We start from the raw sequence: 115,343 nt of genomic DNA, 5'->3' as shown, positions 1-115,343 counted from the left end.
CCGGGTGTCCCGATCTCGGCTTCCCCGCCGGCGATCGCGTTCGCCAAGAACGTCAACCCGCCGAAGGTCTCCCCGCTGACGCAGGAGAACTTCGCCGAGGTCTCCTTCAAGTAAGCGCACACCGAAGGGGCACCGCGGGGTGCTGCGACTCGTCGTAAGAAGACTGCGGTCAAGGTTTTTGGACATAGCGAAGACCTCCGAGCCAGGGGGAAGTCGTCTTCTACCGCTCGGGGGTCGTCGTGTCCAATCCACTCGGTGAGCCCGCGGTGGGCCGTCGGCCCGGACGGGCTGCACGTGGCCACAAAGACGACTGCCGCCAGCACCTCGCGGTCCCCGTACCGTCATCGGCCGCCACCCTGCGGCCGTGACGGACCGACGGCACCACCCGCTCGAACAACTCCCACAACTCGTCCGGCACCAGACGCTCCACGATCCCCACGACCGCAGGCGAGCGGCTCGAATCAATACGGGGATGAGTTTCTAACAGGAAGCAATCTCATGGTCGCTTGCGGCGTTTACGTCAGTCGAGTTTTATGCGCTTGCCAAGTTTTCTGAATGAGTAACGTGCCTACGCCAAATCGCAAGATAGGCAACAGCGGGCCGGCGATCGGCGGCAGACCCAAGCTGTGACATCCAGGCACCTGGTGTCAGCCCTCGGCAGAGAGGACCAGCTGCATCGTCGTCTCGCGGCGTCCATCGGAGGACGCTGGCAGCGCCACGTGGTGACTATCGCACGAGTGGTTCTGGCCTCTGAGGCTCAGCTCAGAGATATCTTGGGGCAGATGGCTGACGAGTTCGGGGCGTACACCGAGCGATATCTGGGACGTAGTAGCTCGTGCCGATGGTGCCAGGTTGCAGCAATTTGATGCTGAGCGTGTGGCCTAACTGAACAACTGAGAAACCGCTTCTGGGATTTGCTGAACAGGCTCCAGCGGCATTTCCCGGTGCCAGGGATTGCCCCTGGGGTGAATTCAGAAAAGGAGAACGTGCTCGCTTTTTGGCAGCGGCAGATCAGATTCAATACTTGGCCACCAGCTAGGGCGTTCGTTGCGATTCGCTGGGCTGCGAGTAATTCCCTTGTTATGTCCTTCTCGTACCATTCAAAGGCTGAAGCAGTTGTCGTGGCATCTACATATCGCGATCGACCGTAACTCACACCACTCTCTGACGAACCAGGTCAAAGATGGAATTAAGCGGCGTATCTCTGAGGGGATACTTAAGCCGGGGGCCCGACTGCCCTCAACCCGGCAATTGGCTGACGACCTGAGTGTGTCACGTACAGTAACTCTGCATGCATACGAGCAACTGGAGGCCGAGGGATTTGTTAGCGGTCTGCGGGGCTCAGGGACGAAAGTGGCTGATCTGCCTCCGGCGGCGAGTTATTGCTCTCCAGAAGGCCTGCGGGTAGAGCCGGCAGCCTACGACCTGCGGATCGATCAAGCAAATATTGCCAACTTTCCGCGACGCGAATGGCTGCAGTGCTACCGTCGAGCGCTGTCGCAGATTGACCACCGGATCGCCTGTCCACCCATTGAGGGCCTTCCACTCCTACGGGAAGGAATCGCCAACTACCTGGGTCGACTCCGCGGAATCCACGCGGCTAACTCGCTGGTGATGATCACATCTGGCTTCTCCCAGGGATTGGCTATGCTCTGTAAAACGCTACGGCGTTTGGATATCACCCAAATTGCCGTGGAGGACCCAGGGTGCCATTCTTACAGCCGCGTCATGCTCGACAATAATTTGCAGCCGATTCCTCTTGCCGTAGATAGTCAGGGAATCGACACTGAAGCCCTTGTTGGGACTGGCGTTCGAGCTGTTCTTGTGAGTACCACGCATCAATTCCCCACCGGTGTCACGCTGAGCGCCTCACGGAGAGAATCGCTCATTGCGTGGGCGCGAGACGTGGACGGAATCATTATCGAACTCGACTGTGGCGGAGAGTTTTGGGTCGGGCAGACCAGCCGGCCGTGGGCCCTACAAGCCAGCTGCCCTGAAAGGGTCGTCTACGCAGGCACCGCCAACCTGGTACTCATGCCTGGCGTCCGCATCGGTTGGCTCGTGATTCCTTCCCACTTGTCTACTAAAGTGGCAAAGGTCCAGGTCCCTCGAGATGGCTGTGCGGAGGGTCTCACACAGTTCACCTTCGCGGAAATGATTGACTCAGGCCTGCTCGACCGGCATTTGCGCTTCCTGCAGAAGAGGTACCGAACGCGTCGGGAGGCTATGGAGACGGCTGTGCAGTTGCACCTCCCGCAAGCCCAACTTCGCGACAATGGTGGCGGGCTGTACGCATATCTCGACCTACCGCCTGACGTTGACGAAGATTGGTTGATTCAACAGGCCCATCGGCACTCCGTGTTGCTAACCGGTGGAAAATTGTTTCAATTGAGCGACCGCCGGCGGCAGCCAGCCTTGGCCATTGGATACACGAGCCTGTCACCGGCCGGAATAACTCACTCCATGGAAGTTGTCGGCGCAGCCATCAAGGAGCAGATGATTAAGCGCACGTCAATTTCTAGATAAGCAGGGGGTGCGATTGTGCTGCGGGTTGCCCAGGACGTCGCGCGGGTGGCCGGACTCGACCACCACGCCACCGTCCATGAAGACCAGGGAGTCGCCCACCTCTCGCGCGAAGCCCATCTCGTGCGTGACGACGATCATCGTCATGCCGTCCTCGGGAGGCCCCGCATGACGTCTAGGACGTCACCCACGAGCTCCGGGTCGAGGGCCGAGGTCGGCTCGTCGAAGAGCATCAGCTTCGGTTCCATCGCCAGGGCGCGGGCGATCGCCACACGCTGCTGCTGGCCTCCGGAGAGCTGCGACGGGTGATTCTTCACCTTGTCGGCCAGGCCCACCCGGTCCAGCAGTTGCTCCGCACGCGCACGTGCCACGGCCTTCGCCTCACCGCGCGGCACCTCCATGATGTTCTCGATGGCCGTCATGTGCGGGAAGAGGTTGAAGCGCTGGAAGACCATGCCGATGTCCCGGCGCTTGAGGGTGACTCGCTGTTCTTCAGCTCGTAGAGCCTGTCGCCCCTTTGCCGGTAGCCGACGAGTTCGCCGTCGACCGAGAGCCGGCCGGCGTTGATCTTCTCGAGGTGGTTGATGCACCACAGGAACGTCGACTTGCCGGAGCCCGACGGGCCGATGAGGCAGAACACCTCTCGATGGGCGACTTCCAGATCAATACCTCTGAGGACCTCTACGGGGCCGAATGACTTGTGGATGCCCTCGGCCTTCACCATGGCGTTCATGCGCTGACTCCCTTCGGGCGGCGCACCGAGAACACGCTGGCCTTGATCTTCTGGAACGGGGTGGACGGCAGGCTGCGGCTGGAGCCGCGGGCGTAGTACCGCTCCAGGTAGTACTCGCCCACGCTCAGGATCGAGGTGAGCATCAGGTACCAAGCGGCAGCCAGCAACAGCATTTCCACCGGTGCTCCGGAGGTCTGGCCGATGTCCTGGGCCTGGCGCAGCAGCTCGTAGTACTGCACAGCGGCGACCAGGGAGGTCGTCTTCAGCATGGTGATGACTTCGTTGCCCGTGGGGGGTGCCCCTATCTCCTTCGTCAAGCTCGGAGAGGATGGGCGCCATGGCGGACGTGGGGCAGGGACTGGACTGGATGGGCCGCACGGCGGTGCACTACTGCGCCGTGCAGGGAGATGTTGCTGGCCTGCGGGAGGCGCTGGCGGGTGGGGCGGATCCGAGCCTGGCGGACAAGGCGGGGATGACGCCGTTGCACTTCGCCGCGCAGTCCCAGAGCGCGCTGGCCGCCGAGTTGCTCTTGGCAGCGGGCGCGACGGTGGATGTGGGCGACCGTAACGGCAACACGGCTCTCTTCGACGCGGTGTTCAATTACCGGGGCGATCCGGCCGTGCTCCGGGTGCTGCTGGCGGCCGGAGCCGATTCTGAGCGAGCGAACGCGAAGGGTGTGAGTCCGCGCGGTCTGGCCGATCTGATCGGCAACTACGACGTGGCGGTTCACGTTCCTGGTGCCGGCGAGGACCGGTAGGCGCCGGTCCGGCTTCCTGCCTGCTCATGACGCTGCCGCTGGGCGTGATTCGTAGAAGGTTCCGTCGCGGAGCATCGTGAAGAGGACGTCGGCCCGCCGTCTGGCGAGGCAGAGAAGGGCCTGGGTGTGGTGCTTCCCTTGGGCGCTCTTCTTGTCGTAGTAGGCCCGGGAGGCCGGGTCGCCCAGGGCGGCGAACGCGGAGAGGAAGAATGCCCGTTTGAGCTGCTTGTTTCCCCGTCTGGAGGGTTGTTCGCCGCGGATCGATGAGACCGAGCTCCGGGTGGCGGGGGCGAGGCCGGCGTAGGCGGCGAGGTGGCCGGCGGTCGGGAAGGTGCTGCCGTCGCCGACCTCGATCAGGATCCTGGCTCCGGTCCTGACGCCGACTCCCGGCATCGACGTCAGGACTTTCGAAAGACATCTCACGGCGCTAAGAGTCAAGCTGCGGCCTCGATGAACGGTGCGAAGGCGCGTTGCTCGTCGAAGGGCACTCGGTGCTGCAGGCAGTGATAGAGCATCCCCAGCATGCGGTTGAACAAGTTGCGCTGGGCGGCTGCGTGCCAGTCGCCGCGCTCGCGACGACGTCGGTAATGGGCGTTGGCGCCGGGCGAGACGGTGATGGCGGCGAAGGCCCACAGATAGCCGGCGTGGGTGAGACGGTCGTTCTTGATGAACCGGCGCCCGACGTAGCGTTTCTTCCCTGATGCTCGGGTGACGGGGGCTGACCCGGCGTATGCCTTCAGCGCTCGGGCATCTGCGAACCGGCTGCGGTCGTCTCCGATCTCGGCAAGCACCCGTGCACCGAGCAGGGCGCCGAGGCCGGGAAAGCTCGTGATCACCTCAGCGTCCGGGTGCTGCTGAAAAGACGTCTCCACTGCCTCAGCGAGGTCGTCAGCGCCTTCGGCGGCGGCGTCGAGCTGGCGGAGCAGGGCGAGCATCTGCTTGCCCATGGCCTCTTCGACGAGCGGAGGCTGATGGGCGTACTCGGCTCGGAAGATGTCCTGGAGGCGCTTGGTCTCGGCTTCGGTGTATCGCTCACGGCCGCCGCGCTTGAGAGCTGCCCTGATCTGGGGTTTCGTGAGCTTCGCAGCCACGGTCGGGGTGGGCGCGATGGCCAGGACAGCACGGGCTTCAGCGTGGGCGAGGCCGCCCTTGCGGCCGGTCACAAAGGCATCCAGGGCGGCGGGGTAGTACTCGCGCAGCAGCGAACGGAGCTGGTTGGCGATCTGCTGGCGATTCCAGACGGCGTCCTGCTGAGCGCGGGCGAACACGGCGACCGCCCGGGCGAGTTCGCTGTCGGTCGGCAGCGGGCGGTGCATGGGCATGTCGGTGCGCAGGATGTTGGCCAGCACGAGGGCGTCGCCGGGGTCGGACTTCTTGCGGGAGACGCCGTGCCGGTCGCGGTAGCGGGATGCGGCGAGCGGGTTGATCGCGAAAACCTGCCGTGCGCCGGCCCGCAGGATCGCGACGAGCAGACCGCGGGAGGTCTCGATGGCCACGGGTATCGGCTCGGCCTCGGTGTCGCCGTGCTCGGCGAGCAGGTCCAGCAGCTTGCGGTAGCCGGCTGCACCATCAGTGATGCGGGCCTTGGCGAGCAGCTTCCCGGCATCGTCGACCAGGGCGACGTCATGATGCTTCTCCGCCCAGTCGATCCCGCAGAACACCCTCACGTTTGCTCCCTTCGATCGGTTGTTTGCGCTGGTGACGAGCGCATGCGGGCCACGCGACGCTCTAATGCCAGGACTCGTCGGTCCGCCATCTCACAAGCCGTTCGTGGCACCAGCGCACCGCACGGCCCTCGGTCTCGCCCAGAGCTCGTTGGCTCGCGAAGACGAAGGGGAGGTCACCATGCCGTGGGCTCGCACCACGGGAATCAACGCGCCTCGCATGCAGGCGAGTTTCGTGGCGGCCGGAGGACGCCGGGCGCTGCCAGTCTTTCCATAGGCATCGCCGTGCCGAAGAGGGTTCGGAGTCAGCCCGGTGCCCACTGGGCCGTCACGAAACCCGCCGCGGAGACGGTGCCAGTCTTCGACCTCACCGGTCAGAAGGATCCGAGGCATCCGCTCCGCACTGCATTAGAGGGTGAGCCTCCAGGAGCTCCTCGATTCGCCCGGCAAGCAGTCTTCGCTGGTCAAGGACTGCGGCCAGGGACCCGGCCAGGCTCGGGACGATCAGTGCTGCCGCCTCGGTCCCCGGAACGGTGACGGTCTGCTCGTCCAGCGCGGCGAAGATCTCCTCGACGAGCCGTTCGGCCATCCTCGGGGCTTTCGGCCGCAGCAGCGTGACCAGGCGGCGCCGTCCGGCTTTGCGAATCTGGGCCGGGGACCCGAACCGCTCCAGCAGGGTCAGGACGGCCGGGTGCTGCAACCGCGGCCCCAGCACTCGTTCCAGCGACGGATGGATCTGTGTCAGCAGGCCGTGCAGCCGGTTCGCGACCCTGGTCGCTTCGCCGGCCAGGTCGTCGTCGAAGCCGACGATCATCTCCAGCTCGGCAATCGTCTCGTCCTCGCCGTCGATCGCCCGCAGCGTGTGCGGCATCGCGCGGGCCGCGTCCGCGATGATGAACGCGTCCCTCGCATCCGTCTTGGCCTCGCCGGGATAGAGATCGGCGATCCGCCGCATCGTCAGCCCCGGTAAGTAGGCGACTGGGCAGTCCATATCGCGGGCCACCGCCAGCGGCAGGGCCCCGATAGAGGCCGGTTGGTCGACCACGACCAGCACCGTTCCGTGCTTGGCCTGGAGCTTTGCGAACAGCTCACGCAGCTTGGGTTCGGTGTTGGGCAGCCGCTTGTCGAACGCTTTCTTCCCGGCCGGGGTGACGGCGGTGGCGTGGTGTTCGCCCTTGCCGACGTCCAGGCCGAGGAAGACGTCGATGTCGCCGGTGTCGATCACGTGCAGGCCCCTCCATCACGCTTTCGTCCGGCCTTGCCTGGGCACCGAGCTGCCACATCCACGTTACGGAGAGCTCTTCCGGCCTGGGTGAAGCCGGTGCTCAAGCCCCTCATCAGCGGTCCGTCGATGCCTCCGGACCCGGTGACACCACCCCCCGGATCATGAACAACAGGAGGGGGAAGTCATGCCGGACCCGAAGGCCGGAGGCCCCAGTGCGGAGCCACGAAAACGGTAACGGGGGGCACGATGACGCGCATGGCCTGCGGGATGACCACACGGCGCAGGGTCTTGCCGGCTCCGAGCCAACCGCCACACCCCGTGCAGCAGCCGGCGGGCGTAGGCGGGTCTCCCCGTCGCTGGTGGTTCCAAGTACCGCGCCGATCAGGGCCCGTGTCCCGGTCTCCACCAGAGTCATCAGCTCCAGCATCGGGTAGCCGCCACGGCTCTGCGGACCGAAGCGGTCCACGTTGCGGAACGCTGTCGGGGAGCTTGATCGAGCTGCCGCCGTCGAAGGAGACGGTCCGGAAGGACCCGAACCTCACGCCGGGCGTGGACGGCTGGGCCAGCGGTCCGGCTCGGACTTCGAACATGTCATGGACGGGCGCCGAACCGACTCGTTGGCGCAGGTCGCGGAGGGCCTTCGCGGTCGGCCACGCGGTCTCCAGGCCGGCACCCGCCAGTGCCGCGGTCAGCTTTTGCCACACCAACCGGTAGCCGACCTCCGGGAACAGGGCACATCGCGAGCAGGAAGTAGACCCCGACCCGTGTGGGCAGGTCCCGTAACCGGCGCTGCACACACCTTGTCTCCTCTAGGCACTGTTTCTCGGATCACGTGCGGAGCCAGATCGTGAGGGCTGCGAGGGTGACGGTGCCGAGGTAGATGTAGGCGCGTTTCTCGAAGCGGGTGGCGACGGCGCGGAAGCCCTTCAACCGGTTGATGGCCCGTTCGACGGTGTTGCGCTTCTTGTAGCGCTCGCTGTCGAATCCGGTGGGCCGACCGCCTCGAGAACCTCGATTCTGCCGGTGTCTGCGCTGGTCGAGACGTTCGGGGATCGTGTGCCGGATTCCGCGTCGTCGCAGGTAACAACGGTTCCTCCGCGACGTGTAGGCCTTGTCCGCCAGGACACGGTCGGGCCGGGTGCGAGGCCGTCCGACTCCGACTCGAGGCACGGAGACCTGCTCCAGCACGTGCTCGAGCTGGGGGCCGTCACCGTAGTGTCCGGGTGTCAGGACGAAGGCGAGGGGCCGGCACCGTCCCTCGGCGACGAGGTGGATCTTGGTGGTGAATCCTCCGGGGGAGCGGCCCAGGCATTCGCCGATCTGACCACTTCCTCCAGCCGGACGGCCAGTTTCCGCAGCACCGGATCGACCTGATTCGTCCCCTGGCCGGCCCCCTTTTGACGAACCGCGGCGGGCGGCGCTTTCCTCGCGCCGGCGGCGTGCTGGTGGGCCCGCACCGCAGTCGAGTCCACGGATACGTCCCAGTCGATCTGGCCCGCGGCGTCCTCGGCGGCTTGGATGCGGGACAGGAGCATCTTCCACGTTCCGTCTGCTGACCAGCGACGATGGCGTTTGTAGACCGTCTCCCACGGCCCGAACCGTTCCGGGAGGTCCCGCCACTGCACGCCCGTCCGGACCCGGTAGAGCACCCCGTTGATCACCCGGCGGTGATCACTCCACCGTCCCCCACGCGTACCACCACGAGGTAAGTACGACTCCAGCCGGTCCCACTCCGCGTTCGTCAGATCCCCACGACCCATATGGCCAGCCTGACCCCAACACCCCACCCGCGTCAGGAGATCCGAGAAACAGTGCCTAGTACTGCAACGGTGTTTGCCGTGACGGTTGGGCAGTTCTGTCGTTGATGTGGTCATGGGTGGGGACCTTGCTGAGGCCAGGACGTGGGCGGGCGAACTCGATGCTGTGCATGAGCGGTTCGTGCACCGCTTCAATCGGTCGGAGCCGCGGGAATCAGCGCTGGCTTATATGCGGGGACTGATCACTCCGCTGGAGCGCAAGAACGGCTGGACACTGGCCGAGGAGGCGGGTCATGCGGCTCCGGACCGTATGCACCGGCTGCTGAACCGGATCGAGTGGGACGCCGACGAGGTCCTGGACGACGTGCGTGACTACGTAGTCGAGCACCTCGGAGACCCGGAGGCGGTTCTGATCGTGGACGACACCGGCTTCTTGAAGAAGGGGGTGCGGTCGGCGGGGGTCCAGCGGCAGTACTCGGGCACCGCTGGACGGACGGAGAACTGCCAGATCGGTGTCTTCCTCGCCTATGCGGCGCCCCAGGGGCGGACGTTGATCGACCGCAGGCTGTATCTGCCCACCTCCTGGACCGATGACCGGGACCGGTGCCGGAAGGCCGGCATCGACGACACTGTTGGTTTCGAGACCAAGGTGGCCATGGCCAAGGCCATGGTCCGGCGGGCGATCGCGGACAAGATCCCGTTCCGGTGGGTGACCGCGGACGCCGCCTACGGCTTCAGCAAGGGCTGGCGGCACGAACTCGAGCAGGCCGACGTCTTTCACGTCATGGCCACCACCCGGCACGACACCGTCGTCACCCGCTGGGCGATCGACCACCCCGTCCACGACCTGTTTCACGGGCTGCCCCGGCAGAAGTGGAAGCGACGCTCCTGCGGCAACGGCGCCCACGGCCCGCGCATCTACGACTGGGCCCGCGTCGAGGTTCGTCCCTGGCACCGCGAGGATCGCCGGCACTGGGTGATCGCCCGCCGCAGTGTCAGCCGCCCCAAGGAGATCTCCTACTACATCGCCTACTGCCCAGTCGGCACCACACTCGACGAACTGATCCATATCGCAGGCAGCCGATGGGCAGTAGAGGAATGCTTCCAGACCGCCAAACAGGAGTGCGGCCTGGACGACTACCAGGTCCGCCGCTACCCCGGCTGGCACCGCCACATGACCCTGGCCATGGCCGCCCACGCATGCCTGACCGTGCTGCGGGCCCGCGAACTCGATACCGGGAAAGCAGAAACGGATCCTCCCAGCTCATCCCCCTCAGCCTGCCCGAACTCAGACGACTGATGGGCCGGCTCACCCGGCCCCGTCCGAGCATCGAGCACATCTTGCACTGGTCACACTGGCGCCGCCGCAGACAACACCAAGCCCGCACCAGCCACTACAAACGCCGAGGCCACACCCCACCAGAAACCGACCCACCGTCACGGCAAACACCGTTGCAGTACTAGGACGGCGTCGACAAGGTCGATGGGCACGACCTGGGTCAACTCGCCCAGGTGCCTGGGCCCGAACCGCCCGCAGCCACCGTGAGTTCTCGAGAGAACGGCGTCAGACCGGGTGGCAGGGTACAGTGAGATGCGGGCAACGGGGCACCTTGGCGATCAGCAGTCTTGGCGGACTGTCTGCTCAACCTCGCTCCCGTTGTCCACGTTGCCATCGACGCCCAACCCTGCCACCAGCAAGAATCCGCTAACTAGCCGGCCTTGGGGAAAGCTCAGTCTCCCGGATGGGTACTGATGCTCGATGCTCGCAGACCCAGACAGCGACCTGCGCGCGTGATGTGAACCCCAACTTGGTCAGGATGCGCTCTACATGATTCTCAGCCGTGCGCTGGGCGATCACGAGCTTGGCGGCGATGTTCTTGTTACTCATGCCCGCCGCGATCAGGTCCGCCACCTCTCGCTCCCTCCGAGTCAACGTGCTGCTTCGGCGCTCCTCGCTCTCCCGGGGGGATGCGGTGGGAACCTGTTCGTCCTCCAGCATGTAGGCGATTGCTGCGTCGAAGGTGAGCTCAGCACCGCGTCTGAACGCCTGGTCGAAGGCCTGCCTCCCGAGAGCCGCGCGCACCTCCGCCTCGCAACGTTGGTGATGCGAGAGCATGAAGGGGGCCGCGACGAGTGCACTTCCTATCGCCTCCCAGAGGGAGTGAAGTACTCCCAAGAGTTGCGCAGCGCGCTGTGCCGCATTGGCGGCAGCCGCACTCCATGCCGCTAGCTCGACGCAGAGGGCGATGCCCCACCGGTCGTTGAAGGGTTGCATGAGCCGGACGGCCTTACGCGCCAGCGCGTCCGCCGCCGTGCGGTCGCCGCGCTGCCAATGGATGAGGCTCTCGGCGAAGAGGGTGTCGGCTCTTACCCAGGTCTGTTCGTGGTCTGCGCACATGCTCTGACACTCTTGGCACAGGGCGAGGGCACGGTCCAGATCGCCACGCAGACAGATCACGATAGCGAGCTTGAACATGCATTCGATGAGAGCGCCTTCGTCTCCCAGAGCGCGTTGGCGGGTGACAGCATCTTCAAACAGGGATGCAGCCTTCGGCAGATCTCCGCTGAAGAGTGCGGCCAAAGCAAGGTGGTGCGAGGCCCAGGCGAGGGCAGGAGCGTCCTGAAGTCTCTCAGCAGTGTCACGGTAATCGGCCAGGACTGGCTGCGCTTCTTCGACGGCGCCTTGCATGACCGTGAGGAAACCGTATGTGCCCAGCGCCGAGGTACGTAGGTTGCTCTCCTCGCCCTCAGCGGCCAGGAGGCGGGCGAGCCAGTGGCGTCCCTCACTCAGGGAGCCCAGAGTGATCCAATAGTCGCGTGGCGCCACAGCCATGGCCATACCGGCTGCGGCCTCGCCTGGTTGAGTAACACAGTAGTCAAGTGCCACACGTAGGTTGGTGTGCTCGAGGCGCAACCGAGTGAACCATTCAGCCTGCTCTGGCGTGAACCAATGCGCTTGAGCCTGTTGGGTCAGGGACAGGTAATGATCCCGGTGACGCCGCCGCAACATCTCCAGGGAGCCGCCTTCAGAGAGCCGGTCCTGACCATAATTCCGTACCGTCTCCAGCATCTGGTACCGGGCACGGCCACCTTGATCCTGCCGGATCAGGATGGACTTCTCGACCAAACCTCGCACCTGCTCGACCACGGTCTGCTCAGGAAGGTCCTCTCCCGAGCAGACCGCTTCGGCAGCATTCAAGTCGAAGCCGCCAGAGAACACGGATGCTCGTTTCCACAGTGTGCGTTCGTGGTCCGAGCAGAGCGCGTAGCTCCAGTCCATCAAGGCTCGCAGGTTGCGCTGGCGGGGTACGGCGGCACAGCTGCCAGATGTCAGCAGCGTGAAGCGATTCTCCAATCTGGCCAGCAGTTCTTGGAGTGTGATTGTGGGCAGCCAGGCGACCGCAAGTTCAATGGCAAGCGGCAGTCCGTCCAGCTCGTGTACCAGTCGCCCTATGGTCTCTGCGTTGTCCTGCGTGACGGTGAAACCGGGCAGTACGGCCGAAGCACGCTGCTTGAACAGGACAACCGAGGGGAACTGGAGCAGCTCCCCCAGCAGGGGCTGCTGACCGGGTGCCGGGACCCGAAGAGGTGGCACCGGCAGAGTCTGCTCACCGTTTACTCCGAGTACATGCCGGCTGGTGGTCAGGATGCGCAAGTTGCGGGCTGCTCGTAGCAGGAGGTTGATGGTTCGGGCACAGGCGTCTACGAGGTGCTCACAGTTGTCCAGTACCAGCAGGATGCATCGGTTTCGCAGGTGGTCAATGACCACGTCGATCGGAAGGCGGCCTGACTGGTTCTGAAGCTCCAAGACGTCGGCCAGGCTCTGTGCCAACAAGTCTGGATCCCGCAGGTTGGCCAGCTCTACAACGTAGACACCGTCGGGGAATGCTCGAGCGACTTTCGTGGCCACCCGCAGCGCCAGGCGTGTCTTGCCTACGCCGCCGGCCCCTGTCAGGGTCACCAGTCGTGCTGCTGACAGCAGACGTCTGACTTCAGCTACTTCGTCGCGACGGCCGACGAACGTGGTGAGATCCGCAGGGATGTTAGTCATGTCGCCCCGATACGCCCCGTGCTCTGTCCGCAGAGCCCATGCTTGGTCTTGAGCCGTCTTCTCTACGGGCCCAATGAGACGAGCTCTCAAGTTGCGTCACTCCCAGGGAAGCTACGCTCCTCTGCATGGCGGAACAATGACCAATTGTGTGCGCCTTTATGTGGCCACTTAGGGCTCGCAGAGAATCAACATGCGGATTTGATCTTGCGTTGGGCGGCTTCCGGGGTGAGGAAGGCCGCCACGTCCGCTGGTGTGCGGAACCTCGCAGTGGACGGCGGGATCGTGTGGCCGTGCTCGGCCAGAAGAGGCTGCACCTCCTGCACGGCTCTGGACATGGTGCTGCGGGTGACGCCGAAGAGTGCGGCGAGGAGGTCGTGGGTGCCGATCTTGCGCTGTTGGAGGACGGTGGCGAGGATCCGGTCGGGTGCGGTGAGTGTGTCCTTGGCTCCGGCGCCCCGGGCCCGGAGCCGGTTGCCGCCGCGCTGCTGGTGGCGGAGACTCTCGCGCCTGCCCTCGAGGGCGGGGATCAGCGTGCGGGTCAGCTGGTCCAGCTGTGCGGCCGTCATGCCTGTCAGTTCCGGGTCGCGGAGCGAGGCGGGGCCGGGACGGGCTGCGGTCCGGGCGGGGGAGGTGTCTGTCGGTGCGGCGGGGTTGGCTGCCCGGGGCATCGGCTGCGCGTGGGCAGTGTTGAAGGTGTAGTTCCAGTCGCCGTGGAAGCGGTGGCGGTGCATCGGCAGGGCGTCGATCTCGGCGTCGGTCCGGTGTCGTAGGCGCAGGTGTCCAGATGGGCCTCGACCCGTAGCCCGGTGCGGGTGGTGGTCGCGGCGATGCTGTTCACGATGACGTCGTGGCTGGTCAACGGCCTGCCACGCCAGTTCTGGCCGATATGGGCGAAGAGTCGATGCTCTATCTTGTTCCACTTCGACGTGCCCGGAGGCATGTGGCAGACCGTGATCTCCAGTCCCGTCTCGGCGGCGAGCGCAGCGAGTTCGGTCTTCCAGGCGCGGGTGCGGTGGCCGTTGGAGCCGCCTGCGTCGGCGGTGATCAGAAGCCGGTTGGCGGCCGGGTGGTCGTGCCGGCCGCGGGCCTGCCACCAGCGGCGGATGGAGGCGACCGCGAACGCCGCGGTGTCGTGATCCGTGCCGACATTCACCCAGCCGGTGTTCGCGGCGATGTCGTAGATCCCGTACGGGATCGCCTTGCCCGGTCCCTGCCGGTTGAGGAAGTCGTGCGTTCTGACCTTCACCGGCTCACCGGTCGGCCGCCACTCGCGCCCGGAACGTCCCGCCGGCTCACGCTCTTGCGCAGCACGTAAACGATGCCCCGCAACGCGGCACGGTCATCCGCCGGCAACCGCCCGGGATGCCGATGCCGCCGCGGCGGACGAGCAGGCAACAGCGGAGCCACACGTTCCCACAGGTCATCAGGCACAAGATCAGCAGACACCCAACAGATCCTGCCGACACAGCACCCAACTGCCAAGCCCCACAACGAACTTCATTCTGAAACGATCAGTTAGAGCAACACTCGGCGCCTCCGGGTGGGTGAACCATACGAAGGGCTCACCACGTCCCGCAGAACAACGTAGGGATCAGTTAGCCCCGAGTGTCCTGACGATGGGGTCGAGTCGGTCGAACGCTTCCTGAAGGATGCCGCGAGAGGTGGCGTAGCTCAAGCGCAGGTGATTGGCGGCGCGTGGGCCGAACCAGCGGGCAGTGCCGGGGACGAGTGCGACGCCTGCGGTGTCGCGCAGGTGTGTACACAGCTGCTCGGCATCTGAATTGAGTGCACTGACGTTGGGAAAGGCGACGTAGGTTCCTTGCGGTGGTTCAGTCGTGACGCCTGGCCAGCGTGCGAGTCGCTCGAGGACGTAGTCGCGTTGCTCGTGCAGGTGCCGGAGGAACTCCCGCAGCCAGTCGCCAGCGTCTGTCAGGGCGGCGGTCGCGGCGACCTGCGACAGCACAGACACGCCGGTCACTGTGTTGCAGGCGTCGGAAGCGGCGACGATTTGTTTGTGCCATCGTGCTTCGGTGGCGATGACGCAGCCAACGCGGAGCCCGGCGAGCGCGAAGTTCTTGGAAAAGCCGTACACAGTGACGGAATTGCAGGCGATCTCCGGGTGGAGTGAGGCAAGGCTGGTGTGCTGGTGGGGTGGATAGACGATGTCGGACCACACCTCGTCACTGAGAATCCGCAGACCGTGACGGACGGCCCACGTGGCCACCTGTTCCAGCCAGCCCCGGGGATAGACCACGCCGTAGGGGTTGTGCGGGTTGCACAGCCATAGCATTCGCGTGCGCGGACTCAGGTGCATCCGCATTTGATCGATGAACTCGTCGGCCGAGGTGCTCGGCGTGATAGCGATCCGGACTGGGACGCCACCGGCGAGGGTGATGGTGTGCGCGAATAGGAAGTCAACCGGATCGGGGATGAGGACCTCGTCGCCAGCGGCGAGGCTGGCGCGGGCGACTGCCGCAAGGCCAGCCGCAGCGCCATCGGTGGCAAACACCGCGTCAGGGCCGCATTCGATGTGCCGGCTTTCGCGGAACCATTCGGCGACGCTCTCCCGGAATCGCGGTAGCCCTTCGGGCGGCGCGTAGTTGAAGGCACCCTCCCGGACGTAGCGAGCCATCTTCTCCTGGATGGCTGGGCTGACGGAGAAGTCGGGGTCTGCCGCGGTCAGCGGGATGACTTGGTCATTTTGCTGTGCCCACCGCTGGTTGAACGCCCGTTCGCGGAGCAGGTCCAGTTGTATTGCATGGTCTGCAAACCAGATGTGTGCCATGTGTACCTCAAGGGTTTGTGGGAGGTTGTGATCAACTAGCTGCCGTCAATGGGTCGTTGATCCAGATTACGGAGGCGTGGAGGTGGAGGCCGGCAAGGTAGCTCTCGTGTGTCTTTTCGCATCGCGATGCCCCGCCAGGCTTTCAGCTTGTTGATCGGCGCTCGACGGTTTCGCCCCTTGTAGAGATCGGCGTAGGGGCCCACGGGCCGATTGTCCCGGCTGCCTTTCTTCTTCCGGTTGGCAGCCTGGTCCTTCCTCTCCGGGATGACTGCCGGTGATGCTGCGTTTTCGCAGGTGAGAGAGGTGAGCGCGGGAGAGTAGGCCTTGTGGGCGGCGACAGCATCAGGCCGGGTTCCGGGACGGCCGGCAGGCTGACGGACCCGTACCTTCTGCAGCACGGGGATGAACTGCGGGCTGTCGGCGGCCTGTCCTGTGGTCAGGACGAACGAGAGCGGACGGCACGTGCGGTCTGCGGCGAGATGTACCTTGCTCGTCGACCCGCCACGGGACCTGCCGACAGTGCTTCCTTCAAGCGGAGTTTGCGCCGTCGCCTCATGTGCGGCCGCTCTTCCCGGTCGATGGCGTTGCTTCCATCCTGTCCGTTCTGTTCCGGCGGACCGCCCCTCTTGCCGGGCTCGTTCCTGGTCGGCGGCGGCTTCCTCAAGGGCTTCCATGACCTCCGTGCCGATGCAGATTCCGACGGTGTCGTGGTGGGCGCGGGTAGTGGTGGAGTCCACGCTGACCAGGGACAAGTCCTTCCACCCCTGGCGGGCGGCCTCAGCCATCACGCCTTCAGCAGGGCGGTGAAGACGCCGGCGTCCCTCCAGACCCGGAAGCGGCCGTATACCGTCGGCCATGGGCCGAACCCACGCGGCCATCTCCCGTGACTGGTGGTGCGGAACCGCCACATCCCCCCTCGAGCTGCTCCCGCAGCCGCTCGGGGTTCGGGCCGTACTCGCCTATTGACAGGAACGGCTCGATCAACGTCCGTTGCTCGGTGAGTTTCCTGCGCGTCGTGATCGTCTTCCTACCGGATTAGCTTTCCGGCGGATCCGGATCGGCAAGATTGATCACGGCGTCACACAGGCCTTAGTCGGCCAGCGGCAGCAATGGTGCGGTGACGTCCAGCGGTTCCAGGAACCGTCGGGTTAGCTCGCGGCCTTGTACGGTGAAGGAGCAACGTGGGCCGCGGCGTTCTTCTGTATGTGCGGCCAAGCCGGTTGCCAGCGTATCTGCGCTATCCAGAAGTGAGGCGACGTTGGCGACGTCGGCGAGCGCCGAATTGACCCCTTGGCTAGTGAAGGGTGACAGGGGATGCGCGGCATCACCGATCAGGACAAGGTTGTCGCAATGGAACCGCGGGACGACGTCTGTGTCGACCGGGCTCCATAGGTGCACGCGCGAGAAGTCTGCGGCCGACAGCAGATCGGGGATCGGCTCTGCCCAGTCACCAACTATCTCGCTGGCGAACCGGCGCAAGGCCCCGGGTGCATCGGAGGGAGGTTCGAACCGTTGGGCGTCGAATTGCACATACCAGACTACGTGACTGCTATCTACGGGGACTAACCCGAATGCTCGGCCGCCCCTGAGGTCACTAAACTTGTTGAAGTTGCCAGATGCCCATTCGACGGTCTCCGGACTGTAGGTCACGCCAACGACCTCCAGCACCTGAGCCGGCGTTATCGGCCACCCCGGGTACAGCGCACTACGGGCCAGCGAACGCACACCGTCAGCCGCGACGTACAGGTCCGCCGTGACCGTTTCACCAGTGGACAGATAGGCGTTGGCGACCGCCCCAGCCGCATCAAAGGTGAGTCCTGCAAGCCCGGTGTCGAGCACGACCGGTGACTCCAGAGCCTTCCGCAGCGCACCGACGAGATCGGCACGCCGCATCGCGAGCGCCCCGGCCGGCATGTCCTCGACACGAAGCACCGTGCCAGTCGAGTCGTGCTGGTGGAAACGCTTAAGCCTGACGCCTGACGACCCGATGATGCCCAGCTCGACCCCGTACGGGGCTAGTTGCCGGACGCTCTGCTCAGTGAGGATGAAACCCATTCCTGCGTCAAAGGCCATGCTTCGAAGTTCGTACACCCGGCACCGATGTCCTTGGTTGCCCAGCGTGACCGCCGCAGCCAAGCCAGCGATTCCCGCGCCAAATATCGCTATATCCATACAGTCGCCTCTCACGGTCCGGAACCAGTGTGAAATTGCTTCGAGGGAACACGATTTGGAACCTCGGTTCTCGCTGTTGAGGCCTCGGGAGCAGACGATGGAGGCCAGCACACACTGCGCTTACGCCACCGCCGAAGAGGACCTTGTATCCCGACTGCTCGCGGCAGTCATGGCGGGATCGTTCGGGTCCCATGGGAATCAGCGAGGGATTACCAGCAACGACAAGGGCGAACATGGGGAGCGCTGTCCCATCGACGGGTTACAGGAGAGTCGTGCCAGAAGCCTCTGTGCTCCGGGGCTTGTAGGTCACCAGGTCCCACTGTTCATCTGCAACAAGTGCCAGTCCATGGTCAGCGAAGTAGGACAGGAGACGTTGGATCCTGGCTCTGAGTGCCCGCAGTGTTACCGGAAGGTCGGGGTCCCCAAGGGCAGCGTCGGGGCGCCGATCAGGATTATCGCCGGACGTTCCAGCATGAACGCGCAGGCCTAGCTTCCCCAGCGGGCAGCGTCACCGAGAGTGAGACCCGGCTTTCCCCATCCTCGTAAGTATCGAAGCCGCATTTCATTGACTGACACAAGGACGGGAGGGCGGCGGCCCGACGGGTCCGGATAAATGCGCCACGTCGTCTGTGTTGGCATTTCGGTGTTCCTTTGACCTGTCCGCTTTCAACTCTCGTCACCCCAGAAAGAGCGGTGGTATGTGTGGTGGTGAAAGCACTCAGGAACCCGCATTTACGGCGGCGGTTCGCACCGAGCCACCGAAGAGATCGAAATCCAGGTTTTCGAAGCACGCGATCACTGTGTCGAAGGTCCTGGCATTCTTCCAGCGAAGTTTTCCGACCAGTAAGCTTCAGAAAAACCGATGATTCAGCGCCTCGATGCGCGTATGCCCGGGAACGTACGGGGCTGGCCTGTTCCTGGCCTTCCTGCTCGGGGAGACGCTGGTGCCGCCCTATGCCCAGCGCACATTCTCGACTCCCGACGCCCTCAACGCCCGCCGCGTGATGGTGCTCTCGGGCATCTTTTCCCTCCTCTTCTTCTTCGTCACGGCCTCGATCGGCATCACCGCCCGGGTGCTGTGCCCGGACATCACACCCGATCGGGCATTGCCGACCGTGGTGTTACGGCTGGTACCGGCCAGCCTGATCGGTCTGGTGATCGCCGCGCTGCTCGCCGTCGTGATGTCCACCGCGAGTTCGTATCTGAACTCCACAGCAGTGGGTCTTCGTCAAGGACATCCACCAGCCGTTCGTCAACCCCGGTACGAGCGCCACCCAGCGGGTCTGGCTCGAGCGGGCGCTCAGCGTCGTGGTCGGCGTTGCGGCCATCGCTATCGCCGTCATTGTTCCTCGATTGTGGACGCCCTTCTGTACGCGTATGCCGTATGGGCGCCGACAGTGATCATCCCGCCTCTGGCCGCCGTACTACTCAGATCTCGCAACAAGACCGCGGCCCTGGCAGCGATGGCAGCGGGCGGCACGATGATGGTGGTGTGGACACGGGCCCTGGACGAGCCGTTGGGCGTCACGGGACTGGTAGCCGACGTGACGGCCAACCTGTTGGTGTTCACCGTCACCTCGCTGCTCACCAGGGGACGGAGCAGGACAGGCAAGCCACGATCCGCACCTTCCGTCATGCCCGGCTAGGACTGAGGAGACGTCATGGCAACCCTCTTCACCGCACTCGTCTACGGTGCATCAGCGGCAGTGATCGCCGCAACGCTCTGGATCGGATATCACGGGCTGCGCTTCTAAATCCACGAGGTGGTCAAGCCCCGGGACGCCAAGCCCCCTTCTTGATCCCTATCCCGGCTCGCCTCCGCCTGCACCACTCCCGCGACACTGCCGGCATGCAACACCGATGGCGTCCAGGGTCCTGGGTCCTGGAAGACTTCCGCATGTCGCGCAGGGTTCCCTGGCGCGCGGCCCAGCATCAGCCCCACCCCAGCGAGGGTGCGTGCCTGGTGGGGTGCAGGTCATTTGGGCGTATTTGTGGTTTCGATCGGGGATCATGCGATTCTGCTGTCGGCTTATGGAGGTCTGCCGTGGCGGAGGGGAGTGGCGTCGAGCGCCTCGGGGGGATGGGGTGGGTATGGCTCGTCTACGACCAGGTGCTCGAGTGCGAGCGGGCATTCAAAGAACTGGCGCTCCGTGGAGGTCGCAGAGGACCATGTGGGCGCCCGAATTGCTCGTGTACGAGTGGAGGCGCGTAATGCTGCCCGGCTGCGCAGCCATCCACACATCGCCACTGTGTTTTGTGGTCTTGATGAAGGTCAGACTGGTGTCGCAGTGGCAGAGGACTTCGGTGCTGAACGCAGCGTCGGCGCCTTCCCACGCCGTGTGCTCCCCGGCGCTGGACCAGGGTCTCGTGTCAGTAGCGCTCAACCACCGGGGCACCGCCGTACTTCGAGCCGGAAAGGCCCAGCGTCGCCGCGTACGCCCTCTCGTGGTTGCCGTTCTCGCCGTGCGCCTCGAGCGCGTCCGTCACCGCTTCACGCAGCGCCTCGTCGTCCTTGTTCATGCCGATGCCGTAGGGCTCTTTCGTGAACGGGTTGCCGACGACCTTCAGCTCGTCCGGGCGCTGGGCGGCGTAGCTCATGAGGATAGCGTCGTCCGTGGTGACGGCGTCGACCTTCTTGTCGAGCAGTTTCTGGACGCACTCCGTGTCCTTGGTCGTCTCGACCGTCGTGGTGTTGTACTCGGGCTTCTGGATCTCCCGGAGAGAGGTTGATCCCCTGACCGCGCAGACCTTCTTGCCTTCCAGGGAGTACGGGCCCCCGATCGTGCTGTCGTTATTGCGAACCAGGAGGTCGGCGCCGGCCATCAAGTAAGGGCCGGCGAAGGCCACCTTCTTCTTGCGCTCGTTGTTGATCGTGTACGTGCCAACGTACAGGTCGACCTCGCCGCTGGAGATGGCGGCCTCACGGTTCTTCGTGTCGACCGTCCTGAACTCGATCTTGTCGGGCGAGAACCCGAGATCCGCCGCGACCATCTTGGCGATCTCGATGTCGAAGCCGGACCGTCTCCCGTCCTTCTCCTCGAAGCCGAGAAATGGCTGGTCGTTATGGGCGCCGATGACGAGCTTGCCGGCCTTACGGGCCTTGCGCAGGGTTGGGGAGTCGATCTTGACGTCCTTGGCGACCGTGTACGTGGGCAGCGGCGGGAGGTTTCCGTTCGAGCTCCTGGCGGACTCGTCACTCGAGGCGTTGCCGGACTCTCCCCTGCAGCCGGTGGCGGTGAGGGCGACCGACAGCACAGTGATCGTTGCGAAGGCGGCGGACTTGGAAAGCTTCATAATGCAACGTCCTCCATTTTTTTCCGACAGGTTGAGCAGCTTGCGTCCCGAGACCCATCCCGCCGAGCAGGGCCGGCTGCCGCGGTCCTGCCGATCTTTGCCTGACAGTTAGGCCTCAAGCTCCTTGCCGCGGGCCGTAGTGCAAATCGTCGCCGACGCTGGCTACCACGGACTGGGCGCCGAGCTGTATGGCTCAGCGCAGCATGTGTTCGTTTAGGGTTCGATCAGTTGCCAGGCACCGGCTCTGCCGTTACCCCGGGCCTCTGCATGGGCCGCGTTGCGGACATCCGGAGGATGCCCTTCTGCCTCTTGGACAGTCCCATTTCCTGATAGTTCCCGAGGACGGGTTCTGTGCGCCTCTCTGATCATCTATTGGCCGGGAGACACACAAGAACTACCCCATTCGACGGGCGAGGTGGTGCGGGGCTGCTCGGGCTGGCGGCCTGTGCGGCGGAAGGGGCCGCGTTTCGCAGCCGGTTAGTACCCGGTGAGTGTGAGCGTGCAAGCGGCCAGCCAAGCCCTGGTAAATCCTGATGCTGTCATGGAGCAATAGTCAAGAGTTGTGGATCAGCTGAGGTGGCTCATGTTGCGAGGGTCTCGTCTTGTTCGAAAGCGTGACTGTTCTCGAAGCGGGCGCCGACTTGCTGCCGTGGACGCCCCGGGAACGGAGGTCGTCTTCGAGTGCCTGGCGGTGACCGAGCAGCAGACCGCCGACAACGGGTTGCCCACTCGCCGCCGAAGGCCAGTGAGAGAGGCTCGTTCAGCGGAACCTTCACCGCTCAGGCCGAGGCTCTGCCGCCCGGCGTCCTCGCCGCCGTGCTGAAGGCCGCGATCACCTCCCACCGGGACGTGCGTGTCCTGGCGGGCCTTCTAGGCACTGTTTCTCGGATCATGTGCGGAGCCAGATCGTGAGGGCTGCGAGGGTGACGGTTCCGAGGTAGATGTAGGCGCGTTTCTCGTAGCGTGTGGCGACGGCGCGGAAACCCTTCAGCCGGTTGATGGCGCGCTCGACTGTGTTGCGTTTCTTGTATTGCTCGCTGTCGAAGCCGGTGGGCCGACCGCCTCGGGAACCGCGGTTCTTGCGGTGTCTTTGCTGGTCGAGACGTTCGGGAATGGTGTGCCGGATTCCGCGTCGTCGCAGGTAGTGGCGGTTCTTCCGGGAGGTGTAGGCCTTGTCCGCCAGGACATGGTCGGGCCGGGTGCGGGGCCGTCCGACTCCGATACGGGGCACGGAGACCTGCTCCAGCACGTGCTCGAGCTGGGGGCCGTCACCGTAGTGTCCGGGTGTCAGGACGAGGGCGAGAGGCCGGCATCGCCCGTCAGCGGCGAGGTGGATCTTGGTGGTGAATCCTCCGCGGGAGCGGCCCAGGCATTCGCCGATCTGACCACTTCCTCCAGCCGGACGGCCAGTTTCCGCAGCACCGGATCGACCTGGTTCGTCCCCTGGCCGGCCCCCTTTTGAGGGACCGCCGCCGTCGGCGCTTTCCTCGCGCCGGCGGCGTGCTGGTGGGCCCGCACCGCGGTCGAGTCCACGGATACGTCCCAGTCGATCTGGCCCGCGGCGTCCTCGGCGGCTTGGATCCGAGACAGCAGCATCGCCCACGTTCCGTCTGCTGACCAGCGACGATGGCGTTTGTAGACCGTCTCCCACGGCCCGAACCGTTCCGGGAGGTCCCGCCACTGCACGCCCGTCCGGACCCGGTAGAGCACCCCGTTGATCACCCGGCGGTGATCACTCCACCGCCCCCCACGCGCACCACCACGAGGTAAGTACGACTCCAGCCGGTCCCACTCCGCGTTCGTCAGATCCCCACGGCCCATACAGACAGCCTGACCTCAACACCCCACTCAAGTCAGGAGATCCGAGAAACATCGCCTAGAGCGTGAGGAATGCGAACGCCGCCATCTCAGGGCCTCGGATACGACCCTGACGCCGGCTGACCCGGTGCACAGGATTCAGCCGCCCTGTGTGTCGCTCGTTGGGGCCGGGTGTCTGCGAACGTTCCCGCCCGCCTGGTGGGCCTTCTGGAATGGCGAAGCAGGGGCTGGGACGTTGGCCGGGTACAGCAGGGGTTACATCGTCGAGCCGAGGGGCACGTACGCGTGACGGACTTCAAGGACTTCGAGTGGGTGTTGTGGCGCCTCGAGGTCCAAGACCCATCGCAGCTCGCGGGCGAGGATCCGGATTTGGACGAGCGCACCGAGGAGGCGATGTCGGAGCTGGCCGCCTCGCTGGGCTGCGTGCACGAGCACTGCGTCGACCACGACTTCTACGACGACGAAACCGCGTACTACGCCTGGTGGTCCGCCTGCCCGCCGCCGAGCATGGCCAACTCGATAAGGACGGCCTGCCGCTGGCCACTGGCCCGCTGCGCCAGTACCTGACCACCCAGCTTCCCGATCTTTAGATCGTCCCCGACCGGCAACGGACCGTCGAGCACGCTGCCAGTAGCGCCATGCGGGCCGCCTACGACGATCTGATCGCCCCGTTCGAGCGCGCCCTGATGTCGCGGCGCCGGGACGGGGCCGACGAACTCGATCCGCGGGCGAAGGTCTGGAGGTGGGAGCAGAACCTCCTGGTCGGCACGTTCGACCTGTGGCTGTGCAGCGACCAGGAGCGCCCGCACACCTGGATCGTCGTCACCGTCGGCCTCGCGGCTCTTCGGCGAAGAGCCCGCAGCCCGCCTGGGCCGCTTTGGCTTCACCCCGCACCACCCGCTGCTCTTCCTGCCCCGCCCGCCGGCCCCGGTGACCGGCGGTCCCGGTTCGTGCGGTACCGGATGGCTGGTCTGGCCGACATGCCGCGTCCCGGTGGGCCCAAGACGGTGACGGACGAGCAGGTCGCCGCGGTGGCCACAGAGACGCTGGAGTCCACGCCGAAGAACGCAACACACTGGTCGACACGGTCGATGGCGAAGGAGATGGGTCTGTCGCAGTCGTCGGTGTAACGGATCTGGCGGGCGTTCGGCCTGCAGCCGCACCGATCCCGTCCTCGACACCGCCGCAGCGACGACGTCCAAGGCTTTCAGGTCCTGCCACGCCGCTGGGTCGTCGAAAGATCCTTCCGCCTGGCTCCTGCGCAGCCGGCGCCTGGTCAGTGACCACGAACGACGCACCGACACCACCGAGACCGTCATCCTGTCGTCGATGACCACCCTCATGAGCCGCCCAGCACCAGCAGCGTCTTGCTCCGGCGCGCAGCGTGAACCTGCCCGGCTTCTCCTCGACCAGCCAGCCCCGTTCCACCAGCCGCTTCAAACGGGCTCGCGCACCTTCGACGCGGGGAGCGGACGCGCTGTCCCACCCAGCACCACCGCCGCCCGCCGGGCACCCAACCCGCCTCCTCCCGCCTGCAAGGCGGCGGCCATGACAGCCTGGTAGTCGGCCGACAACACCTCGATGCCGTCCGCGTCCCGGCGGTGAGGCACCGCCAGGCGCGGCCCCACCGGCTTCTTCTGCGACAACCCGCCGCTGGCGGGCGCATCCGCATCCGTGCAACAACCGCTCACCCGATGCCGTCACCTGCCCAGGACTGGCACACCGCCCCCCAACGACCAACACGAATGCACTTCACCGGTATTGGACCTAGTGTCCTGAGTCGGAGATTCGTCGTTGGTCTGGTGTGACTGATGCGAGTCGTCCTGGACCGAAGATCCCGCCGGTGGTGCTGAGTGATGTCGAGCGGGAGATGTTGCAGTCGTGGGTGCGTCGCCGTTCGAGTGCGCAGGCGTTGGCGTTGCGGTCGCGGATCGTGCTGGAGTGCGCGGAGGTCATGCGATCGCGGAGGTTGCACGGCGGCTGCGGATCACTGCCGACACGGTCCGCACCTGGCGCCGGCGCTTCCTCGAACGTCGGCTGGACGGCCTGTGCGACGAACCGCGTCCCGGCGTCCCGCGGAAGATCACCGACGCGGACGTGGAGCGGGTGATTCTCAAGACGCTCGAGGAAACGCCGAAGAACGCGACGCACTGGTCGACGCGGTCGATGGCCGCGGCTACCGGTATGTCGCAGTCGGCGATCTCCCGGATCCGGCGGGCGTTCGGCCTGCAGCCGCACCGGGCCGAGACGTTCAAACTGTCCAGGGACCCGCTGTTCGTGGACAAGGTCCGCGACGTGGTCGGTCTGTATCTCGATCCGCCGGAGCGGGCACTGGTCCTCTGCGTGGACGAGAAGTCTCAGATCCAGGCCCTGGACCGGTCCCAGCCGGTCCTGCCGATGATGCCCGGGGTCCCCGAACGCCGCGGCCACGACTACGTGCGCTCGGGCACCACCACGCTCTTCGCCGCACTGGACACGGCAACCGGCAAGGTCATCGGCTCACTCCATCGCCGCCACCGCGCGGTGGAGTTCAAGAAGTTCCTGATCAAGCTCGACCGTGAGGTGCCGGCCGATCTCGACATCCACCTCATCCTGGACAACTACATCACCCACGAAGTGCCCGTCATCAAGAAGTGGCTGGCCGCCCATCCCCGGTTCCACCTGCACTTCACACCGACCGGCTCCTCGTGGCTGAACCTGGTGGAGCGATGGTTCGCCGAGCTCACACAGAAGAAGCTCCGCCGCGGTGTCCACCGCTCCGTCCAGGCCCTCGAACGCGACATCAGGGCCTGGCTCGCCGACTGGAACGACCAACCACGGCCCTTCGTCTGGACAAAAACCGCCGACGAGATCCTCGACAAAGTCGCCGCCTACTGCCGACGAATCTCCGACTCAGGACACTAGATCCTCAACCGACCTGCAGATTCTCACATGTGCCCGTAGGCTCCGAGGTGCCATGCGGCGAAGCCCGAACGGGCCGCGAGCGCGGTCAACTCTTCGGCCCGCGTGGCGCGCAGGCATACCACCGGATAGCAATCCGAATCAATGTCCAAGACGGCAAGCGATGCCCCAAACTTGCGGTACTGCCTACCACAGAGCTCCAGGAATTCGCTGGTCGGCAGAAGCATGTTGGCGGCGTCGAACAGCACCCAAGGGTCCGTGGATGGACCGGACACGAGCCTTCCGAGCCGGGCCCGGATCTTTTCCGGATCCTCTTTCCAATCGAACTCCAGCAGTAAGCGGTGCTCCTTGAGAGCGTCGACGAGCGCAATCCAGGCCAGATTCGGAGTGGGTGCGCGGATGTCCCGGTGCGCCAGCCGGTCCGGATAAGTTCGCACATAGCCCTTGGGATCGTCGTGAGCGAGCAGCACCTGATTGGCGACGGCCGGATGGTCAGGCGCCAAAAGCGTCGCGGTGGCTGCAAGAGACCTGCGAACGTCGGTGTCGGACATCGTGCCACTCCTTGGGCGGCCGTGCGGCTGCGGCCTGCTGTTTGCCGCCCGTTACGCACCCCGCCGAGCGGAGGTGCAACGATCGCGTGTAATCGATGACGTGCGGCCGCTGCTCGCATCCCGCACCATCGCACCCGCCGTCCCGCTGTGACTCCGCAGAGAGAGAATTCAAGATCATTCCCCGCCGCTGGGTCGTCGGGCGGACCTTTGGCTGGCTCATGAACCACCGCTGCCTCGCCCGTGGGACGAAACCCATCCACACCGCTCGAAGGCCATGGTCCATCTTGCGATGATCGACGTCTTAAGCCGACGGCTCACCCGCGAACCAACCCCGAACTGGCGCGACACGTGAACCCTGAACTAGACACCGCCGCCAGGAAAGAACGCTCCTTCATACCTGCACTATCCCGTAGGGACGCGCGCGGGGGAGCGGTGAAAGTACTCAAGCACTACTCAACGACGTCGGGCCTGCCAGTGAGGCAAAGCAGGGGCGGCGACGTGTCGCAGTTCGTGAGAAGGTGCGTTGGCTTGGCAAAGTCTCACCCCGAGGGGCGGCGCGGACACAATCCCGTGATCCGCGTGTGTGGCGGTTCCGCCGCCGTACCTCGGTCGCCGCGCTGTGCTGCTACAAACCCGGTGAGAAGGGTCGTCTCATCCACCGGCCTCGTGCCCATCTCCGGCTCAAGGGTGCACGCAAGAGCTTCTCCTGAAAGGACTACCTCGGCCTCCTGGCTCGCGCGCACATCCAGCTCGGCGGCCCGATCGTGGTGGTCTGGGACAATCTCAACACCCACCTGGCCGCCGGGCTGAAGCGGTACAAGGCGGAGCACGACTGAATCTCAGCAGCGCTACCCGGCCGGCAACTGCCCGCCCCACCGCATCGTGACTATCCGCCTCCGGCTCGGTGCCCGGCCAGGCAGATCTCACTTACACGGGCATTCGCATCAGGTCCACCGTCCTCCGTCAGCCCCACCACGCGATGTAGTCACCGTTGAAGCTCCTATAGATCGTCAAGCCCGTGGGCGGGCTTCGTAGGATGCGTTCGTGGCGCGATTTGATGATGTCAAGGCGACGTTCTGGGGCGAGGGGCTGTTTGGGGTTCAGCCGTCGTTGACCGACGTGGTCGTTCAGGATGCCGAGCTTTTGCTCGGTGTTCGTCTGCCGGCTTCGTTGCTGGAGCTTCTGCGGCTCCAGAACGGCGGTGCAGTGGCGGAGCTGTGGAACGCGTTCCCGACCGATGTGCCGACGTCGTGGAGCGAGAGTCACGTTCCGCTTGACGACATGATGGGCATCGGCCGTCAAGGCGGCCAGTTGTCCTTGCTCGACACGGCGTATCTGGTCGAGGAGTGGGGTCTTCCGTCCCCTCTGGTCCTGTTGTCCGGTGATGGTCACTGCTGGATCGCTGTCGACTATCGGGGGTGCGGTAAGCATGGGGAGCCGTCCGTGACGTGGTTCGACGTAGACGATGGCACGGAGCTCCCGCTGGCCGCGGACTTCCAGGCGTTCGTCGAGGGCCTGGTTGCGGCCACGTCGCTCGATTCCGGCGACTCGGACGGTAACCGGTCGGCGTCATGATCCGGCTCTGGCCGAGCCTGTCGTGTTCAGGGTGTTGGTGCTCACGAGGTGCCTGTAGATCTCGCGGGCGACGAACCTCTTGAGACACCGCATGATGTCCTTGGTGGACATGCCCTCGGCAGTGCGTCTGGCCACGTAGCTCCGTGTCCGTTCGTCGTGCCGCATGCGAACCAGGACGATGGTATAGAGGGCGCTGTTGGCATGTCGGTCTCCGCCGCGGTTGATGCGGTGGCGGTTGGTGCGGCCGGACGAGGCCGGGACCGGGGCCGCGGCGCACAGGTGGGCGAAGGACGCTTCGGATCTGAGCCGGGCGGGGTTGTCTCCCGCGGTGATCAGCAGTTGGCCGGCCGTCTCGGTCCCACTCCGGGCAAGGCGACGAGACTGGGTGCCGCCCGGGTTACCAGCGGAGCGAGGTCCGCGTCGGCCTCTTTGATCTCCTGCTGAAGGGCCTGGTAGCGCCTGGCCAGGCGGCGAAGTGCCGTCTTGGCCGCGCAGAACGGATCCGCGAGATCACCGGTTGGCCGGGTCCGGGCGAGGGTGTCGATCAGCAGGCCGGTGGGCAGTCCACGCAGCTTGTCTCGCAGGGCGGAGGGAGCGGTGACCACCAGAGCGCGGATCTGGTTGATGGTCTGCGTCCTGGCCTTGACCGCGCTCTTGCGGACCACGCGCAGGGCACGGATCGCTTCCACGATGCCGTCCCGGCTCTCGGGTTCCGCTCGCCCGGCCGGACAGGACCGCGGTGGCCGCGGCGTAGGCGTCGATCGGATCGGACTTGCCGTGAGCCCGCCTGGCCCTGCGGTCTGGGCGGTCGACCTCCACGACCGTGATGCCGTTCGTGGTCAGGAACCGGGCGAGTTCGGCGCCGTAGGCCCCGGTGCCCTCCACCCCGACCGCGATGACCTCGCCTTGGGAGTTGAGCCAGGCCAGCAGTTGCTCGTTTCCGGCCGCGTTCGTTGCGAAGGACTGGGGTGTCGATTCCGCCGATCACCGCTATCTCGGGCACTGTCATGCTCGGCTCTGCCGTCCTTCCGTCTGAGGCGTGCAAACAGCGCGTGGCTGCCCGGGCAGACGGACAAGACAGTGAAGAGGCTGGTGGCCAAGCTCCTATGAGGTCACGGACACCCGCGAGCACACGCGGTGGCATCCCTCGGGGGCCGACGATTCAACGCACAGGCAGCCGAAGCGCCAGTCAGACCCAGAGTCAGGCCCCCGAGCGATGCCGCCTACATCCTCACTGTCAGACCCGTAGTGCCGTAGCATCGGTGCCTTGCTGTTGGTGCGTCGGCAGATGTGTTGAATGCCGCCCGTTTCGGGGACCGAGCTGGTGGCCTCGATCATCACCGGTGAAGGACGAACCCGCCGCGCAGTGGGGTATGGAGTGGGCCACCGTCACCGAGCTGGCTGGCCACACTGGCCGAGTGGGTGCGGCAGCAACGGCGGCGGTAGAGGGCCGTCCGGCCGCGGTCGCGGTCGCCGTCGGCGATGATGGAGATGTGTGCGGGTAGCAGCAACGGGCCGTGAGAGGTGGTCCGGTCAGCGACGGTGAGACGGTGCAGCCGCGGGACCTGGCCACCAGTCAGCAGGTCGGGCGGGAGGTGGTGTTGCCCAAAGAGGTCCGCACGGTGGCCGTTCCCCGGACACGCGCTGGTGACGGGTTCTCGGCTTTGAGGTGGGGGTGGTGGCCCGGGCTGACCGCAGGGGAGTGCCTTTCGGGCGTCAGCCACGCAGAGGCTGGCCCCCGAGAGGCATGCCAATGCCAACTGCTTCCCGTTCATCGGCAGGTCAGCACAGCGAGCTCTCCGCCAAAGCCAACCACGAGCTGGCCGCTTGGAGCCACAGCCAGGATTTGGGCTCGGGAGGGGAAGACTAGAGTCCGTCCTATCTGCTCGCTGACGGTCAGGTCCCACAACCTCACTGTGCCATCGTCGCCGCCGGTAACAACGTGTGGACGACCGCCCAGCACCGTCGTCGAGACCGCACCTACCACTCCTTCGTGGCCTGTCAGGAGTTTGCTGACTTGCTGGCCAGTGGACAGGTCCCATACCCCCACCGCGTCGCTCCAACCACTGGTAATGATGTAGGGGTGGCCGTTAGCTTCCGTGATCCCTAGCGCCAGCAATCCGCATGTATGAGGGGTGCGGAAAGCAGCAATCTGCCGCCTTGTGGCCAGATCCCATACCCGCACCTCTCCTTTCCGGTTGCCGGTGACAGCGTGGATACGGCCATCGACCACTACCGTCGCCACTGTGGTCACGCCGTCGGACGGGAGGGTAAGAGGGCCACCAACCTGTGTCCTGTTAGTCAGATCCCATACCCGCACCTCCCCGTCCCGGCTGGCGGTGAGAGCGTGGATGCGGCCGTCCAACATGGCCGTCGTTACCGCGAAGACCGAGCTGCTGTGACCCGTGAGAGGGCCCCCGATTGGCCGGCGGGACGCTAAATCCCATATCCGTACTGTTCTGTCTCTACTGCTGGCTGTAATAGCGTAAGGGCGGCCATCCATGACGGCCGTCGCTATGGCCGAGACGCTGCCAGCATGGCCGCTTATAGGTTCTCCCACTTGCTCGCCAGTGGCCAGGTCCCACACCCGCACTGTCCCGTCTTGGCTGCCGGTGACCGCGACGGGGCGGTGATTCAGGAGCACCGTTGCCGCTGCCCACACTCCGCCAGTGTGGTTAGCGAGGGGTTTTCCGACTTGCTCACCAGTGCTCAGGTCCCATAACCGGACCCGCCCGTTTCCATAGGCCGCGGTGAGGGCGTGCAGGCGGCCTTCGATGGCCACTGTCGCCACCGCGAACACCGAACCGTTGTGCCCGGTGAGAGGGATACCGACCTGCTGACTGGTGGTAAGGTCCCAGACCTGTACCGACCCGTTATCGCTGCCGATGAGAACGTGCGGATGACCATCAATCACCGCGGTGGTCACCGCCGAGGCCCAGCCAGCGGCATTTTCGATGAGCAGCTTGCTGGTCTGCTGGCTAGTGGTCAAATCCCATACCCGCACCGAACCATCCTCGCTGCTGGTGATGGCATGGGGACGTCCGTCGAGCAGTGTCGTCGCTACGGACAACACCGGGTCGGTGTGGCCCATGAGGGGAGCCCCGATCGGCCGGCCTGTGGCGAGGTCCCAAACCGTTACTGTTCCCCCCTCGCTACTGGTTATGGCGTGGGCTCTGCCGTCGAGCACGACGGTGGCCACCACCGGCACCCTGCCGGTATGGCCGACGAGAGGTTCACCGACTTGCTGGCCGGTGTTCACGTCCCACAACCGCACTGTCCCGTCATAGCCGCCGGTTACGGCGTGGGGACGTCCGTTGATCTCCACTGTTGCCACCGCGCACACCCCGCCGGTGTGACCGGTAGATGATGCACCGACCTGGCGGTGGGTGATCAGGTCCCACAACCGCACCAAGCCGTCCTCGCTCGTGGTGATGGCGTGGGGGCGTCCGTTGATCTCCACCGTTGCCACCGCCCACACGTCGTTCGTGTGGCCGGTGAATGGCTCTCCGACTTGCTGACCAGAGGTGACATCCCACAACCGCATCGTGCCGTCATAGGCGGCGGTAACGGCGTGGGGACGTCCGTTGACCTCCACCGTTGCCACCGCGCACACCCCGCCGGTGTGACCAGTCAGAGTGTGCCGAAACCTGTGATCGATGAGGGAACCGGTAGCCCAGTCCACACCCCACCGCTCGGCCGGCTCCCCCTCTATCCGTACTGCGGCGAGCCTTGCGGAGAGCTCACGGTCGCCGTATCGAGCCGCGTCCAGAGCCAGCAGTTGTCTCCGCACCACCGCGGAGGCCTCATGGTGCACATGCGCTGATGCTCGGTACACCGCCGCTGCCAACAGCCCCTCCGCACTGTTTGTCCCGTTCAGCCAAGCCCTTACCTGCCCGGGGTCGCCGTGTACCAGAAATGTGGGATCCCATGGCTCCCTTTCTGTGGCTGGCTCAATAGCACGCGCTAAGCGGTTTACGCCCTCGGACACTGAACCACTGCCTATATCCCGGTCTGTTTCATTGCCCTTTGGAGCGGGTCGGTTCCGCCCGGCGGTCGTCATACTGCCCTGTCTTCGTTGTCGTTGATCCAGTCGGCATATAGCGGCGACTGCCGGCATGCACCACACACTCGTCCTAACCCAGCGACCGTCAACGTTGTGTCCGCCGTACAGAAGCTCAGGGAGCGTTCCGCTTCCTCGAAGCTGATATAGAGCAGCGTTCACATGGGTGAGCACGAATTACGGGGGGGTACCCCACCTCAAGATGAGATTGCCTGTCCGTGGTCTGTCGAGGCATCGGTAGAACTACTCAATTTACTACCTATGGAGCTGGCCAGAGGGCCCGTGTAGCCTCCGTCGAAACCAGCGTGACCTTGTGCTGTTGGGTGCGGATCGGGGTTCATCAGGGCTTGGTATATGCACCACCTGGCTGGCTCTGCCTGCCGAGCGACCAGACCGAGCGCACGACCGGATAGAGAACGGCCAGCGAGAAAGCCTCACTCAGGTCACAGGGCGATCACACATTTCCCGGTCACCTATCCGTGTGCCCGAACGCCCGATTACATTCCCCGCACACCGCACGGACAAGCGGTGTCCTGTGAGGGGATGCCAACTTCCCCCACTGACAAGATCGTTCGCGCGGCTCCGAGGGGTTCGTAGTGCTGAACAAGACCGTCATCAAAATGGCTATACCGCTGGCCGTGGGTGCTCTGGCCCTGACCGGGTGCAGCAGTGACTCCGGCAGCGGCGACGGCGCCGTGAAGATTGCTTTCCAGGGTCCGCTCTCCGGCGACAACGTCGCACTGGGCGAGAACATGCAGAACGGCGTGAAGCTGGCCATCGACCAGGCCAACGCCAAGGGTGACCTCGACTTCAAGCTCGAGTACGTCGCCGGTGACGACCAGGGTCTGCCGGACAAGGCCACGGCCGCCGCCCAGAAGCTTATCGACGACGAGGGCGTCGTCGCCGTGGTGGGCCCCGCCTTCTCCGGCGCGACCAACACCTCTTCGCCGCTGTACGCGGAGTCCGGTCTGGTGACGGTCTCGCCGTCCGCGACCAACCCGCTGCTGACGGACAAGGAGAACGGCTTCACCAGCTTCCTGCGCGGTGTCCCCAACGACAACATGCAGGGCGCCGGCATGGCGACCTACTTCGCCAAGAAGCTGCAGGCGAAGAAGGTCTACCTGATCGACGACAAGACCGACTACGGCGCGGGCCTGGCGACTGTCGCCGAGAAGGGTCTGAAGGACGCCGGTGTCGAGGTCGTCAAGAAGTCCGTCCCGCAGAAGACGCCGGACTACTCCGCGACCGCCAAGGACGTCGTCAACTCCAAGGCCGACGCGCTGATCTACGCCGGTTACTACCAGGACCTCGCTCCGTTCGCGAAGAAGCTCAAGGACGCCGGCTACAAGGGCGCGGGCATCTCGGGCGACGGCTCGAACGACATGAAGTTCGTCGAGCTCGCGGGTGACGCCTCCGAGAACTGGTTCCTCACCTGCCCCTGCACCGACGCCACCGTCGAGGCGGGCACGAAGAAGTTCGCCGAGGACTACCAGAAGGAGTTCGGCCGCGCCCCCGGTACGTACTCCGCCGAGGCGTACGACATCACCAACATGATCATCGCCGAAGTCAAGAAGTCGGGTGCGGACACCGAGCGTGAGGCCCTGCGTGACGCGCTGGCGAAGGCCTCCTACAAGGGCCTGACGAAGACCTTCTCCTTCGGTGAGAACGGTGAGTTCAAGGGCACCGACGTCTACCTGTACCAGGTCAAGGGCGGCAAGATCGGGTACCAGGGCAACATCAACGAGCTGGCCGGCTGACGCCGAGGCTTGAGTGGCTGACGCCAAGTGATCGGGGGCCGGGAGGCGGTAGTTCTCCCGGACCTGATTGCGAAGTGCGGAGTAGCAGCCCCCGCTTTCAGAAAGTTCGCCCGCGGGCCGCCCTCGTCGCCACGAGCGCCGCCGCCCGCTCAGCTCCCACAAGGAAGTCTGCTCCATGTCCCTTCAGGAATTCTGGGACTACCTCGTCCTAGGGGTGATGCTCGGCTCGCTGTACGCCGTCATCGCCATCGGCTACACCCTTGTCTACGGCGTGCTGCAGCTGATCAACTTCGCGCACAGCGAGGTCTTCATGCTCGGCGCCTACGGCAGCCTCATCGTCCTTCAGCTGGTCAGTCCGGGGGACAACCCGTCCGCTCTGGCGTCCATCGGCTTTGTCGCTCTCGCCATGGCGGGGTCGGCGCTGTTCGGCGGCGTCACTGCGTACGGCCTGGAGAAGGTCGCGTACCGACCACTACGCAGGCGTGGCGCGCCGCGGCTGATCTTCCTGATCACCGCGATCGGTGCCTCGTTCTTCCTGTACAACCTGGCCGGCAAGCTGTTCGGGCGTGACCCGCTGCCGCTGCCGGAGATGTACGACAACCACACCGTGTTCTCGCTGTTCGGCGCCGGTGTGAACATCACTCAGATGCTCCAGTTCGCGACGGCCGTGGTCATGATGATCGCGCTGGACCTGCTGGTGACCCGCACGAAGCTCGGCAAGGGCATCCGCGCGGTCGCCCAGGACGCCGAGGTCGCCGGCCTGATGGGCGTCGACATCGACAAGGTCATCTCCCGCACCTTCATCATCGGCGGTGTGCTGGGCGGTGTGGCGGGCTTCCTGTTCGCCAACCTGAACCAGGTGTCGTACACGATGGGCTTCATACCCGGTATCACCGCGTTCGCCGCGGCCGTCGTCGGCGGCATCGGCAACATCCGCGGTGCGATGTTCGGCGGCATTCTGATCGGCATCGTGGAGACGATGACGGTGCCGCTGCTCGGTGACGAGTGGCGCAGCGTCTCGGCCATGGTCGTGCTGATCCTTGTGCTGATGTTCCGCCCGATGGGCATCCTCGGTGAGCGAGTGGGGAGGGCGGCATGAGTACGGTCGACACCTCGAAGAACCTGACGCCGTCTGCGGCGTCGAAGCTGCGCCGTACGGCGTGGTACCAGTCGGAGCGTTTCTCCCGGCTGTGGGCGATGATCGCCCTGGGTGTGCTGCTGGCCCTGGTGACGGGCGAGCAGGGCAACACGCGTGACATCTTCTACTCGATCGAGAACACGCTCACGGGTCCCAACCTGTGGGTGTGCCTGGGTCTTACGGTCGGTGTGTGGGCGCTGCGGGAGTTCGCGTCGGCGCCGATCAAGGGCGCGGTCACGAAGGCCAAGGAGTCGGCCGGTTCGGCTGTCTCCGGTGGCCCGGTGGGCACGCTGCGGGAGCGGCTGCGGACCGACAAGCGGGTGAAGCTGGGTGGCATCGCCGTCCTGCTGATCCTGGTACTGGTCATTCCGTCGGGTCTCGAGCGGACCTGGCAGACGGTGCTGGTGGACCAGATCGCGATCTTCGCGCTCCTGGCGATCGGCCTCAACGTGGTGATCGGCTGGGCGGGTCTGCTGGACCTGGGCTTCTTCGCCTTCTTCGCCGTGGGTGCCTACTCGACGGCGTACTGGACGGGCCGGCTTCCGATCGAGCCTCCGGTCGTGCTGAACAACTTCTGGGTCATCCCCGTCGCAGTGATCACGTGTCTGATCTGTGGTCTGCTGCTGGGTGCTCCGACGCTTCGGCTCCGGGGTGACTACCTGGCGATCGTGACGCTCGGTTTCCACGAGATCATCTACCTGGTGGCGAAGAACGCGGACGGGCTCACGGGCGGTCCGCAGGGTGCCCGGCTGATCCCGGACTTCTCGATCGACTTCGCGGGCTTCGAGTACAAGTGGTCGATCAAGCCGCTGCCTTACTGGTACCTGCTGGTCTTCTTCATCGTTCTGGTGATCATTCTGTTCTCGCGTCTCGAGCACTCGAGGGTGGGACGTGCGTGGACGGCGATCCGTGAGGACGAGATCGCGGCCGCGGCGAACGGCGTCAACACGGTTCAGTTCAAGCTGATGGCGTTCGCGATCGGTGCTTCGACCTCGGGTGTCGCGGGTGTGATCTTCACGAGTAAGTACGGGTACATCAACCCGGAGGTCTTCCCGCTTCTCCAGTCGATCCTGATCCTGGCGTACGTCATCTTCGGCGGTATGGGCTCGATCCCGGGTGTGCTGATCGGCACGGCGATCCTGGTGTGGCTGCCGGAGGCGCTGAAGGACTGGGTGGACCCGTCCGACCGGTACATGTACCTGGGCGCGCTGCTGGTGATCATGATGATCTACCGGCCTCAGGGAGTCTGGCCGTCCCGGCGAAGGCAGCGTGAGCTGAAGATGGCTGAGGAAGGCATCGGCGACGCGGACGCGATGTCCGAGCCGGCGGGAGGCAAGTTCTGATGAGCACGGACGTGAAGAGCGACGCGACGGCCGGTGCACAGCCTTCGGCCGCCGGCACCGATCTGGTGCTGCAGGCGTCGGATGTGACGCTGCGGTTCGGCGGGTTGACCTGTCTGGACCATGTGGACGTCAACATGTGCCGGGGCGAGGTCCTGGCGGTGATCGGGCCGAACGGTGCGGGTAAGACCTCGCTGTTCAACTCGCTCACCGGGGCGTACACCCCGCAGGAAGGCAAGATCGTCTTCCGTTCGAAGGACGGCGACGAGAAGTCCCTGCTGGGCAGCAAGCCGCACATCGTCAACCGCGTGGGTGTGGCGCGTACGTTCCAGAACATCCGGTTGTTCGGTGCGCTGACGGCGCTGGAGAACGTCAAGATCGCGGCGGAGACCCGGCTGAAGGCCGGCCCTGTCTCGATCATGCTGGGTCTGCCGAACGCGCGTAAGGCGGAGCGGCTCAGTGACGAGCGTGCGCACCGGCTGCTGAAGTTCGTGGGCCTGGAGGACAAGCTCAACGAGATCGCGGGCAGCTTGTCGTACGGCGACCAGCGCAGTCTGGAGATCGCGCGGGCGCTGGCCACGGATCCGCAGGTGCTGCTGCTGGACGAGCCGGCCGCCGGTACGAACCCGACGGAGAAGCTGGAGCTGGAGCAGCTGATCCGCCGTATCAACACGGAGCTGGGCATCAGCGTGCTGCTCATCGAGCACGACATGCGTCTGGTGATGTCGGTCGCGGACCGGGTGATGGTTCTCAACTTCGGCAAGAAGATCGCCGAGGGGACGCCGAGCGAGGTGCAGCAGCACCCGGCGGTGATCGAGGCCTACCTGGGCGCGTCGGCGGAGGACGCGGAGGTGGTTCAGGCCGCCATCGCGGAGCAGCATGCGGCGACGGAAGAGGAGTCCGTGGCGTCTTCGGACGTCCCTGCGGTCGCGTCGGACCAGGCTTCGGACGGTGACGCGTCGGGCGACGAGTCGGACGAGGAGAGCGGCAAGTGAGCACCACGACTGAGCTGCAGAAGGACACCTGGACGCCCGGGTCGTCCGAGGAGACGCTGCTCGAACTGAAGAGCATGCGTGTGTTCTACGGCGCCATCGAGGCCATCAAGGGCATCGACCTGACCGTGCGCAAGGGCGAGATCGTGGCCCTGCTCGGCGGTAACGGCGCGGGCAAGACGACGACGCTGCGCACCGTCTCGGGCATGCTCCAGCCGCGCCACGGCGAGGTGCTGCTGCGCGGCGAGCGCATCGACGGCATCAAGTCGCACGAGCTCGTGCGGTTCGGCATCGGTCATGTGCCGGAAGGCCGGCGGGTCTTCTCGACGATGACCGTGCGGGAGAACCTGGAGATGGGCGCGTACCGCTTCAGCTCGGTCGACATGGCCGAGATGGACCGGGTGTTCACGCTCTTCCCGCGTCTGGCCGAGCGGCGCTCGCAGCAGGCGGGCACGTTGTCGGGCGGCGAGCAGCAGATGCTGGCGATCGGCCGTGCCCTGATGGGCAAGCCGGAGCTGCTGCTGCTGGACGAGCCGTCGATGGGTCTGGCGCCGCTGATCGTGCAGCAGATCTTCGAGATCATCGAGGAGATCAACAAGCAGGACACGACCGTGCTGCTGGTGGAGCAGAACGCCACGCAGGCGCTGGGTCTGGCGAACCGCGGCTACGTCCTGGAGACGGGCGAGGTCGCGATGTCGGGGCCGGCGGCGGATCTGCTGGCGGACAACCGGATCCGGGCGGCGTACCTCGGTGAGGGCGCGGCCTGACGGTCCGTGGAGCGGCGGGGCGGGATTCCTTCGGGTTTCCCGCCCTGTCGCGTGGCGCGGAGAATGGCACACTGCGGGTCACTCAGCCACGGGACTGTATATCGCTCGGTGTAACTCCCGAATGGATGCATGAGGAGTGAGAACGTGGCCGAGCATGAGGCTGGCGAGTCGGCGACAGCCGTGTCGGCGAAGACCGTGGACGACCAACTGATCGACGAGCTGGCGAACCGGGCCCAGGCCGAGGGCCTGCAGTTGACCGGCGAGGGCGGGCTGCTCCAGCAGCTGACCAAGTGGCTGCTGGAGTCCGCCCTAGAGGGCGAGATCACCGACCATCTCGGCCATGACAAGCACGATCCCGCGCTCAAGGCCCGCGGCCACTTCCCGAGCGAGCAGGCCGCCCTGACGTGTGTCTACATGGCCATCATGTCGCTCGATCCCACCGGCAAGGGCCAGGCCCGCTGAACCACCTGGGACCCGGTGCCGGTGCGGCGGCGGATCTGCGAACGCATGCTGCTCGGTGCCCAAAGACGGAAGAATGTCGGTCGCTGTGGCTCCGCAGTACTGCGGGGCCCTGGGCAAACGCGCCAACTGCCAGGTCGCAGTCAGCGTCCACGCCGCCAGTGACACTGCTTCCTGCCCGCTGCAGTGGCGGCTGTTCCTGCCCAAGGAGTGGGCCGCGGAGGCCGAACGCCGGGCCCTTGCCCGCGTTCCGCTCGAGGCCGGGCACCGGGAGAAGTGGCGGCTGGCGCTGGACATGCTCGATGAGCCGGCCGGCTGGGGCATGAGGCCGCCGGTCGTGGTGGCCGATGCCGCCTACGGCACCAATGCCCACCTGCGGGCCGGCCTGGCCGGGGGATCGACGACATGCTGGCCCTCCGTGCGGACGTGAGTGCCCACCCGTTCGACGTCCAGGTGGCTCCGGACCGCAACGGCTGCGTCGGCTGCTGGCCCCAGCCCCGCTACCGCCACCGGACACCGTCGGTGGCGGCCCTGGCCGCCGGTCTCGGACCGGAAGCGTTCACTTCCTTCACCTGGCGGCAGGGCTTGCGCGGCGCGTTACGTTCCCGCTTCGCCGCTGTACGTTCGCCCGGCCGGCAAGGCCGTCGAGCGGCCGATCCGGGCCGCCGCCTCGGCCGAAAAGGGCTGGTGGGACGGCATCCTGCCCGACTGCTGATCGAATGGCCCGAGGACGCCAAGGCGCCCACCGAATACTCGCTGTCCAGCCTGCCGGCCGACACCCCGATCGCCGACCTGGTACGCCTGGCCAAGGTCCGCTGGCCCCTCGAGCACGACAACCGCGAACGCAAACACGGCCTGGGCCTGGACCACTTCGAAGGCTGCTCCTGGCCCGGCTGGCACCACCACATCACCCTCGTAACCGCCGCCCACGCATTTCTCACCGAACAACGGCTGGCCCCAAAGCACCCACACCGGACTCACTCTCTACCAGACCCTCGACGCCCTCCAGAATGTCCTGAGGTGCTGGACCAGCATCTGCACCACCTGCCACCAGCCCCTGCCCAGCAGGCCACACACGACATCGAGATCAAGACAGACCTAGGCGATGTTTCTCGGATCTCCTGACTTGAGTGGGGTGTTGAGGTCAGGCTGTCTGTATGGGCCGTGGGGATCTGACGAACGCGGAGTGGGACCGGCTGGAGTCGCACTTACCTCGTGGTGGTACGCGTGGGGGACGGTGGAGTGATCACCGCCGGGTGATCAACGGGGTGCTCTACCGGGTCCGGACGGGCGTGCAGTGGCGGGACCTCCCGGAACGGTTCGGGCCGTGGGAGACGGTCTACAAACGCCATCGTCGCTGGTCAGCAGACGGAACGTGGAAGATGCTCCTGTCCCGCATCCAAGCCGCCGAGGACGCCGCGGGCCAGATCGACTGGGACGTATCCGTGGACTCGATCGCGGTGCGGGCCCACCAGCACGCCGCCGGTGCGAGGAAAGCGCCGCCCGCCGCGGTTCGTCAAAAGGGGGCCGGCCAGGGGACGAACCAGGTCGATCCGGTGCTGCGGAAACTGGCCGTCCGGCTGGAGGAAGTGGTCAGATCGGCGAATGCCTGGGCCGCTCCCGCGGAGGATTCACCACCAAGATCCACCTCGCCGCTGACGGGCGATGCCGGCCTCTCGCCCTCGTCCTGACACCCGGACACTACGGTGACGGCCCCCAGCTCGAGCACGTGCTGGAGCAGGTCTCCGTGCCCCGTATCGGAGTCGGACGGCCTCGCACCCGGCCCGACCGTGTCCTGGCGGACAAGGCCTACACGTCGCGGAGGAACCGTTGTTACCTGCGACGACGCGGAATCCGGCACACCATTCCCGAACGTCTCGACCAGCAAAGACACCGCAAGAACCGCGGTTCCCGAGGCGGTCGGCCCACCGGATTCGACAGCGAGCAATACAAGAAACGCAACACAGTCGAGCGCGCCATCAACCGGCTGAAGGGTTTCCGCGCCGTCGCCACACGCTACGAGAAACGCGCCTACATCTACCTCGGAACCGTCACCCTCGCAGCCCTCACGATCTGGCTCCGCACATGATCCGAGAAACAGTGCCTAACGGAGTCCCATTAGGCCGCGGGAGTTGGAACACCAATATTCAAGGCCTTCGCGGTGATCAAGCGTGATCTCTCCACACGCCAGGTGTCCCGCCCGGCGGATGCTGGCCATCAAGCTACCCGGCTCCCGTCAACTCGGGGCGCCTCGGGGGCTCCATGAATCCGGGGTCAGCTCACACCCCGGCTGACGCGCTCGGCCGTGGCCCTCGAGGCCGGAGACCCGCACACCCGAGTCGGTCTTGTACTTCCGGTTGATCGAGATCAGCACAGCGGTGAACGGCTCAAGCTGGCGGGCCAGTCGTAGCTTGCCTGCGTCGATGCCGCGGCGCCCGGAGACGGCGGCGGCGAGGTTCATGGCGACCTCCTTGGCCTCGAGGACATCACCGACGACGAGCACGTCCTCGTCGAGGAACTCGTCGTGGCCCCAGAGCAGCACCGCAGAAACGTTGTGGAAAGCGCCCACCACGGTGGCCTCGGGGGCGAGCTCCTGTGCGGACTCCGCGGCCGAGCCCTCACCGTTGTTGATGACCCGGCCGTGGGCGCCACGCTTGTCGAAGGCGAGCGGGTTGACGCAGGAGATCACCGTCTTGCCCGCGAGGTTGAGCGAGGCGACCAGCTCGTCGTGGCCGTCGTACGGCACCGCGAGAAGGACGACGTCGGCCTGCGCCACGGCGTCGGCGTTCTCGGCGCCTGTCACCGTGCCCGCACCGGCGACCTCGGCGAGCCGCTCGGTGACCTCTGCCGCCACCGGCCCGGCCCTCTCCGCCGACCGCGAGCCGAGGACGATGGTGTGGCCGTGCTTGGCGAACCGGTAACCCAGGCCCTTGCCCTGCGGTCCGGTGCCGCCGATGACGGCGACCCTGTAGCTGTTCATCTAGTCTCCAAGTGGGGTGAAAGGGGCGGGCCCGCTCATCAGGCGGCAGTCAGCGGAGCCGCTCGACAGCAGCCCGCAGCGCCGCAGGAACCGGCACAGTGGTCCGAGCGATCGGATCGACGTATACGTGGGTCCACTGGGCAGACGCCCGCAAATCCGCCGGTTCACCGACCACAAATATGCCGAGCTCGTATGTGACGCTGCTGTGACCCAGACGTTGTACGCGTATCCCGACCTCAAGCTGCTGTGGGTAGCGCAGCTCTCCGTGGAACACACAGCGTGACTCCGCCACGACCCCGAGCGCCGCCAGTTCGTAGGTGGGACGCCCGACGCATTCCGCCACCCAGTCGTTGATCGCGGTGTCGAGATACGCGTAGTAGGTGGCGTTGTTGACATGCCCGAAGATGTCGTTGTCTGCGAACCGCGTCTGGATTCGACGCATGACCGGAAAGTCCGCAGGGACCCTCTTCGGCAGACTGGCACGCCGGTCAGCCATGAGGTTGCGCGATGTAGACCGTCTCGAGGTACTCATCGAGCCCCTCTGCACCGCCTTCCCGTCCGAGACCAGATTGCTTGACTCCTCCGAAAGGTGCCGCGGCGTTCGACACCAGGCCGGTATTGAGACCGATCATGCCGACCTCCAACGAGCGCTGCAGCCGCGCCGCACGGTCCAGGTCGCGCGTGTATGCGTAGGCAACCAGACCGTACGGAGTTGTGTTGGCGAGCTCAACGGCTTCTGCCTCCTGGGCGAAGGTCACGATCGGTGCGACAGGCCCGAAGATCTCCTCGCTGAGCATGGCGGCGTCGCCGGGTACGTCCGTCAGCACCGTGGGCAGGTAGAAGTGGCCGGGACCGTTCAGGGCACTGCCTCCTGTCACGACCCGTGCACCACGGCGCACCGCGTCCTCCACCAGGTGTGTGACATGGGTGACCGCATGCGCATCGATCAACGGCCCAAGTGTGGTTGTGTCGTCGAGTCCGGGTCCCAGTGCCAGCCCACTCATGTGAGCGGCCAGCAATGCGGTGAACCGCTCGGCGACGTCTTGGTGTACGAGGAATCGGTTCGCCGCCGTGCAGGCCTGCCCGGTGTTGCGCAGCTTCGCAGTGATCGCGCCGGCCACGGCATGCTCGATGTCAGCGTCGTCGAAGACGATGAACGGCGCGTTGCCACCAAGCTCCATTGAGGTCCGCAGCACATTCGGGGCAGCGGCAGCCAAGAGCCGGCTCCCCACCGCGGTCGACCCGGTGAAGGAGAGCTTGCGCAGGCGATTGTCACGCAGCAGCGGCTCGACGACTTCAGCCGATCGGGTCGTGGTCACGACATTCACCACGCCCTGCGGCAGGCCGCATGAGTTGAGCAGCTCGGCGAGCCTCAAGGTTGTCAGCGGCGTTAGCTGGGCGGGCTTCACCACAACGGTGCATCCTGCGGCGAGAGCGGGTGCGATCTTTCGAGTGGCCATAGCGAGCGGGAAGTTCCACGGCGTGATCAACAGACAGGGACCGACCGGCTGGCGCCGCGTCGTCAGCGTGATGCCGCCCGTTGGAGAGTCAGTCACGGTGCCACGGATCCGGCTGGCCTCCTCGGCGAACCAGCGCAAGAAGTCCGCACCATAGGTCACCTCTCCGCGTGCCTCGCTGATCGGCTTGCCCATCTCGCGGCTAATCAGCCATGCCAACTCGTCTCGGGCGCCCAGCATCGCGCCGTAGGCCGCCTGGAGTAGATCGGAACGGTCTCGCGCAGGTGTGGCAGCCCAGGCCCCGGCCGCGGCGGCGGCTGCATCGAGTGCAGCCATCGCCTCCGCCGGTCCATGGTCGGCAACGCTGCCGATGATCTCGCCGGTGGCAGGGTCCTCGACCGCGAAGGAGGTGGGGCTGTCCGGTCGCGTGCCTTCGGACGTCGGGTGGATCACTGTGCTCACGTCACTCCTCAGGAAACTTTATGATCTGGCGAAGGACCGCACCGTCAGCGAGCCGGTCCATGCCCTCGTTGATGTCGCTGAGCGGGATCGTCGAGCTGATCAGCCGGTCTACCGGCAAGCGGCCCGAGCGCCACATCTCTGCGAATACCGGGATGTCGCGGGTAGGAACCGCCGAGCCCAGGTAGCTCCCCACGATCCTGCGTCCCTCAGCGACCAAGGCAGTTGGCGAGAACGAGACCCGGGCGTCTGATGCTGGTAGCCCGACCGTCACGGTGCTGCCACCGGCTTCGGTGATCGCAAGCGCAGTTTCCAGGGCCCTGATGCTGCCGGCAGCCTCGATCACGACATCGGCCCTTAGGCCTGCGCAATGCTCCGGCGACAGAGCGCGTGCGGCTCCCATCGCGAGCGCGGTCGCGCGCTTGGACTCGAGGGCGTCGACGGCGACGACCTCGACGTCATCGAGCGCCAGGGCGGTCAGCAGCGCCGCCATGCCCACGGCCCCCAGTCCGACGATTGCGACGCGTTGGCCCGCCTGGGGACGGGCCTCGTTGAGCACTGCGCCACCTCCCGTGAGGACAGCGCAGCCGAGGACCGCTGCCACAGCCGGTGGAACATCATCGTCAAGGCGTACCAGGGAACGGGCGTCGACGACCGCGTGCGTCGCAAAGCCCGAGACGCCGAGGTGGTGGTGAACCTCCGCCCCGTCCCGGCTGAGACGCCGCTGGCCTCCGAGGAGGGTTCCGGCGGCGTTTGCGGCGCTCCCCGGCAAGCAGGGGCGGAGCCCGTCGGTCAGGCAGCCGGCACACTCGCCGCATCTGGGCAAGAACGTCGTGACGACGCGGTCGCCGACAGCAACGTTGCGCACGTTACCGCCAACCTCCAGCACGCGGCCGGCCGCCTCATGCCCCAGGAGCATCGGCAACGGCCGCGGGCGGTTGCCGTCGACCACCGAGAGGTCAGAGTGACACAGCCCGGCTGCCTCGACTCGGATCAGCACCTCGTGAAGTCCGGGACCGGCCAACTCGAGTTCAGTAACAACAATGGGGGTGCTTTCCGTAAAGGGCCGCTGAGGCGACATTGCCTCAAGAACAGCTCCGGTGATGAGCATGCTTCTCCTCTCAGCTCACAGGCGTCGACGGACGAAAAGCCGTCGGCTCTCGCGTTTCGGACGCGGAAGCGTGGTCTACATCGAGGCTTCGATCTCGAGGGGGTTGCCCCATCCCGAGCCAAACGCTCGCTTCCTTGGTGTGAGGCCCGACGTTCAGTCGATGCGCTTCGGCGAGATCGTCGAGGTTGTCAACATCGTGGGTCAGCCCTGCGGGCAGGTCGTCGACCCGCGTGAAGCCCGCAGCGGAATGCCGGGCGGCTGACCCCGGCCCGTAGAACGGCAGCAGTAGCTGAGGGTACGAGCACGCCAGGAGAGTGGTTCCCACCCCGGCCGTGTCTGGGGCGAAGGCCCGGGTGTGTAGTGCGAGCTGCGGCAGGACCATCGCCAGCTGGTCGGATGAGAGAGACGGCAGGTCGGCCGGCACCACGAGCACCGGCTCGTCAGGGCGCATGGATTGTGCCCAACGAGCACCACGGCGCACGGCCAGGTTGAGCCCGTTGAGACCGTCGGGCGGCTCGGGCTCGCGCAGGAGCTCGAACCTGTCCGCGCACAGTTCCGCGAGAGCGTCTTCCCGTGTTACGACAATGACGCGTGCCACATTCGGCGTCGCGACGAGCGCCTCGAGCACGTCGAGGCAGAAGGCGCGTGCCAGGTTTCGTCGCACCCACCTCGGCACCGCCAGTCGCGACTTGCCCAGGCTCCATGGCTTCACCGGGACGACGACGGTCCACCCGCTCCTCACGCGACTTCGCCCCCTGCGCCTGCTTCGCCCGCGGAGTCCGGTTGCCCGTAGGTGGTCGTCCGTTGGCGAGCGGGGCGACCGGCGGTAGCGGCCATGGTCACGAGCTCGGCGACTTCCTTGCGCGAGCCGTGGGTCGAGCCGGCCATCCTGGAGATGGTCTCTTCCATGAGAGTGCCTCCCAGATCGTTGACGCCGCCCCGCAGGACCCGTGTGCACAGTTCGGGGCCGAGCTTGACCCAAGAGCACTGAATGTTGTCGACGAGCCCGTGCAGCATGATCCGCGCTACCGCATGCACCGCTCTGTTGTCACGGACGGTGGGCCCTGGCCGGGCCACGCCGGCGAGGTAGATCGGGCTTGACTGATGCACGAATGGCAGCGGAACGAACTCGGTGAAGCCACCCGTCTCGCGTTGGATGTCTGCGATCGTCCGCAGGTGTGCAACCCAGTGACCCGGGTGATCTACGTGCCCGTACATCATCGTGGCGGTGGTGGGGATGCCCAGTTCGTGCGCGGTGGTGATCACATCGATCCACTGCGCCGCCGGTAGCTTGCCCTTCGTGAGCACCCAGCGGACATCGTCGTCGAGAATCTCAGCCGCTGTGCCCGGGTGGCTGTCGACTCCGGCTTCGCGTGCTGCAAGGAGGAACTCCTTCACCGAAAGGCCCGTCCGGACGACGCCGTTCATCACCTCCATCGGCGAGTACGCGTGAACGTGCAGCCCCGGAGCGGCGGCCTTCACGGCTCGCGCGAGGTCGAAATAGGCACTCCCCGGCAGTTCGGGGTCGATCCCTCCTTGCATGCATACCTCGGTGGCACCGACGCGTTGGGCCTCAATGGCCCGCTCTGCGACCTGATCGAGACTCAGCCTGTAGGCGTCTGCGTCGGTCTTGCGCTGCGCGAACGCGCAGAAGCGACAGCCCGCATAGCAGACGTTGGTGAAGTTGATGTTCCGGTTCACCACGAAGGTCACGTCCTCGCCCACGGCGTCTCGCCGCAGGTCGTCGGCCAGCTGGCACACCGCCTCCAATCCCGGACCTTCTTGGGCAGAGATCAGTGCGACGGCCTGGTCGTTCGACAGTGTGCCGGGGCGCGACTCCGCGGCGCGTAGAGCCGCAAGTACCTCGGCACCAACCCGGGGCAGACTCTTGTCGCTCAGCTGCCGGGCCCGGAGCGTGTCCCAGTCTCCGTAGATCACGTCGAAGTCCGTACGTCGATCCGACGAGCGTCCTTTGGTGTCAATGCTCTCGTGCAGGTGGGTTCGGCCTGTGCTCTGCCACCCGCCGTCCGGCTCTTGCCAGGGCCGGCCGACCGGACGAGCATCGCGGTCGGCGAGACCGTCGACTCCCCGCAGAGCGTCGACGTGCACCCGCAGCCGCGGGTCCACCCACGGGATGTCGAGATACTCCGGGTGGACTGTGAGCCGCTCCTTGAGAGTGAGCTCGGACGCGGCGCAGACCTGCTCCAGCAGGCCGATCTCCGGCCATGGCCGATCCGGGTTCACATGGTCCGGCGTGAGCGGGCTGATCCCACCGAAGTCGTCCACACCCGCATCGAGAAGTGCTTGGCATTCCTCGAGATCAACGAGGTTGGGTGGTGCCTGGACGCGCATGGCTGGCCCCATGACGACCCGGGTGGTGGCGATTGCGGCGAGGTACTCCTCCAACGCAATGTCGGCCGCGTTCCTCATGGGAGTGTCGGGCTTGGCGCGGAAGTTCTGGATGATCACTTCTTGAATGGAGCCGTACTCGCGCGCGATGCGTCGAAGGCGCAGGATGGAGTCAGCACGCTCCTCGATCGTCTCGCCAATGCCTACCAGCAACCCCGTGGTGAATGGGATGTTGAGCCGCCCAGCGTCCTCGAGCACCCTCAGCCGCACCGCCGGATCCTTGTCCGGGCTGCGGTAGTGAGGCTCGCCGGGCGTGTGAAACAGCCGCGAGCTGGTTGTCTCGAGCATCATCCCCATCGACGGCGCCACTGGCTTGAGCCAGCTCATCTCGCTCCAACTCATCACCCCGGGGTTGAGGTGGGGCAGCAGCCCTGTCTCCTCCAGGACCGTGATCGCCATCGCCCGCAGGTACTCCAGTGTGCTGCCGTAACCGGCCTCCTCCAGCCACTGGCGCGCCTCGGGCCAACGATCTTCTGGCCGATCGCCCAGGGTGAAAAGCACCTCCTTGCACCCACGCAGAGCGCCCTCACGCGCGATGCCGAGCACTTCGTCCGGCGACAGGTACGGCGCCTCGACCCGCCCGGGAACAGACACGAACGTGCAGTAGTGGCATCTGTCGCGGCAGAGCCTGGTCAGAGGTATGAAGACCTTGCGCGAATAGGTGACCACTCCCGCTCGACCGGCGCTGTCAGCTCCGGCGTCACGGACCTTGCGGGCAACGGTCATCAATCGGCCGAGGTTGTCTCCGGTGGTTGTCAGGAGCGCGGCGACTTCATCGGCGTTCAACGTCTTACCCACCTCGGCGCGCACCAACGCTCGCCTCACTTGTCCCGGCGAGATCGCCGGGCCCGGAACTCGTGGAACGGGCAGGTACGTCATCATCGATCTCCTGGTCTCACTGCGGGGGGAAGCGCACCGCACCATCGATCCTGATCGTGGTGCCGTTGATCATCGGGTTGCCGACCACGTACGCGACCAAGTCGGCGAACTCGTCGGCACGCCCGAACCTCGAGGGGTGCGGTACGGTCTCGGCGATCACCCGCCTGCGCTCATCGGGAAAGGCGGAGGTCTGCGCCGTCTCGAAGAACCCCGGTGCGACGCCGACCACACGTATGGCGTTTCGGGCAAGGTCACGCGCCATGGGCAAGGTCATTGCGGCGAGTGCGCCCTTAGAGGCGGCGTAGGCCACTTGACCGATCTGCCCCTCGAACGCCGCTACCGACGACATCAGCACGACGACGCCCCGATCTCCGTCGACCGCCGCGTGCGCCGCCATCAGCGGCGCGGCCAGCCGAGCGACGTTGAACGGGCCCAGCACGTTGACGCGAAGGGTCTCGCTGAAATCCGCCAGCGAGTGCGGGCCCCGCCCTGAAAGGGTTCGCTGCGGTCGCGCTATGCCCGCGCACGACACCACGATCCTCAACGGGGCGGCGGCTTCGATTGAGGCGAGAGCTCCCGTGACGAAGTCTGAATCGGTCGCGTCCCCTCGGTGCACGGCGACGCCGTTGCCGGCAGTGGGATCGGCCTCCTCATCGAGCAGTGCCACCGTGGCTCCGAGGTCCACCAACCTCTCAGCAGCGGCAATACCCAACCCTGACGCGGCGCCTCCGACGACGACCGCCCCGCACCCTTCAATCTTCACGGACGAGCCCTTTCAATCTCCACGGACGAGCCCTTGTGGGCCTGCGTGCGGCAGGATCAGCGCCCCGTCCACACCGGGTTCCGCTTCTCGGCGAACGCCCGGGCACCCTCGGCCGCGTCCTGGCTCGCCAGGACCGAAGCGAACACCTTGTCGTTGTCACGCCAGACCTCATCGGCCCAGTCGTCCAGATGGCGGGCGCGATGCACCAGACCCTTCGACTGGCGGACTGCGACCGGTGCGTTCGCAGCGATCGTGGCCGCAAGCTCAAGAGCAGCCTCCACTACCGCTCCGCGCGCGACGACCTGGTTGACCAGCCCGAGCTCGCGCGCCTCTGCAGCGCTCAGGCGACGCCCCGTGAGGACCAATTCAAGAGCCAGCTTCCGCGGTACCTGTTGCGCGAGCCGGATCAGTCCGCCGGCACCGGCAACAAGACCACGCGTGACCTCGGGCAGGCCGAGCACCGCGTCCTTGTCGGCCACAGCCAGGTCGGCGGCAAGCAACAACTCCATGCCGCCGCCCAGCGCGAAACCGTTCACCGCGGCGATGACAGGCTTGGAGACCCAGTGCCGCACGAACCCGGCGACCCCCCACTCTGGGTGCGACTCGTCGAGCAGAGCGCCACCCGCAGCCACTGCTTTCAGGTCGGCGCCGGCGCAGAAGGCCCTGCCGGCGCCGGTGACTACGATGACTCGGACGTCCTTGTCGAGCTCGGCAGTCTCCAATGCCGCGCCGAGCGCCGCCGAGAGATCGGCGTTGATGGCGTTCATGGCCTCCGGCCGGTTCAGCGTCACGAGTGCGATGCCATCCTGTACTTCGGCCAGTACCGTCTCTGTGGCGGCGGGCGCCGTCATACGGCGCTCTCCTGCACACCCATGATCCGCTCCCGTGCGGGCGTCTCATCGGCGGACTGCATCAGGCTGGCAAGCTCCTTGAGCGTGACCCGGTCATCATCACCATGGACAGCGATCGAAAACTCGATGTCGGTAACGACGTCCCCGTAGCGGTCCAGCAGCTTCTGGCCGATCTCGTCGTAGGTGCCGACGGTGACGAACTGGTGCAGGACGTCGTCGTCGATCAGCTTGGGCAGGGCTTCCCAGTCCTGCGCCTTTGACAACGCCTTAGCCTCTGTGGCCAGGTCGGTGAGACCAAGGTGCTCGAAGGCAGCGACGTAGCCAGGCGTCGACGCGTAGAACGCGATTCTGGCTCTCGCGTCCCGGACCTTGACGGCCAGCTCCTCATCGGTACGCGCGGAGGCGACCAGAGGCTTCATCGCAACCCGGAACGAGGACAGGTCACGCCCGGACCTCTCGGCTCCCTTGCGGACCGCGGGCAGCATGACCTCCTTGATGTAGGACGGCGTGCAGACCGGATGCGGACGCACCCCATCTGCAACCTCACCAGCCACCGCGCACAGCATCGGGTTCACCGCAGCAAGGTGGATCGGGATATCGGGGTTGTCGATGGGACCGGCGTTGAACAAGGGAACCATCAGGTTGATGTTGTAGTGCTCACCGACGACGTCGAGGGGAGTTCCGTTCTGCCAGCAGTCCCAGACGGCGCGGATGGCCTGAACGTACTCCCGCATCCAGGGCGCGGGTGGTGCCCAACTCATGCCGTATCGGCGCGTGATGTGCCCGCGGACCTGCGTCCCGAGGCCGAGCGTGAACCGCCCTCGGGACAGCTTCTGAAGCGTCCATGCCTGCAAGGCCATGACCGTTGGGCTTCGCGGGAAGGCGATCGCGACCGCCGTACCCACTCGCAGTCGTTCGGTCGATTGAGCCGCGAGCGTCAGCACGCTGAACGGGTCGTCCTTGGTCTCCTCCACGACCAGGCCGCTGTAGCCGACCTCCTCCAGCAAGCGGGCGTTGTCGGGAATGGACCAGATGTCGAGCGGAATGTCGGGGGTCCGGAGGCCGGGATCGACCTTGCCGAGCGGAAGCAGTGTTTCGAGTCGCACGGTGTTGTCTCCTGTCGTTTCGTTAGAAGTTAGAGCGAGACAACAGCAAGGGAGAGGACGCTTTGTGACGGATTACCTCATCGAATCGTCCACGCCGAGACAGTGAACGCTTCAGCTCTGTCGCTCCCTGGCGAGGATGGCGGCGGAGATTGACGACATACGCTTCGACTGCGCCGGGCCCTGTAGCCCGTGGCGTTCGCAGATCCGGATGGTCCGGTGGGCGCCAGCCGCGGTGAAGCCGTGGGTGCGGCCTGGCAGAGCGGGCGAGAGTCACTTCAGCCGCCCTTGTGGTTCGGTGACGACTTGCACGTTCACGCCGTGGCGGCGGTGCTTGGCAGAGCAGTCAGTCCGGCCGTCACTGACCCGGTCGCACTCGGCGAGGGTGCTATCAAACAGGACGAAATCCGGTTGGCCCCCGGGGGGCCTGCAGCAGCCCCCGACGCATGTGCGGCCAGCAGTTCGGTCACGTCGGTGACGTAGGCGTGGGCGGTGCCGACCCAGACGGTGAAGCCGGCCGCTATGCTCGCCAGGGTGCCGTGGGCGCGTAGGTACACCAGGGTCAATAGTGCCCGTTGGTGCGGCGAGAGTTACAGCGTCGGTCACCTTCACGGGTGACCATGAGCATGGTGATCCACTCGACCAGTGCATGCGGCAGATCGCGTTCGTCAGCCAGGGAACCAACGAGGCTGCTACGGACCAGTGAGTGAGACGTCGAACACCTCCGTCCCCCAAGAGCGCGTCGATGAAAACGAATCTGATCCTGGACGGTACCGATCGACCGGATCGCCGCCGACCGGCTCGCGTGGGCGTCCACTATGAGCCTCCCCGACCCTGCCCAGAGCGGTCCACGACGCCAGGGCCGCCCACGAGCACGGTATCCTGACCGGCTCACACTGAGGTTGAAGCGCCCAGTATTCAGCCGCCGGCCGCGTGGCGCTCGCGATACTGGCTGGGACTCTCGCCGGTCCATCCGTTGAAAGCACGTGTGAAGGCACGAAGTTCGGAGTAGCCGACCAGGTTCGCAATGTCCTGCACCGGCATGTCGGTGTCTCGCAGGTGCCTCGTCGCGAACTCCAGGCGGATCTCCTCCTTCAAGGCGCGGTAGGAAGTTGCCTCGCCTTTCAAACGTCGGCGAAGGGTCTGCTCGGTGAGATAAAGCTGGCCAGCCAACTGAGCGAAGCTGGGGAACTGTATCGGCCCCTGCGCACTGGGACGAATCAACGCTCGGGCCTTTCGAGTAACGCTGGACTCGGCGCCCGGAGTCTTCATCACTCCGAGCGGAGTGGTCGCAAGAAAGCCCTTCAGGTCGCCACGCGTCCTAATGACCGGGCGAGACAGCGAGGAACGGGCGATAACCAGGGAGGTGGACTCGGCACCCACGGTCGGTGCGCACGGGAAGACGTGGCGGAACTCTGCGAGATGTCCGCCCCGAGGGACGTAGCCGAGCTCAAGGCTCTCCAATTGTGGGGGCTCTCCGATCAACCACGCCCAGAGCCGATAGTTGATCATTATCCAGAAGTCGAGGAAGTAGTGCGCCGGGTCGAGTTCTGGCTTGCTTTGAACGACCGTCCACCGACCACCAGACTCTTCTTCGTCGTACTTCATGACGAGGGCGTCCGTCATCAACGAATAGAAGAACGCCTCCTTGCGGATCACGCTCTCGAGCGTGGGCTCGTGCACGACCAGATTGGTCATCATCGCGAAAGATCCCGGCCGCGACCGGCCATCCACGCACCCCATGAACTCGTCGTCCAAGGCCTCGATCGTGGTGGCGACGATCGAGGCCAAGAACGTGATGTCACCACGCCAGAGAGGATCCTCCACCTGAGAGCGCGACAGGCCAACAGAGGCGAGGATGGCGTCCGCATCCAGCCCCTGCCGGTGAGCCACGGCGGCGGCCTCGTAGAAATAGTGAGAGCAAGACGTGGGCATGGTTCCTCGGATCTGAACTGCTTTCGCGGCAGGCTAGTGCCAAAGTCCGGGAGGCCTACGGCCTCCACCGAAGATGAAAAGAATATAGCCCAGTTCTCACTGTTTCGCCCCTGTCAGCTCAGTCGCTCGAGTACCATGGCCATGCCTTGGCCGCCGCCGACGCACATGGTCTCCAGACCGAACTGCTTGTCGTGGTACTGCAGCGAGTTGATCAGGGTGCTGGTGATCCGGGCCCCGGTCATGCCGAACGGGTGGCCGACCGCGATCGCGCCGCCGTTGACGTTGAGTTTGTCCTCGTCGACGCCCAGGTCGCGGGCCGAGGGGATCACCTGAGCGGCGAAGGCCTCGTTGATCTCGACTAGGTCGATATCGTCGATGGTCATGCCTGCGCGAGCCAGCGCCTGCCTGGACGCCTCCACGGGGCCGAGCCCCATAATCTCTGGAGACAGACCGGTCACGCCGGTGCTCACGATGCGGGCCAGCGGCGTGACGCCGAGCTGCTTCGCCTTGATGTCGGTCATGATCACAACTGCGGCAGCACCGTCGTTGAGCAGGCAGCAGTTGCCGGCCGTCACAGTGCCCTCGGGACGGAACACCGGCCGCAGATGGGATACCGCATCGAGGGTGACCCCGGCCCGCGGGCCGTCGTCCCGGGTGACCTGGCTGCCGTCAGGCAGTGTGACCGGGGTGATGTCGCGCTCCCAGAAACCGTCCGCTATCGCCTTCTCGGCGCGGTTCTGGCTGCGGACCGCGAACTCGTCCTGCTCACCGCGAGTGATCCCCCTGAGCTGGGCAACGTTCTCGGCGGTCTGGCCCATTGCGATGTAGGCGTCCGGCAGGCGGCCCCCACTACGAGGGTCGGTCCAGGTCCGGCCGCCAGCGGCGAACTTCTCGGTGTGGGCCTGTGCCTCTGCGAAGGCCTGGTTCTGGGTGCCGGGCAGTCCGTCGGCGTTACCGTTCCCGTAACGGCTCACTGCCTCCACACCGACAGAGAGGAAGACATCGCCCTCGCCCGCCTTGATCGCATGCAGTGCCATCCGGGTGCTTTGCAGGCTGGAGGCACAATAGCGGTTCACTGTGGTTCCGGGCAGGTAGTCCATCCCTGCGAGCACCGCCACGATGCGGGCCAGGTTGAAGCCGGACTCACCGCCCGGCTGGCCGCAGCCGAGCACCAGGTCGTCGATCTGGCGCGGGTCGAGCGCTGGGACCTTGGCGAGTACGGCCCGGACCATCTGGACGGCCAGGTCATCGGGACGCATGTCCTTGAGTGACCCCTTGACCGCCCGGCCGATCGGCGAGCGGGCGGTTGCGACGATCACGGGTTCCGGCATCCTTGAGTCTCTCAACATACTTAGCCTCGATTTTTTCGTGGCGGTCCGTCGGCTTCCTCGGCGGGCCGTTTCGGTTGTTCGGGTCGGTGGTGGGCACGCTGATGGCCCGGCTGTCGCGTCGGATGCGCGCAGGGTTCCACGGCTCCGGTCGGGGTGATGCTGGTGGCAGGGACGGGACCGTGCTGGTCAGCCGGGGTTCGAAAGAGTTTCGAGCCGTGCCGAACGTCGGTGATCAGGTCGGTCCAGGGCCAGTGGTGTGCGAATCTCAGGTGCCGGCGGCGGGCGGTGGTGATGATCTGGGCGGCGGCGGAGAAGAGGCGGAGCCGGAGACGGCGGGGTTCCCACCTGCGGGTCTTGCCGGTCAGGACGAGCATGGGCGTCCAGGCCAGCAGATCCAGGGCGAGCTGGACGATCTCCAGCCAGATCTGGTTCTGTGCGGTGTCGTACAGGGGCAGGTAGCGCAGGCCGGTGGCCCGCGCGGCCCGCATGCGGTCCTCGGCTCGGGCTCGCCGGCGGTGCCGCAGCTCCAGTGCTGCGATCGGCATGGCGGTGGTGTTGGTGGCGAAGCAGGTCAGCCGCAGTCCGTCAGCGTCGGTGATGCCCAACTGGGCGCCGGGGCGGGGCCGTTGCTTGCGGACGATCAGCCGCATTCCCTTCGGCCAGCCCTTGAGACAGTCGCCGGTGGTCTCGGCGACCCATGCCCCGTCCCGGATCTCGCCGCCGGGCTCGATTGCTGCCGTCCAAGCCGTGGCTGGGACGTTGAGTACGGCCTGGTGAATCTGCTCGGTGATAGTCATTCCGACCAAGTACGACAGCCACCGTCCGCGCTGGGCTGAGCCAGGCTGTGAACTCATGTGTTCCGCCCCCGGAGTCGGTACGAATCAGCGTCTGGCGTCCGCGGCGGTACGCTTCGGCAGTTGCGCCAGGGCGAGTTGGGCAGTGGTGATGGATCAGCGGCGGTGTTGCTGCCCGCGTTGCCGGGCCGCAGCAGGCCGGCCACGGGTTCCCCGCTCCCATCGCTTCCGCGATCGACGAACCCATCAGCGGGTGGTGTCCGAAAGTTTCTTCCAGGTCGCGGTGGCGTCCTGCTTCTCGGAGTGGGCCAGCACGAGCACCCCGTCCAAGTCCACGATCACCTGCCCTGAGGCGTCCGGGGCCGCGTTCTTGGCCAACGTTCCAGACGTGCTCGCGGGCTTCTGCCTGCGCGGCCCGTATCGCGGAGAGGGCCTTCGGCCAGCCGCGGCAAGCGTGTCGATGAGGCGGGAGACGGTTGGGTCGGAGGCCACCGGCCCGAACACGGCCGGCTCGGCCCGTAGCATCCCGACATCTGCGAGGCAGTCCCCGCCCAGCGCGACCGCGAGGGCCACGTCCAGCAGAACCTTCCCCGGATCGTGCACCGCCCGCGGACGGCGCCACGGCGCAAGCGCTGTCGATATCGCCTGGTCCAGCCCGGCCTTGCGGGCGGTCTCGACCAACAGCACGGCCCCGGCCTGGGACACCACCCCGCGGCCACCGCCCTCGATGCGGACGCGTGGATAGGACCCGATACGCTTCTTCACCTGAGAAGTGCCTCCGACGATGGCAGGAACAAGGATCTCGACAATCCTCATTCCTGCTGTTCAAAGGCACTTTTCGCTTACCTGGCCACCGGTCGGACAGCCCACTTCATGAAAGCGCGAGGTTAGTGGTTGGTCGCGGCGGTCCGTCCCTCCCTCAGGAGGGCTCGGGCGTTGATCAGCGGCCATGTAGCCTGCGGTGCCGGCGAAGGTCAGCGGGCCGACCGGGCCGCCAAGATCAGGTCAGCCGCGCTCTCGATTGGGGCGGTGGACGGCTCCCCAGCGAGCACTCCTGCACGTCCCTGGTCTGGGCCGTGCTGGACCGCGCCTCACGCGGCTGGCGCGAGATCACAGCACGGCATCCACCTCGTCGTGCCCTATCACACCACTCCCACGACGCGACCTGGCCCTCCCAGTCAGCACCACGATGCAGAACAGGCTCAGGACCGAGACACCGCCGAGGTAGAGCACGATCGGCAATGTAGAGCCGTAGGCCGCGAAGAGCCCCGTTGCGATCGTGGGCGCGAAGCCGCCGCCGAGGATCGACCCGATCTGGTAGCCGAGGGAGGTACCGCTGTACCGCACAGCCGGTGGGAAGAGTTGCGCGAAAAGCGCCGCCATCGGCCCGTAGACGATGCCCATCCCGACGGCCACGAACAGCATTCCGACCGCGATCAGGCCAAGGTGTGCGGTGTCGACCAGCGGGAAAAGCGCGACCGATGAAATCAGCAGAACCACCGAACCGACTCGCAGAACCCGTCGCTTGCCTATGGAGTCCGAGCGAATGGCAGCCAAGGGAATGGTCACCAGCCAGGCCGCTGAGGCGACGATCGACACTGCCAGGACCGAGTTTCGCACGAGCCCCAGCCCCGTTGTCGTGTAGCCGAGGAGGTAGGCCATGAAGATGTATGCCACTGCGTTGATGGCGATGAAGGACCCCGCAACCAGCAGGACCGAGCGCCAGTGGTTGCGGAGAACGTCGAACAGTGGGATGGCGGAACGCTCGTCCTTCTCGACCAAGGACTCGAAGGCCGGACTCTCGTCGATCTTGCTACGCAGCACCAGGCCCACCACGATGAGAACCGCACTGGCGAGGAACGGGATCCGCCAGCCCCACTCGGCGAAGGCGGAGTCGCCGAGGCTGGTCGAGACGCTGAGGAATGCCAGGTTCGCGATGATCAGCCCCGCGGGAACACCCATCTGCGGGAAGCTCCCGAAGAAGGTGCGGCGAGATTCCGGCGCGTGCTCAACGGCCATCAGTACGGCGCCGCTCCACTCACCGCCCACACCGAACCCCTGAAGGAATCGAAGCGAGACCAGGAGGATGGGCGCCCAGATCCCAATGGCGTCGTAGGTCGGGAGCAATCCAATGCCAACAGTCGCGGTGCCCATCAGCACCAAAGAAGTGACGAGCATGGTCTTGCGCCCAGCCCGGTCGCCGAAGTGGCCCATCACGATCCCGCCGAGCGGGCGGGCGAGGAAGCCGACGGAGAAGGTGGCGAACGCGGCCAGTGTCCCCGCAGTGTCCGAGAACTCCGGGAAGAACAACGGACCGAAGACGATGGCTGCGGCCATGCCGTAAATGAAGTAGTCGTACCACTCGATGGCGGTGCCGATCAGGCTGGCGAGCGCCGGCCGGGTGGCAGATGCGGCGCGAGGTGACGCTGGGGGTGTCTGCTGGGCGGTCACGATGTCTCCTCTGAGGAATAGTGGGTCACTGTGTGCGGCGATCGAGGACCCGCTTGGTCTTGCCTTCCGAGCGCTCAATCGTGTGTGGATTGACTACATCCACGTGGACGGAGACGCCGATGCTCTTCTTCACCGCCTGCTTGAGTGCGTGTGCGGCGTGACTCCGGCCGGCACCGTCCATACCGCCACGGCTCTCCACACGAACGGTCAGGCTGTCCATCCGACCCTCGCGGGTCAGGACGATCTGATAATGCGGCGCGAGCCGATCGCTACGAAGGATCAGCTCCTCGATCTGGCTGGGGAACAGGTTGACGCCGCGAAGGATGATCATGTCGTCGCTGCGGTCGGCGACACGCGCGATACGGTGGAACGCTGGGCGAGCTGTTCCGGGAAGGAGCGCGGTGAGGTCCCTGGTCCGGTACCGGATGATCGGGAACGCCTCCTTTGTCAGCGACGTGAACACCAGCTCGCCGCCGTCGCCGTCTGCCACAGGCTCGCCACTGCTCGGGTCGATCACCTCCGGAAGGAAGTGGTCTTCCCATACGTGCGGACCGTCTTTGGTCTCGGCGCACTCCTGCGCCACACCGGGCCCGATGACCTCGGAGAGGCCGTACAGGTCCAGCGCCTCGATGCCGGCTCGCTGTTCGATCTCCTGTCGCATCTCCTCGGTCCAGGGCTCGGCGCCGAGGACTCCGATCTGCAACGACGACTCGCGTGCGTCCAAGCCCTGGCGGTCGAACTCGTCCAGAATCGTGAGGAGGTATGACGGCGTCGCCATGATGATCCGCGGCTGCAGATCGCAGATGAGCTGGACTTGGCGTGAGGTCATGCCCCCCGACGCCGGGATCACGGTGCAGCCGAGGCGCTCGGCGCCGTAGTGGGCTCCTAGCCCACCGGTGAAGAGGCCGTAGCCGTAGGAGTTGTGCACCCGATCGCCCGGGCGCCCTCCCGCGGCCCGAATGCTCCGGGCCGCAAGGTCTCCCCAGGTCTCAAGGTCCCGGCGCGTGTATCCCACCACCGTCGGCGTTCCTGTGGTTCCGCTGGAGGCGTGAAGTCGAGCCACATCCTCGAGGGGAACCGCGAACATCCCGTACGGATAGGTCTCACGCAAATCGTCCTTCGTGGTGAACGGGAAGAGGCGAAGGTCATCGAGAGAGTTAAGATCGTTCGGGGTCACTCCGGCGACGTCGCACTTGCTGCGATAGAAGGGGACGCGCTCATAGACCCTCTGCATCGTCCACTGCAGTCGTCGCAACTGCGTGTCACGCAATTCGTCCAGGCTCATTGACTCGCCTGCATCGAGCTGGACGGCAGTTTTCACACCCACTCGGCCGGCTTCTGGACCGACGACGCTAGCCACAGGCTGCCCCTGCTTCGGTGGCGGGCACGCTTTCCGCTCTGCTGCCAGCCACTGGCGTTCTCGGGAATTCCACGGCGGTCATACGCTCACGAACTCCTTCCAGTCGGATTGGGCGGTGCGCGGCCTCTGTTAGCCGCGTCACATCCACCCGACGACGGACATCATGGTCCGCACCGCTCGCTCCCGGCAGGGCCGAAATCGACTGATTCGCTTCACAGAATCAATCACCAGACGGCAGCGATTCCCTGAACACCCAGAGGCGGTGCACGGTGAACCGTCCTGAGTCCCCCCGCATGGGGCTGACCCAAGGAGGCCACGTGAACCGCGTGTGCAGGGCGCCGCCTGTCCCGCCCACCGCGCCTCACCGAGCGGTGAACGCGGGTGACACACTGGCCCGATGCGCATTGTGGTTCTGGCAGGCGGCATCGGCGGTGCCCGATTCCTCCGCGGTCTCAAGCAGGCCGCACCGGATGCCGACATCACGGTCATCGGCAACACCGGGGACGCGATCCACCTCTTCGGTCTGAAGGTCTGCCCAGGCCTCGACACGGTGATGTACACACACGGCGGCGGCATCAACAAGGAGCAGGGCTGGGGGCGTGCGGACGAGACCTTCCACCTCAAGGAGGAGCTCGCGGCGTACGGTGTAGGGCCCGGGTGGTACGGCCTGGGCGACCGTGATTTCGCGACGCACATCGTGCGGACCCAGATAAGCGCCGGATACCCAATCAGCGCCGTGACGCAGACCCTGTGCGACCGGTGGAAGCCCGGGGTGCGGCTGCTTCCGATGTCCGACGACCGGGTCGAGGCCGCCGGAATCCGCTGCCGCGCGGTGCCGCTGATGACGATCGACGTCGTAGCGGCCGCCCGCATGGCGCGTGAGGCGCTGGCCCTCGCGGAAGAGGTCCGGGCATGACGGGCACGGCCGGCGCGCCCGGCATCGGTACCGGTGACGCCGGCAGCCCCGGCGGGGCGCCCGGTTTCCGGGTGTGGGCCGTCCCGGGTATCCCCGAGGTGGGCGAAGGGGACGATCTGGCTAAGCTGATCGCTGCGGCAGAGCCCGGACTGGCGGACGGTGACGTGGTCCTCGTCACCTCCAAGATCGTCTCTAAGGCAGAGGGCCGGATCGTCTCCGCGGACTCGCGCGAGGCCGCCATTGACGCTGAGGCGGTACGCGTCGTGGCCCGGCGCGGGACCCTCCGCATCGTCGAGAACCGGCAGGGCCTGGTGATGGCAGCCGCCGGCGTCGACGCCTCCAACACCCCCGCCGGAACCGTGCTGCTCCTGCCCGAGGACCCCGACGCATCGGCGCGTGCCATCCGTGACGGGCTGCGCGACGCGCTCGGGGTTGACGTCGGGGTACTGATCACCGACACCTTCGGGCGCCCCTGGCGCAACGGTCTGACAGACGTCGCCATCGGCGCCGCGGGCGTGCGCGTGCTCGACGACCTGCGCGGCGGGACCGACGCGCACGGCAATCCGCTGAGCGCCACCGTCGTGGCCACCGCCGACGAGCTCGCCGCCGCCGGCGACCTCGTGAAGGGCAAGGCCGAGGGCCTGCCGGTCGCCGTGGTCCGGGGTCTGCCGCGGGTAGTAGCGGACGGGGCGGAGGACGCCCGGGCGATGGTGCGCTCCCCCCACGACGACATGTTCCGGCTCGGCACGTCGGAGGCCGTGCGGGAGGCGGTGACCCAGCGGCGTACGGTACGGGCCTTCACGGACGAGCCCGTGGATCCCGGCGCGGTGCGGCGCGCGGTCGCCGCGGCCGTGACAGCCCCCGCGCCACACCACACGACGCCGTGGCGCTTCGTGCTGGTGGAGTCCCAGGAGTCGCGGACGCGGCTGCTCGACGCCATCCGGGACGTGTGGATCGCAGACCTGCGGCGCGACGGCGAGTCGGAGGAGTCCATCGTTGAGCGGCTGCGGCACGGTGACGTGCTCTGCCATGCGCCGTACCTGGTGGTGCCCTGCATGGTGACCGACGGCGCGCACGCGCACGGAGACGTGCGGCGGGACGGCACCGAGCGCGACATGTTCGTCGTCGCGGCGGGCGCCGGTGTGCAGAACTTCCTGGTAGCACTGGCTGGCGAGCGGCTCGGCTCCGCCTGGGTGTCGTCGATCATGTTCTGCCGGGACGTCGTCCGCGAGGTCCTCGGGCTGCCGCAGGGGTGGGACCCGATGGGCGCGGTGGCCGTCGGGCACGCGGCCGAGCCGCCCGAGTGCCGGCCCGCCCGCCGGGCCTCGGACTTCATCGAGGTGCGCTGAGCGGTGGCGCCAGGGCAGTTCCGGGCAACCCCTCGGGTGGGCCGGGCCCACTCTCGCGCTGCAAGCCACACGGTCCCGTCCTGCCGTCGCGTCCCCGGCCTCGCCGGCTGGTCCGCCGGAGAGGCGCGGGTAGGGCGGCGCATCCCGCCCGGCAGGAGGAGCTCGCTGGCGAGACGGCCGAGACGGGCTGGCAGCCCTTGCAATCCTCCCGTCGTCGGCGTGGTCCTCGACCCCCGAGACCCTGGAACGGTCGCTGGAGGTCGCCGCGTCAAGGGCCTCCTTGAGCAGGAACCGCCGCCCTTGCGAGAATGACCGGGTGAGTAGAACGCATGTGCACAGCCACGTCGGCCGTCGTGACCGCCCCCCCTTTGACCGTGACTCCGTGGTGGAGGTCGCTGTCGTGGTTTTCAACGAGCGCGGTTATGACGGTACGGGCATGGAAGAACTGGCCAGACGTTTGGGCCTGAGCAAATCGAGCATCTACCATCACGTCTCGGGCAAGGAGGAAATACTCGACTTGGCGGTCACGCGCGCCCTTGACGCCCTCTTCGCCATCCTCGACGAGGACCCCGGCCCGAACGGCACGGCGACCGCCCTCCTACGGCGCGTCGTGCAGCGCAGCATCGAGGTGCTCGCCGCCGAGCTGCCGTACGTCACCCTGCTGCTGCACGTGCGCGGCAACACGGCGGTCGAGCAGCGGGCCCTGGAGCGGCGCCGCGAGTTCGACCACCGGATCGCCAAGCTGATGTGCAGGGCAGCGGCCGAGGGTGGCCTGCGCGACGACATCGACCCCTGCCTGGCCAGCCGCCTGCTGTTCGGCACCGTCAACTCACTCATCGAGTGGTACCGCCCAGACCGAGGGCTGTCGGTCACGGCGTTGACCGATGCCCTGACGGCGATTGTCTTCGACGGGCTGCGCCGCCGCCCCGCTCCCTGACAAGAGGCGCTTGTACGCGACCCGGGCTCAGCGGATCACCCGGTCCTTGCCATACGATGCCGCGTGGTGACGCCCTCGGCTGAGCAGGGCCGACGCTGTCGGGAATCTTGATTGCGCCGTGAGGCGCTGTTGGTTCGATGGAGGTGAGAGACCTTCGCCAATGCACTGTCTCCGCAGGGCTGTTGAAGTTGAGCTATCAGCTGCGGCTCACTGTCCCAGATGAGGGATGCCACCACGTGTCAGACGGGGCACGTTGTCTGGAGAGGTCAGAATGGCCTGACGGCATCTGAGACTGAGGGAAGGTCCTGTTCCGCCCAGATGATCTTTCCGGACCGCGTATAGCGCGTGCCCCACCTCTGGGCGAACTGCGCAACTAGGAACAGACCGCGGCCGCCCTCATCGACAGTGCGGGCGTGTCGTAGGCGCGGCGTGGTGCTGCTGGTGTCGGAGACCTCGCAGATCAAGGCCTCGTCTCGGATCAGGCGCAGGAGGATATTGCCGCCCCTGCCGTAGCGGACGGCATTGGTGACCAGCTCGCTGACGACCAATTCCGTGGTGAACAGCAGCTCGTCGAGCCCCCATGTCACGAGCTGGGCATACACCTGCTCCCGGGCATCCGCAACGACGGCCGGGTCGGGGGGCAGGGGCCAGGACGCGACCCGGTCGGCGTCCAGCGCGCGGGTGCGTGCCACCAGCAGGGCGACGTCGTCGGTCGGGTGGTCGGGCACCAGGGCCCTGAAGACGTTGTCGCAGGTGTCCTCCAGAGTGGCGGCGGGCTGGGCGAGAGCGTCGGCCAACCGGGCCAGTCCGGTGTCGACGTCCTGCTCGTAGGGCTGTATGAGTTCGTCGGCGTAGAGGGCCAGCAGGCTTCCCTCGGGCACTCTCGTCGATACTCTCGCCTCGTCCTGTCCTAGTACTGCAACGGTGTTTGCCGTGACGGTTGGGCAGTTCTGTCGTTGATGTGGTCATGGGTGGGGACCTTGCTGAGGCCAGGACGTGGGCGGGCGAACTCGATGCTGTGCATGAGCGGTTCGTGCACCGCTTCAATCGGTCGGAGCCGCGGGAATCAGCGCTGGCTTATATGCGGGGACTGATCACTCCGCTGGAGCGCAAGAACGGCTGGACACTGGCCGAGGAGGCGGGTCATGCGGCTCCGGACCGTATGCACCGGCTGCTGAACCGGATCGAGTGGGACGCCGACGAGGTCCTGGACGACGTGCGTGACTACGTAGTCGAGCACCTCGGAGACCCGGAGGCGGTTCTGATCGTGGACGACACCGGCTTCTTGAAGAAGGGGGTGCGGTCGGCGGGGGTCCAGCGGCAGTACTCGGGCACCGCTGGACGGACGGAGAACTGCCAGATCGGTGTCTTCCTCGCCTATGCGGCGCCCCAGGGGCGGACGTTGATCGACCGCAGGCTGTATCTGCCCACCTCCTGGACCGATGACCGGGACCGGTGCCGGAAGGCCGGCATCGACGACACTGTTGGTTTCGAGACCAAGGTGGCCATGGCCAAGGCCATGGTCCGGCGGGCGATCGCGGACAAGATCCCGTTCCGGTGGGTGACCGCGGACGCCGCCTACGGCTTCAGCAAGGGCTGGCGGCACGAACTCGAGCAGGCCGACGTCTTTCACGTCATGGCCACCACCCGGCACGACACCGTCGTCACCCGCTGGGCGATCGACCACCCCGTCCACGACCTGTTTCACGGGCTGCCCCGGCAGAAGTGGAAGCGACGCTCCTGCGGCAACGGCGCCCACGGCCCGCGCATCTACGACTGGGCCCGCGTCGAGGTTCGTCCCTGGCACCGCGAGGATCGCCGGCACTGGGTGATCGCCCGCCGCAGTGTCAGCCGCCCCAAGGAGATCTCCTACTACATCGCCTACTGCCCAGTCGGCACCACACTCGACGAACTGATCCATATCGCAGGCAGCCGATGGGCAGTAGAGGAATGCTTCCAGACCGCCAAACAGGAGTGCGGCCTGGACGACTACCAGGTCCGCCGCTACCCCGGCTGGCACCGCCACATGACCCTGGCCATGGCCGCCCACGCATGCCTGACCGTGCTGCGGGCCCGCGAACTCGATACCGGGAAAGCAGAAACGGATCCTCCCAGCTCATCCCCCTCAGCCTGCCCGAACTCAGACGACTGATGGGCCGGCTCACCCGGCCCCGTCCGAGCATCGAGCACATCTTGCACTGGTCACACTGGCGCCGCCGCAGACAACACCAAGCCCGCACCAGCCACTACAAACGCCGAGGCCACACCCCACCAGAAACCGACCCACCGTCACGGCAAACACCGTTGCAGTACTAGTCTCCTGAGTCAGGAATTCTGTTCAGATACGAGGCGAGGCGTTCGAGGATTTCGTCGGCGGTCTTCGTCCAGATGTAGGGCTTGGGGTCGGTGTTCCAGGCCGTGATCCAGTTGCGGATGTCCTTCTCCAGGGCCTGGACGGATCTGTGGACGCCTCGTCGTATCTGCTTGTTGGTGAGTTCGGCGAACCATCGCTCGACGAGGTTCAGCCAGGACGAGCCGGTCGGTGTGAAGTGCAGATGGAAGCGGGGATGGGCCAGCAGCCATTTCTTGATGGCGGGGGTCTTGTGGGTGGCGTAGTTGTCGCAGATCAGGTGGATGTCCAGGCCGGCGGGTACTTCCTTGTCGAGCTTGATCAGGAACTTCTTGAACTCCTCAGCGCGGTGTCGGCGGTGCAGAGAGCCGATCACTTTGCCGGTGGCGACCTCCAGTGCGGCGAACAGCGTTGTGGTGCCGGCGCGAACGTGGTCGTGCGTGGTTCGCTGCGGAACTCCGGGCATCATCGGCAGCACGGGCTGGGATCGGTCCAGGGCCTGGATCTGCGACTTCTCGTCCACGCAGAACACCAACGCCCGCTCGGGCGGGTCCAGATACAACCCAACGACGTCGTGCACCTTGTCGACGAAGTACGGATCCGTCGACAACTTGAAGGTCTCCGACCGGTGCGGCTGCAGGCCGAACGCCCGCCAGATCCGTGACACCGACGACTGCGAAAGGCCCATCTCCTTCGCCATCGACCGAGTCGACCAGTGTGTTGCGTTCTTCGGTGTGGACTCCAACGTCTTGGTGACCACCGCGGCGACCTGCTCGTCCGTCACCGTCCTGGGTCCACCCGGACGCGGCATGTCACCCAGGCCGGCAACCCGGTACTGCACGAACCGGGACCGCCAACGGCCCACCGCATGAGGTGTGGAACCGAGCCGCGCCGCCACATCCTTGTTCGAGGCACCCTCGGCACAGGCCAGGATGATCCGGCACCGCAAGGCCCACGCCTGCGGCGTGGAACGACGCCGCACCCACCCCTCGAGTGCAGCCCGTTCCTCGTCCGACAGTCTTAACTCGGCCTTCGGCCGCCCGGTCCGTGCCATGAGACAAGCCTATACATCTGAACAGAATTCCTGACTCAGAAGACTAGTGCGCGCCCAATGGCTTGCGAAGCAGGTCGGGCTAGTGGTTCTAGGCGAGCCCATACCTCCCTCTGACGAGAGGGGAGCACTCTGAGAGGGCATTCTGAACCGGTATGACCGATTCCCGTAGTTGGCTTGTGCCAGGCGCTGTCCTGGCGGTCACGTGGTCCTTCGGCGGCTTCTACAGTGTCCCGAGGTAAAGGGGGCGGGCGGGGACGATAGATCAGAAGGGCTGACTCAAGAACGTGGTGCGGATCGAGCGATTGGCGGACCTGAAGCCCGTTCACCAGCGTCAGGCGGCCGTCCTGGCCCTGTGGCGGTGGCGCGCGCCGATACTTGCGTTCGAATTGGATGCAGAGTGGGGCGTCGACCAGTCCGTGCTGGAGTCGCTGTTCCGACTGGCAGCATCACCCCCTGGTGAACAGTCGGATCGCGCATACCGGCGAGCAATCGCCGAGCTGTGCACGGCCCCGCTCTTCACGTCTGAAGTCGACCCGGACACGGTCCAGCTCTTCCAGTTGGAGACCCTCAGCAACCTGCTGACCTTCGGCGAACTGCTGGACAAGCCTGGCGTGGACGAAGTCGAGCGAGTGGTCGAAGCCTCGGCCGGTCTGGCGAACTACCTCGACGGTCTCGTCGAGGGCTCCTTCTACTCCCACCCCTCGGAGGAAGCCCACCACCAGTACCTCGCCGACCTGGCGGACCGGGCGAGCGAGGGCTATTTCGCGTCGCGCCACTTCGCTGTCGAGACCGCCTGCCACGGTGCTCTCGGGGTTCTCCCCGATTCCGCAGGGCTGCCCGACTCGTCCACGGGTCGCGAGTTGCTCGCGCTCTGCGAGGACTTCGGCGAAGAGCTCGTCATAACGATGCAGTGGCTCCGCATGACGGGTCACTAGCGATCGCGTCGTGAGCCGGATGGCGAGTGCGGCAGCCGTGACTGACGGGTGGCATGAAACGGAGAGCTGCTACGGGCGGCGCTGGATGAACAGGCCCGGTTCGGTCTCGGCGAGGACGCCCAGGCTGACCAGGCGCTTGAGCTTGTGCCGGGTACTCTCGATGTTCTTCGGCTTTAGCGGGAGGTCCAGGGCCTGGCACAGGTCGCGGGCACGCATCGGTCCAGCAGCGTCGGCGAAGACGTCGAGGATCTGCTGGTAGGCCGGGTGGGCCGGCAGGACAGGTGGCTCCTCGGCTGGCTCCGGAGTCGCTGGCGGGAGGGCGAGGAGCGTCTTACGGGTCACCGCCAGGCTCTCGATCTCCTCGTCGAGTTCACGCAGGCGCGCGGTGAGCTCGTCCATCTGCGCACGGATCTGCGCTGCATCGCCGACGAGCTCGCGTTCGCGTGCGTCGATCCGCTCCAGAAGCGGCGTGACCTGGTCATCCATGCGGTCACCCGCGCCAGGTGGGCGTGGTCTGGCCGGTGAGCCGGCGTGTTATCACGTCGATCATGGCCCAGCGCACCCTGGACTCCGAGGACTTCGGCCTGCTCTCGTAGTCCCGCACGAGCCGCCGGAACAGCATGAGGATGCCGAGCGTCTGCTCCACGATCCACCTCTTGGCCTGCGGGACGAAGCCAGCGCCCTTGTCCGCAGGGTTGCGTTCGACGATCTCGACGTCGATGCCGGCCCTTGCGCCGTGCTCGACGACCGTCTTCTTGAAACCCTGGTCGACCAGAGCCTTCTTGATGGTGCCGATGGGGGCGACCTGGCCGAGCAGCGCGATGCCGAACGCGTTGTCGTGGGCGCTTGCGGCCAGCACGGTGACGGCGATGACCAGGCCGAGGACGTCGACCGCCAGCCCGCGCTTGCGTCCGGGCACCTTCTTGGCCACGTCCTTCCCGGTCGTGGCCGCAGGGACGTTCACCGCGGCGTGGACGCTCTGCGTGTCGATCACGACCAGGCTCGGATCCTCCGGCCGCCCGGCCTTCTCCCGGACCTGCCAGCGCAGCAGGTCGTTGACCTTCACGTCCGTGCCGTCGTCGCGCCAGGCCGCGAAGTAGTAGTAGACGGCCGACTTCGGCGGCAGGTCATGGGGTAGGTAGTCCCACTGGCAGCCCGTCCTGCCCTGGTACAGGATCGCGTTGACGATCTCCCGCATCTCGTATCGGCCCTGATGTCTCGTCGGGGACGGATGGTCGGCCTTCCATGCCGAGATCACCGGCTCGATCAGCGCCCACCGCTCATCGGATAAGTCGCTCTTGTAAGGCTTGCGGTCGCTCACCCAGACAGCCCAACAGGACCAAGCAGGCCGACCGGCCCGAACCGCCCAAACCCACACGATCAGGCGACCACGAGACCGTTATACCAGCTCAAAATTCCCTCTGAGACAGACCGATGCCCTGGCGGGAAGCGCCAGGGCATCGCTGTTGAAAGCATTGGCACACGCTTCGGGGTGCGCCGACTGCCCGGCCGCACAGGGCGCCACGGGCACTGGCCTTACCCCCGTCAGAGCCGGCAGGCGGCGTTGCGGGAAGAGCGCGGGGCGCGTGTCAGTGGAAGGTGATGAAGCCGTTGCCGTCGCGGTCGTTTCCGCTCTTGGTGTAGGAGTGGACGTCCGCGGGGCTGCCGGAGGGCTTGTAGAGGTAGATCGTGTCGCGGTCGTTGTTCCAGATGAAGTTGCAGTTGTCGCGGTAGACGACGTTGTTGGCGTCGGAGTCGGTGCCGTTGCCGCCCCGGAGCTTCACATAGTCGCCGGGCTGAAGGTAGTGGTTGGCGGTGAACGCGAACCGGTTGCCGGCGGCGTCCTTGACGACGTGGCCCCGCAGGTTGACGGTCGTCGTTCGCGAGTAGTTCTTGATGGTCAGGTACTCGTCGCGGGTGTTGCCGGTGGTGCAGCTGTTGGAGTCCCTGCCCGGCGCGTCGTACTGGACGCCCCAGATTTTGAGCGCGGAAGAGTATTCGGCTGCCTGAGCCGGGCTCGTGGTCAACGCGGCGAGCGTTCCAGCCGTGACGGCTGCGGCAACGGCGGTATAGGTACGCAAGGTGAGGTCCCCCCTCAATGGTGCTGATGAGGGGCAGAAGCCTACAGACAACACGAGCCGCTGGTTACGGTTTCAAGCTCCTATTTCGGGACACCTGCTGTGTATCGCGGAGGTAAGGCCGCTGACGTCCCCTTACCAGCCCGGGTATTGCCCGGCGACTCGGCGCAATAGGTGCGCCTTGAGGACGGAGCTGCCTCAGGCCGTGCCGACTGGGATCACATGGTGCAGTTCGGCTGGGTCCGCTCCCCGCAGTCGATCGAGGTCCGCTTCGGCACCTCGCGGGCCGGGCCGTCGATGTCGCGCTCTACACCACGGAGTCCGTCGGCACGGTCATCCCCGCCCACTCCGAGGTCGACTGGGAGCAGCTGCGCGCGGTGGAGAAAGGCCGGCGCTTCCCGCTCGCCGCACTGGCGAAGCAGGCCGCCCCGGGCTGACCCGGACCACCGGTGACGCCGCCTGTCCCGTGTGTCCGGTGGGAGGGGCGGCGTCGCCGTAACGGTACCTTTGCGGACCGATCGGGTGCTCGACTTTTCCGGGCCCCGTTGCTCAGGTTGAGCGGCGGGCCTGTGTCTTGCCTGGCCCCGGATAGTCCGGGTCGTCCACGGCGGTCGGCAGGTCTCGGTAGCCCTCGGACCAGGGATTGGTCCATCCACAGGATCCGCACGCGTAGCGTCCGTCGAGGCCGGCGAGGTGCGTGCCGCATTGCACGCATGCGGTTTCGGTGATCTGTGGACCCTCCGACGCTGCGTCGGGTGCCGGCACGTGCGGTTGTGGGGTGCTCATGCGGTGGAGGGTAGTGGCCGGGCCGCCGGTGTGGGCGTACTGCCGCTGACGGGCCCGCAGTTCGCGCACACCCAGGACCCGTTCGGGCCTTGCTGGGCTGCGCCTCCGCACCTGGGGCATTGCATCGCCGGCCTCCGCTCGCCGTGCTGGGTGGTCTGGTGTTGAGGATCCCGCGGTGTGGCGGTACGTCAAGGGCGCGGTGGGGGTGGGGGAACGTTCCGGCCGGACGGGGTGAGGATCGGGGGCAGAGTCGCGAAGGCATTGATCGCGGGGGCGTTGGCCTGCTGGTAGGCCGGGACCTGGCCGGCCCACTTCTCCGCGTCGTGGGCGGGGCATCCTGCGCGGATGAGCTGTGGCACGAGGAAGGCGGTGTCGATCCAGGCCGGTCCCTGCTGGTGCCAGGCCCAGTCGATAACCCGGATCTGCCCGGTCTCGGTGAACAGGAGGTTGTCGGCGCGCAGGTCGCAGTGGAGCAGCGTGCCGCGAGTCAGCAGTTCGCGATGTGCGGTCGCGTCTTCAAGGACCGGGTTGTGCGCCTGGGGCCGGATGGTGACGCGGTCCGCCGACGGCTCCCAGTCGTCGCTCTGGAGGCGGGCCAGGGGTTGACCGACGCCGTCGGCCGGGCCAGGGTGATGCCCCGATCCGCCGCACGGGCGGCGGCCGTCGCCCACTCCATTCCGGAATCGCAGAAGCGCTGCAAGAACGACCCTGTCGACGTCGCAACTGGCGAAATGATCCTCACCCACACGGACGTGTCACTGCCTGGGGTACTGCCACTCATCCTGCGCCGCACGCACCTCCGCCAGATCCGTGACACCGACACTCCCTCGCCATCGACCGAGTCGACCAGTGCGTTGCGTTCTTCGGTGTGGACTCCAACGTCTTCATGATCACCGCGGCGACCTGCTCGTCCGTCACCGTCCTGGGTCCACGCGGACGCGGCATGGCCCCCAGGCCGGCAACCCGGGTACTGCACGAACCGGGCTCGCCAACGGCCCACCGCATGAGGTGTGGAACCGAGCCGCGCCGCCACATCCTTGTCCGACGCGCCCTCGGCGCAGGCCGGATGATCCGGCACCGCAACGCCCACGCCTGCGGCGTGGATCGACGCCGCACCCACCCCTCGAGTGCAGCCCGTTCCTCGTCCGACAGTCTTAACTCGCCTTCGGCCGCCCGGTCCGCGCTATGAGACAAGCCTATACATCTGAACAGAATTCCTGACTCAGAAGACTAGGGGGTATGAATCGAAGCCTGCGCCTCGCAGAAGAGGGGCTGCAGATAGCGGAACACGATCGTCTTCAGCTCCTTCGTGTACGCGGCGCGCTCCGTTCCCTCGTGGGCGAGGATCAGGTCGAGTCCGGCTTTGAAAACGGCGAACGCCATGGTCGACACCCGGTGGACCTCCGCGGCGGAGGTGCCCGGTAGGTGGCCTGCGAGGATCTCCTTGATCCTCTCGAGCAGACTCACGTGGACGGTGTCGAACTCCTGGGTGATGCGTCCGGGGATGTCGGGGCCATGCATCAGGACGGCGAAGGCCGGGTTCTCCTCGTTGAAGCTGATCAGTGGGTCGAGCACGGCTTCGACGAGCTGCTCGAGCGGGAGGTCCAGATTTGCCGCGATCAACGCCGCGCCGTGGGAGTCGCGCCACTGGTGCAGGAGTCGGTCGCCCAGCTCGATCGCGATGGCCTCCTTGTTGGGGAAGAACTGGTAGAGCGTGCCGGGTGAGACGCCGGCCTCACGGGCGATCGCGTTGGTGCTGGCCGCTGTATAGCCCGTGGTGCAGAAGACGTTGGCCGCGGCGTCGAGCAGTTGGGCGATGCGCCGCTCGCCGCGGGGCTGGCGGCGGCGCGGTCTGGTTTCCGGCGACTCCGTCGCTGGTGTGTTCGCGGGCTCCGGCTTGGTCGGCTCCGGCACGTGAGATCCCCAGCTTCCTGGCACGGTTGACAAACACGAGCAGGCGCTCGCATTCTTGCGTCAATGCGAGTGATCGCTCGTGTTTGCCAGTCTATGGCAATGGTCGACCAATGCTGCCTGCCGGGAAGCCTGCGCACGGGTCACGGTGAAGGGGACACCGCTCCATGTCCGAAGTCAACAGCTCACCCTGCCAAGCGAGCGCCTCGCCGGGCGGCGGTACGCCCGGCGGAGACAGCCCGGCGTTCGGTGGAAAGGGTCACTGCGGCGGAGGTCCGTCCGGCGAGAGCGGGTCGCGCGTCGGGGGATGGACCCGCTTCGTCACGGCGCGGCCCCGCCTCGCCCTGGTGGCCGCCCTGGTCCTGACCGCGCTCGCCGTCTTCGCCGGCAGTGGAGTGGCCGACCGTATGGGCAGCGGCGGCTGGGAGGATCCCGCCGCCGAGTCGACGTATGCGACCGAGGCTGTGGAGCGGGCGTTCCCCGCCTCGCAGCCGAATCTGCTGCTCCTCGTCGGCGCCGGTCGGGCCGGTGTGGACGACCCAGCGGTCGCCGCGGAGGCGGCCCGTCTTGAGAGGCGCCTCGCAGCGGAGGAGGGCATCACGGGCGTCGGCTCGTACTGGCAGACCAAGGCGCCCGCACTGCGCGCAGAAGACGGGCGTCAGGCGCTGATCGCGGCCCGGATCGAGGGCGACGAGAAGACAGCGGCCGAGGTGCTGGACCGGATCGCGCCCGCCTTCCGGGGTGAGCACGGGCCAGTGGAGGTCTCGGTCGGAGGGCCGGTCGCCGTGCAGCACGAGATGATGACGATCATTCAGGAGGACCTGCTCCGTGCGGAGCTGATCGCCCTGCCGGTGACTCTGGTGCTGCTGGTCATGGTCTTCGGCAGCGCAGTCGCAGCGCTCCTGCCGCTCGGCGTCGGGATCGTCGCCATCCTGGGGACCAATGCGGTACTGCGCGGTATAACTGAACTCGCCGATGTCTCCGTCTTCGCCCAGAATCTGACCACCGCACTCGGGCTCGGACTCGCCATCGACTATGCGCTGTTCATCGTGCGCCGCTTCAGGGAGGAACTGGCAGGCGGTGCCGCGGTGCGTGACGCGGTGGGCGCGACGCTGCGCACCGCGGGACGCACGGTCCTGTTCTCGGCCCTGACGGTAGCTGTATCGCTCGCGGCCATGCTGGTCTTCCCGCAGTACTTCCTCCGTTCCTTCGCCTACGCGGGGATCGCGGTCGTGCTGCTCGCTGCGGCTGCCGCGCTGATCCTGCTGCCCGCCGCGCTGATGATCCTGGGCCACCGGGTCAACGTCCTGGACCTGCGGCGTCTCTTCCGCCGGGGGCGCGGCGACGCCACCGTCGTCGCAGCCGGTGCCCCGGAGCAGGCCCAGGACGGCGGCGCCGGATGGGGCCGGTTCGCCGGGCTGGTGATGCGCCGGGCACCGCTCTTCGCCTTCGCCACCGTCATCGGCCTGGTGCTGCTCGGACTCCCTTTCCTGAGCGTCAAGTTCGGTACGCCCGACGACCGTCAGCTGCCGAGCACCGCCGAGTCCCACATCGTCCAGCAGGAGATACGCGACGGTTTCCCGGGCAGTCCCACCGGTGGCCTCGAGGTCTTCGCCGAGCCGGCCGTGGATGCGGCGTCGGGGCCGACAGCCGCGCAGTACGCGCAGTACCGCGACCGGATCGCCGCCCTCCCGGGTGTCCTGAGGGTCGACGGACCCCTCACCGCGGGCTCCTCGGCGTATTTCACGGTGCTGCCGGCGGGCGAGGCTGTCGGCGAGAAGGCGCAGCGGCTCGTCCATGAACTGCGCGACGTCTCCGCCCCGTTCGACACCTCGGTGACGGGCAAGGCGGCGATTCTGGAAGATTCCAAGGCTGCCATCGCCGACCGGCTGCCCCTCGCGCTGGGGATCATCGCCGTGGTGACCCTGCTCCTGGTCTTCCTGCTGACGGGAAGCGTGCTCATACCCGTCCAGGCCGTTGTTCTGAACGCGTTGAGTCTGACGGCGATGTTCGGTGCCGTCGTCTGGGTCTTCCAGGACGGCAACTTGTCGGAGCTGCTCTCCTTCACCTCCACCGGAGACATCGAGACGACCCTGCCGGTGCTGATGTTCTGCATCGCCTTTGGACTCTCTATGGACTACGGGGTGTTCCTGCTGTCCCGGATCAAGGAGGAGCATGACCGCACCGGCGACCACGAGCACGCCGTACGGTTCGGGCTCCAGCGCACCGGTGGGCTGATCACTGCCGCCGCCGTGATCCTCGCTGTGGTGATGGTGGCCATAGGTGCATCCCGTGTGACCAACACCAAGATGCTTGGTCTCGGGATCGCGCTCGCCGTCTTGATGGACGCCATGGTGGTGCGCAGCCTGCTGGTCCCCTCGGTGATGAAGCTGACCGGGGCCGCGACCTGGTGGGCGCCGGGGCCGCTGCGCCGCTTCCACGAACGGTTCGGCCTGAGTGAGGGCGAGATGTCGCCGACACCAAGGCAGCCGGAGGAGACGGCCGACGGCGCTGCGGCGGCAGCCGAAAAGCGGGACCGGGTGAAGGCTGACGGGACGGTGTCCCCGCAGTGCGCGGTCGGCCCCGCCCCCGCGTGCATCCCTGACTGACCTGGCCGGACGGCCAGCTCAGTGACGACACCTTCCACATCGGCCTGCGGGTCGAGGCCAGGGACGCCGCGGACGACACGCGGCGAATGTGTTGAACGGGATCGGCGCTGCCGTGCACGCGGCGCGGCAGGACAGCTTCATGCCAGGCGTCACTGTCCTGATGGTCTTGGCCCACGATGGCGAAATGGTGGCCTGGCTCCCTCTGCCAGAAGCCCCGTGCGGCCCTTTGCATGCACGCTCCAGATAGTTCGTGCGTCTCCTTCTCCTGCGGCTCGACGTCCTCCCGCTGCTGGAGCAGGCGCGGCAGGTCTGCGGTCGTGCAGGATGCTCATCAGCGGTGGCGGTGGTGGAGGGCCGTCCGTCGCCCTCACTGGCGGCTGGGGTGGGGCGGTGAAGGTGTAGGACCTGGCCACCGGCCGGCAGATCGGCGAGCCCCTCATCGGCCACAGAGAGGAGGAGGTGATTGCGGTGGTGGACGGCCGCCCGGTCGCCGTCACCGGCAGCGGAGATAGGACGGTGCGAGTGTGGGACCTGTCCACCAGTGAACAGGTAGGGCGGGAGGTGTTCTTCCCCCCGCCGGTCACAACGCTCGTCGCCACTCCGGATGCCCGGCTGGTGGTGGGATTCGGTCGTGAGGTCGCGGTGCTGGCCCGCTGCTGACCGGGCGCTCACGCGGTACGCCACCGGCATGTCCGCAAGGAACTGCTGAAGCTGACCCACCGGCCGGACGAACCGGACGATCACGCCCTCGGCCGATCCTGAGGAGGACTGACCACCAAAGTCCACCTTGCCTGCGACGGCCGTTGCCGGCCCCTCACGATCCTGCTGACACCCGGCCAACGCCACGACAGCATCTGCCACGCCCCTCTTGGAACGGACGCGTCCTACGCGACTGCCCAGGCCTTCGCGGGCAGTCGCCGGCCGCCGGTGACGGGCTATTCGGGAACGCCCCTACTGGAGGCTGTCGTACACAGAGTCCGGCCACGGCTCGAGGAACCCGGCCCATGGGTCGCCGTCACCGTTGCTGACGTCCTCCACAACCACACTGGCGAAAAGGTTCGGGTCCGGTTGTGGGGGATCGGGGTAGCGGGAGGTGTTCTGGCCCCAGGCGGCGAGTCGGTCGATGGCGTACCAGCGGTAGGGAGTGTTGCGGGCGGCGAGTTCGTGGACTGCGTCGGTCAGGGCGGGGATGTGATGCGTCAGCACCGGGTCGGCCAGCAGAGGCAGGATCGCAAAGAGGGCGGCGTCGCGGACCTGCTGTTCACGGTCGCCGAGAAACGGGTGGACCGCGTCGTAGAGGGCTGGGCGGGTCGCAAGGAAGGCGTCGATGTCTTCCTGCGCGCCGGGCGGCCACTCCGGCGGATAGTCCGCGTCCTGGGCAGTGCCTCCGAGCCAGCCGAGCAGAAGCACCCGCAGCAAGGACAGCTGCTCACCGTGCTGATCGACCTCCCACGGCCTCTGGCTCGTGACCATCGCCAGCGTTCGCGGAGCGCCCAGGATCGCGGCGACGAACAATGCAGCCGGCGCCGTGGTGCTGTAGAACGTTTCCTGGTGCGTCACCGCGTCGAACAGATCCCGCACCGCGGCGCCCTGGACCCGCGGGTCGTCATCGAGCAGCTGCCGAAGGATCACCGGGTCATCGGCGCCACATTCGGGCAGCAGTGCTCCACGGCAGGCCATCGAGCCCGCTGGGTGGGGCACCCCACGGGAGACCGACCCGCACCTGTGCGACGACTGCAAGCAACGTGCCATCACCGCCGAACGCCAGCCGAGCACACCGAGTACGCGCACCAGGAGCACAACCAGGCCGTGCCCCGAGCAGAAGAACGGCCGCTGGCTCTCATGCCTGCGCACCTGCCCCGGTTCCGGCAGTGTGGCCAAGCCCGAAGCCGGACCTGGGTGAGCCCGCCTGCCGGGGGCGCCTGGGGTTGGACACGGAGTGGATCTTCCCGCCTGTCGACTGGAGATCACAGAACCCCTACGCTGCGTGGTCGGGGAGTCACCCTGGTCGGTACCAGCCGCACGATCCGCTTCGAATCCGGCATGAACGCGATCATCGGTTCTATGAGCGGCGGCAAGACCGCAACCGTCAGCTGCCTCCGGGCCCTCCTGGGTGCCGACATAAGTGTCGTCTCCGAACTGAGTGGTGCTGTAGTACATCGACAGCGCAATCTGGACTGATGTGCTCACTCTCGCTTCGTTGCCCTGGCGTCGTCTCATGTCGGTGTCGGTGGTGCCCAAGGTAGGCCTGTGCTGCCGCTGGCATGGCGCGAGGAGCATCGGCAGGCCCTGTTGACAAGGTCCGGGTCGCTGGAGTGAGAGTCAGCAGTTACCGCTACATCCGAAGCCGGTCGATGGCTGGCAGCCGCGTACTCCGATACTCCGCCGATCACCCAGTGCGCGACGAACCTGACACGGAAATAGCGGAGGCGCTGGCAAACCGCCCTGGACTCATACTGGTCCGGTGCCTGTTCATCCGGAGACCAACGTCCGCCTTCTGCCCTGTGCCTTCAGTGCTTTGTCCGCTGTCTCCGCTCGTTGCCACAGAAGCGGTGACTCCCCCGCTTTTCTGAGGCTCTCGGCTCTACTGGTCACCACCGAGGGCATGCCCGTCACCCGTCGGGCCAACCCGAAGATCGGCCGCCCGAGCGGGGCTGGTGCTATGCGTGAACAAGAAGAGCCAGATGCACGCGATCGACCGCACCGCGCCGATCCTCCCGGCACTGTCCACTCCAGAGCTGAATGAGCGACGACTGCGTACGGCACGGCGCCACCAGCCCGCGCTCGAGTTGTCCAGCGGCGCGGTCATTGTCGCTACGACCGCGTGATCCACCTCCCTCAGGCTGGGAAGGCACCGCAGGTTCGCAACGCACTGATCACGCAGACCGCCCGCATCACCGCAGCGAAGTGGACGTCACCTGGGACCAGGGGCGAGAGCTGACGCTTTACGAGGACATCGAGGCCCTCACCGGCTTCCGGATCTACTTCTGCGAGCCTCCCCCGCCCTGGTAACGCGGCACTTTGGGTATTGACTACTCAAGGTTCTCGTGCGCCGTTGGGGTGTGCTGGAGGCAGCAAGAAAGTAGGCATTCCGGCTCCCGACAGGCAGTGATCCTTATGCCCACCTTCACGATTCTCCGAAGCAGAAAACGGATCGTCCATGCTGAGGTCGGCCCGAGGGTATTCGGTCTGCTGTTGGAGCACGGGCCGCTGGCGCCATCCACCGCCCGCCATGAGGCCCGCCCTGTGCTGGCCGCCTGGGGCCTGGGCGAGGAGCAGCTCTACGAAACGCTGCTGGTCATCTCCGAACTGGTCACCAACGCCGTCACCCACGCCTTGCCGCCTGTAGTTTTGCACCTGCAGGCCGCCGCGGACGGCTCGGGACGGGTGCAGGTCCACGTCAGCGACGGCGGCCCCCAGCCGACCTCCACACCCGACAGCTGGGCAGCCGCTCGCCCTGCTGGCGAGCACGGCCGTGGCGCCGCGATCGTCTCCGCCCTGGCCGGCGAGGCCGGCGCCTACGTGGACGCCGACGGTCTGATCGACCACTGGGCCGATCTCGGCGCGACCTGACCTTCTACGTAGGCACTGTTTCTCGGATCATGTGCGGAGCCAGATGATGAGGGCTGCGAGGGTGACGGTGCCGAGGTAGATGTAGGCGCGTTTCTCGTGTGGCGACGGCGCGGAAACCCTTCAGCCGGTTGATGGCGCGCTCGACGGTGTTGCGTTTCTTGTATTGCTCGCTGTCGAAGCCGGTGGGCCGGCCGCCTCGGGAACCGCGGTGCCCTGGCACGGCGGTCGTCCTTCACGGCGAGTTCCTCGGACAGCACGAGGTCGAGGAAGTCGAGATAGCCCATCTTCGCCTCGTCGGCTCGCCGGATGTACTCGTTGATGGTTTCGGCCAGGTGGGGCAGGCTGAGCTTGCCGTCCGTGGTGCAGATGCGGGTGCTGACCAGCTCGCTCAAGACGTCTCCCTCGCGCTCGGGTGGATGGTGAAGGGGCGAGTGCCGGTCAGCTCGTCATAGACCACAGCGGGCGGCGGCCGACCTCGGTGCGGGCGACAGCGGCCTGGCTCAGCAGGGCCTGCGAAGATCCGGCCGACTCCTCGACTGGCCGCTCGCGGCGAGGCGGAGAAGGGATATCACCGGTGGTGGTCCGGCGTCCCTTTCCGGTGGGCAAGCCGTCCCAGTGGCTCTCATCGATCACACGGACCCCGCGGCCGACCGCCCGCGCATGCATGGCCAGCAGGGTCTCGCCGCCTGCGTCGGGGACGGTGAGTGCAGCATGACCTGGGACTTCGTGGCCCGGATCTCGACCAGTTGGCGGGGACGGACCTTGCGGGCTGGCACCGAGTAGAGGTTGCCGCCGAAGGTGACCAGACAGTCCTTGCCGATCGGCCGCAGATGCCGCTCGGCCACCAGATACGGGGTGGCCGGCAGCGGCTTGAGGGCCGCGCGGTCACGGGCGGCCCGCTCTCCGATGACCTCCCGGTAGGTCCGGTGGACCTGGGAGCGTCGTTGCAGCACCCAGGTCAGGAAGGCGGCGTCCATCTCCTCGATGGAGGAAAACGACCGCCCGGCCAGGACATGATCGCGGTCGATGTCGACCTGCCGCTCGACCCGGCCTTTGCCCTGGGGGCGGTAGGCGGCCAGCACGTCGATGTCGAAGTCGTAGTGGCCGGCGAACGCGACAGCCTCCGGGTGTAGCCGGACCGCCTGACCAGGGGCGACGTGGCGGCGGCCGACGGTCTTGGTACGGTCGTAGACGATCGTCATGGGCACCCCGCCGAAGTGGGCAAACGCCCGGCGGTGGCAGTCGAAGAAAGTCTGCAGGTCCTGGCTGGTGGTGAAGCAGCAGAACGGATCGCGCGAATACGACAGCGTCATGTGGAAGGAGTAGACCTTCGCGATGCCCATGTGGGCGAGTATCTTGCCCTCATCACCCCAGTCCACCTGGGCCTGGGCGCCGGGGATCACCTCGAAACGGCGGTGCATGCCCGCAAGTTCCCGCGGTGTGATGCCGAATTCTCGGCGATCCTGGGAGGGGCTTCCTTGACGTAGTGCTTGACGCGCTGGTAGTTGCCGGTGAACGCGTAATCCCTGGTCAGACGCTCGTGAATAACGGTGGCCTTCATCAGGATCTCGGCCCACAGCATTGAGTCGATCAGCGGCGCGAACGTCGACTATCCGCTTTTGATGCTGCCCGTTAGACGTCCACCGCGGAGGAGTCGCCGGCCCCTTGGCCGCGAGGTACTTGCGGACCGTCTTCTGATCCAGCCCCGTCTCCCGAGCGATCTCCGACAGACTCATCGCCCCGGACTCGAACAGGCCGCGAAAACTGCTTGTTGGCCTGTGAGGAGGCCGGCGACGGCCTGGATGTGGCATTTCAGACGTCGGGCATATCCGATTCGAGACGCAGTACGTTCTTTATATCCTTTCGGCAAGTAATGCCCAACTTGGAGAAGACGTGTTGCAAGTGATTGTTAACTGTACGAATCGATATCACCAGGCGCCCTGCGATTTCTGCACTGCTCATATTTTGGGCTGCCAACAGCGCGACTTGCCGCTCGCGGTCTGTCAAGCAGAGTGCAGCACCGATGGTACTCGACACTGGCGTACGAACTCCTGGGCAGAGAGTCATGAGCCGCGCACTTGTCCTCATGGCTCTTGCGCCGGCACGACTGTTCCCGCTGCGTGTGTGGATCCGTGTAGCATCGGCATAGGCTTCTGCGGCGAGAAGAAAAGCACCACAGGTCTCGAATTGTCTGGCTACTCTCTCCAGCGCTGGCGCATCTGTGCGCGAGAGAGCTTCGACATGCTGCATGCGTGCTGATAGCAACAGTCCTTGGGGGGGAGGCATGTCGTGCACGTAGCAGGCGGCTCTCTTACAATCGCCGAGGCGCGCAAGAGAGTGCGCTGCTTCTAGTCGCAGTGTTTCCCTGCGACCGTCGGTTCTTTCCACTGCGTCGACGAGGAGCTGATGAGCCTTCCTGAATTTACCTTCAGATGCCGCGGCCCATGCCTCGGCCACTGCTTGTGCGCCAACAGCGTACGCTAGAGAGTCGTCTCCCGAGCCAATGCCAGCCCGGGCTCGGGTCATCGCTGTTGTGTCGCCTGTCAGAGCGCCGGCCTGCAGAAGACAGCACTGCAAATACGTTCGACCGAGAGGCCAGCTTTGTTCGACTTGGCTGGCGAGGACGCGTGTTAGACGGTCAGCGGCCTCTCGTGCGTCTCCTCGCAAGAGCTCGGCTTCTGCTCGGACTCCCTCCAGCATGGCGCGAGCGCTGGGCGATTGGCGGTAGACGTCGGCGCTCTGGCCGCTCGATAGCAGCCCTATCGCATCAGCGATTCTGCCGGATTGCATTATTGCAATTGCTTTTACGATATCTCTCATGATTGGATGATGGCTTAGTAGTACACGACCGTAACCGTGAAAGGCCGGAGGTTCGAGATTTTCTACTACGTGGGATGCCTCCTCCGGTCGTCCGTCGTGCGCAAGTAGCAATCCTAGCGTGATGCATGCTTCCCATCGTACGTACGGGTCGGGTGACACTTTATAGAAATTGAGCGCATCTTCCGCTTCAAGTTTTCGATTCAAATGCAGTGAAAGTTTTGCTCTCCTGACCTGCAGGAGCCCGTTGTAGTCGACGCGCGGGAGATCATTCCTTGTGGCTTTTCCGTCCTTCTGAGCTGCAAGAGCCTGCATAAGAACGCTCTCTGCCTCGCGAAACTGCTCCAGGCCTTCAAGCGCAGTCGCGCGGGCCAGTCCCACCATTGCTATTTCTCTAGAGTCGCGAACAGTAGACCAAGTGGAGACTAGAACTGCCTCAGCTTCTTGATAATTATCCCTCATCCAAAGTACTGTGCCCAGGAGGGTGGCAGTTTCCGCGACGGGCAAGACTTGCCATGCCGCCTGAGCAAGATACCGCGCTTTATCTAGATCGAGTGTCGTAAATGCAATTAGTGCAGCATTCAGTAGTGCAGCCGGGTCGGGTTTCTCCTCCAGTTCGACACTCCAAATGGCGAGCCTCAAGGCAACGTCTGTACGATAATTGGAGTCCTCACGATACAGCCTCACCAGTTCCCGCATGTGCCGGCGACGCTGCAACGTCGGCAAAGAGTTGCGAATGATTTCGCCGTAAAGCGGATGAACAAACCGGGCTACTTCTTCCCCTCCTTCCTTATGTATGGACAGGATTGCTCGACGCTCGAGTTCTTCCAACACCGCAAGGTCAAATATCTTGAGCAGATGCCGGACGAGAACGGGCTCACCTATGGCTACGGTTTGAAGCAAGTCCATCTGCAATGATGAAGTTCCCCTGATCCGCTCTGCAACAAGATCGACTAGGCGGTTTGCGACGACGAACTTTCCCGAGAATGACCATACTCCGCGTTTGAGGACGAGCTGACCCTTTTCCTGGCTTGAAATAATCAACTCCCTCATGGTCAAAGGCAGGCCACCGCTCAATCTGTACAATTCGGAGGCCGTGATGGAGTCGACGGGGCTTCCAGCGATAGCAGCCGCTATCTTGGCAGAATCGTCCTCGCTGAGGGCGCTCAGGTCGATACGCTCGAGCAGGCCATCCTTCCAAAATGCCATAATGTCGGGATGGGATGTTGCGCCCTCCCGACATGTAGCCACTACTGCAACATCATGATGCATGATCATCTGTCGCAAGAGGAGAATGGAAGCACTGTCAAGGAACTGTATATCGTCAATGCAGAGCATCAGACGCTTCCGGCCTGCTGTCTGCCTTAGGGTGACGACTGCTTCCGCCAGAACAGAGTGAGCGTTTGTGAGGGTGTTGCCCTGGAGCGAAAGCCATGGTGCGAAGACTCCCAAAGGGAGCTCCTGTGACGCGGGCGTTGCAGAAACAAGCAACGAGTGAAACCCGCGACTCCGAGCAAGGTCATGCGAGTAGAGCGCTAGTCGCGTCTTCCCAACGCCAGGTGGACCCATAATGATCACACCGCCTGACGCGCCAGTCTTCAGACACTCGTCCACTCGCTGCTGTTCTGCAGCGCGCCCAATGAGCGGCAGCCGTGCGTCCATGCTATGGAGCGTACCGCCGAAAGGCTGCCCCCGGGGGGCGGCTGCCCCCCGGGGGCGTTCATGCTCTCGTTGGAGAGGTAGTGGCGGGGGAAGGCGATCCATTCGTCGTGGAGTTCGGCGAGGACCGCGGTATCCAGGCGGAGGACCGCGGGCGGGTTCGGGAAGACCTGGACGACGTCGGTGCGGCGCTTGATCTCCCGGTTCAGCCGCTCGAGCGGGTTCGTGGCTGGATCTTCTTACAGTGCTGGTGGGGGAAGTCCGCGAACGCGGTCAGGTTCTCCTTCGCCTCCAGCAGCATCTCTTTGACCTTGGGGACTGCCGGCCGAGCATGTCGGCGACGGTGTCGAGCTGGGTGCGGACCGCTTCAGCGGTGGGCTGGGCGAAGACCGTGCGGATGGTCGCGGCGACCATCTCCGCCGGGCCTTTCGGGGTGACGGCGAAGACGTTGCGGACGAAGTGGACCCGGCAGCGCAGCCAGGCGGCGCCGAGCATGACCTTGCGGATCGCTCTGACCAGACCGTTGTGGCTGTCGGAAATGACCAGGCGGACGCCGGTCAGGCCGCGTTCTCGCAGGTGACGAAGGAACTGAGCCCAGAACACCTCGGTCTCGCTGTCGTCGGCCATGACGCGACGACTTCCCGACCCGCTGTCCTGGGGCGACGCCGGTGGCGATGACGACCGTCTGGGAAACGATGCTGTGGTCGACACGGGCCTTGACGCAGGTGGCGTCGCATAACAGGTAGGGAAACCGGATGTGGTCCAGCGGACGCGTCCGGAACGCGTCCAGCTCCGCACAGATCCGGGAGACCTCGCTTTTGGATATCCCGGTGTCCGAGCCCAGGGCCTTGACCAGGTCATCGACCGACCGGGTGGAGACGCCGTGGACGTAGGCCTCCATGACGACCGCGTAGAGAGCCTGGTCGATGCGCCGCCGACGCCAGCAGCCGAACCCGGACGCCGGGAACTGAACAAGCGGCGCACCCGCCAGGCCCTGGAACGGGCGGCGGCGCGGTTGTTCGAGGAGAGGGGCTATGAGGCAACGACCGTGCGTGACATCGCCGACGTCGCAGGTGTGGGCGAACGCACCTTCTTCCGCTCCTTCCGCTCGAAGGAGAGCCTGATCCTGCAGCAGGCTCAGGACCTCGTGCTGCTCGTCGGGGACGAGCTGCGCTCCCGCCCGGCGACGGAGCCGCCCCTGGTGGCCCTGCGCAACGCCATTCTGGAACTCGCTGCCCGCCGCGGGAGCGCCCCGGCGATCCTGTTCACCGGCCTTCAGTCGCCCGGTCCGGCTGGCCGCGGTGAGCGCTTCCTCCTGTTCGATCTGGAGGAGGTGCTCGCAACCGCCTTCCTGGACCGGCTCGCCGCCGCCGGTTCTGATCCGGCGATCGCGAGAGCGTGCTCCGGGCGTCCGTGCTGGCACGCGCGGGTATGGGAGTTCTGCGCGCGGTCCGGCTTGCCTTCAGCCGCCTGCCCGAGGCGGAACGCGACTCGGCCGAGGTTGTCAACCTGGTACGCAAGGGGTTCGCGGTACTTGAGAGATAGCGGGAGTGCTGGGTGCCAGGTGGTGGGAACCCTCTGTCCGGAAGTGCGGGTACGCGGGTTCGCGGCACCAGTCACGGGTTCAACGGTGGGATCCGCTGCTACCGGCCGGGGGTGCGCCTTGGCGAGGGGCGAACTTCCACGTGTCCGGCTTCATGGCGCCGCTGCAGCACGGGCCCGCCCAGCGCGATCGCGAGGAACAGGCCGGCACCGATGACCAGATGTGCGTTCGAGGTCCACCGGTGCAGCAGGTACTCCGCAGCGAGAGCGGCCGCGACCAGCAGCAGCTTCCCAAGGACCAGCTGCCGCAGCGGCAACCGGAACGGCTGACCGCTGCTGCGCCGCTTCACCGTCCTCGACCTCGAGGCAGCAGATGAGGTTCGCGGTGAAGCGGCCCTGTTCACCTTCCACCTGCGGCAAGCAATCCAGGATGTACGTCTCCACCCCCCGCACAGATTGCGGCGAAGTACACAGACCTCGCTCAGGCAGCAATTCGAGGACGTCATCAATCGATGCAGGGCCTCGCTGGACGCGCCGACAATCGGCACTGAGCCTGCTGGACATCGTCGTCCGCTGCCACCAGAGGAGCCAACGGCATGATTGCCGCATGGCGGTCCCGATTGCGTCAGCGTTGGACGGCGTGGCGAAGGAACTACTTCCGCAACTACCTCGGCAACTTTCCGCCGCGCCCGAAGCGCTTCTGCACCTCGAACTGACTGCAACACCCAGGCCGGGCGGCAGTGGCAGCCGCCCGGCCACCGAGAACACCACCCGTCCGGCGCGCCGACCAGGCCGACGGCGCGTACGCCGCCACCGGCCGCGCCCGCGCCCGGGCCAACCAGGCCGCCGTGGACGCGCTCACCGACATCGGCCGCTGCGAGCAGCATCTGTCCGCCACCCGGGGCCGCGCCCAGAGACGGGCCGCCGCCGACGTGCTGGAAGCGGCACGGGCCGCGTACGCCGACCGCGCTTGATAGCAGGTCGCACATGCTGCTTCAAGTTAGATGAAAACTAGATGATCCGTCCGCTAGCGTCGGCTGCAGCGGTGCCACCAGAGGCCCGTGACACATGAGTTCAGGGGGCCATCCATGGTCATCGACTTCTCCACCTTCGGCTCGGGGCCTGTTCCGACGCCCACTGACCCTCGAGTCCTGTTCGACGCGCTGCCCGAGCGTGCCGCACGGTACGAGTTCCTGCGTGACCCCCAGGGGCAGGTGCTGCAGACGTGGTACGACCGGCGGTCGGAGAAGGACCTGGTCGTCAAGCTCAACACTGGTGGCGGCAAGACGGTGGTGGGTCTGCTGATCTGCCAGTCGAGCCTCAACGAGGGTGCGGGCCCAGTGTTGTACCTCGCGCCTGACCCGTACCTGGCCTCACAGGCGATGGAACAGGCCATCGAACTCGGCGTGGAGGTGACCGATGATCCCCGGTCCGCACGCTTCGCCAGCGGCGAGGCCATCTGCGTCCTCAGCCTCCACCGGTTCGTCAACGGCAAGAGCGTCTTCGGTCTCCAGGGCGACGGCCGACCCGTCTTGGACGTCGGCACGATCGTCATCGATGACGCGCATGCGGCGCTGGCCACCGTGAAGGAGAAGTTCACACTGACGCTCTCCCGCGACCAGCACAAGGGATCCTTCGATGAACTCCTCGGCATGTTCGCCGACGACCTGCGCCAGCAGTCGGAGATCACCTACCAGGGCCTGACCACCGAGGACTCCTCGGCCGTGGCCCCCGTGCCGTTCTGGGCCTGGACCCGCCGCATCACGGATGTCACGGCGATTTTGAACAAGCTACGCGACGATGACGAACTTCAGTGGTCATGGCCACTGATCAAGGATGTCCTGCCGATCTGCCGCGCCGTCTTCACCGCCGACAAACTGGAAGTCCAGCCGCCGTACCCGCCGATCAACAAGATCGCCAGCTTTGCCCGCGCCCGACGGCGCGTGCATCTGACTGCGACCCTGGCCGACGACAGCGTCCTGGTCACCGACTTCGCGGCCGACCCCCAAACGGTCGGGGTACCCATCACCCCGACGAGCGCCGGATACCTCGGCGACCGGCTGATCCTCGCACCGCAGGAAATCAGTGCTTCGATCAAGGAAGCCGCAGTCCGCGGCATGGCTGCCAAACTCGCTGAGCAAGTCAACGTCGTCGTCCTGGTCCCCTCTCACTACAAGGCCTCTGCCTGGGCGCAGTACGCAGACATCACCGCCTCGAAGTCCGAGGAGATCGGCGCCGCCGTTGCCAGGCTCCGAGACGGGCACGTCGGCCTTGTGGTCCTTGTCAACAAGTACGACGGGATCGACCTGCCCCGCAAAGCCTGCGAAGTGCTGGTCATGGACGGACTGCCCCAGGTCTACGGCGGGCAGACCCGCCGTGAGGCGATCGTGCTCGGCGACTCCGACGAGATGGCCAACCGCCAGCTGCAGCGCATTGAACAGGGCATGGGCCGAGGCGTCCGCTCCGCCAACGACCACTGTGTCGTCCTGCTGATGGGACCGCACCTGTCCCGGCTCATCGCCGCGCCCCGATACCGCTCCCGGTTCAGCCCTGCCACCCGCGCGCAGATCGACTTCTCCCGTCAGGTGGCCGTCCAGCTGGCCAGCCAGCCACTGGAGAAGATCGAAGGCGTCATCGCGCAGGTTCTGGGCCGGGACCCGAATTGGGTGGCCGCTGCGCGTGGTGCTCTGGGCGAAGTCACCTATCCCCAGAGCACAGTCTCCGCAGGCGCAGCCCCTGCCCGCCGGGCCTTTGACCAAGCCTCGCTCGGCCAGTACGCCCAAGCCGTCACCCAGATGAGCGAGGCCGTTGCCGCGGCGACGGACGAAACTGAGCGGGGGTTCCTTCAGGAGCAGCTTGCCGCGTACCAGCATTTCGTTGACGAGCCCAAGGCCCAGCAGATCCTCGTCAAGGCGCTCGCCTACAACCCTGCGATTCTGCGGCCCATCGCCGGCGTCAAACCCACCAAGATCAAGCCCACCGACACGCAGGCGGTTCTGGCCGCGGGCTATCTGGCCAGCACCTACGCCGACCGCAACGAGTTCCTAGTGGGCATCGATGTCCTCCTTGACGAGCTCGTCTACCGGCCGGTCCAGAAGCAGGTGCCCATCTTCGAGCGGGCCCTGGAACGCCTGGGACTTCACCTCGGATTCGAAGCGCAGCGCCCCGAGCTTGTCACCGGCAACGGACCAGATGTCCTATGGGCGACCGGAGGACTGAAGTACCTGGTGCTTGAAGCCAAGTCGGGAGCGAGTTCGGACAAGATCTGGCGGAGCTCCGTCGAACAGCTGGCGCACTCCATGAACTGGTTCCATGAGCTCTACGACCAGTCCTGCAGCGCGACTCCCGTGTTGCTGCACCCCATCAACAAGCTGGAGTACAACGCCGTGGCGCCTCCCGGCACACGCATCATCACCAGCGGCACTATGGCCCAGCTCAGTGATGCCGTCCGCAAGGCGATGGTGGCGCTCGCGGATGCGGGCAGCTGGAGTGACCCCGAGGCCGTGGCGACGCAGTACCGTGCACACCACCTTCAGGCCGAAGGCATCGCTCAGCGCTTCAGCGTGACCCCTCGCTGAACCGGTTTGCTCGCTAGGTTGGCTCGGACTGCGCCTCCGAGCCAACGCTGACCAGCAACACCCGGCCTGCCACCGACTATGCCCATCGCATCTCGATCTTGGACATGTCCAGGAGCGGTTCTTCTGATCAGTGCTTGGTGGGTTGACCTGGGTTGATCAGTTTGGGGAACGGCTTCGGTCGAGCGGTGTGGGAGCTTTAGCGGCGGCGGCCGGTGTGCGTGTCGGCTTGGAGTGGGCTCCTGATCTGCGGGTTTGTCAGGTAGCGGGTCGGCTGATCAGGTCGGGTCATCTGTGGTGACGAGGCGGCATGTTCAGTGATTATGGGTATGGGATGAACCTGATTTGGGGCTGTTCCGTCCGTCGTGCGGGACTAAACTGCCCGGCTTCCAGCGGGTCGTGAAGCGTCGAGTCTGGGTGTCAGATGGGGCGATGCGGGGTGGCCTCCCACAGGGACGCTGTTTGGGGGAGGATCTGGGCGGACAGGCGGGAGGGCCCGGATCCCAGGCTGATGGTGGTGCGGGTGAGCAGGCATGTGTCTGTCAGGAGTGGGTCGTCGATCTGAATGAGTTCGCCGGTGTCGAGCCAGGGGTCGTAGGGAACGGTGAAATGGACGCGCCGAGGGCTTCCGGGTTCGAGGTCGATGCCGGTGACGTGTTCCAGGAAGAGCGGGCGGCCGTGGATGGCGAGCTGGCCGAAGACGTCACTCGCGGCGAGTTCCACCAGGCGGTCTGCGGCGTCGAAGGCGTCGGTGAATGCCCGGGCAGGGCCGGTCAGGTGCTCGATCTCCTCGGTCAGCACGGTGCAGCGGTAGTTGTGCCGCGCCAGGACTTGGCTGGGTTCGTGGCCGTCGAGGGCGGTGTGGGAGAGACGCTGTTTGAGGCGGGTCCGTGTCTGGCGCAGCGCGTTCCGGCTGGTCTCGTCCAGGGCCTGCCGGGTGTCAGCGAGCCGCTGCCATTCCTGACTCGCCTGCAGCGCGTTGGCCAGGGTGCGGGCGCTCTCCTCGAGGGCCCGTGTCTGGTTGGGTGTCGCCTGCAGCTGGCGGGCGGCGCTCGACGGCAGCCCTCCCATCTGGAGGCCGGCGGCGCGTTCGCCAGGCTGCCAGGCAAGACGGAAGGTGTACTCGATGGTGGTCAATGCGGTTCCGGGTGCGAGCTGCGGCGCGGGCAGCTGCGGGTAGCCGGGCATCCAGGCTCGCAGCCAGGCGATGGTCGTGCGGTGCGCGGCTTCGACCCGTGCCGCTGACTGCACCCAGGCTCTCCACGCGTCCTTGTCGTACGGCGCGTCGAAGTAGGGGACTTGCTCGAACAAGTGGACTGTCCGGGTCAGGCGCATGGGAGTTCCGGCGATGTCGGCGTCTGAGGCCTGCATCTGCTGCAACCTGCCCGGTACTCCGCTGCTGCGGGTGGGCGCGTTCCGGGGCAGCTGACGGGCGAACTCCTGTACGGCTGGCAGGGCTGCCCAGACGTTGGCCTGCTGTGTTACGGCTTGCCATACAGCCGTGTCGTTCATGGGCATTCATCCGTTTCTGAGGGCCTGATTGCTGTGTGCGCTGCTATGGCGTCAGCCAGGAGCTCGTCGTGAGGGCTTCGATAGCCTCTCGGACACGCTGGGCGGCCGTGGCGCTGGGCGGACGGTCCAGCAGGTGTTCGAGAGTGGTGCAGCCCCAGGTTTCCCCTGTCGAGAAGGAGGGCTCATCAGAGGCCTCGACGACGACGTCGTCACTGTGCCGGTAGTCGACGGGCGTGTACACGCTTAGCGTGTCCTGCTGCGGACGACCGATGACCGCGTGCAGGCCGAGCGGGCCTACCTGGGCTTTCAGCGCCGCGGTGTGACCGGGCGGCGCGGCAAGGTCGATCAACTGGTTGACCACCAGCGCTGTTTGCTCAGTGTGCCGGACCAGCGCTTCTGCTGCCGTCTCCCCGGGGCCTGGGCGGCGTGGGGAAAGAGCTGCGGGCTGGTGAAGGCGGGTAAGCAGTTCCTGGCGCCACAACCTTGTTGCGACCGCCAGGGGACCGGCCTCCTTGTCCACCACGGCGGCATAAAATGTTTGGGCGAGTTCGAAGGCGCGAGCCTCATCGACCCAGGCCGACTCTGCTCCAGGAGCTCGCAGCGCCAGCGCTCGTCCGTCCTTCAGCCGACTCATTACCACGGCCTGGTCCTGGGCTGCGGAGAGATGGCACAGCAATGAGGCGACCTGGTGCGGTGCTTCCAGGCCCAGCGGCCTGCGATCGTGGCCGGCCAGGGCCACCGCCGTGAACGGCAGATCACGGGCCACCAGTGCTGCTATCGCCTCGTCGACTCCCCGGATCTCTGCGTAGAACAGCATGCGCTGGTCATCACCGGCGGAAAGCCTGTGGGGAAGAGGCTCGGCGCCGCTGGCGTGTGCGGCTCCGGCGAGGTAGTCCGCGAACGAGTCGTGCATGGGGACTACGGTCTGATCCCAGCCCAGTGAGGTGATCAGGCCGCAGCGGCGGGCTGCTTCGTCAATGGTCGATACGTCGGCCAGCAAGCCGACAGATCGAAGGGCGGATGTGGCCTGACTGAGCAGGTGGTGCCATTCGTAGACGTCCGCGTACCGGCGGCCATCATTCAGCAGAAGCGCATAGACGATGCCCAGCGCGGTACGCACAGCCGACATCCCGGTCGCGCCGCTTCGAGCAGCCAACTGCTCGATGAAGGCTCGGTAGAGGCCTGCTCTCCCCTTCGGAACATCCTGGTCGTCCAGGAGCGCCGTAGCCATGGAGAACATGAGCGGATTGCCCGCGGCATCGCCCAGTGTCTTGTCGAGGGTCGCTACGACAGCGCGGGCCATGTGCGGCGTACACGATCCCCCGTCGATGGCGGTCGCCCGTTCAACCAGCTCGACCCGCCGCTCGTACTCCAGCGGCACCATCCGAAACATCTCTGGAGACACGCTGCTGGGCAGCATGGCCCGAAGCGCTGCCATATCGCGTCCCACCAGCACAATGCGCGCTCCGTGCCCAGCGGATACAGGTGCGAGCAGTTCTTCCTGCAGGGCGCGGCGAGCCGGTTCGGCGACCTCTGCGGCGCCGTCGATGACCAGGGTGACGTTGCTGTCTGACAGCGCCTGAGCACCGGTGGCAGTGGGGCATACCTCCCGGAGCACGGCAGCGAGGCCGTCGGCCGTGAGAGCCCCCAGACGTCCAGGAAGATAGCTCTCGGCGTGCGCCGTGATCACGACCTTGCCGTCAGCTGCGGCCTGCTGGCGCAGGATGCGCACTGCGGTGGTTTTCCCCGACCCCGTGCGGCCAGAGAGCACGACCGGACCACTTCCGCTGAGCAGCTCGCCAACGCGCAACTTCTGTCCGCCGTCCGATGCGTGCTGCCGGATGACCGACGGGTCTCGCATCTGGATGCCGGCAACGGCAGGTGCGATCACCTCTTGCTCGATGCAGGATCTTGCTGCCTCTAGATAGCGCTCCCGTACGGCTGACCACCGCTGGGCAGCCGACTGTTCGGCGGGGACGCCCAGGAGAGCGGCGATGCGCTGGCGGTCCATCTCGCGAAGCTGCGGCTCGGAGTTGCTCGCGAAGTCGAACAAGGCGCGGAACAACCGGTCGACGGCCTTGGTGGCCTGCTCTCTCAGGTCCGCCTCTGTTCGAGCGGAGGGAAGCATCGCAGTCACCTGGTGCTCGGCACGTGTCAGCAGAGCGCTGGTGTTGTATGGATCCTGGCGGATCCTCGCCCTCCCGAGCGCTATGTACACGGACTCGTCGACGCCCACGCCGAGCAGCTCGGCAAGAGGACCGGTGGACCCTTCCGAGGCTGTTTCGAGAGCCTGCTGTACGCGTCGGCCACTCGGGCCGAGTCGGCCGTCGGTGAGGAACTCGAACGATGCATGTGCGGCTTCGGGGAGCACTGCCCAGCGCTTCAGAACTGCAAGTAGCGCGGACTCGCCCCATGTGTAGTCGGGGGCGCGCACCTTGACTTGGATGGCGTGACGCAGTGTTCCGTCGCGGGCGAGGAGCTCGATATCGACAGCGTCGTCGGTGCCTTCGACCCGGATACTGCCTAGGGTGGGGTCTTCCAGAAGCCCGATCGCCTCCAGGACACCTTGTGCCTGCTGATAGGCGATACCCCGGACTGTATCTACGCCGCTCACGATCCCTATGCTTCCACGGCCCTCTGACAGTCCGCTCAGGCTCGTTCAGGCTGTGATGCCGATCTTGCTGAGGAGGTGTTGTTGGTCGGGGTGGAGGAGGGGCCAGGTGCGGTGTTGTTTGTTGATCCAGCGGCGGGTGGTCCGGCTGTGAGGTTGGGTGCGGGCACGCTGGTAGGCGAGTTGCCAGACCATGCCCCAGGGCGGGTTCCACCAGGGATCGATGGCGGTCAGGGCGCGGGCTGCAGGGTTGGGGCCCTTCTTCCTTGTGCGGTAGCGCTGTTTGTTCAGCCATCGGCCGAGTGGGAAGCCGTCCTGGGTGGTGTCGCGGGGGACGGCGAGGTGGCCGTGTGTGAAGGTCTGGGCGTGTTCGACGGCGGTGAGCCAGGGATGCGCGCGGCGGGTGCGGGTGCGGGTGCGGGCGTGGGCGACCTCAGGTGTGATGCCGATCAGCCTCAGGAGATGCTGCTGGCCGGGGTGGAGCTGGTGGTATCGCAGGCAGGCCCGGTGGTCCAGCTGCCGAGGAGCCAGTGGTCGCGTACGTCGCCTGATGCCGGCGGGAACGACCATGCGTCTTCGTCACCGTAGGGTGCGGTGTCCAGGCAGGCGTCCAGGGCCCACCACTTCCCGGGCCGGCCGCCGGGGATCTCCACCAGCAGGCCCACCAGTTCCCCTGCCTCGTCGTGCAGACGCCGGTGCGGAAGGGCATGAGCGGTGAGCCAGTCCTCCAGCAGGCAAGGACCGGACCGTAGGCGTCGATCCCGCCTCTGCTCGGGCGCCTGATCAGCTCTTGGGCAAGCCTGACGACGGATCCGGTGCGCTCGTGCGCCTGGTGAAGGTTGTGGCTCACGCTTCTCCCTCTCGTGGTCGGTTGGGCGGCAGGGCGCGCACAGCGTTGATCGTCTCCACCGGGCGGGCGGAGGCGCACGCTTCGCGGCCGTGGTGGACCAGTCCGATCGCGGCTTCTCTGCTAAGCAGCTGGGCCTCCGCGACCGCTCCATCGGGCTGACCTGTTTCGCCATCGCCGGCCGCGAGCACGAGTTTGCCTACCTGCGCCTCCGCGACTTTGTCGAGACCGAGCACGGCATGGAGGTCGACGTCCGGGTGTGAAGATCAAGCCCCGGAAGGTCAAGGTCCCGTTCGGCTCCCGGCCCAGCAGCTGCCCGGTGCGCGCATGGCGGGCCTGGAAGGCGGAGGCTGGTCTCACCGACCCGGACGACTTCGCCTACAAGCCGCTGCACAACCGCTGGCACACCGTCATGGAGGGCGGGCTCGACCCGGAGACCATCGGCGACGTCATCACCCGGCTGGGCAAGTGAGCCGACGTGTCCTTCCGCCCAACCGGGCACTCCCCGCGCCGCGGGCTTGCCACCAGCTCCAAGCGCGCCGGCAACGACCGCAAGGTCATCGCCAAGCAGGGCGGCTGGGTCGAGAACAGCGCCGCGATGGAGGGCTACTTCGAGGACGGCGACGGCTGGGAGGAGAACGCGCTGGTCAAGGTGCTGTAGGGCGATTAGGCGCAGTGCTGCGATCGGCCGGGGATTGCTCCGAGCCGGTACCGGGGTCGGCACGTAGCGAAGGTCGCCTCCGGGATCCACACTTGTCAGCCTGCGACTCGATGGAACGTGGTTCCCTCTATTCCGCCGTAGCGATCGATCTCGTACGTAGCGGCGCCGGCTCGAGACACGCGCCTCTTGAGCGCTGGACAGAGCCGTAGGGGCAGGCCCGAACGGGCCGAAGTCTCGCAGGGCGTTGAAGTGCTTCAGCAGGCACTCGCGCGGCCCGCCGATGAGGTGGTCAATGAGCACACGCCTCCGGAGCCACTGACCGTCGGTCGTCTCCTTCTCCTCCTCGCCGGGATGGACGACTCGACGCAGATCGGGGTGGTCGTGCCCACAGGGCCGAGTACCGAGTGCGGGATCGGTGACGGCTCGCCGCTGATCCTGACCGGCGGCTCCGGGGACTGGACCGTCGTCTAGGAGACGGGCCGACCAGTCTTCACCCTGGATGCGGACTACCCGGCCGGGCGCTGTATGCGCCTGGACGAGGGCCGCCACGTCCCCGACCACGGCAGCATGTAGCCATTCCCCAGGAGCTTCTATGCGGGTTGCGACCTCGGTTCGGTCGAACCGAGGTCGCCGCTTCACGTACGTGCCCAACGTGCCGCCCGTAGCCTGCACCCTGGCGGATATGCAATTGTCCACGATGTCCCTTCCTCACGCCCCGGCGATCAGCATTCGGGCTGGACGGTAGAAGCGCAGCTGTACAGCGCACGCGGATATCTGCGAAGCAGGCCGGCGGGGTGGGCGAACCTGGTAACTGAGCCGGTCGATCGGTTCAGGCGGCGGTCGGATGCCCGGCGGCCTTGCCGGTGGCGTCCCGGCGCATGGCGGTCATGCCCAGGTCCGCCATGCGGGGCACGAAGGCGACGTCGAGTTCGTAGACCGGGTGGATCAGGCCCCGCTCGCAGGTCTCCGCCCGCCACACCGTGCGGCCGGCGGCGGGGTAGGCGGGGTTGACCCCGATTTCACCCTTGGGGAGGAACCCGTTGAACGGCGTCGCGATCTGGTGGGCATTCCAGTAGTTCCACGCCCGAAGGGCCTTGGCCTGCTCAAAGGTGAGGTACAGCTGCGGATAGCGCTGAAGGATCCGCATTTCTCGGAAGAGCGTCTGCCCCAGCAGAGGTGGCGTGGCCTGGGCGAGGCTGTCGAAGTCCTGTTCGTGGAAGGTGAAGGTGGTTGCGTCCTGGCCGGGGTCGAGCGCCAGGGCGGTGAAGAGGTGGGAGAGGCGGTCTCGGGTGTACTGCGCTGCTCCGGGGGCGAGAGGGGGCTCGATGTCGGCGATCAGCTCGTACAGGCGCTGGTGGTCGGGGTGGAAGCGGGACAGGTCGAACAGCTTGCCCATGCCGCTGACCGCGGAGAAGGCCAGACGCTTGTAGAGGAGGTTGTTCATCTCTCCAGCCCTCGCGTACGTCTTCGTCTCGGTGCTGGTGGAGTGGAGCATCAGGTACTCCGACAGCACCTCGAAGTACACGTAGCCCAGGAACGGCAAGGCTGGGACGGTGGCGGCGAGGCGGTCCACGAACGCGTCCGGCGCCGTCCTGTGCCCGGCGGCGCCTGCCACAAGCGTGTCCAGGAAGGGGGCGGCCGTACGGATCTGGTGCACCGCTTTTGTGCTGATCTGGGTGTCTTCTTCCTCGGTGAGGAAGTTGCGGTGATCGAGGTAGGTGTGCAGGTGGACGCGGCCGAGTCGCAGGTAGTCGATGCCCCTGGCGGGCGCCGAGCTGGTGGGAGCGATCTCGATCATCAGCGTTTGGGTGTGCGGTTTGGTCCGCAGCAGGTAGGTGCCGAGGTTGTGCGGGCGCAGGCCGTCGGGGGTCTCGGTCAGTGGCGCGCAGTACAGCGCGGCGAGCAGGCAGCCGGAGGAGGCGTAGAGCTGTCCGCTGGAGCGGATGGCGTCCAGCGCCGTCGTGGTGTGCATCAGGTGGATCGGCCGGCCGCTGGTGAGTACTCCCGTCATGGCGTTGTGTGCGAGCAGGTGGCCGCCGGGGGTGTCGTGTTGCAGGTATCGGCGCCAGTCGTCTTCGCTCTCGGCGCACCCGGCTGCCATGGGCCGGGTGTGGGGGCTGGTGTAGTCGGTGTGGGCGTCGTCGAGTTCCGTGTCCACGAGGAGGTCTCCTACTGGCCGTGGGCCAGGCTCTGACGGGCGGTGGTGAGGGCGTCGTGGTGGGTGGCGCCGTCGAGGGCGGCTTGCTCGCTGCGTACGACGAGTGCGAAGGCGGCTGGGGGCAGCCAAGCGGGCACCGGGGTGCTCAGTCGGGTCAAGTCGGGCCACCACTGCTGGAGCGGAAGGCGATAGCGATCCAGGCAGTCGACGGCCTTGAGGACATCGACGAGGTACGGGGCGGCCTGGTAGGCGCGTTTCTGCTGGGCGGTGAAGTCGCCGTAGGGCACGTCGTGCACGGCGATCGCTTCCGCCGCCCGGTGCAGCGCGACCGGCGCCACCGGGCGGCTCATCGCACCAGTGACCGTGTCGGTGTGGTGGAGGAACCAGGATGCGGCGCGCCGCCCGTGCCCGGCATCCGCCCGGTCGTCGCGTCGTCGGCAGTCGTGGACCGCCCCGGCGGCACACACTGCCGCGACGTCGTCGTCTTCCAGCCCGTACTCCTGGGCCAGGAGCGCTGCGAGCAGGCTGACGCGGGCGTTGTGGAGGATGCCGTGGTTGGAGTCGGCCTGGCGCTCGGTGGTGAACCAGGATCTGGCCGGTACGAGCATCAGGCCTGGGCGTGGGAAGCTGGGCGCGGCGTCGAAGTTCACCGGCCGGTTGTCCGCGATCCACTGAAGCGTCATCTGGTCCATCGGCTGATGGGCGGGCAGTCGGCGCTGGGCAGCGAGTTCCTGGAGGCAGGCGCGGCCGGGCACAGTCCGATCGGTCATGGCGTCCTTCACACAGAGAGGTACGGAGCAGGCGTGAAGCTGGGCGTGGCGATTCTGACGATGGGCACGCGGCCCAAGGAGCTGGCGGAGCTGCTGGCCTCGGTCCATGCGCAGACGGCTCCGGCGGTGCGGACGGTGGTGGTGGCCAACGGGTGTGCGATGCCCGATCTGCCGCCGTGGGTCGAGACGGTGCAGCTCGAGGAGAACCTGGGGGTGACCGGCGGCCGCAACGCCGCCCTGGAGCACCTGGGGGACATGGACCTGGTGCTGGACCTGGACGACGACGGGCTGCTGGTCGCCGACGACGTATTCGCCACGATCCTCGCGCTGTACGCGGCAGACCCACGGCTGGGGATCGTCGGGTTCCGTATCGCGGACGAGACCGGGGTGACCCAGCGCCGCCACGTGCCCCGGTTGCGGGCCGGTGATCCCATGCGCGGCGGACTGGTGACCGGATTCCTCGGCGGCGCCCACGTGCTGTCCACCAAAATGCTGGCCCAGGTCGGCCCGTGGCCGGACGCCTTCTTCTTCGCGCACGAAGAGACCGACATGGCCTGGCGAGCGATCGACGCCGGGTGGACGGTGCTGTACGCGCCGCAGTTGCTTCTCCAGCACCCGCGCACCTCTCCGGCCCGACATGCGTTCTTCTACCAGGTCAACGCCCGCAACCGGGTCTACCTGGCGCGCCGTCACCTCCCAGCGGTGCTGGTGCCCGTCTACCTGGGGGTGTGGGTGGCTTTGACGCTGGCCCGTACCCGCAGCCTGGGCGGGCTGCGGGCCTGGTTCGGCGGGTTCGTCGAGGGCTGGCGCACTCCGTGCGGGCGCCGGAAGCCGATGCGCTGGCGCACCGTGATCCGCCTCGCCCGCCTCGGCCGTCCCCCCGTGATCTGACCTCCTCACGCAACGTTCCGGGCCTCGGCGTGCAGCCATGACGGGATCGCCCCGGGGGTGTCCTCCAGCCACGTGAGGTAGCGGCGCACGCCGTCCTCGATGTCCACGCGCGGCGCCCAGCCCAGCACCTGGCGCATACGGGTGGTATCGGCGCAGGCGCCGAACGGGTCGCCCTGCGGGCGGGGGGTCTCGACGATTCGCGCCCCGGGATAGTGGCCGCGCACCAGGTCGGCGACCTGCCGGATGGAAGTGGCGCGGCCGGTACCGACATTGAGCGTGGTGCGGTCCGCGCCCTCGGTCACGGCCGCCAGCAGGGTCGCCTCCGCGATGTCGTCGACGTGCACGAAATCGCGGACCTGTGATCCGCCGCCGTTGAGATGCAGCGGCAGGCCGAGCGCGGCCCGCATCGCGAACCAGGCCACCACCCAGCTATGGCTGTTCTCCTTGACCACCTGCGGCTCTCCGTAGACAGAGAAGTACCGCACGATCGCGTACGAGTCGCCGACCCCGCCCAGGGTCAGGGCGGTCTGATGCTCGCCCCACAGCTTGGTGTTGGCGTAGACCGACGCAGGCACCAGAGGATCGGACTCACCGAACCGGGCTCTCACATCTCTTGAACCGGTTCCGGTGCCGTAGACGCTGGCCGAGGAGACGAAGACCAGCCGCTTCAGCATGCCGCCGTGCCGGGCCGCGGCATCCAGCACGGTCTGAGTGCCGTCGATGTTGGCCTTCAGCGCCGCCGCCGGGTTGCGGGTGCACTCCGCGACGTCCGCCAGGGCCGCGGCGTGGATGACGTAGTCGCTGTGGGACAGCAAGTCGTCCATCAGCGCGGCATCGGTGATGTCGCCGGCGATGACGTCCGGGTCCCGAGGGGAGATCTCGAAGACGGAGGAGTAGAGGGAACTTCCGTATGCGTCGAGGCGGCCCACGGCCAGCGGCTTCGCGCCCAACGCCCGGAGTTTGTGCACGATACGACTGCCGACCAGCCCGAAGCCGCCGGTCACCGTGACCGTTGCACCGGACAGATCAGCAAGGCGATCCTTTGTGTTCACGTAGGTCTGCCCTTCTCGACAGCGCCACGCGAATGCGCGGCGTCACGCCGTCGAGAACACCACCGGCCATCCCGCTCGCTCCAGGGGATGACTGTGTGTCCGGTGTGTGCCCGCCCCCAACGAAACCGCCCCACCGCCCAGCCGGGTACGGCATGGTGAAGAAGGAGACATCGGCGGCGACACCCGGGGGCGACATGGATCTCGACCGGCATCCGCTGGCGCACCTGCGCCGCCATCACCACTGGTCCGGAGACGACCTCGCCCGCCTGCTCCGCGACCAAGCCCGACGGCGCGGCCTGCGCAGCGGCATCGACCGCAACCGGATCTGGCTCTGGGAAACAGGCACCACGCCGAACCAGGAGAGCCAGGCGCTCCTGGCGGGCGTCCTCAACGTTCCCGCCGCCATGGTCGAACAGCTCGGCTGGCCCCACTGGCTGCCCGCCTTCGAACAACCCGCCCCCTTCAGCCCGTTGGGAAGCCGGGCCGCCCTGAGAGAGGTGCAGGTTACCCGCATGGACCGACGATCCTTCCTGGTACTCAGCAGCAGCACCCTCGTGGAGATCGCCGCCGACTGGGCCCGCATCGAGCCCCGCCATCTGTCCCAGGCCCTAGGCGGGCAGCGCGTCGACCAGGAACTGCTGACCTGGCTGGAGCAGCGCTCCGGCGAGCTGCGCACTCTTGCCGCCGGACCGCACCCGCACGTCTCCGGTCTCATCGACGCCCACCTCAACACCGCCATCGACCTCATCACCCAGGACCGCTACACCCCGCCCATCGGCCGCCGGCTCCACGCCGTGACCGCCGACCTCGCGCACTGCGCCGCGTGGCTGCGCTTCGACGCGGACCGGCACGCGGATGCCCAACGCCACTGGCAGGCCGCCGTCCATGCCGCCCACCAGGCCGGGGATCGCGATCTGGCCGCCGTCGCCCTGTCCGATCTCGCCTACCAGGCCACCTGGCTCTCCCGGCCCGCCGACGCGGTCCACGTCCTGGAGCTCGCCCGCTCCCGCACCCGTACCCCGGCTGCACGCTCCCTGCTCGACGTACGCCGCGCCCGGGCCTGCGCCGTACTCCAAGACCGCCAGGGAACCGGTCGCGCGCTGGCGTCCGCCGAGACCGAATTGGAGCGGATGCGCCCGCAGGACACGCCTCCAGTGGTCTCCTGGATGTCGATGGCGGACGTCAGCGCCGACGCCGGAAGGTGCTGGCTCGACCTCGGCGACCCGGGCCGCGCCGACGCCGCGATCGGCGCCGGGCTGGACGAACTCGATCCACGCCGCTCCCGTACCAAAGCGGTGTTCCTGACCTACCGTGCCGAAGGCTCTCTCCAAGGCCGAGACGCTGCGGCCGCCGCGACCGATGCCCGCACCGCCCTCGACGCCGCCCTCGGTTCAGGAGCAGCCCGCTGCGTCGACCTCGTCTCCGCTCTCATCCACCGTCTGGACAACCGGACCGAGCAGCCAATAGTCGAGCTGCGTGAGTATGCCCGGGAACGACTCGCCGGATGATACCCCGCTGATCGTGGTCGGGCCCCAAGCGAGCGCCAGAGAGTCCGGTGGACATCGCCGAGATACTGCCATCATGGCCGTCACCCAGCAGCTCGGTGTCGTCGACGATCGCTTAGCTGATCATCCCGTCTTGCGTCTTCCAGACGAACTCCACGGATCCCTCCTCGGGCAAGCGCGGCGAGGACCGTGCCGAGGTCCGGGGTCAGGAAAGGGGGTCAGCAGGGCACGTGGGCCGAGACCAGCGCGCACCAACACCGGCATCCACGGCGGGAGCCCCGCCCTCTTCGCCGGACAGCGCCAAGTTTCCCCGAAGCCGAGGGAGACCACGAATCGCATTGGGCCGCCAATGCCGACCCAAACCAGTCCGACACCCAAAACTTGGACTGTGGGTTGGCGTGAGGCGATCGAACATCAGTGATGTAGCGTTCGCGAGCTCGACGTGGCCGGGCCAGGTTAAGTGTCGTCTTCGAGTCGTTCGACGTGGCCTGTGGGGCCTTTCACAGAGCCCGTGCGGGCCTTGTACCACGGCCAGGGCCGCAACGGCCCCGCTCGAAGGCGCTCATGGGTGTCGTGGACGGCTTTGCGGGCGCCCCCGGCTCCGGGGCCGACGGCGTGGTGCCGAGCCGCTCCAGGCGTTTGCGCGGCCCGTCCAGCAACCCTTGTCAGCCCCACCGCCAACCGCACCAACTGTCCAGGCAAGGCCGACCGCCGCTACTGCTCTCCGAGGGACCTTCCCCACAGGCGCGGGGAGCAGCGCGCGCCCGAGCTCCTGGCGTGCGGCGGGCAGGGACCACCCCCGCGGGTGCGGGGAGCAGACCACGGTGACCGACGCCCGGGTGCGGCAGGTGGGACCATCCCCGCGGGTGCGGCGAGCAGGACGGGCCGCGGAGGGCCTGGTCGACGAGGTGGGGACCATCCCCGCGGGTGCGGGGAGCAGACCGTCATGCCGACCCGGTCGGCGATGACGTAGGGACCATCCCCGCGGGTGCGGGGAGCAGAGGGCGACGCGGCCGTTAAGACGCTGTGGGGCGGGACCATCCCCGCGGGTGCGGGGAGCAGGCAACCGCCAGGCGGTTGACGTCCTTCTGGGCGGGACCATCCCCGCGGGTGCGGGGAGCAGGCCTACGTGGCGCACAGCGGGATCCCCTCGACGGGACCATCCCCGCGGGTGTGGGGAGCAGGACATCGCCGTGAACGCCCGGCACGTGGCTCTGGGACCATCCCCGCGGGTGCGGGGAGCAGAGGCCCTGAGGCCGGTGGCCTCGCCCCACCGCAGGACCATCCCCGCGGGTGCGGGGAGCAGGTTCCTCTGGGTCGTCGCCCTCTTCGCAGAGCGGGACCATCCCCGCGGGTGCGGGGAGCAGATCCGCTGGGCAATGGGGGTGTCACCGGCACCGGGACCATCCCCGCGGGTGCGGGGAGCAGCCCCCACCCATGCCACCGAAAAGAAGGATCGAGGGACCATCCCCGCGGGTGCGGGGAGCAGAGCGTGCCCGACGCGGTCAGGTCGGCAGTGACGGGACCATCCCCGCGGGTGCGGGGAGCAGCCCCCACCCATGCCACCGAAAAGAAGGATCGAGGGACCATCCCCGCGGGTGCGGGGAGCAGAGCGCAGCGACACACACCCCGGTCAGGGCGATGGGACCATCCCCGCGGGTGCGGGGAGCAGTGCCTCGACGACCACGGGCGCGCCACGATCGAGGGACCATCCCCGCGGGTGCGGGGAGCAGGGAGGGACGCGGCGGCGCCCGGGCGCACTACGGGGACCATCCCCGCGGCTGCGGGGAGCAGCCTGGCCGTGGCCCTGGTCGCGGCGAACGGGAGGGACCATCCCCGCGGGTGCGGGGAGCAGGCCGGCCGAACCGGTCGTGCGCGAGGACTGGTGGGACCATCCCCGCGGGTGCGGGGAGCAGCGCCCGGCGGACGACAACGCGTGCGGCGGCACGGGACCATCCCCGCGGGCGCGGGGAGCAGGGCGGATACCGGCCCGAGGGCGACGAGCCCGAGGGACCATCCCCGCGGGCGCGGGGACCAGGCGAGGAACAGGGCAAGCACACCCTGCGCCAGGGGACCATCCCCGCGGGCGCGGGGAGCAGTTCACGAGGATTTCGTAGGCCTTTTCCATGTTGGGGCCATCCCTGCGGGCGCGGGGGGCAGGACTACCGGGAGTCGGAAGACCGTCTCGCGGAGGGTCCATCCCCGCGGGCGCGGGGAGCAGGCGCCCCGGCCCCGACAGGCGTATTTCGAGTGGGGACCATTCCCGCGGGTGCTGGGAACAGTCTCGCATCTCGATGGTCGTGTGCTGTTGCTAGGACCATCCCCGCGGGTACGGGGAGCACATCCTCGCCGCGCGGTCCGGGGCGGGCGGCGTGGGACCATCCCCGGGCGCGGGGAGCACACTTCAAGACATGCGATTTTATCCAAAGCACTGCGGCTGACGCCCACTTATGGCGACTCGGCCCGCATCCTCGGGAATCACGAACTCACACGTGCGACGCCCCCCTCCGTACCTGTCCGCCGGGATACGCTCGGTCAAGTTGTCAGCGTCGGGCCGTACCGTTCGGGTCATGCTGCAGATCTGTGACCGCCTCGGGCTGACGACTGAGGAGATAGCCCGCTTGGGAACCCTGTGGGGGAAATCCGCGGAGAAGGGCGGCGGGACGATGTCCCTGCTGCTCTGCCACATGCTCGACACCGCGGCCGTCGCAGAGTTTATGTTCGACCATTACCTGGCGCCCGCCACCCGCGACATGCTCGCACGGTTGTCCGACGGGAACGGCCGCCGGTTCTTCGCATGGCTCTGCGGGATTCACGACTGCGGCAAGGCAACTCCCGCGTTTCAGCGGAAGTCCGGAGCCGAGGCCGCCGCGCTAGCCGATGTTGGCCTCACCTGGCGTGCTGGCCTGGTGACCGCCGACACTTCCCGTCAGTGGAGCCACGACAAGGCCGGGGCGTTTCTCCTCCGCCAGTCCCTCAAGGATGTTGGCGGGTGGGAGCGGCGGCATGTGGACTGGGTGTGTCCGCTGGTGTCTGGACACCACGGCACCTTGCGCGGCGCCACGGCGAAGGACATCACACACGCGCGCGGCGACGCTCACGGCAAGACCCATGAGTGGAAGCGGGCGCAAGCTCTCGTCGTCGAGGTGTTCACTGCCGCGCTCGGCTACGACTCACTCGCCGACGTCCAGCCTGTGACAGTGCCGGCGCGCGCCGAACAACTTGGCCTCCTCGGCCTGGTCGTGATGGCCGACTGGATTGCCTCCGATGCAGCGCAGTTCCCCGGCATTCCCGAGCTGGCACGTATCACCCTCGCGGGCGCGCGGCGCAGGGCTGTGGCCTCCTGGCGGCAGGGGCGTTTCGGCGGGGGTCTGCGCCGCCTGCAGCCGACCGACGGCACCGATCTGGTGAAGCTGCGGTTCGGGCACGATGCCCGTGCCTCGCAGGCCCTTGCCGTCGATGTCGTCCGGGCGATGGGTGCGCCAGGCCTGGTGTTCCTTGAGGCCCCGATGGGCGAGGGCAAGACGAAGACGGCACTGGCCGCGGCGGAGGTGCTGGCCGAACGGTTCGGTCTGTCCGGGGTGTTCGTCGGGATGCCCACCCAGGCGACCGCCGACCCGATGTTCACGAGCGTCCGCGCCTGGGCTGCCGCAGCCGAACCAGGCAGCGAGGACGACGTCGTACTCCTCCACGGCAAGCGCGCCTTCAACCCCGAATGGAAAGCCATCCAGTCAGGTGACTGGACCACTGCCGACGCCCGGTTCCGCACCGTGCAGGAAGACGCCCCCGACTCCTGCTGTGCGAACCGTCAGGGCCCGGCCGACTGGTTCCTCGGCCCCAAGCGTGGCCTCCTCGCACACCTCACCGTCGGCACCATCGACCAACTCCTGTACGCCGCCACCCGCACCCGACACGTCATGCTCCGCACCGCCGGACTCGCCGGAAAGGTCGTCATCCTCGACGAGGTCCACGCCTGCGACGTCTACATGTCCCAGTTCCTCAAGGAGGCCCTGCATTGGCTCGGCCAGGCCCGCATTCCGGTCCTGCTGCTGTCCGCGACCCTGCCGCCCACGCAGCGTGCCGAGCTCGCCGACGCCTACATGTCCGGCGCCACCGGCAGTGCCGACAGCCCACAGCTGCCCACCCCCGGCGGGTACCCAAACGTCACCGCCGTCTGGCCCGGCATGACCTCCCCCCTCGTCGCCCACGCCTCGACCTGGCGCGATGACCTGCCTGTACAGGTCCGTGTTCTGCCCGAAGCACCCGCCCGCAGGAACGACCCACGCACGGACCGGGACATCGAGCAGCCCGTCATCGACCTCCTCACCCGCAAACTCGCCGACGGCGGCGTTGCCCTCGTCATCCGCAACACCGTCAGGCGCGCACAGCGCACCTACCGCGAACTCGCCGCAGCCTTCCCCAAAGAACGCGTGATCCTGCACGGGCAGCTCACTACCAGCGCCCGCGCCGACCGCACCGAACGCCTCCTCAACCAGCTCGGCCCCAGCAGCACGCCCCGCCCGGATCGGCTGATCCTGGTGGCCACCCAGGTCGCCGAGCAGTCATTCGACATTGACGCCGACCTGATCGTCACCGACCTCGCGCCGATCGACCTCCTCCTCCAGCGCATCGGCCGCGTCCACCGGCACACCGCCACGAAACGGCCCGGCGACCTGCGCCGACCCACCGTGTACGTCACCGCCATGCAGCCCCGCCTCGACACCCCGCCCGCGATCGACCGTGGCGCAGAGTTCATCTACGGCCGTCACCTCCTGATGCGCACCGCAGCCGCTGTCCTCGATGCGGAGAGTGCCGACGGCTGGGCCATCCCCTCACAGGTCCCCAGCCTTGTTGCCGCCGTCTACGGCGAAAGCGACCTCGTACCCGACGCCTGGGCTACCGCTGGCCAACAGGCCCAAGCGGACTGGGAGATCAAGCAGAACGACCGCCGCCAGGCTGCCGGCCCCTTCCTCCTGTCCCGGCCCGGCGAGCGCGCCCTCCCGCACCTGGACGGCCTCCACTACGCGGCCACCGAAGCTGCCACCGAGGACCACCTCGCCGCCACCGTCCGAGACGGCGACATGTCCCTCGAGGTCATCCTCCTCGTTCAGGACTCCGCCGGGTACCGCACCCTCGAGGGGCAACGCCTCGGCTCTGGTGGAACACCTAGCGGCGATCTCCTTGAAACCCTCGCCGGGGACATGATGCGCCTGCCACAGCGCCTCACGCCCGCTGCGATCGACAACCTGAGCCCACTGCCCGGATGGAACGATCACGCCTGGCTCCGCAACACCCGCGCGCTCGTGCTCAGCCCCTCCCTCACTGCCACGATCGGCGAGTACGCAGTGAGCTACGACGCCGAGACCGGACTGGCATACACGCGCACCTGAGCTGTAACCCGTTCAGCGCCTGGCAGGCTGTCGGCCAGGAAGCCGCGCCCCGCGGCCCCGCCTGCACAACCCGCAGGTGGGAGTGATTGGCCAGACCACCCCCACATTCGTAGGGATGCCTCGCACGGTGGAGGGGGACGGAATCCCGCCCGGTCGCGGGATCCCGCTTGTCGCACCGCGCCCCCGCCCATTCGCTCCGCGCAGCCGAGGGCGAGCGGCTGCCCTGACGGCTCGTTGATCGCGTAGTCCCGCGCATCATGCGGATGCGCAAGGCTTCGCCACCCAATGAAAGCGGTTCGGCTCTGCGGACGGTAGGGATTGCCTGAATTCGGATCGGATTGTCAGACCCCTCCTGTATGTATGTCGTCGGGTCGCGCGGAACGCGCGGCCGGGCTGATGCCTGCTCAAAGGACCTCAGAGGAGGGGACTTTGTCGGATCCGAGGTGGTGTCTGGTCGACGGTCTCGGCTGGCTGCCGGTTGAGGGGCCCGACGGGCCGAGAGAGGTTCCGTTGCGCGAGGCCCTCCTTAGGGCACACACGTTCACGAGGCTGGCGCCGGACATGCCGACCATGGTGCCGGTGCTTCTGCGGCAGGTCCTCGTACCGGTTGTTCTCGACGCGCTGGGACCCATCGACCCGGGCGCGTGGGCGGACATGATGGACGAGGGCGGATTCACGCTCCAGCAGCAGGAGGCGATCGGCCGGTATCTGGACAAGCGCCTTGACCGCTTTAACGTGTTCGACGACACGGCGCCGTTCGGCCAGGCCGCCGGGCTGGAACACCCGGGTGGAAAGGTCCATCCGGTGTCGGTGCTGATGCCGCATGTGGCGACGGGTAACAACACCCCGTTGTGGGATGCCCGGCTGGTGTCCGACCCGGCACCGCTGCCTGTGGGGGCAGCGGTGCGCTGGATGCTGCATGCGCAGTGCTGGGACACAGGCGCGATCAAGACGGCAGCGGTCGGTGACCCGCAGGTGAAGGCGGGCAAGACCACGGGCAACCGTACTGGCCCGCTTGGAAAGCTGGGTGTGGTGACGCCCCTGGGCCGCACCCTGTTCGACACGATTGTGCTGAACCTGCCGCAGGGCGAGCGGACTGCCGGGGACCGGCCGCAGTGGGATCGGGCGCCGATGGGCCCATACTGGCAGATGCGGACGCCTGCAGGGGTGCTGGACCTGTTCACGTGGCAGGAGCGCCGTATTCGGCTGGCCCTCGAGCCGTCAGATGCCGGCGGCGTACCCGAACAGGTTCGGTGGGTCGTGATGTCTGCCGGGGACCGAATCGACGGGCCGCAGCCGGAGGACCCCCATACCTGCTGGACGATCAAGACAGACAAGGCCAAGGGAAGTGTCCGCTACCCGCGCAGGCACCTGCCGGGCCTGACGGGATGGCAGGGCCTGGACGCGTTGCTGACGATCGACCGGGACACCGCTGGATACGAGACGTCTGGGCTGCTGATGCAGGCTGCTGCCGCGACCTTGCTCGGTGACCTGCCGCCGGACTACCCCCTGCGGGCAGCGACATGCGGGATGGTCTACGACACCAAGGGCGCTATCGTCTACGACGTCCTCACCGACGAGGTCCCCATCCCCGTCGGCGCGCTCCGCTCCGACCTCGCCGTACGCGGCTCGGTGATCCTCGTAACTGAGCAGGCCCAGGCGCTGGCCCGCGCCGTCGATCACCTGGCCGCGAACCTGCTGCGTGCGATCGGTGGCGAGCCGCCAGCCCGAGGCAAAGGGCAGCACGCCGGCACCAAGCTCCTCCACGTCCTCGACCCACTGGTGCGCCGATTCCTCACCGGCTGCCAGCGCAACCCCGACGACGACGAACTCGACCAGGCGCACAAGGCCTTCGAGACCCTCGCAGAGCGAGCGGCGCGGGCGGCCGCCGAGGAACTCCTGCATCGTCTGCCCGGCAAGGCGTTCACCGGCCGGACCGTCACGAAGAAGGACCGCGGCAAGACGGTCACGACCATCTACCAGCAGGCGAGCGCTGAACGGTACTTCTACGCCGCCGTACGCAAGACCCTGACCCACCTGTACCCGCAGCCGGCCACCGCCGAGGAGACCGCAGCATGACCACTCCCGAGACGAATGCCGGCACATCCGGCAAGGAAGCACCCTGGTACTGGGCACAGTTCGAGCCCGGACGGCCCAAGGCCAGTTCGATGCCCCCTGGCGGTGAGCTGGCGGCACTGCGTCTGGGCCTGACCGTCGATGCCGGGCAGGTGCCGCAGATGTGGCCGTTCTACCGCTCCCGTGTCGATGACGACCTGGCCGCACGCGGTCTGGTTCCCGACCGGCTGGTGGCTGAACACATGGCGCTCGCTCTGTTCGCCGCCCACCAGCAGGGCCAGCCCCGGCTGATGCACCGATCCGGCGTGCGCCTCGGTACCGCCATGCGGACGCTGCACGACCGGTTCAGCCGGGAAGGCGTCGACAGCCGGATGGCCGCCGCCGCGCAGGCCCGCAGCATGGGCACGGCCTTCTACCACCTGCGCGGCCTGGTCTCCCAGCTAGCCGTCACTGGACAGCCCCTCGACTACACCCGGCTCCTGACCGACCTGCGGTCGTGGCCATTCCCCGACTCCCGGGCACGCACGGTCCGCACGTGGGGGTCGGACTACTACGCGTGGGCCAAGACCCCGGAGAAGTAGCTCCGCCGCCGCACCCTCAGTACGTTCCATCTCAGCAAGGAGTTCAGCATGTCCATCGGCCTGACCCGTCGCCGGTTCATCGACGTTCACGTGCTGCAGACCGTGCCGCCGTCCAACCTGAACCGGGACGACGCCGGCGCTCCGAAGGAAGCGACCTACGGCGGGGTACGCCGGCCGCGGGCTTCCTCGCAGGCGTGGAAGCGAGCAACCCGTATGGCTTTCTCCTCCCTCGGGATCGGCGAAGACCAGCTCGGCACTCGCACCAAGCAGATCGCCGACCACCTCGCCGGCCGCATCGCCGCCCGCACCGGACTGGACGAGACGTCGGCCGCCCGGCTCGCAGCCGCGGTGCTGGCACCGCTTGGGATCTCTGCCAGCAAGAACAAGGAGGAGGAAAGCGCATATCAGCTGTTCTACGGCAACAAGCAGATCGAACAGCTGGTGGACCTGGTCGCCGACCGGGCGGACCAGCTCGCCGCCCTGGACGACAAGAAGCTCGCCGCGGAGTTCACCGCCGCCCAAGCCCGTACGGCACTGATGACCGGCCACCCCATCGACGTCGCACTCTTCGGCCGCATGGTCGCCAACCTCCCCGACATCGACGTCAACGCCGCATGCCAAGTCGCACACGCCATCGCCACCCATGGCGCCGAGCTCGAATTCGACTTCTACACGGCCGTGGACGACCGGCAGGGACCCGACAGCAAAGGCGCCGGCATGATGGGCCGGATCGGCTTCAACTCCGCCACCTTCTACCGCTACGGCGCTGTCGCCCTGCACCAGCTCGACACCAACCTGTCCGACCCGGCCGCCGCAGTGAAGGCCACCACCGCGTTCCTGTCCGCCTTCGTCCGCTCCATGCCCGCCGGCTACGGCAACTCCTTCGCCCACCGCACCATGCCGCAGCTCGTCGCCGTCACCATCCGCGACGACCAACCCATCAACCTCGTCACCGCCTTCGAGAAGCCCATCACCGCGTACGGCTCCACCGGCTACGCCGCCCCGTCCGCGGCCGCGCTGGCCGCCGAGCAGACCGCCATCGCCACCACGTGGGGTGCCCCGGCTCTGTGGACCGGCGTCACGCACGCGTTCACCGACACCACCGCGAAGGCCCTCGACGAGAGCTTCGGCCAGCCCCTCACGTTCCCCGGCCTGCTGGACGCGCTGACGACGGAGCTCTCCCGGTGACCGGCACGGCCACAGTGCTGCTGCGGCTCGCCGCCCCGCTGCAGGCCTGGGGCGACCACCGCGCCGTCCTCGACAGCCGGCACACCGCCCCACAGCCGACGAAGTCCGGCGTCATAGGACTCCTCGCCGCCGCGCTCGGCCGCGACCGCGACGAGCCCCTCGGCCAGCTCGCCGACCTCACCATGGGCGTCCGAGCCGACGTACCGGGCACCCTGCTGCGCGACTACCACACCGTCAGCGACTACCGAGGCGTCCCACTACTGTCGACGAACCTCAACGCCAAGGGCCGGCAGAAGCCAACGAGCAAGCCCCGGTACATCCAGCCCACCCAACGGTTCTACCTCCAGGACGCCGCATTCCTCGTCGGGGTGAACGGCCCGGCCGACGTCATGGACGAACTGGCCGCTGCCGCAAAGGCCCCAGCCTGCCTCCTCGGCCTCGGCCGCCGCTCCTGCCCACCCACCTTCCCTCTCGCCCTCGGCCTCACCGAAAGCCCTCTGATCGAGGCCCTGACGGAGCAGGACTGGCTGGCCTCTCCCCACGCCCGGACCGTGTGGCAGAACCGCAACCGCGGAGCCAGCCCCGCCACGATCGGCCTGCCGGCCACGATCGACGACCCCAACGGCGACACCCTCCTTCACGACCAGCTCCTCAGCTTCGCCCTCGGCCAGCAGCGGCACACCACCCGGCGCGTAACCCACCGGCTGATCACCCTCGCCACGGGCTTCACCCCCGACTCCGGGACACCGGCCAGCGAGGAACACGACCCCCTCGCACTCCTTGGATGGTGACCATGACCTACCTCTCCCGCATCCCCCTCGCGCCGCTGCGCGACGGCACCCGCAAACTCCTCAGATCTCCCCAGGCCATACACGCCGCCGTCCTCGGTGCCGTCGCCTACCACCCCGAACCCGGCCGCACGCTGTGGCGCCTGGACGCCGACCACCCCCACCGCCCCTACCTGTACGTCCTGACCCAGCCCGAACCGGACTGGACGGCCCTGGTAGAGCAGGCTGGCTGGGCCGTCGACCACGCCGACGCCAAGCCCGCCGTCGCCGAATACAAACCGCTCCTCGCCCGCCTTCAGCCCGGGCAGAGCTACTCGTTCCGGCTCACCGCCTCCCCAGTGATGAGCACCAAACGCACCGAGATGCTGAATCCATCACAGGCTGCCCGCCAGAAAACCGCCCGGAAGAGCACCAATCCAGCGCACCGCTTGTCGCACCGCGTCGCCCACCGCACGACCGAAGCACAACTCGCCTGGCTCATCAGCCGCGTACACAAACACGGCTTCGAGCTACTGCCCGTACCCGGCACCGCCGACCCGGCGCCCGGCATCTTCCCCTTCGCCGACACCGAGACAACCGCCGAGCCGATCCTCGACGTCCGCCTCGTCCGCCGCGACAAACACGTCTTCACCAAGACCCTCACCAACGACACCGGAAGCAAGACCGGAACAACCAAGGTCACCATCGCGACCGCCACCTACGAGGGCACCCTCCGCGTCACCGACCCCGTCGCCCTGGCCCGCACCCTCATCAGCGGCATGGGGCCCTCCAAGGCATATGGCTGCGGCCTGCTCACCCTCGCTCCACCGTCCACATAGAACCCAGCGCCATGACAGCACATCGACCACGCACCGGGGCTGACTTCCTCCTCCGCCCAAGGGCCACAACGCTGGAAGGCGGCCCTGTGCCCGGAGGGATAACTCGTGTCGCCCCCTCGTGGCGGGGCGTTCGTTCCTACGGTCACGGCTCCTTCCCTTCCAGGTCACAGAGGCGGTCCTGCATCGTGGCGGCATGTGCTGGGGTGACTATGTGTCAGTCTGCTCCCCGTACCTCCAGGGATGGTCCCGCGCCCCAGGCCACGGTGATGGACGTGGTTGGCTGCTCCCCGCACGGCGGGGATGGTCCCCAGTCCTCCACCCACTTCTCCGGCGTGGCGATCTGCTCCGCGCACCCGCGGAGATGGTCCCGGGGGCACGCCGCCCCGCCGGCCGCCCGGCGACTGCTCCTCGCACCCGCAGGGATGGTCCCGCTGGCTTGATGGCCTTCTCCCAGAGCCATGTCTGCTCCCCGCGCCAGCAGGGATGGTCCCGCGAGGCTGATGTCTGCGATGGTCTTGGGCAGCTCCCCGCGCCCGCGGGGATGCTCCCGACATTCAGGTGGCCACCGGCCAGCTGGTTATCCCTCGCTCCCCGCGACCTGCGGGGATGGTCCCTTGTTGAGGACGTACAGATCCCAGCCCGTGATCTGCTTCCTGCGCCCGCGGGGATGGTCCCACGTTCCTCGACCCCACCGTGGTCCCTTGGCACTGCTCCCCGCGCCCGCGGGGATGGTCCCACCTGGCGCCGCGAGAAGTTCACCCACACCGCCTGCTCCCCGCACCCGCGGGGATGGTCCCGCGGGCGCCTCCGACGCGTACCCGGTTTTCCGCTGCTCCCCGCACCCGCGGGGATGGTCCCATCCTGTGGTACCACGGCGGGGAAGTGTCGGTCTGCTCCCTGCACCCGCGGGGATGGTCCCAGCTCCCGGAACTTGCGCGCGTCGTGCAGCTCCTGCTTCCCGCGCCAGCGGGGATGGTCCCCGCCGCCGTCTCTACGAGGTCCGCATGCCCAACTCCTCCCCGCGCCCGCGGGGATGGTCCCAGCAACAACGGTGCCCGCCGCCTGCGGGAAATCTGCTCCCCGCGCCCGCGGGGATGGTCCCGTCGGCCGAGCTTGACCGGATGGTCACCCTGGCTGCTCCCCGCACCCGCGGGGATGGTCCCGCCAATCGACGCGCTGCGGCCTCGCATCGCAGCTGCTCCCCGCGCCCGCGGGGATGGTCCCGAGGTGAAGAGACATGACGGTGGCCTTTCGGGCTGCTCCCCGCGCCCGCGGGGATGGTCCCTGGCCGCAGCCGTTGAGCGGCTGGCCTTCTATGGGAACAATGCCTACAGCCCTGGTTCCGGGCGCGATCGGGCCACGGACATCCTTGTTGACTTGCAACGGGATGCGCTGGGAATTGCTGTTTGTCGTCGTGCCGTGGCGCCTTCAGGGGCCCGCGCGAGCGTCGATCGAGGCCGGACCGATAGAGCTGACCGGCACCGTGCGACCCGATCGCCGGAGAGACGGATGCCGCCGCTCGGAAGCGCACAGGGCCACGCGTATGTCGCCCGGAGCCGGCTCCCGCCCCTGCGCCTGCCCTGGCCCTGCCCGTCGCGACCGGCTGCCGGATTGCCCCGGTGTGCTAAACAGGGAGTAACCAAAGGGGCATTTTGCAGCAGCTCACGCTCGGAATCATGTCGCAGACCCGCAAGGAAAACGAGCATCGTCTGCCCGTTCACCCCGCTCATTTCGACCGTATCGACGCCGGTCTCCGCAAGCGCATCTACCTCCAGGAAAACTACGGAGAGCATTTCGGCGTCCCGGACAGCCGGCTCGCCCCGCTCGTCGCGGGCTTTCGCACGCGCGAGGAACTCATCGCCGACTGCGATGTCATCCTGCTGGCCAAACCACTCCACGAAGACCTGGCGGAACTGCGCAAGGGTCAGGTCCTGTGGGGCTGGCCGCACTGCGTCCAGGACGAGAGGCTCACCCAGACCGCCATCGACAGGCAGCTGACCCTGATCGCCTTCGAAGCGATGAACCACTGGACCCGCAGCGGCGCCTTCAACCTGCACGTCTTCCACAAGAACAACGAACTCGCCGGGTACTCCTCGGTCCTGCACGCCATGCAGCTGACCGGCGTGACAGGCGACTACGGGCGGCGGCAGCGCGCCGTCGTCATCGGCTTCGGCGCGACCGCCCGCGGCGCAGTGACCGCGCTCAGCGCCCTGGGCGTGCACGACGTCGACGTGCTCACCGCGCGGGGGGTCACCGCCGTCAGCTCCCCCATCCACTCCGCGCGGATCGTCCACTTCGACCACGACAAAGCCGACGACACCCTCGACCCGCGACGCAGCATCGCCCTCACCGAGCACGGCCCGCTGCCGCTGGCCGAGTTCCTCGCCGGGCACGACATCATCGTCAACTGCGTGCTGCAGGACACCGACGCGCCGCTGATGTTCCTGATAGACGAGGACCTGCCCAGGCTGGCCCCCGGCACCCTGGTCATCGACGTCTCGTGCGACGAGGGCATGGGCTTCGGCTGGGCCCGGCCCACCACCTTCACCGACCCGATGTTCACCGTCGGCGACCACGTCAGGTACTACGCGGTGGACCACAGCCCCTCCTACCTGTGGAACTCCGCGACCTGGGAGAACAGCGAGGCCCTCCTGCCGTATCTGGACGTCGTGCTCCAGGGCCCGGACGGCTGGGACGCCGACGACACGATCCGGCGCGCCATCGAGATCCGCCGTGGCGTCGTCCAAAACCCCAAGGTGCTCGCCTTCCAGCACCGCACCGCAGAGTACCCGCATGCCCACGAGGAGACCCGGGCGGTGGCGCGGCCGTAGCGTCGGGGCGACCGGTGTTCAGCCGTCCTGCGACCGTTGTCCCGAGCCGCCACGCGGCGGGCGCCCCGCGGAGGAGTTCGAATCCGGCTCGTCCGTAGAGCTCCGAGAGACTGGGCGATCTTGTCCCGCTCGTCCGACGGGAACAGCGGTCCCGGATCCGGGGCGCGGCATCCTGTGACGCCGCGGGCCTGATCCGCCGACTGTGGGGCGCGCGTCTGGTCGTACAGCATCAAGTGCCGCTTTCCTGCGCGTCGTGCCGGATGCGCGAGTGGCATGGTCACGCACGTCCCGCAGCACGGACACCGGCCAGTACACCGCCCGCCCCGAGTGCCCCTTGGAGATCGTGCGGCAGCATCGCCCGCGCGTTGACGATCCCGGACCCAGGCGGCGGGGACTCCGGCAACTCAAACACCGTCAGCGCCGAGTGCTCGCACAGCCGCAAACCTGTGCGGATCAACGAGTCGGCGTACGCTGCGTTCCGCGCCGCCCACCTGCCCCGGAATGCCCGCATCGGCATCTCGTTCGCGTCGAAGCCGCTCAGCCCCACGTTGCGCCACAGCCGGTACGACCTCGGCGGCAACCACCTCACCTCGCGCCGTGGCCCCGTGTGCGAAGCCTCCGCCAGCACCTGCCGCCCTGTGCTCCCGTCAGCCCCGCGGCGCCAAGGCGACCACGCCGCAGCAGCGCGCTGGCGAACGGGATTAGCTCGTACGAGGTCCTGCTCGATCGCCCGCAGGTTGAACGGGTTGACCGTGGAGACCTCCCGGTCCCAGCTGGTGTCTTCCACCCGGGGCCCATGGTCGTCGCGACGACGCCCCCACTCGTACGCCGCCCGATCGTCCATGGTCGCGTCGCGCCAGTCGCACCGACCTCGCCCGAACCACAGGAAGTCGAAGTATGTCCGCAGGGCCCGGGCATGCGCGGCCTGAGTGTTCCACGGTGAAGAAGCCAGCCACACCGAGAAGTAGCGGTTCAAGCCGACGTCGTACTCGGCCGCCGGACTGATCAGGAACGGCTGACCTTCGGGCACGCCCAGGTCACCTGGGCACGATGCCGGACAGTCCCGGCTACATCGAGCAGCAGAAAGCCGAGGAGGCGCGGCTGCGCCGACGGGTACTGGATCTGTCGATCGCCGTGTCGACCCACCCGTACTGGGCAACGGTGGCGGCCGAGACCGTCGTGGAGCAGCGGATGGCACTCAAGCACACTCCCGGAGCCCTCACCCAGCCCTTCGGGGAGGAGCCGGCCCCGGTCGCGGATCGTTCCGAAGATGCTGTGCTGGTCGCGTAGGGCTGTCGAACCGCCATGTCCGATGAGCACACGCACCTGCAGATGCTCTACTTCCTGCCGGCGCGTGCAGCTCAAGCACTTCAGCAGACCGACCACTGGATTCGGGAAGCAGAGCGGCGACAGGCTCAGCAAGCTGGCCGACGGCCGCCACCAACCGGCCCCGGACTGGGTCCTTGAGCGGGGCATCGGCCAGGGAGCGCCACCCGTCCTGGTGCACACCGGAGCCTGCTACATGCGGTTCACACGCCGCAGGACCCTCAGCCGGGACGAAGCCCGCCGGGCTCTCGTGGACGGTGTTCCGGCTTGCACACACTGCCATCCCGATACGGAGTTGGGTTTTCTTGAGTGCCCGAGCACGACATGGCGCGGGGTGGAGAGGGGCGGCGCCTGAGCTCTCGCGTGTCCGGCGCCACGGAGCTGCCAGGAGGTTCAGGGGGTGTGGTCAGATGAGTTCTACCAGCGGTAGAATCGGAGGTATGAGTAAGCCGACGAGCATCAAGACCAGCGAGGCCGTGCGCGACCGGCTGCGCGCCCTTGCCGACGAGCGCGGCACCACCATCACGGAGCTGCTGGAGGAGCTCGCCACCCGTGAGCTCACGGCTGCCGAGCGGGAGCAGCGCGCCATCGAGGCCGCTCGCGAGCTCGGCGTCGAGTACACCGAGCAGGTCGCGCAGGCCGGTCAAGACGCCTGGGCGAAGATCCGTGCCCATCAGGGCAGCGCCGCCGCGTGAATCTGACGGCCGTCCTGGACCACACAGCGCTGACCGCCCTCTATCGGGCGGATCCGTTCTTCACCGGCCTGTACATCGAGGCCTCGCGCGGCACGGGCCGCGTCCTGGTCCCGTCGCTGTCCGCTCTCGCTGCCGAGCGTCAGGTTGCAGGAGCGGGCAAGCACGCCGCGTCGCTGCGGTTCGCGGAGAGTGTCCCTTTCAGCACAGCGCACGCCGTCGATGCGATGGACTGGCCAAGCGTGGACTGGCCAGTGGCTCACGCCGCGGCGATCGCCTGGCAGGCGGTCAAGGCGGGTGAGCCGCTCACGGTTTTGTCACTTGAGCCCGAGCTGTACGCGGGAACAGGGATCACCCCGCTGAATCCCATCTGATTTCGCAGATGCCGGCGCACGTCGCAGGAACGGCGGCCGTTTCCACTGGAGACGGCCGCCGGCTTCCTTCTCAGCGCGCGTTTCGCAGGTACTCGCGTCGTGCGGTGACCAGCGTCCGCCATCGGCTGCGGGTGGGCTGCTCTCCGTCCAGCCACCGCGCCGCGGAGGCGCCGCTGAGAGAACGGTCGGCCATGAAGTGGGCGATGTCGACGTAGTACGTGTAGTCGCCGCCGCGAGTGAGGTTTTGCAGCCGTGAGATGGCAGCGCTGAGCTTGTCGTAGTCGTTTTGGACGGCGTGGTGGAAGCATAGGGCGAGTTCCAGCGCGGCTTCCGCGGCGGTCAGGCCGGCGTTGCTGATTTCGGTGCGGAGCAGGCGTACGGGCTCGAGGCTGCTGATTGCCCCGGCGTCTCGGATAAAGCCGCAGGTCGCGCAGTCTGCTCCCCGCGCCCGCGGGGATGGTCCCGCGGGGCTGCCCTGCGCGGCGCGCCACTTGTCCTGCTCTCCGCGCCCGCGGGGATGGTCCCGCCCGGGCGAACAGGCAGAACAGCGCGCGGCCCTGCTCCCCGCGCCCGCGGCGATGGTCCCGACATGGACTCTCCTGAGTTCGGGGTATGGCACTGCTCCCCGCGCTGGCGGTCGACGAGGTCGTCGGCCGCCCTGGCCCAGGCCGGCGTCCGCCTGATCGCCTGCGGCAGAGCTGTCTGGTGACTTCTTGGGCCGCCGTCGCGTTGATGGGGCGTGATGACGTACACGCTGGGGATTGAGGGCGGGCCGCTGGATGGGCTGGCGGTGACTGTGGAAGCGGACGAGGAGGGCTGGCCGCCGTATCGGCAGGCCTGGGAAGGCGCGGTGTACGTGCGCATGCCGTTCGGACTGGAGCCGCATGATCCGAACTGGCACTACTGCCATCGCCGCTGATCGCTTCCACCTTCAGGCCGCTGGCGGCGAGGTTGTCGGTGGCTGCCCGTATGGTCCGAC

General features: G+C 66.8%; 90 protein-coding genes, 24 pseudogenes and 1 CRISPR repeat array (1 of these 115 running past the window's edge). Of the genes and pseudogenes, 54 read left to right on the top strand and 60 right to left on the bottom strand.

The features are described from left to right. From MDN94_RS35485 to MDN94_RS35475, 3 genes and pseudogenes are all read left to right on the top strand, one after another. Positions 1 to 114, top strand: partial view of an ABC transporter substrate-binding protein gene (locus MDN94_RS35485; protein ID WP_482729944.1) — the 3' portion only. Its footprint begins 1,557 nt before the window's first position; only the last 114 of its 1,671 coding nucleotides appear in the window; the start codon falls outside the window, past its left edge; the stop codon is at positions 112 to 114. Between the two features lie 933 nt (positions 115 to 1,047). Beyond that, a pseudogene (locus MDN94_RS35480) lies at positions 1,048 to 1,344 on the top strand (GntR family transcriptional regulator); the annotation flags it as partial. Between the two features lie 9 nt (positions 1,345 to 1,353). After that, positions 1,354 to 2,526 carry an aminotransferase-like domain-containing protein gene (locus MDN94_RS35475; protein WP_482730221.1) on the top strand — a complete coding sequence of 391 codons (1,173 nt, stop codon included), beginning with the start codon at positions 1,354 to 1,356 and terminating at the stop codon, positions 2,524 to 2,526. Here MDN94_RS35475 and MDN94_RS35470 read toward each other — a convergent pair. Continuing rightward, positions 2,512 to 3,256: pseudogene (locus MDN94_RS35470) on the bottom strand (amino acid ABC transporter ATP-binding protein). The gene MDN94_RS35475 and the pseudogene MDN94_RS35470 overlap by 15 nt on opposite strands. Then, positions 3,253 to 3,552, bottom strand: a pseudogene (locus tag MDN94_RS35465) (amino acid ABC transporter permease); the annotation flags it as partial. The pseudogenes MDN94_RS35470 and MDN94_RS35465, both read right to left, overlap by 4 nt. Before the next feature lie 41 nt (positions 3,553 to 3,593). Here MDN94_RS35465 and MDN94_RS35460 point away from each other — a divergent pair. After that, on the top strand, positions 3,594 to 4,013 hold the full coding sequence (locus tag MDN94_RS35460) for an ankyrin repeat domain-containing protein (protein ID WP_482729943.1): 420 nt from the start codon (positions 3,594 to 3,596) through the stop codon (positions 4,011 to 4,013). Between the two features lie 24 nt (positions 4,014 to 4,037). Here the strand turns inward: MDN94_RS35460 and MDN94_RS35455 are convergent. The 6 genes and pseudogenes from MDN94_RS35455 to MDN94_RS35430 form a co-directional block, all read right to left on the bottom strand. Continuing rightward, a pseudogene (locus MDN94_RS35455) lies at positions 4,038 to 4,427 on the bottom strand (transposase); the annotation flags it as partial. 20 nt (positions 4,428 to 4,447) lie between these two features. Further along, the gene (locus MDN94_RS35450) at positions 4,448 to 5,680 is read right to left on the bottom strand and encodes an IS110 family RNA-guided transposase (RefSeq protein ID WP_482729942.1); all 1,233 of its coding nucleotides are present in this window, start codon (positions 5,678 to 5,680) and stop codon (positions 4,448 to 4,450) included. Positions 5,681 to 6,086: 406 nt separating this feature from the next. Beyond that, positions 6,087 to 6,902 (bottom strand): annotated as a pseudogene (locus MDN94_RS35445) (IS110 family transposase); the annotation flags it as partial. Positions 6,903 to 7,084: 182 nt separating this feature from the next. Continuing rightward, on the bottom strand, positions 7,085 to 7,582 hold the full coding sequence (locus MDN94_RS35440) for a hypothetical protein (RefSeq protein ID WP_482730220.1): 498 nt from the start codon (positions 7,580 to 7,582) through the stop codon (positions 7,085 to 7,087). After that, positions 7,494 to 7,697, bottom strand: coding sequence for a hypothetical protein (locus MDN94_RS35435; protein ID WP_482729941.1), 204 nt, complete (start codon positions 7,695 to 7,697; stop codon positions 7,494 to 7,496). Before MDN94_RS35435 ends, MDN94_RS35440 begins: the two co-directional genes overlap by 89 nt. 33 nt (positions 7,698 to 7,730) lie before the next feature. After that, positions 7,731 to 8,662 (bottom strand): IS5 family transposase gene (locus tag MDN94_RS35430; protein WP_482729940.1). Its coding sequence is split into 2 segments (ribosomal slippage): positions 7,731 to 8,294 and positions 8,297 to 8,662, totalling 930 coding nucleotides; the frame shifts between segments, so codons are not numbered across the junction. Positions 8,663 to 8,774: 112 nt separating this feature from the next. Here MDN94_RS35430 and MDN94_RS35425 point away from each other — a divergent pair. Continuing rightward, positions 8,775 to 9,959: an IS701 family transposase gene (locus MDN94_RS35425; protein ID WP_482729408.1), complete on the top strand. Its 1,185-nt coding sequence runs from the start codon at positions 8,775 to 8,777 to the stop codon at positions 9,957 to 9,959. 405 nt (positions 9,960 to 10,364) lie between these two features. On the opposite strand, the gene MDN94_RS35420 is transcribed toward MDN94_RS35425, so the two are convergent. From MDN94_RS35420 to MDN94_RS35395, 6 genes and pseudogenes are all read right to left on the bottom strand, one after another. Next, entirely contained in the window at positions 10,365 to 12,710 is a 2,346-nt protein-coding gene (locus tag MDN94_RS35420; protein ID WP_482729939.1) for a LuxR C-terminal-related transcriptional regulator, read from the bottom strand. 185 nt (positions 12,711 to 12,895) lie between these two features. Further along, a pseudogene (locus MDN94_RS35415) lies at positions 12,896 to 13,989 on the bottom strand (ISAzo13 family transposase); the annotation flags it as partial. Next, positions 13,953 to 14,117 carry a hypothetical protein gene (locus MDN94_RS35410; RefSeq protein WP_482730219.1) on the bottom strand — a complete coding sequence of 55 codons (165 nt, stop codon included), beginning with the start codon at positions 14,115 to 14,117 and terminating at the stop codon, positions 13,953 to 13,955. The gene MDN94_RS35410 and the pseudogene MDN94_RS35415, both read right to left, overlap by 37 nt. A gap of 184 nt (positions 14,118 to 14,301) precedes the next feature. Next, the gene (locus MDN94_RS35405) at positions 14,302 to 15,495 is read right to left on the bottom strand and encodes a pyridoxal phosphate-dependent aminotransferase (protein ID WP_482729938.1); all 1,194 of its coding nucleotides are present in this window, start codon (positions 15,493 to 15,495) and stop codon (positions 14,302 to 14,304) included. A gap of 35 nt (positions 15,496 to 15,530) precedes the next feature. Continuing rightward, on the bottom strand, positions 15,531 to 16,280 hold the full coding sequence (locus MDN94_RS35400) for a transposase (protein WP_482729937.1): 750 nt from the start codon (positions 16,278 to 16,280) through the stop codon (positions 15,531 to 15,533). Positions 16,281 to 16,584: 304 nt separating this feature from the next. Beyond that, positions 16,585 to 17,667 carry an FAD-dependent oxidoreductase gene (locus MDN94_RS35395; RefSeq protein ID WP_482729936.1) on the bottom strand — a complete coding sequence of 361 codons (1,083 nt, stop codon included), beginning with the start codon at positions 17,665 to 17,667 and terminating at the stop codon, positions 16,585 to 16,587. Positions 17,668 to 18,545: 878 nt separating this feature from the next. Between MDN94_RS35395 and MDN94_RS35390 the strand changes: the two genes are divergently transcribed. Beyond that, positions 18,546 to 19,313, top strand: coding sequence for a sodium:solute symporter family transporter (locus tag MDN94_RS35390; RefSeq protein WP_482729935.1), 768 nt, complete (start codon positions 18,546 to 18,548; stop codon positions 19,311 to 19,313). Positions 19,314 to 20,037: 724 nt separating this feature from the next. Here MDN94_RS35390 and MDN94_RS35385 read toward each other — a convergent pair. Together MDN94_RS35385 and MDN94_RS35380 are read right to left on the bottom strand one after the other, a co-directional pair. After that, the gene (locus MDN94_RS35385; RefSeq protein ID WP_482729934.1) at positions 20,038 to 20,961 is read right to left on the bottom strand and encodes a glutamate ABC transporter substrate-binding protein; all 924 of its coding nucleotides are present in this window, start codon (positions 20,959 to 20,961) and stop codon (positions 20,038 to 20,040) included. An 889-nt stretch (positions 20,962 to 21,850) separates the two neighbouring features. Continuing rightward, a protein-coding gene (locus MDN94_RS35380) for an IS5 family transposase (protein ID WP_482729933.1) occupies positions 21,851 to 22,782 on the bottom strand; the annotation gives its coding sequence in 2 pieces (ribosomal slippage) (positions 21,851 to 22,426 and positions 22,429 to 22,782; 930 coding nt in all). A gap of 282 nt (positions 22,783 to 23,064) precedes the next feature. Between MDN94_RS35380 and MDN94_RS35375 the strand changes: the two genes are divergently transcribed. The 3 genes and pseudogenes from MDN94_RS35375 to MDN94_RS35365 form a co-directional block, all read left to right on the top strand. Beyond that, positions 23,065 to 23,346 (top strand): hypothetical protein, encoded by a 282-nt coding sequence (locus tag MDN94_RS35375; protein ID WP_482729932.1) that lies wholly within the window; start codon positions 23,065 to 23,067, stop codon positions 23,344 to 23,346. A gap of 371 nt (positions 23,347 to 23,717) precedes the next feature. Then, positions 23,718 to 23,906: pseudogene (locus MDN94_RS35370) on the top strand (helix-turn-helix domain-containing protein); the annotation flags it as partial. 54 nt (positions 23,907 to 23,960) lie between these two features. Further along, positions 23,961 to 24,064: pseudogene (locus tag MDN94_RS35365) on the top strand (IS5/IS1182 family transposase); the annotation flags it as partial. 61 nt (positions 24,065 to 24,125) lie between these two features. On the opposite strand, the pseudogene MDN94_RS35360 reads toward MDN94_RS35365, so the two are convergent. After that, a pseudogene (locus tag MDN94_RS35360) lies at positions 24,126 to 24,452 on the bottom strand (hypothetical protein); the annotation flags it as partial. A 197-nt stretch (positions 24,453 to 24,649) separates the two neighbouring features. Here MDN94_RS35360 and MDN94_RS35355 point away from each other — a divergent pair. Then, positions 24,650 to 25,683, top strand: a pseudogene (locus MDN94_RS35355) (IS630 family transposase). 23 nt (positions 25,684 to 25,706) lie between these two features. Here MDN94_RS35355 and MDN94_RS35350 read toward each other — a convergent pair. Continuing rightward, positions 25,707 to 26,231: a DUF6630 family protein gene (locus MDN94_RS35350; RefSeq protein ID WP_482729931.1), complete on the bottom strand. Its 525-nt coding sequence runs from the start codon at positions 26,229 to 26,231 to the stop codon at positions 25,707 to 25,709. A gap of 143 nt (positions 26,232 to 26,374) precedes the next feature. Between MDN94_RS35350 and MDN94_RS35345 the strand changes: the two are divergent. The 3 genes and pseudogenes from MDN94_RS35345 to MDN94_RS35335 all read left to right on the top strand — a co-directional run. Next, positions 26,375 to 26,583 (top strand): annotated as a pseudogene (locus MDN94_RS35345) (IS5 family transposase); the annotation flags it as partial. A gap of 197 nt (positions 26,584 to 26,780) precedes the next feature. Then, positions 26,781 to 27,064, top strand: a pseudogene (locus tag MDN94_RS35340) (IS630 family transposase); the annotation flags it as partial. Between the two features lie 211 nt (positions 27,065 to 27,275). Next, positions 27,276 to 27,806 carry an SMI1/KNR4 family protein gene (locus MDN94_RS35335; RefSeq protein ID WP_482729930.1) on the top strand — a complete coding sequence of 177 codons (531 nt, stop codon included), beginning with the start codon at positions 27,276 to 27,278 and terminating at the stop codon, positions 27,804 to 27,806. Here the strand turns inward: MDN94_RS35335 and MDN94_RS35330 are convergent. The 5 genes and pseudogenes from MDN94_RS35330 to MDN94_RS35310 form a co-directional block, all read right to left on the bottom strand. Beyond that, complete coding sequence (locus MDN94_RS35330) at positions 27,801 to 27,941, bottom strand: hypothetical protein (RefSeq protein ID WP_482729929.1); 141 nt, start codon at positions 27,939 to 27,941, stop codon at positions 27,801 to 27,803. The genes MDN94_RS35335 and MDN94_RS35330 overlap by 6 nt on opposite strands. Positions 27,942 to 27,998: 57 nt before the next feature. Further along, positions 27,999 to 28,139: pseudogene (locus MDN94_RS35325) on the bottom strand (transposase); the annotation flags it as partial. Then, positions 28,139 to 28,495 carry a hypothetical protein gene (locus MDN94_RS35320; protein WP_482729928.1) on the bottom strand — a complete coding sequence of 119 codons (357 nt, stop codon included), beginning with the start codon at positions 28,493 to 28,495 and terminating at the stop codon, positions 28,139 to 28,141. The pseudogene MDN94_RS35325 and the gene MDN94_RS35320, both read right to left, overlap by 1 nt. Before the next feature lie 88 nt (positions 28,496 to 28,583). Next, positions 28,584 to 28,733: pseudogene (locus tag MDN94_RS35315) on the bottom strand (IS110 family transposase); the annotation flags it as partial. An 844-nt stretch (positions 28,734 to 29,577) separates the two neighbouring features. Next, the gene (locus MDN94_RS35310) at positions 29,578 to 31,866 is read right to left on the bottom strand and encodes a WD40 repeat domain-containing protein (RefSeq protein ID WP_482729927.1); all 2,289 of its coding nucleotides are present in this window, start codon (positions 31,864 to 31,866) and stop codon (positions 29,578 to 29,580) included. A 596-nt stretch (positions 31,867 to 32,462) separates the two neighbouring features. On the opposite strand from MDN94_RS35310, the gene MDN94_RS35305 reads away from it, so the two are divergent. From MDN94_RS35305 to MDN94_RS35270, 8 genes and pseudogenes are all read left to right on the top strand, one after another. Further along, a complete protein-coding gene (locus tag MDN94_RS35305) occupies positions 32,463 to 33,623 on the top strand; it encodes a branched-chain amino acid ABC transporter substrate-binding protein (RefSeq protein WP_482729926.1) in 1,161 nt (386 codons plus the stop codon). Positions 33,624 to 33,798: 175 nt separating this feature from the next. Next, positions 33,799 to 34,722: a branched-chain amino acid ABC transporter permease gene (locus MDN94_RS35300; RefSeq protein ID WP_482729925.1), complete on the top strand. Its 924-nt coding sequence runs from the start codon at positions 33,799 to 33,801 to the stop codon at positions 34,720 to 34,722. Next, positions 34,719 to 36,104 carry a branched-chain amino acid ABC transporter permease gene (locus MDN94_RS35295; RefSeq protein WP_482729924.1) on the top strand — a complete coding sequence of 462 codons (1,386 nt, stop codon included), beginning with the start codon at positions 34,719 to 34,721 and terminating at the stop codon, positions 36,102 to 36,104. Before MDN94_RS35300 ends, MDN94_RS35295 begins: the two co-directional genes overlap by 4 nt. Next, a complete protein-coding gene (locus MDN94_RS35290; protein ID WP_482729923.1) occupies positions 36,104 to 37,096 on the top strand; it encodes an ABC transporter ATP-binding protein in 993 nt (330 codons plus the stop codon). The genes MDN94_RS35295 and MDN94_RS35290 overlap by 1 nt, the downstream gene beginning before the upstream one ends. Continuing rightward, positions 37,093 to 37,860: an ABC transporter ATP-binding protein gene (locus MDN94_RS35285; RefSeq protein ID WP_482729922.1), complete on the top strand. Its 768-nt coding sequence runs from the start codon at positions 37,093 to 37,095 to the stop codon at positions 37,858 to 37,860. Before MDN94_RS35290 ends, MDN94_RS35285 begins: the two co-directional genes overlap by 4 nt. 129 nt (positions 37,861 to 37,989) lie before the next feature. Then, positions 37,990 to 38,238, top strand: a pseudogene (locus MDN94_RS35280) (IS256 family transposase); the annotation flags it as partial. Positions 38,239 to 38,322: 84 nt separating this feature from the next. Then, positions 38,323 to 39,338: pseudogene (locus MDN94_RS35275) on the top strand (IS701 family transposase); the annotation flags it as partial. 138 nt (positions 39,339 to 39,476) lie between these two features. Further along, positions 39,477 to 40,408, top strand: a protein-coding gene (locus MDN94_RS35270) for an IS5 family transposase (RefSeq protein ID WP_482729921.1) whose coding sequence is annotated in 2 segments (ribosomal slippage) — positions 39,477 to 39,842 and positions 39,845 to 40,408 — 930 coding nt in all. Because the reading frame shifts where the segments join, the coding sequence is not laid out codon by codon here. Between the two features lie 147 nt (positions 40,409 to 40,555). On the opposite strand, the gene npdG is transcribed toward MDN94_RS35270, so the two are convergent. The 16 genes and pseudogenes from npdG to paaK form a co-directional block, all read right to left on the bottom strand. Then, positions 40,556 to 41,299 carry an NADPH-dependent F420 reductase gene (gene npdG, locus MDN94_RS35265; RefSeq protein ID WP_482729920.1) on the bottom strand — a complete coding sequence of 248 codons (744 nt, stop codon included), beginning with the start codon at positions 41,297 to 41,299 and terminating at the stop codon, positions 40,556 to 40,558. A gap of 49 nt (positions 41,300 to 41,348) precedes the next feature. Then, positions 41,349 to 41,741, bottom strand: a complete 393-nt coding sequence (locus MDN94_RS35260; RefSeq protein WP_482729919.1) for an acyl-CoA thioesterase — start codon at positions 41,739 to 41,741, stop codon at positions 41,349 to 41,351. A gap of 46 nt (positions 41,742 to 41,787) precedes the next feature. Beyond that, entirely contained in the window at positions 41,788 to 43,209 is a 1,422-nt protein-coding gene (locus tag MDN94_RS35255) for an NAD-dependent succinate-semialdehyde dehydrogenase (protein ID WP_482730218.1), read from the bottom strand. A gap of 10 nt (positions 43,210 to 43,219) precedes the next feature. Continuing rightward, complete coding sequence (locus MDN94_RS35250; protein WP_482729918.1) at positions 43,220 to 44,326, bottom strand: alcohol dehydrogenase catalytic domain-containing protein; 1,107 nt, start codon at positions 44,324 to 44,326, stop codon at positions 43,220 to 43,222. Positions 44,327 to 44,336: 10 nt separating this feature from the next. Then, positions 44,337 to 45,068 (bottom strand): 2-phospho-L-lactate guanylyltransferase, encoded by a 732-nt coding sequence (gene cofC / locus MDN94_RS35245; protein WP_482729917.1) that lies wholly within the window; start codon positions 45,066 to 45,068, stop codon positions 44,337 to 44,339. After that, entirely contained in the window at positions 45,065 to 47,617 is a 2,553-nt protein-coding gene (locus MDN94_RS35240; RefSeq protein ID WP_482729916.1) for a bifunctional FO biosynthesis protein CofGH, read from the bottom strand. Before MDN94_RS35240 ends, cofC begins: the two co-directional genes overlap by 4 nt. Before the next feature lie 13 nt (positions 47,618 to 47,630). After that, positions 47,631 to 48,377, bottom strand: a complete 747-nt coding sequence (locus tag MDN94_RS35235; protein WP_482729915.1) for an SDR family NAD(P)-dependent oxidoreductase — start codon at positions 48,375 to 48,377, stop codon at positions 47,631 to 47,633. A 56-nt stretch (positions 48,378 to 48,433) separates the two neighbouring features. Further along, on the bottom strand, positions 48,434 to 49,228 hold the full coding sequence (locus MDN94_RS35230; protein WP_482729914.1) for a crotonase/enoyl-CoA hydratase family protein: 795 nt from the start codon (positions 49,226 to 49,228) through the stop codon (positions 48,434 to 48,436). Then, on the bottom strand, positions 49,225 to 50,334 hold the full coding sequence (locus tag MDN94_RS35225) for a TIGR03617 family F420-dependent LLM class oxidoreductase (protein ID WP_482729913.1): 1,110 nt from the start codon (positions 50,332 to 50,334) through the stop codon (positions 49,225 to 49,227). Before MDN94_RS35225 ends, MDN94_RS35230 begins: the two co-directional genes overlap by 4 nt. 183 nt (positions 50,335 to 50,517) lie before the next feature. Next, a pseudogene (locus MDN94_RS35220) lies at positions 50,518 to 50,959 on the bottom strand (helix-turn-helix domain-containing protein); the annotation flags it as partial. Positions 50,960 to 51,249: 290 nt separating this feature from the next. After that, positions 51,250 to 52,266 (bottom strand): AraC family transcriptional regulator, encoded by a 1,017-nt coding sequence (locus MDN94_RS35215; RefSeq protein WP_482729912.1) that lies wholly within the window; start codon positions 52,264 to 52,266, stop codon positions 51,250 to 51,252. Positions 52,267 to 52,379: 113 nt separating this feature from the next. Continuing rightward, the gene (locus MDN94_RS35210) at positions 52,380 to 53,597 is read right to left on the bottom strand and encodes an acetyl-CoA C-acetyltransferase (protein ID WP_482729911.1); all 1,218 of its coding nucleotides are present in this window, start codon (positions 53,595 to 53,597) and stop codon (positions 52,380 to 52,382) included. Positions 53,598 to 53,617: 20 nt separating this feature from the next. Next, complete coding sequence (locus tag MDN94_RS35205) at positions 53,618 to 54,394, bottom strand: transposase (protein ID WP_482729910.1); 777 nt, start codon at positions 54,392 to 54,394, stop codon at positions 53,618 to 53,620. Positions 54,395 to 54,637: 243 nt separating this feature from the next. Continuing rightward, the gene (locus tag MDN94_RS35200) at positions 54,638 to 55,156 is read right to left on the bottom strand and encodes a transposase (RefSeq protein WP_482729909.1); all 519 of its coding nucleotides are present in this window, start codon (positions 55,154 to 55,156) and stop codon (positions 54,638 to 54,640) included. A 345-nt stretch (positions 55,157 to 55,501) separates the two neighbouring features. After that, complete coding sequence (locus MDN94_RS35195) at positions 55,502 to 56,842, bottom strand: MFS transporter (RefSeq protein ID WP_482729908.1); 1,341 nt, start codon at positions 56,840 to 56,842, stop codon at positions 55,502 to 55,504. A 25-nt stretch (positions 56,843 to 56,867) separates the two neighbouring features. After that, complete coding sequence (gene paaK, locus MDN94_RS35190; RefSeq protein WP_482729907.1) at positions 56,868 to 58,127, bottom strand: phenylacetate--CoA ligase PaaK; 1,260 nt, start codon at positions 58,125 to 58,127, stop codon at positions 56,868 to 56,870. Positions 58,128 to 58,599: 472 nt separating this feature from the next. On the opposite strand from paaK, the pseudogene MDN94_RS35185 reads away from it, so the two are divergent. From MDN94_RS35185 to MDN94_RS35175, 3 genes and pseudogenes are all read left to right on the top strand, one after another. Next, positions 58,600 to 59,010, top strand: a pseudogene (locus MDN94_RS35185) (2-phospho-L-lactate transferase CofD family protein); the annotation flags it as partial. Positions 59,011 to 59,114: 104 nt separating this feature from the next. Next, positions 59,115 to 60,467, top strand: coding sequence for a coenzyme F420-0:L-glutamate ligase (locus MDN94_RS35180; RefSeq protein WP_482729906.1), 1,353 nt, complete (start codon positions 59,115 to 59,117; stop codon positions 60,465 to 60,467). Positions 60,468 to 60,849: 382 nt separating this feature from the next. After that, a complete protein-coding gene (locus MDN94_RS35175) occupies positions 60,850 to 61,404 on the top strand; it encodes a TetR/AcrR family transcriptional regulator (RefSeq protein ID WP_482729905.1) in 555 nt (184 codons plus the stop codon). A gap of 266 nt (positions 61,405 to 61,670) precedes the next feature. Here MDN94_RS35175 and MDN94_RS35170 read toward each other — a convergent pair. Continuing rightward, positions 61,671 to 62,288, bottom strand: a pseudogene (locus MDN94_RS35170) (ATP-binding protein); the annotation flags it as partial. Positions 62,289 to 62,371: 83 nt separating this feature from the next. Between MDN94_RS35170 and MDN94_RS35165 the strand changes: the two are divergent. Continuing rightward, complete coding sequence (locus tag MDN94_RS35165; RefSeq protein WP_482729408.1) at positions 62,372 to 63,556, top strand: IS701 family transposase; 1,185 nt, start codon at positions 62,372 to 62,374, stop codon at positions 63,554 to 63,556. 160 nt (positions 63,557 to 63,716) lie between these two features. Here the strand turns inward: MDN94_RS35165 and MDN94_RS35160 are convergent, their stop codons facing one another. Then, a complete protein-coding gene (locus MDN94_RS35160) occupies positions 63,717 to 64,808 on the bottom strand; it encodes an IS630 family transposase (RefSeq protein ID WP_482729904.1) in 1,092 nt (363 codons plus the stop codon). Between the two features lie 284 nt (positions 64,809 to 65,092). On the opposite strand from MDN94_RS35160, the gene MDN94_RS35155 reads away from it, so the two are divergent. Beyond that, positions 65,093 to 65,743, top strand: a complete 651-nt coding sequence (locus MDN94_RS35155; RefSeq protein ID WP_482729903.1) for a hypothetical protein — start codon at positions 65,093 to 65,095, stop codon at positions 65,741 to 65,743. Positions 65,744 to 65,812: 69 nt separating this feature from the next. Here the strand turns inward: MDN94_RS35155 and MDN94_RS35150 are convergent, their stop codons facing one another. The 4 genes from MDN94_RS35150 to MDN94_RS35135 form a co-directional block, all read right to left on the bottom strand. Further along, complete coding sequence (locus MDN94_RS35150) at positions 65,813 to 66,229, bottom strand: hypothetical protein (RefSeq protein ID WP_482729340.1); 417 nt, start codon at positions 66,227 to 66,229, stop codon at positions 65,813 to 65,815. Positions 66,230 to 66,233: 4 nt separating this feature from the next. After that, on the bottom strand, positions 66,234 to 67,064 hold the full coding sequence (locus MDN94_RS35145) for an IS5 family transposase (protein ID WP_482729902.1): 831 nt from the start codon (positions 67,062 to 67,064) through the stop codon (positions 66,234 to 66,236). Between the two features lie 268 nt (positions 67,065 to 67,332). Further along, positions 67,333 to 67,824 (bottom strand): lamin tail domain-containing protein, encoded by a 492-nt coding sequence (locus tag MDN94_RS35140; RefSeq protein WP_482729901.1) that lies wholly within the window; start codon positions 67,822 to 67,824, stop codon positions 67,333 to 67,335. A 971-nt stretch (positions 67,825 to 68,795) separates the two neighbouring features. Continuing rightward, positions 68,796 to 69,278 carry a phosphotransferase gene (locus MDN94_RS35135; protein WP_482729900.1) on the bottom strand — a complete coding sequence of 161 codons (483 nt, stop codon included), beginning with the start codon at positions 69,276 to 69,278 and terminating at the stop codon, positions 68,796 to 68,798. Here MDN94_RS35135 and MDN94_RS35130 point away from each other — a divergent pair. Next, a complete protein-coding gene (locus tag MDN94_RS35130; protein ID WP_482729899.1) occupies positions 69,240 to 69,497 on the top strand; it encodes a DUF6531 domain-containing protein in 258 nt (85 codons plus the stop codon). The two genes, MDN94_RS35135 and MDN94_RS35130, sit on opposite strands and share 39 nt — an antisense overlap. A gap of 340 nt (positions 69,498 to 69,837) precedes the next feature. Here the strand turns inward: MDN94_RS35130 and MDN94_RS35125 are convergent, their stop codons facing one another. Continuing rightward, positions 69,838 to 70,521, bottom strand: coding sequence for a TetR/AcrR family transcriptional regulator (locus MDN94_RS35125; RefSeq protein WP_482729898.1), 684 nt, complete (start codon positions 70,519 to 70,521; stop codon positions 69,838 to 69,840). 164 nt (positions 70,522 to 70,685) lie between these two features. Between MDN94_RS35125 and MDN94_RS35120 the strand changes: the two genes are divergently transcribed. The 3 genes and pseudogenes from MDN94_RS35120 to MDN94_RS35110 all read left to right on the top strand — a co-directional run. Beyond that, positions 70,686 to 73,127, top strand: coding sequence for an MMPL family transporter (locus tag MDN94_RS35120; protein ID WP_482729897.1), 2,442 nt, complete (start codon positions 70,686 to 70,688; stop codon positions 73,125 to 73,127). Positions 73,128 to 73,595: 468 nt separating this feature from the next. Further along, the gene (locus MDN94_RS35115) at positions 73,596 to 73,787 is read left to right on the top strand and encodes a hypothetical protein (RefSeq protein ID WP_482729896.1); all 192 of its coding nucleotides are present in this window, start codon (positions 73,596 to 73,598) and stop codon (positions 73,785 to 73,787) included. A gap of 102 nt (positions 73,788 to 73,889) precedes the next feature. Next, a pseudogene (locus tag MDN94_RS35110) lies at positions 73,890 to 73,979 on the top strand (IS5/IS1182 family transposase); the annotation flags it as partial. A 99-nt stretch (positions 73,980 to 74,078) separates the two neighbouring features. Here the strand turns inward: MDN94_RS35110 and MDN94_RS35105 are convergent. Next, on the bottom strand, positions 74,079 to 74,759 hold the full coding sequence (locus MDN94_RS35105) for a hypothetical protein (RefSeq protein ID WP_482729895.1): 681 nt from the start codon (positions 74,757 to 74,759) through the stop codon (positions 74,079 to 74,081). Positions 74,760 to 75,793: 1,034 nt separating this feature from the next. Here MDN94_RS35105 and MDN94_RS35100 point away from each other — a divergent pair. From MDN94_RS35100 to MDN94_RS35090, 3 genes and pseudogenes are all read left to right on the top strand, one after another. Beyond that, entirely contained in the window at positions 75,794 to 75,955 is a 162-nt protein-coding gene (locus MDN94_RS35100) for a hypothetical protein (protein ID WP_482729894.1), read from the top strand. Further along, positions 75,940 to 76,136: pseudogene (locus MDN94_RS35095) on the top strand (IS30 family transposase); the annotation flags it as partial. The gene MDN94_RS35100 and the pseudogene MDN94_RS35095, both read left to right, overlap by 16 nt. A 186-nt stretch (positions 76,137 to 76,322) precedes the next feature. Beyond that, a complete protein-coding gene (locus tag MDN94_RS35090) occupies positions 76,323 to 76,700 on the top strand; it encodes an ATP-binding protein (protein WP_482729893.1) in 378 nt (125 codons plus the stop codon). A 27-nt stretch (positions 76,701 to 76,727) separates the two neighbouring features. On the opposite strand, the pseudogene MDN94_RS35085 reads toward MDN94_RS35090, so the two are convergent. The 5 genes and pseudogenes from MDN94_RS35085 to MDN94_RS35065 all read right to left on the bottom strand — a co-directional run. Then, positions 76,728 to 76,908 (bottom strand): annotated as a pseudogene (locus tag MDN94_RS35085) (IS5/IS1182 family transposase); the annotation flags it as partial. Further along, a pseudogene (locus MDN94_RS35080) lies at positions 76,880 to 77,092 on the bottom strand (ATP-binding protein); the annotation flags it as partial. The pseudogenes MDN94_RS35080 and MDN94_RS35085, both read right to left, overlap by 29 nt. Before the next feature lie 237 nt (positions 77,093 to 77,329). After that, positions 77,330 to 78,436: an IS21 family transposase gene (gene istA, locus MDN94_RS35075; RefSeq protein ID WP_482729892.1), complete on the bottom strand. Its 1,107-nt coding sequence runs from the start codon at positions 78,434 to 78,436 to the stop codon at positions 77,330 to 77,332. A gap of 76 nt (positions 78,437 to 78,512) precedes the next feature. Then, positions 78,513 to 81,179 carry a LuxR C-terminal-related transcriptional regulator gene (locus MDN94_RS35070; protein ID WP_482729891.1) on the bottom strand — a complete coding sequence of 889 codons (2,667 nt, stop codon included), beginning with the start codon at positions 81,177 to 81,179 and terminating at the stop codon, positions 78,513 to 78,515. Then, positions 81,116 to 82,116, bottom strand: a pseudogene (locus MDN94_RS35065) (IS256 family transposase); the annotation flags it as partial. The gene MDN94_RS35070 and the pseudogene MDN94_RS35065, both read right to left, overlap by 64 nt. Here MDN94_RS35065 and MDN94_RS35060 point away from each other — a divergent pair. Next, entirely contained in the window at positions 82,060 to 82,935 is an 876-nt protein-coding gene (locus MDN94_RS35060; protein ID WP_482730217.1) for a TetR/AcrR family transcriptional regulator, read from the top strand. The pseudogene MDN94_RS35065 and the gene MDN94_RS35060 sit on opposite strands and share 57 nt — an antisense overlap. On the opposite strand, the gene MDN94_RS35055 is transcribed toward MDN94_RS35060, so the two are convergent. Continuing rightward, positions 82,820 to 83,068 (bottom strand): hypothetical protein, encoded by a 249-nt coding sequence (locus tag MDN94_RS35055; RefSeq protein WP_482729890.1) that lies wholly within the window; start codon positions 83,066 to 83,068, stop codon positions 82,820 to 82,822. The genes MDN94_RS35060 and MDN94_RS35055 overlap by 116 nt on opposite strands. A gap of 390 nt (positions 83,069 to 83,458) precedes the next feature. Between MDN94_RS35055 and MDN94_RS35050 the strand changes: the two genes are divergently transcribed. Both MDN94_RS35050 and MDN94_RS35045 read left to right on the top strand, forming a co-directional pair. Then, entirely contained in the window at positions 83,459 to 83,692 is a 234-nt protein-coding gene (locus MDN94_RS35050) for a hypothetical protein (protein ID WP_482729889.1), read from the top strand. Positions 83,693 to 83,806: 114 nt separating this feature from the next. Further along, complete coding sequence (locus tag MDN94_RS35045; RefSeq protein ID WP_482729888.1) at positions 83,807 to 86,296, top strand: DEAD/DEAH box helicase; 2,490 nt, start codon at positions 83,807 to 83,809, stop codon at positions 86,294 to 86,296. Between the two features lie 417 nt (positions 86,297 to 86,713). On the opposite strand, the gene MDN94_RS35040 is transcribed toward MDN94_RS35045, so the two are convergent. Genes MDN94_RS35040 through MDN94_RS35030 form a run of 3 tightly spaced genes read right to left on the bottom strand, consistent with a single transcriptional unit; the run spans position 86,714 to position 90,986 of the window. Then, positions 86,714 to 87,805 carry a hypothetical protein gene (locus MDN94_RS35040; RefSeq protein WP_482729887.1) on the bottom strand — a complete coding sequence of 364 codons (1,092 nt, stop codon included), beginning with the start codon at positions 87,803 to 87,805 and terminating at the stop codon, positions 86,714 to 86,716. Between the two features lie 43 nt (positions 87,806 to 87,848). Continuing rightward, complete coding sequence (locus MDN94_RS35035; RefSeq protein ID WP_482729886.1) at positions 87,849 to 90,419, bottom strand: NACHT domain-containing protein; 2,571 nt, start codon at positions 90,417 to 90,419, stop codon at positions 87,849 to 87,851. Positions 90,420 to 90,464: 45 nt separating this feature from the next. Beyond that, the gene (locus MDN94_RS35030; protein ID WP_482729885.1) at positions 90,465 to 90,986 is read right to left on the bottom strand and encodes a helicase associated domain-containing protein; all 522 of its coding nucleotides are present in this window, start codon (positions 90,984 to 90,986) and stop codon (positions 90,465 to 90,467) included. A 369-nt stretch (positions 90,987 to 91,355) separates the two neighbouring features. Between MDN94_RS35030 and MDN94_RS35025 the strand changes: the two genes are divergently transcribed. The 4 genes from MDN94_RS35025 (at position 91,356) to MDN94_RS35010 (ending at position 92,395) form a co-directional block, all read left to right on the top strand. Next, the gene (locus MDN94_RS35025; RefSeq protein ID WP_482729884.1) at positions 91,356 to 91,526 is read left to right on the top strand and encodes a hypothetical protein; all 171 of its coding nucleotides are present in this window, start codon (positions 91,356 to 91,358) and stop codon (positions 91,524 to 91,526) included. Next, positions 91,523 to 91,735 carry a hypothetical protein gene (locus tag MDN94_RS35020; protein ID WP_482729883.1) on the top strand — a complete coding sequence of 71 codons (213 nt, stop codon included), beginning with the start codon at positions 91,523 to 91,525 and terminating at the stop codon, positions 91,733 to 91,735. The genes MDN94_RS35025 and MDN94_RS35020 overlap by 4 nt, the downstream gene beginning before the upstream one ends. Positions 91,736 to 91,741: 6 nt before the next feature. Continuing rightward, the gene (locus tag MDN94_RS35015) at positions 91,742 to 91,924 is read left to right on the top strand and encodes a hypothetical protein (RefSeq protein WP_482729882.1); all 183 of its coding nucleotides are present in this window, start codon (positions 91,742 to 91,744) and stop codon (positions 91,922 to 91,924) included. A 249-nt stretch (positions 91,925 to 92,173) separates the two neighbouring features. Beyond that, positions 92,174 to 92,395 (top strand): hypothetical protein, encoded by a 222-nt coding sequence (locus MDN94_RS35010; protein ID WP_482729881.1) that lies wholly within the window; start codon positions 92,174 to 92,176, stop codon positions 92,393 to 92,395. A gap of 358 nt (positions 92,396 to 92,753) precedes the next feature. Here MDN94_RS35010 and MDN94_RS35005 read toward each other — a convergent pair whose 3' ends face one another. Both MDN94_RS35005 and MDN94_RS35000 read right to left on the bottom strand, forming a co-directional pair. Further along, entirely contained in the window at positions 92,754 to 94,082 is a 1,329-nt protein-coding gene (locus MDN94_RS35005; RefSeq protein ID WP_482729880.1) for a hypothetical protein, read from the bottom strand. A gap of 11 nt (positions 94,083 to 94,093) precedes the next feature. Then, positions 94,094 to 94,852: a hypothetical protein gene (locus tag MDN94_RS35000; RefSeq protein ID WP_482729879.1), complete on the bottom strand. Its 759-nt coding sequence runs from the start codon at positions 94,850 to 94,852 to the stop codon at positions 94,094 to 94,096. Positions 94,853 to 94,912: 60 nt separating this feature from the next. Here MDN94_RS35000 and MDN94_RS34995 point away from each other — a divergent pair, with 60 nt between their 5' ends. Further along, positions 94,913 to 95,743 (top strand): glycosyltransferase family 2 protein, encoded by an 831-nt coding sequence (locus MDN94_RS34995; RefSeq protein WP_361899014.1) that lies wholly within the window; start codon positions 94,913 to 94,915, stop codon positions 95,741 to 95,743. Positions 95,744 to 95,748: 5 nt separating this feature from the next. Here MDN94_RS34995 and MDN94_RS34990 read toward each other — a convergent pair whose 3' ends face one another. Then, a complete protein-coding gene (locus tag MDN94_RS34990) occupies positions 95,749 to 96,795 on the bottom strand; it encodes an NAD-dependent epimerase/dehydratase family protein (RefSeq protein WP_482729878.1) in 1,047 nt (348 codons plus the stop codon). Between the two features lie 152 nt (positions 96,796 to 96,947). Between MDN94_RS34990 and MDN94_RS34985 the strand changes: the two genes are divergently transcribed. From MDN94_RS34985 to MDN94_RS34950, 8 genes are all read left to right on the top strand, one after another. Then, a complete protein-coding gene (locus tag MDN94_RS34985) occupies positions 96,948 to 98,303 on the top strand; it encodes an NsdA family TPR-like regulatory protein (protein WP_482729877.1) in 1,356 nt (451 codons plus the stop codon). A gap of 2,567 nt (positions 98,304 to 100,870) precedes the next feature. Then, the gene (gene cas3, locus MDN94_RS34980) at positions 100,871 to 103,690 is read left to right on the top strand and encodes a CRISPR-associated helicase Cas3' (RefSeq protein WP_482729876.1); all 2,820 of its coding nucleotides are present in this window, start codon (positions 100,871 to 100,873) and stop codon (positions 103,688 to 103,690) included. A gap of 360 nt (positions 103,691 to 104,050) precedes the next feature. Next, positions 104,051 to 105,769, top strand: coding sequence for a type I-E CRISPR-associated protein Cse1/CasA (gene casA / locus MDN94_RS34975; protein WP_482729875.1), 1,719 nt, complete (start codon positions 104,051 to 104,053; stop codon positions 105,767 to 105,769). Beyond that, complete coding sequence (gene casB, locus MDN94_RS34970; protein WP_482729874.1) at positions 105,766 to 106,347, top strand: type I-E CRISPR-associated protein Cse2/CasB; 582 nt, start codon at positions 105,766 to 105,768, stop codon at positions 106,345 to 106,347. Before casA ends, casB begins: the two co-directional genes overlap by 4 nt. A gap of 48 nt (positions 106,348 to 106,395) precedes the next feature. After that, the gene (cas7e, locus tag MDN94_RS34965) at positions 106,396 to 107,535 is read left to right on the top strand and encodes a type I-E CRISPR-associated protein Cas7/Cse4/CasC (protein ID WP_482729873.1); all 1,140 of its coding nucleotides are present in this window, start codon (positions 106,396 to 106,398) and stop codon (positions 107,533 to 107,535) included. After that, positions 107,532 to 108,326: a type I-E CRISPR-associated protein Cas5/CasD gene (gene cas5e / locus MDN94_RS34960; RefSeq protein ID WP_482729872.1), complete on the top strand. Its 795-nt coding sequence runs from the start codon at positions 107,532 to 107,534 to the stop codon at positions 108,324 to 108,326. The genes cas7e and cas5e overlap by 4 nt, the downstream gene beginning before the upstream one ends. Beyond that, the gene (cas6e, locus tag MDN94_RS34955; RefSeq protein WP_482729871.1) at positions 108,320 to 109,141 is read left to right on the top strand and encodes a type I-E CRISPR-associated protein Cas6/Cse3/CasE; all 822 of its coding nucleotides are present in this window, start codon (positions 108,320 to 108,322) and stop codon (positions 109,139 to 109,141) included. Before cas5e ends, cas6e begins: the two co-directional genes overlap by 7 nt. 645 nt (positions 109,142 to 109,786) lie before the next feature. After that, a CRISPR array of direct repeats spans positions 109,787 to 110,426; the repeat unit is 29 nt; unit sequence CTGCTCCCCGCACCCGCGGGGATGGTCCC. Between the two features lie 367 nt (positions 110,427 to 110,793). After that, positions 110,794 to 111,972 (top strand): N(5)-(carboxyethyl)ornithine synthase, encoded by a 1,179-nt coding sequence (locus MDN94_RS34950; protein ID WP_482729870.1) that lies wholly within the window; start codon positions 110,794 to 110,796, stop codon positions 111,970 to 111,972. 277 nt (positions 111,973 to 112,249) lie between these two features. Here the strand turns inward: MDN94_RS34950 and MDN94_RS34945 are convergent, their stop codons facing one another. Continuing rightward, on the bottom strand, positions 112,250 to 113,002 hold the full coding sequence (locus MDN94_RS34945) for a hypothetical protein (protein ID WP_482729869.1): 753 nt from the start codon (positions 113,000 to 113,002) through the stop codon (positions 112,250 to 112,252). 20 nt (positions 113,003 to 113,022) lie between these two features. On the opposite strand from MDN94_RS34945, the gene MDN94_RS34940 reads away from it, so the two are divergent. From MDN94_RS34940 to MDN94_RS34920, 5 genes are all read left to right on the top strand, one after another. After that, the gene (locus MDN94_RS34940; protein WP_482729868.1) at positions 113,023 to 113,262 is read left to right on the top strand and encodes a hypothetical protein; all 240 of its coding nucleotides are present in this window, start codon (positions 113,023 to 113,025) and stop codon (positions 113,260 to 113,262) included. Beyond that, positions 113,243 to 113,653 (top strand): DUF6233 domain-containing protein, encoded by a 411-nt coding sequence (locus MDN94_RS34935; RefSeq protein ID WP_482729867.1) that lies wholly within the window; start codon positions 113,243 to 113,245, stop codon positions 113,651 to 113,653. The genes MDN94_RS34940 and MDN94_RS34935 overlap by 20 nt, the downstream gene beginning before the upstream one ends. An 85-nt stretch (positions 113,654 to 113,738) precedes the next feature. Beyond that, positions 113,739 to 113,993: a hypothetical protein gene (locus MDN94_RS34930; protein ID WP_482729866.1), complete on the top strand. Its 255-nt coding sequence runs from the start codon at positions 113,739 to 113,741 to the stop codon at positions 113,991 to 113,993. After that, on the top strand, positions 113,990 to 114,364 hold the full coding sequence (locus MDN94_RS34925; protein WP_482729865.1) for a PIN domain-containing protein: 375 nt from the start codon (positions 113,990 to 113,992) through the stop codon (positions 114,362 to 114,364). The genes MDN94_RS34930 and MDN94_RS34925 overlap by 4 nt, the downstream gene beginning before the upstream one ends. Before the next feature lie 742 nt (positions 114,365 to 115,106). Next, on the top strand, positions 115,107 to 115,283 hold the full coding sequence (locus MDN94_RS34920) for a hypothetical protein (RefSeq protein WP_482729864.1): 177 nt from the start codon (positions 115,107 to 115,109) through the stop codon (positions 115,281 to 115,283). The last annotated feature ends 60 nt before the right edge of the window (positions 115,284 to 115,343 follow it).

This window comes from Streptomyces sp. WAC00040, from assembly GCF_056835925.1.
This window is presented reverse-complemented; position numbering and strand designations above follow the sequence as displayed.

Coding starts and splice junctions, on each gene's coding strand:
- MDN94_RS35120 (WP_482729897.1), top strand. CDS start 70,686: ATGTCCGAAGTCAACAGCTCACCCTGCCAAGCGAGCGCCTCGCCGGGC.
- MDN94_RS35150 (WP_482729340.1), bottom strand. CDS start 66,229: ATGGATGACCAGGTCACGCCGCTTCTGGAGCGGATCGACGCACGCGAA.
- MDN94_RS35460 (WP_482729943.1), top strand. CDS start 3,594: ATGGCGGACGTGGGGCAGGGACTGGACTGGATGGGCCGCACGGCGGTG.
- MDN94_RS35390 (WP_482729935.1), top strand. CDS start 18,546: ATGCGCGTATGCCCGGGAACGTACGGGGCTGGCCTGTTCCTGGCCTTC.
- npdG (WP_482729920.1), bottom strand. CDS start 41,299: ATGAACAGCTACAGGGTCGCCGTCATCGGCGGCACCGGACCGCAGGGC.
- MDN94_RS34985 (WP_482729877.1), top strand. CDS start 96,948: ATGGTGAAGAAGGAGACATCGGCGGCGACACCCGGGGGCGACATGGAT.
- MDN94_RS34940 (WP_482729868.1), top strand. CDS start 113,023: ATGCCGGACAGTCCCGGCTACATCGAGCAGCAGAAAGCCGAGGAGGCG.
- MDN94_RS35160 (WP_482729904.1), bottom strand. CDS start 64,808: ATGGCACGGACCGGGCGGCCGAAGGCCGAGTTAAGACTGTCGGACGAG.
- MDN94_RS35260 (WP_482729919.1), bottom strand. CDS start 41,741: ATGCGTCGAATCCAGACGCGGTTCGCAGACAACGACATCTTCGGGCAT.
- cas6e (WP_482729871.1), top strand. CDS start 108,320: ATGGTGACCATGACCTACCTCTCCCGCATCCCCCTCGCGCCGCTGCGC.
- MDN94_RS35240 (WP_482729916.1), bottom strand. CDS start 47,617: ATGATGACGTACCTGCCCGTTCCACGAGTTCCGGGCCCGGCGATCTCG.
- MDN94_RS35045 (WP_482729888.1), top strand. CDS start 83,807: ATGGTCATCGACTTCTCCACCTTCGGCTCGGGGCCTGTTCCGACGCCC.
- MDN94_RS35405 (WP_482729938.1), bottom strand. CDS start 15,495: ATGGCACACATCTGGTTTGCAGACCATGCAATACAACTGGACCTGCTC.
- MDN94_RS35070 (WP_482729891.1), bottom strand. CDS start 81,179: ATGGACGCACGGCTGCCGCTCATTGGGCGCGCTGCAGAACAGCAGCGA.
- MDN94_RS35215 (WP_482729912.1), bottom strand. CDS start 52,266: ATGCCCACGTCTTGCTCTCACTATTTCTACGAGGCCGCCGCCGTGGCT.
- MDN94_RS35385 (WP_482729934.1), bottom strand. CDS start 20,961: ATGAAGCTTTCCAAGTCCGCCGCCTTCGCAACGATCACTGTGCTGTCG.
- MDN94_RS35295 (WP_482729924.1), top strand. CDS start 34,719: ATGAGTACGGTCGACACCTCGAAGAACCTGACGCCGTCTGCGGCGTCG.
- MDN94_RS35290 (WP_482729923.1), top strand. CDS start 36,104: ATGAGCACGGACGTGAAGAGCGACGCGACGGCCGGTGCACAGCCTTCG.
- MDN94_RS35300 (WP_482729925.1), top strand. CDS start 33,799: ATGTCCCTTCAGGAATTCTGGGACTACCTCGTCCTAGGGGTGATGCTC.
- MDN94_RS34920 (WP_482729864.1), top strand. CDS start 115,107: ATGACGTACACGCTGGGGATTGAGGGCGGGCCGCTGGATGGGCTGGCG.
- MDN94_RS35310 (WP_482729927.1), bottom strand. CDS start 31,866: ATGACGACCGCCGGGCGGAACCGACCCGCTCCAAAGGGCAATGAAACA.
- MDN94_RS34930 (WP_482729866.1), top strand. CDS start 113,739: ATGAGTAAGCCGACGAGCATCAAGACCAGCGAGGCCGTGCGCGACCGG.
- MDN94_RS35000 (WP_482729879.1), bottom strand. CDS start 94,852: ATGACCGATCGGACTGTGCCCGGCCGCGCCTGCCTCCAGGAACTCGCT.
- MDN94_RS35180 (WP_482729906.1), top strand. CDS start 59,115: ATGACGGGCACGGCCGGCGCGCCCGGCATCGGTACCGGTGACGCCGGC.
- MDN94_RS35210 (WP_482729911.1), bottom strand. CDS start 53,597: ATGCCGGAACCCGTGATCGTCGCAACCGCCCGCTCGCCGATCGGCCGG.
- MDN94_RS35350 (WP_482729931.1), bottom strand. CDS start 26,231: ATGTCCGACACCGACGTTCGCAGGTCTCTTGCAGCCACCGCGACGCTT.
- cas7e (WP_482729873.1), top strand. CDS start 106,396: ATGTCCATCGGCCTGACCCGTCGCCGGTTCATCGACGTTCACGTGCTG.
- MDN94_RS35395 (WP_482729936.1), bottom strand. CDS start 17,667: ATGGATATAGCGATATTTGGCGCGGGAATCGCTGGCTTGGCTGCGGCG.
- MDN94_RS35165 (WP_482729408.1), top strand. CDS start 62,372: ATGGGTGGGGACCTTGCTGAGGCCAGGACGTGGGCGGGCGAACTCGAT.
- MDN94_RS35040 (WP_482729887.1), bottom strand. CDS start 87,805: ATGAACGACACGGCTGTATGGCAAGCCGTAACACAGCAGGCCAACGTC.
- MDN94_RS35425 (WP_482729408.1), top strand. CDS start 8,775: ATGGGTGGGGACCTTGCTGAGGCCAGGACGTGGGCGGGCGAACTCGAT.
- paaK (WP_482729907.1), bottom strand. CDS start 58,127: ATGAGCCTGGACGAATTGCGTGACACGCAGTTGCGACGACTGCAGTGG.
- MDN94_RS35205 (WP_482729910.1), bottom strand. CDS start 54,394: ATGACTATCACCGAGCAGATTCACCAGGCCGTACTCAACGTCCCAGCC.
- MDN94_RS35250 (WP_482729918.1), bottom strand. CDS start 44,326: ATGCTCATCACCGGAGCTGTTCTTGAGGCAATGTCGCCTCAGCGGCCC.
- casB (WP_482729874.1), top strand. CDS start 105,766: ATGACCACTCCCGAGACGAATGCCGGCACATCCGGCAAGGAAGCACCC.
- MDN94_RS34935 (WP_482729867.1), top strand. CDS start 113,243: ATGCTGTGCTGGTCGCGTAGGGCTGTCGAACCGCCATGTCCGATGAGC.
- MDN94_RS35130 (WP_482729899.1), top strand. CDS start 69,240: ATGCCCCGATCCGCCGCACGGGCGGCGGCCGTCGCCCACTCCATTCCG.
- istA (WP_482729892.1), bottom strand. CDS start 78,436: ATGAGTCTGTCGGAGATCGCTCGGGAGACGGGGCTGGATCAGAAGACG.
- MDN94_RS35420 (WP_482729939.1), bottom strand. CDS start 12,710: ATGACTAACATCCCTGCGGATCTCACCACGTTCGTCGGCCGTCGCGAC.
- MDN94_RS35030 (WP_482729885.1), bottom strand. CDS start 90,986: ATGGTCGTTCCCGCCGGCATCAGGCGACGTACGCGACCACTGGCTCCT.
- MDN94_RS35230 (WP_482729914.1), bottom strand. CDS start 49,228: ATGACGGCGCCCGCCGCCACAGAGACGGTACTGGCCGAAGTACAGGAT.
- MDN94_RS34995 (WP_361899014.1), top strand. CDS start 94,913: ATGGGCACGCGGCCCAAGGAGCTGGCGGAGCTGCTGGCCTCGGTCCAT.
- cas3 (WP_482729876.1), top strand. CDS start 100,871: ATGCTGCAGATCTGTGACCGCCTCGGGCTGACGACTGAGGAGATAGCC.
- casA (WP_482729875.1), top strand. CDS start 104,051: ATGTCGTCGGGTCGCGCGGAACGCGCGGCCGGGCTGATGCCTGCTCAA.
- MDN94_RS35400 (WP_482729937.1), bottom strand. CDS start 16,280: ATGGCTGAGGCCGCCCGCCAGGGGTGGAAGGACTTGTCCCTGGTCAGC.